112 protein-coding genes, 1 tRNA gene and 1 pseudogene (2 of these 114 only partly in view) are annotated in these 109610 nt (G+C 64.6%); 52 read left to right on the top strand and 62 right to left on the bottom strand.

Features of this window, described 5'->3' with window-relative positions; all coding sequences use genetic code 11:
- On the bottom strand, positions 1–356 hold the 5' portion of the coding sequence (locus tag ACZ1JW_RS06890) for a fumarate hydratase (RefSeq protein ID WP_465142439.1). 1168 nt of this gene lie to the left of the window's left edge; the window shows 356 of its 1524 coding nt (coding positions 1–356); its start codon is at positions 354–356; its stop codon lies beyond the left edge, outside the window.
- A 161-nt stretch (positions 357–517) separates the two neighbouring features.
- On the opposite strand from ACZ1JW_RS06890, the gene ACZ1JW_RS06885 reads away from it, so the two are divergent.
- The 5 genes from ACZ1JW_RS06885 to ACZ1JW_RS06865 are packed head-to-tail and all read left to right on the top strand — an operon-like array spanning position 518 to position 5559.
- A complete protein-coding gene (locus ACZ1JW_RS06885; protein ID WP_465142438.1) occupies positions 518–1111 on the top strand; it encodes a protein-L-isoaspartate O-methyltransferase family protein in 594 nt (197 codons plus the stop codon).
- 5 nt (positions 1112–1116) lie between these two features.
- Entirely contained in the window at positions 1117–2571 is a 1455-nt protein-coding gene (locus ACZ1JW_RS06880; RefSeq protein ID WP_465142437.1) for a TolC family outer membrane protein, read from the top strand.
- 41 nt (positions 2572–2612) lie between these two features.
- Complete coding sequence (locus ACZ1JW_RS06875) at positions 2613–3029, top strand: DUF2497 domain-containing protein (RefSeq protein WP_465142436.1); 417 nt, start codon at positions 2613–2615, stop codon at positions 3027–3029.
- 44 nt (positions 3030–3073) lie between these two features.
- Positions 3074–5176: a S9 family peptidase gene (locus ACZ1JW_RS06870; RefSeq protein ID WP_465142435.1), complete on the top strand. Its 2103-nt coding sequence runs from the start codon at positions 3074–3076 to the stop codon at positions 5174–5176.
- Entirely contained in the window at positions 5173–5559 is a 387-nt protein-coding gene (locus ACZ1JW_RS06865) for a (2Fe-2S) ferredoxin domain-containing protein (RefSeq protein WP_465124259.1), read from the top strand. The genes ACZ1JW_RS06870 and ACZ1JW_RS06865 overlap by 4 nt, the downstream gene beginning before the upstream one ends.
- On the opposite strand, the gene ACZ1JW_RS06860 is transcribed toward ACZ1JW_RS06865, so the two are convergent.
- Together ACZ1JW_RS06860 and ACZ1JW_RS06855 are read right to left on the bottom strand one after the other, a co-directional pair.
- Positions 5528–6409, bottom strand: a complete 882-nt coding sequence (locus tag ACZ1JW_RS06860; RefSeq protein ID WP_465142434.1) for an NAD(P)H-hydrate dehydratase — start codon at positions 6407–6409, stop codon at positions 5528–5530. The two genes, ACZ1JW_RS06865 and ACZ1JW_RS06860, sit on opposite strands and share 32 nt — an antisense overlap.
- Positions 6402–7205, bottom strand: coding sequence for a histidine phosphatase family protein (locus ACZ1JW_RS06855; protein ID WP_465142433.1), 804 nt, complete (start codon positions 7203–7205; stop codon positions 6402–6404). Before ACZ1JW_RS06855 ends, ACZ1JW_RS06860 begins: the two co-directional genes overlap by 8 nt.
- Before the next feature lie 106 nt (positions 7206–7311).
- On the opposite strand from ACZ1JW_RS06855, the gene ACZ1JW_RS06850 reads away from it, so the two are divergent.
- Positions 7312–7830, top strand: coding sequence for a hemerythrin domain-containing protein (locus tag ACZ1JW_RS06850; protein ID WP_465124262.1), 519 nt, complete (start codon positions 7312–7314; stop codon positions 7828–7830).
- Between the two features lie 276 nt (positions 7831–8106).
- Here the strand turns inward: ACZ1JW_RS06850 and ACZ1JW_RS06845 are convergent, their stop codons facing one another.
- The gene (locus ACZ1JW_RS06845) at positions 8107–8769 is read right to left on the bottom strand and encodes a GntR family transcriptional regulator (RefSeq protein ID WP_465124263.1); all 663 of its coding nucleotides are present in this window, start codon (positions 8767–8769) and stop codon (positions 8107–8109) included.
- A 55-nt stretch (positions 8770–8824) separates the two neighbouring features.
- On the bottom strand, positions 8825–11344 hold the full coding sequence (locus tag ACZ1JW_RS06840; RefSeq protein ID WP_465142432.1) for a TonB-dependent receptor: 2520 nt from the start codon (positions 11342–11344) through the stop codon (positions 8825–8827).
- 308 nt (positions 11345–11652) lie between these two features.
- Between ACZ1JW_RS06840 and ACZ1JW_RS06835 the strand changes: the two genes are divergently transcribed.
- From ACZ1JW_RS06835 to ACZ1JW_RS06820, 4 genes are read left to right on the top strand one after another with little or no spacing between them, the layout of a single operon-like run.
- The gene (locus tag ACZ1JW_RS06835) at positions 11653–12570 is read left to right on the top strand and encodes a hydroxymethylglutaryl-CoA lyase (RefSeq protein WP_465142431.1); all 918 of its coding nucleotides are present in this window, start codon (positions 11653–11655) and stop codon (positions 12568–12570) included.
- A gap of 4 nt (positions 12571–12574) precedes the next feature.
- Positions 12575–14623, top strand: coding sequence for a hydantoinase/oxoprolinase family protein (locus ACZ1JW_RS06830; protein ID WP_465142430.1), 2049 nt, complete (start codon positions 12575–12577; stop codon positions 14621–14623).
- 14 nt (positions 14624–14637) lie between these two features.
- Positions 14638–16524, top strand: a complete 1887-nt coding sequence (locus tag ACZ1JW_RS06825) for a hydantoinase B/oxoprolinase family protein (RefSeq protein WP_465142429.1) — start codon at positions 14638–14640, stop codon at positions 16522–16524.
- Between the two features lie 2 nt (positions 16525–16526).
- Positions 16527–17723, top strand: a complete 1197-nt coding sequence (locus ACZ1JW_RS06820) for a CaiB/BaiF CoA transferase family protein (protein ID WP_465142428.1) — start codon at positions 16527–16529, stop codon at positions 17721–17723.
- 145 nt (positions 17724–17868) lie between these two features.
- Here ACZ1JW_RS06820 and purD read toward each other — a convergent pair whose 3' ends face one another.
- Complete coding sequence (purD, locus tag ACZ1JW_RS06815) at positions 17869–19155, bottom strand: phosphoribosylamine--glycine ligase (RefSeq protein ID WP_465142427.1); 1287 nt, start codon at positions 19153–19155, stop codon at positions 17869–17871.
- Between purD and xseA the strand changes: the two genes are divergently transcribed.
- From xseA to ACZ1JW_RS06790, 5 genes are all read left to right on the top strand, one after another.
- Positions 19154–20629 (top strand): exodeoxyribonuclease VII large subunit, encoded by a 1476-nt coding sequence (xseA, locus tag ACZ1JW_RS06810; protein ID WP_465142426.1) that lies wholly within the window; start codon positions 19154–19156, stop codon positions 20627–20629. The two genes, purD and xseA, sit on opposite strands and share 2 nt — an antisense overlap.
- Positions 20630–20655: 26 nt before the next feature.
- The gene (locus ACZ1JW_RS06805) at positions 20656–20856 is read left to right on the top strand and encodes a DUF2093 domain-containing protein (protein ID WP_465124272.1); all 201 of its coding nucleotides are present in this window, start codon (positions 20656–20658) and stop codon (positions 20854–20856) included.
- Between the two features lie 10 nt (positions 20857–20866).
- On the top strand, positions 20867–21712 hold the full coding sequence (locus ACZ1JW_RS06800) for a M23 family metallopeptidase (RefSeq protein WP_465142425.1): 846 nt from the start codon (positions 20867–20869) through the stop codon (positions 21710–21712).
- Positions 21713–22174: 462 nt separating this feature from the next.
- Complete coding sequence (locus tag ACZ1JW_RS06795; protein ID WP_465142424.1) at positions 22175–25369, top strand: TonB-dependent receptor; 3195 nt, start codon at positions 22175–22177, stop codon at positions 25367–25369.
- A gap of 112 nt (positions 25370–25481) precedes the next feature.
- Positions 25482–26960: a sulfotransferase family protein gene (locus ACZ1JW_RS06790; protein WP_465142423.1), complete on the top strand. Its 1479-nt coding sequence runs from the start codon at positions 25482–25484 to the stop codon at positions 26958–26960.
- Here ACZ1JW_RS06790 and ACZ1JW_RS06785 read toward each other — a convergent pair whose 3' ends face one another.
- The 7 genes from ACZ1JW_RS06785 to ACZ1JW_RS06755 all read right to left on the bottom strand — a co-directional run bounded on the left by ACZ1JW_RS06785 (position 26961) and on the right by ACZ1JW_RS06755 (position 32971).
- A complete protein-coding gene (locus tag ACZ1JW_RS06785) occupies positions 26961–28772 on the bottom strand; it encodes a hypothetical protein (RefSeq protein WP_465142422.1) in 1812 nt (603 codons plus the stop codon).
- Positions 28739–29152, bottom strand: coding sequence for a GtrA family protein (locus ACZ1JW_RS06780; protein WP_465124277.1), 414 nt, complete (start codon positions 29150–29152; stop codon positions 28739–28741). The genes ACZ1JW_RS06785 and ACZ1JW_RS06780 overlap by 34 nt, the downstream gene beginning before the upstream one ends.
- A gap of 20 nt (positions 29153–29172) precedes the next feature.
- Entirely contained in the window at positions 29173–30771 is a 1599-nt protein-coding gene (locus ACZ1JW_RS06775; RefSeq protein WP_465142421.1) for an NAD(P)/FAD-dependent oxidoreductase, read from the bottom strand.
- 179 nt (positions 30772–30950) lie between these two features.
- Positions 30951–31658 (bottom strand): PilZ domain-containing protein, encoded by a 708-nt coding sequence (locus tag ACZ1JW_RS06770; RefSeq protein ID WP_465124279.1) that lies wholly within the window; start codon positions 31656–31658, stop codon positions 30951–30953.
- Between the two features lie 257 nt (positions 31659–31915).
- A tRNA-Leu gene (locus ACZ1JW_RS06765) sits at positions 31916–32000 on the bottom strand.
- Positions 32001–32182: 182 nt separating this feature from the next.
- Positions 32183–32464 (bottom strand): integration host factor subunit beta, encoded by a 282-nt coding sequence (locus tag ACZ1JW_RS06760; RefSeq protein WP_465124280.1) that lies wholly within the window; start codon positions 32462–32464, stop codon positions 32183–32185.
- Between the two features lie 153 nt (positions 32465–32617).
- On the bottom strand, positions 32618–32971 hold the full coding sequence (locus tag ACZ1JW_RS06755) for a GntR family transcriptional regulator (protein WP_465142420.1): 354 nt from the start codon (positions 32969–32971) through the stop codon (positions 32618–32620).
- A gap of 336 nt (positions 32972–33307) precedes the next feature.
- On the opposite strand from ACZ1JW_RS06755, the gene ACZ1JW_RS06750 reads away from it, so the two are divergent.
- Both ACZ1JW_RS06750 and ACZ1JW_RS06745 read left to right on the top strand, forming a co-directional pair.
- Positions 33308–35293: a peptide MFS transporter gene (locus ACZ1JW_RS06750; protein WP_465142419.1), complete on the top strand. Its 1986-nt coding sequence runs from the start codon at positions 33308–33310 to the stop codon at positions 35291–35293.
- Positions 35294–35434: 141 nt separating this feature from the next.
- Positions 35435–36115 carry an NnrU family protein gene (locus ACZ1JW_RS06745; RefSeq protein WP_465142418.1) on the top strand — a complete coding sequence of 227 codons (681 nt, stop codon included), beginning with the start codon at positions 35435–35437 and terminating at the stop codon, positions 36113–36115.
- Positions 36116–36142: 27 nt separating this feature from the next.
- Here the strand turns inward: ACZ1JW_RS06745 and dxs are convergent, their stop codons facing one another.
- The 8 genes from dxs to ACZ1JW_RS06705 form a co-directional block, all read right to left on the bottom strand.
- Entirely contained in the window at positions 36143–38065 is a 1923-nt protein-coding gene (dxs, locus tag ACZ1JW_RS06740) for a 1-deoxy-D-xylulose-5-phosphate synthase (RefSeq protein ID WP_465124284.1), read from the bottom strand.
- Between the two features lie 42 nt (positions 38066–38107).
- Complete coding sequence (locus tag ACZ1JW_RS06735; RefSeq protein WP_465142417.1) at positions 38108–39385, bottom strand: MFS transporter; 1278 nt, start codon at positions 39383–39385, stop codon at positions 38108–38110.
- A gap of 24 nt (positions 39386–39409) precedes the next feature.
- Positions 39410–39877, bottom strand: coding sequence for a Fur family transcriptional regulator (locus ACZ1JW_RS06730; RefSeq protein ID WP_465124286.1), 468 nt, complete (start codon positions 39875–39877; stop codon positions 39410–39412).
- A gap of 36 nt (positions 39878–39913) precedes the next feature.
- Positions 39914–40591: a peptide-methionine (S)-S-oxide reductase MsrA gene (gene msrA, locus ACZ1JW_RS06725; RefSeq protein WP_465142416.1), complete on the bottom strand. Its 678-nt coding sequence runs from the start codon at positions 40589–40591 to the stop codon at positions 39914–39916.
- A gap of 1 nt (position 40592) precedes the next feature.
- The gene (locus ACZ1JW_RS06720; protein ID WP_465124288.1) at positions 40593–40721 is read right to left on the bottom strand and encodes a hypothetical protein; all 129 of its coding nucleotides are present in this window, start codon (positions 40719–40721) and stop codon (positions 40593–40595) included.
- Between the two features lie 133 nt (positions 40722–40854).
- Positions 40855–41631 (bottom strand): exodeoxyribonuclease III, encoded by a 777-nt coding sequence (xth, locus tag ACZ1JW_RS06715; protein ID WP_465142415.1) that lies wholly within the window; start codon positions 41629–41631, stop codon positions 40855–40857.
- Positions 41628–41960 carry a HesB/IscA family protein gene (locus tag ACZ1JW_RS06710; RefSeq protein WP_465124290.1) on the bottom strand — a complete coding sequence of 111 codons (333 nt, stop codon included), beginning with the start codon at positions 41958–41960 and terminating at the stop codon, positions 41628–41630. Before ACZ1JW_RS06710 ends, xth begins: the two co-directional genes overlap by 4 nt.
- A 45-nt stretch (positions 41961–42005) precedes the next feature.
- Complete coding sequence (locus ACZ1JW_RS06705; protein ID WP_465142414.1) at positions 42006–42299, bottom strand: hypothetical protein; 294 nt, start codon at positions 42297–42299, stop codon at positions 42006–42008.
- Between the two features lie 142 nt (positions 42300–42441).
- On the opposite strand from ACZ1JW_RS06705, the gene ACZ1JW_RS06700 reads away from it, so the two are divergent.
- The 3 genes from ACZ1JW_RS06700 (at position 42442) to ACZ1JW_RS06690 (ending at position 44854) form a co-directional block, all read left to right on the top strand.
- Entirely contained in the window at positions 42442–42870 is a 429-nt protein-coding gene (locus ACZ1JW_RS06700; RefSeq protein ID WP_465142413.1) for a CBS domain-containing protein, read from the top strand.
- A gap of 164 nt (positions 42871–43034) precedes the next feature.
- Positions 43035–44363 carry an aminopeptidase P family protein gene (locus ACZ1JW_RS06695; protein WP_465142412.1) on the top strand — a complete coding sequence of 443 codons (1329 nt, stop codon included), beginning with the start codon at positions 43035–43037 and terminating at the stop codon, positions 44361–44363.
- 26 nt (positions 44364–44389) lie between these two features.
- Positions 44390–44854 (top strand): hypothetical protein, encoded by a 465-nt coding sequence (locus ACZ1JW_RS06690; RefSeq protein ID WP_465142411.1) that lies wholly within the window; start codon positions 44390–44392, stop codon positions 44852–44854.
- 145 nt (positions 44855–44999) lie between these two features.
- Here ACZ1JW_RS06690 and ACZ1JW_RS06685 read toward each other — a convergent pair whose 3' ends face one another.
- Positions 45000–45995 carry an adenosine kinase gene (locus ACZ1JW_RS06685; RefSeq protein WP_465142410.1) on the bottom strand — a complete coding sequence of 332 codons (996 nt, stop codon included), beginning with the start codon at positions 45993–45995 and terminating at the stop codon, positions 45000–45002.
- Between the two features lie 76 nt (positions 45996–46071).
- Here ACZ1JW_RS06685 and ACZ1JW_RS06680 point away from each other — a divergent pair, with 76 nt between their 5' ends.
- The gene (locus tag ACZ1JW_RS06680; RefSeq protein ID WP_465142409.1) at positions 46072–46584 is read left to right on the top strand and encodes a hypothetical protein; all 513 of its coding nucleotides are present in this window, start codon (positions 46072–46074) and stop codon (positions 46582–46584) included.
- Here ACZ1JW_RS06680 and ACZ1JW_RS06675 read toward each other — a convergent pair.
- The gene (locus tag ACZ1JW_RS06675) at positions 46568–47020 is read right to left on the bottom strand and encodes an RrF2 family transcriptional regulator (RefSeq protein WP_465142408.1); all 453 of its coding nucleotides are present in this window, start codon (positions 47018–47020) and stop codon (positions 46568–46570) included. The two genes, ACZ1JW_RS06680 and ACZ1JW_RS06675, sit on opposite strands and share 17 nt — an antisense overlap.
- A 79-nt stretch (positions 47021–47099) precedes the next feature.
- Between ACZ1JW_RS06675 and ACZ1JW_RS06670 the strand changes: the two genes are divergently transcribed.
- Positions 47100–47543 carry a globin domain-containing protein gene (locus ACZ1JW_RS06670; RefSeq protein WP_465142407.1) on the top strand — a complete coding sequence of 148 codons (444 nt, stop codon included), beginning with the start codon at positions 47100–47102 and terminating at the stop codon, positions 47541–47543.
- A gap of 139 nt (positions 47544–47682) precedes the next feature.
- Here ACZ1JW_RS06670 and ACZ1JW_RS06665 read toward each other — a convergent pair whose 3' ends face one another.
- The 5 genes from ACZ1JW_RS06665 to ACZ1JW_RS06645 all read right to left on the bottom strand — a co-directional run bounded on the left by ACZ1JW_RS06665 (position 47683) and on the right by ACZ1JW_RS06645 (position 51398).
- Positions 47683–48852, bottom strand: a complete 1170-nt coding sequence (locus ACZ1JW_RS06665; protein ID WP_465124298.1) for a saccharopine dehydrogenase family protein — start codon at positions 48850–48852, stop codon at positions 47683–47685.
- A 316-nt stretch (positions 48853–49168) separates the two neighbouring features.
- Positions 49169–49723 carry a dCTP deaminase gene (gene dcd, locus ACZ1JW_RS06660; protein WP_465124299.1) on the bottom strand — a complete coding sequence of 185 codons (555 nt, stop codon included), beginning with the start codon at positions 49721–49723 and terminating at the stop codon, positions 49169–49171.
- A gap of 19 nt (positions 49724–49742) precedes the next feature.
- Complete coding sequence (locus tag ACZ1JW_RS06655) at positions 49743–50177, bottom strand: cytidine deaminase (protein ID WP_465124300.1); 435 nt, start codon at positions 50175–50177, stop codon at positions 49743–49745.
- The gene (locus ACZ1JW_RS06650; RefSeq protein ID WP_465124301.1) at positions 50174–50884 is read right to left on the bottom strand and encodes a glycoside hydrolase family 25 protein; all 711 of its coding nucleotides are present in this window, start codon (positions 50882–50884) and stop codon (positions 50174–50176) included. The genes ACZ1JW_RS06655 and ACZ1JW_RS06650 overlap by 4 nt, the downstream gene beginning before the upstream one ends.
- Before the next feature lie 31 nt (positions 50885–50915).
- Positions 50916–51398, bottom strand: coding sequence for a UPF0262 family protein (locus ACZ1JW_RS06645; RefSeq protein WP_465124302.1), 483 nt, complete (start codon positions 51396–51398; stop codon positions 50916–50918).
- Between the two features lie 117 nt (positions 51399–51515).
- On the opposite strand from ACZ1JW_RS06645, the gene ACZ1JW_RS06640 reads away from it, so the two are divergent.
- Both ACZ1JW_RS06640 and rpoZ read left to right on the top strand, forming a co-directional pair.
- Complete coding sequence (locus ACZ1JW_RS06640) at positions 51516–53030, top strand: replicative DNA helicase (RefSeq protein ID WP_465142406.1); 1515 nt, start codon at positions 51516–51518, stop codon at positions 53028–53030.
- Positions 53031–53120: 90 nt separating this feature from the next.
- The gene (rpoZ, locus tag ACZ1JW_RS06635) at positions 53121–53465 is read left to right on the top strand and encodes a DNA-directed RNA polymerase subunit omega (RefSeq protein ID WP_039333165.1); all 345 of its coding nucleotides are present in this window, start codon (positions 53121–53123) and stop codon (positions 53463–53465) included.
- Positions 53466–53715: 250 nt separating this feature from the next.
- Here the strand turns inward: rpoZ and ACZ1JW_RS06630 are convergent, their stop codons facing one another.
- Both ACZ1JW_RS06630 and ACZ1JW_RS06625 read right to left on the bottom strand, forming a co-directional pair.
- Entirely contained in the window at positions 53716–54099 is a 384-nt protein-coding gene (locus ACZ1JW_RS06630; RefSeq protein ID WP_465142405.1) for a nuclear transport factor 2 family protein, read from the bottom strand.
- Positions 54100–54175: 76 nt separating this feature from the next.
- Positions 54176–54874, bottom strand: coding sequence for a dienelactone hydrolase family protein (locus ACZ1JW_RS06625; protein WP_465142404.1), 699 nt, complete (start codon positions 54872–54874; stop codon positions 54176–54178).
- A 116-nt stretch (positions 54875–54990) separates the two neighbouring features.
- Here ACZ1JW_RS06625 and ACZ1JW_RS06620 point away from each other — a divergent pair, with 116 nt between their 5' ends.
- From ACZ1JW_RS06620 to ACZ1JW_RS06590, 7 genes are all read left to right on the top strand, one after another.
- The gene (locus ACZ1JW_RS06620; RefSeq protein WP_465126432.1) at positions 54991–55254 is read left to right on the top strand and encodes a DUF6489 family protein; all 264 of its coding nucleotides are present in this window, start codon (positions 54991–54993) and stop codon (positions 55252–55254) included.
- A gap of 31 nt (positions 55255–55285) precedes the next feature.
- A complete protein-coding gene (mnmE, locus tag ACZ1JW_RS06615) occupies positions 55286–56584 on the top strand; it encodes a tRNA uridine-5-carboxymethylaminomethyl(34) synthesis GTPase MnmE (RefSeq protein WP_465142403.1) in 1299 nt (432 codons plus the stop codon).
- A 185-nt stretch (positions 56585–56769) separates the two neighbouring features.
- Positions 56770–58617: a tRNA uridine-5-carboxymethylaminomethyl(34) synthesis enzyme MnmG gene (gene mnmG, locus ACZ1JW_RS06610; protein ID WP_465142402.1), complete on the top strand. Its 1848-nt coding sequence runs from the start codon at positions 56770–56772 to the stop codon at positions 58615–58617.
- Entirely contained in the window at positions 58614–59291 is a 678-nt protein-coding gene (rsmG, locus tag ACZ1JW_RS06605; RefSeq protein ID WP_465142401.1) for a 16S rRNA (guanine(527)-N(7))-methyltransferase RsmG, read from the top strand. Before mnmG ends, rsmG begins: the two co-directional genes overlap by 4 nt.
- A complete protein-coding gene (locus ACZ1JW_RS06600; protein WP_465124308.1) occupies positions 59288–60064 on the top strand; it encodes a ParA family protein in 777 nt (258 codons plus the stop codon). Before rsmG ends, ACZ1JW_RS06600 begins: the two co-directional genes overlap by 4 nt.
- A complete protein-coding gene (locus tag ACZ1JW_RS06595; protein WP_465142400.1) occupies positions 60061–61002 on the top strand; it encodes a ParB/RepB/Spo0J family partition protein in 942 nt (313 codons plus the stop codon). Before ACZ1JW_RS06600 ends, ACZ1JW_RS06595 begins: the two co-directional genes overlap by 4 nt.
- Positions 61003–61152: 150 nt before the next feature.
- Complete coding sequence (locus ACZ1JW_RS06590) at positions 61153–62307, top strand: acyl-CoA dehydrogenase family protein (RefSeq protein WP_465124310.1); 1155 nt, start codon at positions 61153–61155, stop codon at positions 62305–62307.
- Between the two features lie 110 nt (positions 62308–62417).
- Here the strand turns inward: ACZ1JW_RS06590 and ACZ1JW_RS06585 are convergent, their stop codons facing one another.
- Both ACZ1JW_RS06585 and ACZ1JW_RS06580 read right to left on the bottom strand, forming a co-directional pair.
- Positions 62418–63164: a glycine zipper 2TM domain-containing protein gene (locus ACZ1JW_RS06585; protein WP_465142399.1), complete on the bottom strand. Its 747-nt coding sequence runs from the start codon at positions 63162–63164 to the stop codon at positions 62418–62420.
- A gap of 110 nt (positions 63165–63274) precedes the next feature.
- Positions 63275–63757: a GAF domain-containing protein gene (locus ACZ1JW_RS06580; protein WP_465142398.1), complete on the bottom strand. Its 483-nt coding sequence runs from the start codon at positions 63755–63757 to the stop codon at positions 63275–63277.
- A gap of 98 nt (positions 63758–63855) precedes the next feature.
- Here ACZ1JW_RS06580 and ACZ1JW_RS06575 point away from each other — a divergent pair, with 98 nt between their 5' ends.
- Positions 63856–65316 (top strand): PQQ-dependent sugar dehydrogenase, encoded by a 1461-nt coding sequence (locus ACZ1JW_RS06575; RefSeq protein ID WP_465142397.1) that lies wholly within the window; start codon positions 63856–63858, stop codon positions 65314–65316.
- A gap of 90 nt (positions 65317–65406) precedes the next feature.
- On the opposite strand, the gene ACZ1JW_RS06570 is transcribed toward ACZ1JW_RS06575, so the two are convergent.
- Positions 65407–66225, bottom strand: a complete 819-nt coding sequence (locus ACZ1JW_RS06570; protein ID WP_465142396.1) for a DUF815 domain-containing protein — start codon at positions 66223–66225, stop codon at positions 65407–65409.
- Positions 66226–66236: 11 nt separating this feature from the next.
- Positions 66237–67955 (bottom strand): acyl-CoA dehydrogenase, encoded by a 1719-nt coding sequence (locus tag ACZ1JW_RS06565; protein ID WP_465142395.1) that lies wholly within the window; start codon positions 67953–67955, stop codon positions 66237–66239.
- Between the two features lie 81 nt (positions 67956–68036).
- Between ACZ1JW_RS06565 and ACZ1JW_RS06560 the strand changes: the two genes are divergently transcribed.
- The gene (locus ACZ1JW_RS06560) at positions 68037–68984 is read left to right on the top strand and encodes an L-threonylcarbamoyladenylate synthase (RefSeq protein WP_465142394.1); all 948 of its coding nucleotides are present in this window, start codon (positions 68037–68039) and stop codon (positions 68982–68984) included.
- A 5-nt stretch (positions 68985–68989) separates the two neighbouring features.
- On the opposite strand, the gene ACZ1JW_RS06555 is transcribed toward ACZ1JW_RS06560, so the two are convergent.
- The 6 genes from ACZ1JW_RS06555 to rho all read right to left on the bottom strand — a co-directional run bounded on the left by ACZ1JW_RS06555 (position 68990) and on the right by rho (position 75543).
- Positions 68990–69769, bottom strand: coding sequence for a head GIN domain-containing protein (locus tag ACZ1JW_RS06555; protein ID WP_465126433.1), 780 nt, complete (start codon positions 69767–69769; stop codon positions 68990–68992).
- 318 nt (positions 69770–70087) lie between these two features.
- On the bottom strand, positions 70088–70612 hold the full coding sequence (locus ACZ1JW_RS06550) for a CarD family transcriptional regulator (protein ID WP_144904546.1): 525 nt from the start codon (positions 70610–70612) through the stop codon (positions 70088–70090).
- A gap of 357 nt (positions 70613–70969) precedes the next feature.
- Positions 70970–71308 carry a ferredoxin FdxA gene (gene fdxA, locus ACZ1JW_RS06545; protein ID WP_133721237.1) on the bottom strand — a complete coding sequence of 113 codons (339 nt, stop codon included), beginning with the start codon at positions 71306–71308 and terminating at the stop codon, positions 70970–70972.
- A gap of 14 nt (positions 71309–71322) precedes the next feature.
- Positions 71323–71613, bottom strand: a complete 291-nt coding sequence (locus ACZ1JW_RS06540; protein WP_465142393.1) for an RNA-binding S4 domain-containing protein — start codon at positions 71611–71613, stop codon at positions 71323–71325.
- Between the two features lie 18 nt (positions 71614–71631).
- The gene (locus ACZ1JW_RS06535; protein WP_465142392.1) at positions 71632–74178 is read right to left on the bottom strand and encodes a helicase-related protein; all 2547 of its coding nucleotides are present in this window, start codon (positions 74176–74178) and stop codon (positions 71632–71634) included.
- A 108-nt stretch (positions 74179–74286) separates the two neighbouring features.
- Entirely contained in the window at positions 74287–75543 is a 1257-nt protein-coding gene (gene rho / locus ACZ1JW_RS06530; protein ID WP_144904554.1) for a transcription termination factor Rho, read from the bottom strand.
- Positions 75544–75761: 218 nt separating this feature from the next.
- Here rho and ACZ1JW_RS06525 point away from each other — a divergent pair, with 218 nt between their 5' ends.
- Positions 75762–75920 carry a hypothetical protein gene (locus ACZ1JW_RS06525; protein WP_465142391.1) on the top strand — a complete coding sequence of 53 codons (159 nt, stop codon included), beginning with the start codon at positions 75762–75764 and terminating at the stop codon, positions 75918–75920.
- 151 nt (positions 75921–76071) lie between these two features.
- Here the strand turns inward: ACZ1JW_RS06525 and ACZ1JW_RS06520 are convergent, their stop codons facing one another.
- Entirely contained in the window at positions 76072–76515 is a 444-nt protein-coding gene (locus ACZ1JW_RS06520) for a CopD family protein (RefSeq protein ID WP_465142390.1), read from the bottom strand.
- Between the two features lie 160 nt (positions 76516–76675).
- Entirely contained in the window at positions 76676–77716 is a 1041-nt protein-coding gene (gene hemE / locus ACZ1JW_RS06515) for a uroporphyrinogen decarboxylase (RefSeq protein ID WP_465142389.1), read from the bottom strand.
- Positions 77717–78063: 347 nt separating this feature from the next.
- On the opposite strand from hemE, the gene ACZ1JW_RS06510 reads away from it, so the two are divergent.
- From ACZ1JW_RS06510 to ACZ1JW_RS06470, 9 genes are all read left to right on the top strand, one after another.
- Positions 78064–78903: a pyruvate, water dikinase regulatory protein gene (locus ACZ1JW_RS06510; RefSeq protein ID WP_465124321.1), complete on the top strand. Its 840-nt coding sequence runs from the start codon at positions 78064–78066 to the stop codon at positions 78901–78903.
- On the top strand, positions 78900–79487 hold the full coding sequence (locus tag ACZ1JW_RS06505; RefSeq protein ID WP_465124322.1) for a nucleoside triphosphate pyrophosphatase: 588 nt from the start codon (positions 78900–78902) through the stop codon (positions 79485–79487). Before ACZ1JW_RS06510 ends, ACZ1JW_RS06505 begins: the two co-directional genes overlap by 4 nt.
- Positions 79484–80341 carry a shikimate dehydrogenase gene (aroE, locus tag ACZ1JW_RS06500; protein WP_465142388.1) on the top strand — a complete coding sequence of 286 codons (858 nt, stop codon included), beginning with the start codon at positions 79484–79486 and terminating at the stop codon, positions 80339–80341. Before ACZ1JW_RS06505 ends, aroE begins: the two co-directional genes overlap by 4 nt.
- A complete protein-coding gene (gene coaE, locus ACZ1JW_RS06495; RefSeq protein WP_465142387.1) occupies positions 80338–80943 on the top strand; it encodes a dephospho-CoA kinase in 606 nt (201 codons plus the stop codon). Before aroE ends, coaE begins: the two co-directional genes overlap by 4 nt.
- A gap of 48 nt (positions 80944–80991) precedes the next feature.
- Positions 80992–81696 (top strand): DNA polymerase III subunit epsilon, encoded by a 705-nt coding sequence (gene dnaQ, locus ACZ1JW_RS06490; RefSeq protein ID WP_465142386.1) that lies wholly within the window; start codon positions 80992–80994, stop codon positions 81694–81696.
- A 57-nt stretch (positions 81697–81753) separates the two neighbouring features.
- On the top strand, positions 81754–82338 hold the full coding sequence (gene hpf, locus ACZ1JW_RS06485; RefSeq protein ID WP_465142385.1) for a ribosome hibernation-promoting factor, HPF/YfiA family: 585 nt from the start codon (positions 81754–81756) through the stop codon (positions 82336–82338).
- A 230-nt stretch (positions 82339–82568) separates the two neighbouring features.
- Positions 82569–83030 (top strand): PTS sugar transporter subunit IIA, encoded by a 462-nt coding sequence (locus ACZ1JW_RS06480; protein WP_465124327.1) that lies wholly within the window; start codon positions 82569–82571, stop codon positions 83028–83030.
- Positions 83020–83514 carry a PaaI family thioesterase gene (locus tag ACZ1JW_RS06475; protein ID WP_465124328.1) on the top strand — a complete coding sequence of 165 codons (495 nt, stop codon included), beginning with the start codon at positions 83020–83022 and terminating at the stop codon, positions 83512–83514. Before ACZ1JW_RS06480 ends, ACZ1JW_RS06475 begins: the two co-directional genes overlap by 11 nt.
- The gene (locus tag ACZ1JW_RS06470; protein WP_465142384.1) at positions 83514–83855 is read left to right on the top strand and encodes a DUF1491 family protein; all 342 of its coding nucleotides are present in this window, start codon (positions 83514–83516) and stop codon (positions 83853–83855) included. Before ACZ1JW_RS06475 ends, ACZ1JW_RS06470 begins: the two co-directional genes overlap by 1 nt.
- 39 nt (positions 83856–83894) lie before the next feature.
- On the opposite strand, the gene ACZ1JW_RS06465 is transcribed toward ACZ1JW_RS06470, so the two are convergent.
- Entirely contained in the window at positions 83895–84200 is a 306-nt protein-coding gene (locus ACZ1JW_RS06465) for a hypothetical protein (protein WP_465142383.1), read from the bottom strand.
- 10 nt (positions 84201–84210) lie between these two features.
- On the opposite strand from ACZ1JW_RS06465, the gene ACZ1JW_RS06460 reads away from it, so the two are divergent.
- Positions 84211–84684 carry a cell wall hydrolase gene (locus ACZ1JW_RS06460; RefSeq protein ID WP_465142382.1) on the top strand — a complete coding sequence of 158 codons (474 nt, stop codon included), beginning with the start codon at positions 84211–84213 and terminating at the stop codon, positions 84682–84684.
- Positions 84685–84876: 192 nt separating this feature from the next.
- On the opposite strand, the gene purH is transcribed toward ACZ1JW_RS06460, so the two are convergent.
- The 3 genes from purH to rpe are packed head-to-tail and all read right to left on the bottom strand — an operon-like array spanning position 84877 to position 89052.
- Positions 84877–86466: a bifunctional phosphoribosylaminoimidazolecarboxamide formyltransferase/IMP cyclohydrolase gene (gene purH, locus ACZ1JW_RS06455; RefSeq protein WP_465142381.1), complete on the bottom strand. Its 1590-nt coding sequence runs from the start codon at positions 86464–86466 to the stop codon at positions 84877–84879.
- Between the two features lie 14 nt (positions 86467–86480).
- Positions 86481–88379, bottom strand: coding sequence for a heparinase II/III family protein (locus ACZ1JW_RS06450; protein WP_465142380.1), 1899 nt, complete (start codon positions 88377–88379; stop codon positions 86481–86483).
- Between the two features lies 1 nt (position 88380).
- Positions 88381–89052 carry a ribulose-phosphate 3-epimerase gene (rpe, locus tag ACZ1JW_RS06445; RefSeq protein ID WP_465142379.1) on the bottom strand — a complete coding sequence of 224 codons (672 nt, stop codon included), beginning with the start codon at positions 89050–89052 and terminating at the stop codon, positions 88381–88383.
- 341 nt (positions 89053–89393) lie between these two features.
- Between rpe and ACZ1JW_RS06440 the strand changes: the two genes are divergently transcribed.
- Positions 89394–89888, top strand: coding sequence for a DUF2141 domain-containing protein (locus ACZ1JW_RS06440; RefSeq protein WP_465124334.1), 495 nt, complete (start codon positions 89394–89396; stop codon positions 89886–89888).
- Positions 89889–90089: 201 nt separating this feature from the next.
- Here the strand turns inward: ACZ1JW_RS06440 and ACZ1JW_RS06435 are convergent, their stop codons facing one another.
- From ACZ1JW_RS06435 to ACZ1JW_RS06415, 5 genes are all read right to left on the bottom strand, one after another.
- A complete protein-coding gene (locus tag ACZ1JW_RS06435; RefSeq protein WP_465142378.1) occupies positions 90090–90848 on the bottom strand; it encodes a phosphocholine cytidylyltransferase family protein in 759 nt (252 codons plus the stop codon).
- Between the two features lie 341 nt (positions 90849–91189).
- Positions 91190–92290: an inositol-3-phosphate synthase gene (locus ACZ1JW_RS06430; protein ID WP_465124336.1), complete on the bottom strand. Its 1101-nt coding sequence runs from the start codon at positions 92288–92290 to the stop codon at positions 91190–91192.
- Positions 92291–92566: 276 nt separating this feature from the next.
- Positions 92567–93250 carry an HAD family hydrolase gene (locus ACZ1JW_RS06425; RefSeq protein WP_465124337.1) on the bottom strand — a complete coding sequence of 228 codons (684 nt, stop codon included), beginning with the start codon at positions 93248–93250 and terminating at the stop codon, positions 92567–92569.
- Positions 93247–93966: a phosphocholine cytidylyltransferase family protein gene (locus tag ACZ1JW_RS06420; protein WP_465142377.1), complete on the bottom strand. Its 720-nt coding sequence runs from the start codon at positions 93964–93966 to the stop codon at positions 93247–93249. Before ACZ1JW_RS06420 ends, ACZ1JW_RS06425 begins: the two co-directional genes overlap by 4 nt.
- A 182-nt stretch (positions 93967–94148) precedes the next feature.
- Positions 94149–95246 carry a CDP-alcohol phosphatidyltransferase family protein gene (locus tag ACZ1JW_RS06415; protein ID WP_465142376.1) on the bottom strand — a complete coding sequence of 366 codons (1098 nt, stop codon included), beginning with the start codon at positions 95244–95246 and terminating at the stop codon, positions 94149–94151.
- A gap of 141 nt (positions 95247–95387) precedes the next feature.
- Here ACZ1JW_RS06415 and ACZ1JW_RS06410 point away from each other — a divergent pair, with 141 nt between their 5' ends.
- Positions 95388–96320: a CDP-alcohol phosphatidyltransferase family protein gene (locus ACZ1JW_RS06410; protein ID WP_465124340.1), complete on the top strand. Its 933-nt coding sequence runs from the start codon at positions 95388–95390 to the stop codon at positions 96318–96320.
- On the opposite strand, the gene ACZ1JW_RS06405 is transcribed toward ACZ1JW_RS06410, so the two are convergent.
- Together ACZ1JW_RS06405 and ACZ1JW_RS06400 are read right to left on the bottom strand one after the other, a co-directional pair.
- Positions 96317–97819 carry a lipopolysaccharide biosynthesis protein gene (locus ACZ1JW_RS06405; RefSeq protein WP_465142375.1) on the bottom strand — a complete coding sequence of 501 codons (1503 nt, stop codon included), beginning with the start codon at positions 97817–97819 and terminating at the stop codon, positions 96317–96319. The two genes, ACZ1JW_RS06410 and ACZ1JW_RS06405, sit on opposite strands and share 4 nt — an antisense overlap.
- Positions 97820–97901: 82 nt before the next feature.
- A complete protein-coding gene (locus tag ACZ1JW_RS06400; RefSeq protein WP_465142374.1) occupies positions 97902–99224 on the bottom strand; it encodes an MFS transporter in 1323 nt (440 codons plus the stop codon).
- A gap of 144 nt (positions 99225–99368) precedes the next feature.
- Between ACZ1JW_RS06400 and ACZ1JW_RS06395 the strand changes: the two genes are divergently transcribed.
- Entirely contained in the window at positions 99369–99995 is a 627-nt protein-coding gene (locus ACZ1JW_RS06395) for a class I SAM-dependent methyltransferase (protein ID WP_465124343.1), read from the top strand.
- Between the two features lie 19 nt (positions 99996–100014).
- Here ACZ1JW_RS06395 and ACZ1JW_RS06390 read toward each other — a convergent pair whose 3' ends face one another.
- Positions 100015–100836 (bottom strand): glycerophosphoryl diester phosphodiesterase membrane domain-containing protein, encoded by an 822-nt coding sequence (locus ACZ1JW_RS06390; protein WP_465124344.1) that lies wholly within the window; start codon positions 100834–100836, stop codon positions 100015–100017.
- A gap of 98 nt (positions 100837–100934) precedes the next feature.
- Here ACZ1JW_RS06390 and lipB point away from each other — a divergent pair, with 98 nt between their 5' ends.
- Positions 100935–101606 carry a lipoyl(octanoyl) transferase LipB gene (gene lipB / locus ACZ1JW_RS06385; RefSeq protein ID WP_465142373.1) on the top strand — a complete coding sequence of 224 codons (672 nt, stop codon included), beginning with the start codon at positions 100935–100937 and terminating at the stop codon, positions 101604–101606.
- Positions 101603–101884, top strand: coding sequence for a hypothetical protein (locus tag ACZ1JW_RS06380; protein ID WP_465142372.1), 282 nt, complete (start codon positions 101603–101605; stop codon positions 101882–101884). Before lipB ends, ACZ1JW_RS06380 begins: the two co-directional genes overlap by 4 nt.
- Here ACZ1JW_RS06380 and ACZ1JW_RS06375 read toward each other — a convergent pair.
- Together ACZ1JW_RS06375 and ACZ1JW_RS06370 are read right to left on the bottom strand one after the other, a co-directional pair.
- Positions 101867–102748 (bottom strand): HpcH/HpaI aldolase/citrate lyase family protein, encoded by an 882-nt coding sequence (locus tag ACZ1JW_RS06375; RefSeq protein ID WP_465142371.1) that lies wholly within the window; start codon positions 102746–102748, stop codon positions 101867–101869. The two genes, ACZ1JW_RS06380 and ACZ1JW_RS06375, sit on opposite strands and share 18 nt — an antisense overlap.
- A gap of 25 nt (positions 102749–102773) precedes the next feature.
- The gene (locus tag ACZ1JW_RS06370) at positions 102774–103880 is read right to left on the bottom strand and encodes an alkene reductase (RefSeq protein ID WP_465142370.1); all 1107 of its coding nucleotides are present in this window, start codon (positions 103878–103880) and stop codon (positions 102774–102776) included.
- Between the two features lie 73 nt (positions 103881–103953).
- Between ACZ1JW_RS06370 and ACZ1JW_RS06365 the strand changes: the two genes are divergently transcribed.
- The 3 genes and pseudogenes from ACZ1JW_RS06365 to ACZ1JW_RS06355 all read left to right on the top strand — a co-directional run bounded on the left by ACZ1JW_RS06365 (position 103954) and on the right by ACZ1JW_RS06355 (position 105434).
- Positions 103954–104850, top strand: a complete 897-nt coding sequence (locus ACZ1JW_RS06365; protein ID WP_465142369.1) for a DMT family transporter — start codon at positions 103954–103956, stop codon at positions 104848–104850.
- Positions 104851–104908: 58 nt separating this feature from the next.
- A pseudogene (locus tag ACZ1JW_RS06360) lies at positions 104909–105094 on the top strand (BrnT family toxin); the annotation flags it as partial.
- Between the two features lie 55 nt (positions 105095–105149).
- Positions 105150–105434: a helix-turn-helix domain-containing protein gene (locus ACZ1JW_RS06355; RefSeq protein WP_465124350.1), complete on the top strand. Its 285-nt coding sequence runs from the start codon at positions 105150–105152 to the stop codon at positions 105432–105434.
- Positions 105435–105438: 4 nt separating this feature from the next.
- Here the strand turns inward: ACZ1JW_RS06355 and nadA are convergent, their stop codons facing one another.
- The 6 genes from nadA to ACZ1JW_RS06325 all read right to left on the bottom strand — a co-directional run.
- On the bottom strand, positions 105439–106437 hold the full coding sequence (gene nadA, locus ACZ1JW_RS06350; RefSeq protein WP_465124351.1) for a quinolinate synthase NadA: 999 nt from the start codon (positions 106435–106437) through the stop codon (positions 105439–105441).
- 57 nt (positions 106438–106494) lie between these two features.
- Positions 106495–107226: an adenylate cyclase gene (locus tag ACZ1JW_RS06345; protein ID WP_465142368.1), complete on the bottom strand. Its 732-nt coding sequence runs from the start codon at positions 107224–107226 to the stop codon at positions 106495–106497.
- A gap of 103 nt (positions 107227–107329) precedes the next feature.
- On the bottom strand, positions 107330–107986 hold the full coding sequence (locus tag ACZ1JW_RS06340) for a DUF4230 domain-containing protein (RefSeq protein WP_465142367.1): 657 nt from the start codon (positions 107984–107986) through the stop codon (positions 107330–107332).
- Positions 107968–108885: an MBL fold metallo-hydrolase gene (locus ACZ1JW_RS06335; RefSeq protein WP_465142366.1), complete on the bottom strand. Its 918-nt coding sequence runs from the start codon at positions 108883–108885 to the stop codon at positions 107968–107970. The genes ACZ1JW_RS06340 and ACZ1JW_RS06335 overlap by 19 nt, the downstream gene beginning before the upstream one ends.
- Before the next feature lie 53 nt (positions 108886–108938).
- Positions 108939–109424 carry a DUF1465 family protein gene (locus tag ACZ1JW_RS06330; protein ID WP_465142365.1) on the bottom strand — a complete coding sequence of 162 codons (486 nt, stop codon included), beginning with the start codon at positions 109422–109424 and terminating at the stop codon, positions 108939–108941.
- Positions 109425–109551: 127 nt separating this feature from the next.
- On the bottom strand, positions 109552–109610 hold the end of the coding sequence (locus ACZ1JW_RS06325) for a YdcH family protein (protein WP_144904618.1). 139 nt of this gene lie beyond the right edge of the window; the window shows 59 of its 198 coding nt (coding positions 140–198); its start codon lies off the right edge, out of view — the gene reads right to left on this strand; its stop codon occupies positions 109552–109554.

The following is a 109610-nucleotide window of genomic DNA, read 5'->3' as shown; positions in this document are numbered from 1 at the left end:
TCAGCCAGGACCGAAGCGCGCAGCTTGTTGTCCGGGTTAAGATAGGCCCGGCGCACGCCTTCATCGACCACGTCCTGCAGCGACAGGTCGGATTCGAGGCGGCAGTCCTGTCCCCACTTGATGAAAACATTGACGATGCCCGTGTCCTGGCAGATCGGACGGTGCCCTTCGGCGCACATGCGGCTGTTTGTCAGGATCTGGGCGATGGCATCCTTTGCCGCCGGGCCCTGCTCCGCCTTGTAGGCTTCGCCTAAGGCACGGATGTAGTCCATCGGGTGGAAATAGCTGATGTACTGGAGCGCATCGGCAACGCTTTCGATCAGGTCCGCTTCCTTGATCGTCACCATGTCGGCCATCCGGAAATCCCTCCAAAGCCTGAGAAACTGCGAACGCCCCTTACGCCTCGACAATCGACATGCAAATCCCTTGGAAACGGCAGATCGATAATCTACAGGCACTTGGCAACATTCAGGCTGCATCGGTGCGGTGATGCAGCGCAAGCGATATGAGGGTTCGAATGACCGTGGTTGAAGATCGCCCGGCTGCAGACGAGATGCTGGTCGCCCGGCGTGCGATGATCGATAGCCAGCTCCGCGTGAGCGGCGTGAACTCGCCTGCAGTTCTGGCTGCATTCAACGCAGTACCACGCGAAGACTTCGTGCCTGCCGAGCGCCGCGCCGTGGCCTACGCTGACCGCGCGCTGCCGCTGGGCAATGGCGCAGTGCTTTCCCCGGCGCTGACCTATGGCCAGATGCTCGAAGCTGCTGCCACCGTACGCGACGATCGCATTCTGGTCATTTCCACGAACGGCTATCTTGCTGCTCTCGCTGGCCAGCTTGCGGCCGACGTGACGCGTGCTGACAACCTCGCTGCGGCACAGGGTGGTCCCTACTCGCTGATCCTGATCGACGGCGCCGCAGAGGTCCTGCCCGATTCGCTGGCCGCTTTGCTGGCCGACGATGGGCGCGTGGTTACTGGTCTGGTCGACCGTGGCGTTACCCGGCTGGCCGTTGCAACCAAGGCGCTTGGCCACGTGGTCGCAACGCCAGTGTCCGACGCCGACTTCGCCGTTCTGCCGGAATTTGCCGCGCCCAAGAAGTGGAGCTTCTGAGCCTCATGCCCAATGCAAAGGCGCTGCGGCTGTTGCTCGTCTCGGGCGCAGCCACCATGCTCGCATCGCCTGCCCTGGCTGATGACCTGCGCGAGGCGCTGACCAGCGCCTACAACACCAACCCGACGCTCCAGGCAGCACGCGCCAACCAGCGCGCAACGGACGAAGGCGTGCCGCTTGCGAAAGCGCGGGGCCTGCCGAGCCTGCAAGGACAGGCCAGCTACACCAAGATCCTGCGAGCCAACCCCAATTCGTTTCTCATCACCGACTGGTCGTCCAGCGTCGATCTGAACCTGGGCGTGCCGCTCTATTCAGGCGGATCGGTGAAGAACGCGGTCCGCGCCGCCAAGACCCGTGTCGAAGCCGGACAGGAGGATCTTCGCGGCACCGAATCGGGCATTTTTTCGCAGGTCGTGGCTGCGTACATGGACGTCATCCGTGATTCCGCGATCGTCGGGCTCAACAGGAGCAACGTCGAAGTTCTCGAGGTGAACCTCAAGGCGACAAGCGACCGTTTCGAGATCGGTGACGTGACCCGTACCGACGTTGCCCAATCGAACTCCCGGCTCGCACTGGCCCGTGGCGATCTGCGCACGGCGCAGGCGAACCTGATCGCCAGTCGCGAACGGTACATCCAGGTTGTGGGCAAGGCGCCGACCGAGTTGCAGCCGCCACCGCCGCTCCCCGGCCTCCCGGCCAATCCGGACGATGCGGTCGACTTCGCGCTCGAGAACAATCCCGATCTGATCGCTGCGCGCGAGCGCAGCAAGGCGGCCGCCTTCGACGTGAAGGTTGCCGATGCTGCCAAGCTGCCCACGGTATCGCTTTCCACAAGTGGCAGCCGTCAGGCCTTCAAGGGAACTTTTCTCGGGTCGAACCAGACGCTGCAACAGGCGAACACGACAGCCCAGGCTGGCATCAGTGTCTCGGTCCCGCTGTTCCAGGGTGGCGGTCCGGCCGCGCAGACCCGACAGGCGCAGGCCCGCGAGAGCGCTACGCTGGAACAGGAAATCGGCGTTGAACGCGAGGTCATTGCCAGCGTCCGCTCAGCTTATGCCTCGTGGCAGGCAGCGAACGAGATCATCGCGATGAACCAGACGGCAGTCGATGCCGCCGCCCTCAGCCTTGAAGGCGTGCGCGCGGAGAACACCGTGGGCAATCGCACGATCCTCAACATCCTCGACGCCGAGCAGGAACTGCTCCGCGCCCAAGTCCAGCTCGTTGCGGCACGGCGCAACGCCTATGTCGCCGGGTTCAACCTGCTTTCGGCGATGGGCAAGGCCGATGCCAATGATCTCGGCCTCGACGGCGGCGCACTCTACGACCCGCAGGTCAACTACGACCGGGTCAAGGGCCGCATCTGGGACTGGGACCGCGATCCGACCCCAAAGGCCGTCTCGACGCGCACCGTTGACACGCCCGCACAGGATGCGACAATCGGGGCCTCATCGCGGCCGTAAGGGAATCGGCGTTGCAGGGGTATGTGGGGGTAGAGATTTCAATGCGTCAGGCCGGCGAACCGTCCGTCGAGGAAATCCTCGAATCGATCAAGAAAGTGATCGCGCGTGACAACAAGGCCGAGGCGCAGGCGCGTCTGCGGGCCGAGCCCCGCCCTTCGCTGCGCCCGGACGTGCTCGAACTGACCGAGACTGCGCAAGAGGATGACGATGACGCACCCGGCGGCCTGATCGCCGATGCCGCAGCCGCCTCGATGCGCGAATCGCTTGCCGCCCTTTCGATGCTGGCACAGCCCGGTGTCGCGCCGCAGATCGTCCGCTCGGGCGAGACTTCGCTCGAAGGTCTGGTCCGCGACCTGCTCAAGCCAATGCTGGCCGAATGGCTCGACAAGAACCTGCCCGCGATGGTCGAGAAGATGGTCGCTGCAGAAATCGCCCGCATCGCCGGGAAACGCGGCTGAAATTCCGATTTGCGTCGTGAGGTTACGGCGCTAATCCGGTTTCCATGAAAACCAACTCGATGTTGCTGGCGGCCGCTTCTCTGGCCGTTGCATTCGCCGCACCTGCCCTTGCCCAGCAGGCCGCTCCCTTCTCGCCGCAGGATCTGGTGACGCTTGGCCGCCTCGGCGGCACGGCGGTTTCGCCCGATGGCAAGACCGTCGCCTACATCGTCACCAGCACTGACCCTGCCAGCTACCAGCGTACCCCGTCGCTGTGGGTCCGCAGCGCCGACGGCAAGGGCGAGCCACGCCGCATCGACACCGGCGGCAGTGCCAGCGATCCGGCCTTTGCGCCCGACGGCACGCTATACTACCTCTCCGATCGCAAGGTGGGCGAGGCCGAGACCACGCAGGTCTGGAAAGTCGACGTAGGCTCGGGCGTGACCACGCAGGTGACCGCGTTCCAGGCCGAAGTTTCCGGATTCGAGCTTTCACCCAATGGCAAGCGCATTGCCGTGTGGGGCGACATCGCGCGCGATTGCGCGACCTTCGGCTGCGACAGCGATGGCAACACCGCGCTCCCCGGCCCTGGCACTGGCCGCCACTACAAGGACGGTGCGGGCTTCGTGCGGCACTGGGACGCATGGGAAACGCCCGGCAACTACAGCCGCGTCTTCGCCTTCGATCTGGGCGCAGACGGCAAGGTGATGGGCGAAGGCAAGGCGGCTGACGGACCTGTCGGCACCCTTACCGGCGACAGCCCGGGCAAGCCGTTCGGCGGTGGCGAGGACGTGGCGTGGAGCGCGGATTCGCAGTCGCTGTTCTTCGTCGCGCGGCAGGCCGATCGCCACGAGCCGACCTCGACCAATCTCGACATCTGGCAATCGAAGCTGGATGGCGCAGCCCCGAAGAACCTGACCGAGGCCAACAAGGCTACCGACAACACGCCCGCGCCTTCGCCCGATGGCAAGTGGCTGGCCTATGCCGCGATGGCACGGCCTGGTTACGAGGCCGACCGGCTGGTGGTGAACCTCATCAATCTGCAGACCGGGGAACGCCGCGAGTTGACCGGCGCATGGGACCGTTCTGTCGCCTCGCTGACCTGGACGCCAGACAGCAAGGCGCTGATCGCGACGGCCGAAGACGTGCTCGATACGCCCGCCTTCCGCATCGATCCGATGAACGGCACGGTCACCCGGCTGGTGCTCAATCCCGGCCGGGAAGGGCATGTTAGCAATGTCGTGCCGCTCAAGGACGGCCGCTTTGCCTATACGCGCGATTCAATCGACAACCCGGCGGAGATGTTCATCGGCAAGCCCGGCAAAGCGGGCACGCGCCTGACCGACGTTGCCGCCACCGCGCTCTCGCAGCGCGCGCCGGTCGTGACGCAGCGCTTCAGCTTCAAGGGCGCGGATGGCGATACCGTTTGGGGCCAGATCACCAAGCCGTCATGGGTGAAGGGCAAGATGCCTTCGGTCCTGTTCGTCCATGGCGGACCGCAGGGCTCCTACAACGACAGCTGGTCCAACCGCTGGAACCCGCGCGTCTGGGCGAGCCAGGGCTATGCGATCGTCTCGGTCGATTTCCATGGCTCCACCGGATACGGGCAGAAGTTCACCGACGGGATCAACCGGGAATGGGGCGGCAAGCCGCTGGAAGACCTGCAGAAGGGCTTTGCCGCCGCCATCACGCTCGACTCGCAGATCGATGGCGACAATGCCTGCGCGGCAGGCGCCTCCTACGGCGGCTACATGATGAACTGGATCGCCGGGAACTGGTCCGACCGGTTCAAGTGTCTCGTCCAGCATGACGGCGTGTTCGATGCGCGTGCCATGGCTTACGAGACCGAAGAGCTGTGGTTCGACGAATGGGAGCACGGCGGGCACCCTTATTACGAGGCGCCCGAAGAGTTCGAGAAGTGGAACCCGGTAAACCACGTCGCCAAGTGGAAGACGCCGATGCTGGTCATCACCGGCGAGAAGGACTTCCGCATTCCCTACACGCAAGGCCTCGCCGCGTTCACCGCCCTGCAGCGCCGGGGCATTCCGTCCGAGCTGCTGGTGTTCCCCGATGAAAACCACTGGGTACTCAAGGCCAAGAATTCGTTGCAGTGGCACCAGACCTCGTTCAACTGGCTCGATCGCTGGTTGAAGAAGAGCGAGAAGTGACAGCAAGCCAAGAAGAGATACGCCAGGCCGAGATTGCGCTCGAAAAGCTCGGCGGGTTCAATCCGCAACGCCACATCCTGCTCTGCGCAGGACCGGACAAGGACAAGTGCGCCCCGCGCGCAGTGGGCGACGAGGCATGGAACTACCTCAAGAAGCGCCTCGGCGAGCTGAAGCTTGGCGGGGCGCAAGGGGTGTTGCGCAACAAGGTCGGCTGCCTGCGGGTATGCCTCGTCGGGCCGGTCGCGGTCGTCTATCCTGACAACGTCTGGTACCACTCCTGCACCCCGCCGGTGCTCGAGCGGATCATCCAGGAACACGTGATCGGCGGCGTGCCAGTGGAAGATTTCATGCTTACCCCACCCGCGCCATCACCCGCGGGATGAACGCAAGCAGCTCGCTGGCGAGATATCCCAGCGGGCCGACCTCCTCGGCACAGCGCCGCCCCGCTTCGCCATGGAGCCAGACCGACCACAGGGCGGCCTGAAGCGGCTGCGCGCCCCGCGCCAGCAGGGCACCGGCAATGCCGGCCATCACGTCGCCCGATCCACCTGTGGCAAGCCCCACATTGCCACCACTGTAAGCGAACAGAACCCCCTCGGGCGCGGCCACGAGGCTGATTGCTCCCTTGAGGACGACAACCGCACCGAACCGGTCGGCACACCGCTTGACCGCACCTTCACGGTCTTGCGCAATTGTCGAGGCATCCTCACCCAGCAATGCGGCAATCTCGCCCAGATGGGGCGTCAGCACTGCGGGCGTCGGTCTCCGGCGCAGGCGCGGCGCGTGATCGCAGATCGCCATGAGTGCGGCCGCATCGAGCACCAGGGCAGTATTGTCCGATGATTCCAACAGACCACCGACGAGCGCCGATGCCTGATCCGCACAGCTCATCGCGGGGCCCAGCACGAGGCAATCGCTCTTTCCTGCCTCGTCGGCCAGTGCGGCGCGCGCAGCATCGATCTCGCCTTTTGCATCGATAGCGAGTGGCAGGACGGCAACTTCCGGCATCAAGGCGCCGATCGTCAACGCCGCAGGTTCGACAGTCGCGATCCGCACCTTGCCCGCGCCCGCCCGCAACGCCGCTTCGGCGGTGAGCCGCACGCCGCCCGGCACCATCGCGCAGCCCCCGACCACCAACACGCGTCCCCGTGCGTTCTTGTCGCTTTCCTCATGGGGCTGCGGCAAAGGGTTCTCACGCAACCACGCTCCGTCGAGAACTGTCGGATCAGCCACGGGCGGCCACCATACGATCCGGTGCCCGCGTTGCCTCGGTGCCTTCGCGAACCATGGGGGCCACCAAGTTGTAATGCTCGAGCACCAGTTCGCCGTCGCCTTCGCCCGAACGGTCCAGCCGATACTGGGTGATCGCACAGTTGGCGATATCACCGGCCTTGTCGATCGAGAGAATCTCGGCCTCGGACATGTGTTCAAGCACGTAGCGCGTGCACAGCACCACCACCTGATGCGCCACGATCATCACCCGCTTGCCCGCGTAGTGCAGCGACACGGTGTCGAGCAGCGCGCGAAGCCGGAAGATCACGTCCACCCAGCTCTCGCCACCTGGCGGACGGTGGTAGAACTTGCCCAGCACGCGGCGAAACTCCGCCTGTTCGGGCTGGTAGTTCCGGATGCCGGGTGCGGTCAGACCGTCGAGAATCCCGAACTCCTTCTCGCGCAATCGCTCATCGACGCAGATGCGCAGGTCAGGCGCACAGCCCCCTGCCTCGCGAAACAACTCGGCGGTCTGCACCGCGCGAACATAGGGGCTGGCAAGGATTACTTCCGGTCGCTGGCCTTCCTCCCCACTGGCAAACCAGTGCCCGAGCGCGCGGGCCTGTCGGCAGCCCAGTTGCGAAAGCGGTACGTCCACATCTCGATGATCAAGCGCGATACGCAGATCTCCAGCCGCATCCGCCGCATCGCGGGCAACATTGCCAGCGCTCTGTCCATGGCGGATCAGCCAGAGGACTTCGGGCCAGCGTTCGCGCGGCTGATGCGTTGATTTGTCAGAGGTTTCGTTGTCGCTCATGCCGCTTCAAGCGAACGGTATGCGGTTAGGTTCCGAAAGGCGGTCGCGGAACCCAAGCGCCGTTGGGGGTTTGTTCGGGCAAGACACTGACCCGAGGATACCTGACATGCCCCAGACCACATTCACCGATGCCATAGCCATGCTCAAGGCAGACCACCGCGCCGTCGAGGACCTGTTCGAAAAGTTCGAGAACGCGCGTGATGACCGCAAGCAGACCATTGCGCTGCAGATCTGCAACGAACTCAAGATCCACACGATCATTGAGGAAGAGATCTTCTACCCCGCCCTGCAGGGGAAGATCGAACAGGAGACCTGGACCGAGGCCTATGTCGAGCACGACGCCGCCAAGGTTCTGATCAACGACATCATGGCAAGCTCGCCCGAGGACGAGTTCTTCGATGCCAAGGTCAAGGTGCTGAGCGAAGAGATCAAGCACCACGTCCACGAGGAGGAAGCCCGCTCCGAAGGCATGTTCTCTCAGGCGCGCGATTCCGGCGTCGACATGGTGGCGCTGCGCGATGCGATGATGGCGCGCAAGCAGGAGCTTATGCAGCAGATCGGCAAGGGGTCTGCCGCGAGCGCGCTCCCCGAAGCCGAACTGCGCGTGGTCCAGACCTCGGCCTGAGGCCTTGCTCTAGGGTCAGGACCTATTAATCGCGCCTTCGAGGTTTGAGGCAAAATGGCCCAGCGCAAGGCGGATGGGCGCAGGGATAGTGGTTCTATTTCAAGGCCATCCAACGCAGTGATGGGCCATTTTGGTCAAATCCCTTCGGGACGCTGGAATGGCTTTCATCTCGAAAGGAAATCCGCTTGGAAAGGCAACCAGCCTTCCCGGCGCGAATTTCCGCCCGATATGTTCGCCATTCCAGCGCCTCGAAGGCGCGATTAATAGGTCCTGACCCTAGGCCTGCGCCGCCTCCGCGCCCTGCCGCATCGTGCGGTAAGCGTTCGCCGCGCGGCGGATGTGCGTATTTGCCACCGCACCCGCCCAGTCCTCGTCACGCATCTCGAATGCGCTGACGAGGTCGCGGTGATCACGCTGGCTCTGTTCCATGTCGGCGCGGGAGTATTGCTCGGCCGTGCGGTGGACCACGATCTGGCTCACCACGAAGCGCATGAGCTGCCCCAACCGTTCGGACTGTGCCGCCGCAAGGATCACGGCGTGAAAGCGGCGGTTGCCTTCGACGAAACCCGACACGTCCGGTCCTTCCGGCGCGGCAATCGCATTGTCGATGAAATCGCAGTGCGCGCGTAGTTCGGCAATCTGTTCGTCCGTGATCAGCCTTGCCGCACGCGTGGCGCAGTGGCTCTCCAGCATGGCGCGCAGGGTGAACAGCTCTTCCTCATCCTCGTCCGACCAGACGGGAACGAATACCCGGTTCGTGCCGGAACGCTGCAGCAGCATCTCGGCGACCAATTCGGCAATGGCCTCGCGCACCGGTGTGCGCGAGAGGCCGCAATACTGCGCGAACTCGTCTTCGGGCACGAACTGCCCGGCAGGAAAGTGCCCCGAAAGTATGCCGGCGCGAATCTTGCGATAGGCTTCTTGCGAGGCTTTGGACACGTATGCTCCTGAATCAAACGGGGAGCAGGACCTAGCCTGCTCCCCGCTGCCCTCATCAGAACGAGGCGCCCACTTCAACCCCGATCAGGCGGCGCGCGCCCGGCGAGATGAAGGAGCCGCCGAACTCGATCGCCGGGATCGCTTCGGCGATGTACTTGCGGTCGAGCAGGTTGTCGGCAAACACCGCGATCCGATAACGCGGCGTGGTGATGCCCGCACGCAGGTTCAGGACACCGAAGGCATCGCGCTTGGCCTCGTCATAACGCGCGTTGCCGAAGGCCGGCGGCAGGAACGGCAGCTGCGAGATCGGCAGGAGCCCCGAGAAGATCGTCGGGCGCTCCTGATCCTGCACCGAGTGGAACCACGTCGGACCGGTCACGCGGTAATCGGCACGGAACAGCAGCTTGGCGCTGTCCGACAGCGGTGCGGTGATTTCAGTGCCAAGGTTCAGCGTCCAGTCGGCCGTGTAGGGCGACTTGTTGCCGACGGTGTAGGGGCGCGAGGCGTTCTTCTTGATCTCGCTGTCGGTCACGTTGAACGAGCCGAACACCTTCCAGCCGTCCACGACCTTGCCGGTCAGATTGATTTCGGCACCCTTGATGTCGACGCGGTCGATGTTCGAAACCACGCGCAGCAAGCCGAAATCGCCGACGAAGAATTCGAAGAACTGCATGTCGGTGACGCGGGTGTAGTAGCCCGCGAGATCGTAGGTGATGCGACCGTCGAACAGCTCGCCCTTGATGCCGGCCTCGAACGCGCTCGACTTTTCCTTGCGGTACTGGTCGTTGATCGTCACGTCGGCATCGATCGTGCCCGGGGTCACGCCGTTGTTGAAGCGGGTGTTGACCACCGCGGACGAGCCCTGGTTGTTGAAGCCACCCGACTTGAAGCCGATGCCCCAGTTTGCATAGATGTTGAGGGCGTTCGTCGGGTGATAGCTCAGCGTCACCTTGGGCTGGAGCTGCTTGAACGTCGCGTTCTGCGGGGTGAAGGCCCCGAACGCGAGGCCCGGATTGATCGGCCCGCCTGTGAACGGATCGACTGCATTGGGGACCAGCGAATTGGCCGCGCGGTCTTCGATGTCATAACGCAGCGCGATGCCACCGGTGAAGACTTCGGAAGGCTTCCACTCAGCCGAACCGAATGCCGCATAGACGTTGGTGCGGAACTTGTCGGCGAGCAGCAGCGAGGTCGGGTTAGCGGTATTGGGCGCGTTGTAGAGCTGCTTGATCACGCCCTGCCCGGTATCGGCACCGAGGCTGACGCCGGTCTTGCGGTCGATGTGCAGGTAGTATGCCCCAAGCTGCCAGGTGAGCGGGCCGTCGGTGTTCGACAGCAGGCGGACTTCGGTGCTGAAGTCCTTCTGGTTGCGCAGCTGGTACTGGATGCCGTCGCAGGTCGTCGGGCTGTAGGGGCCGAAGGTCGATCCGTTCGCCGGTGCGAACAGGAACGGTACCGGGATCTGCCCGATGTTGCCGGGCTGGTTGACCGGGAAGCCGGTAAGCGCAGCCGTGCTCGAGAAGCAGCTGGCAACCGACGAGTTCACCGCTGGATTGGCGTTCGAGATATAGCGTGCGAAGTCGGCAGAAGTGCCGTCAGCTACGAGGTCCTGCTTGACGTCGGAGTAGAGCGCCCAGGCCACCAGCTTCATGCCATTGCCGAATTCCTGATCGAGCTTGGCCGAGAAGTCGACGCTCTTCTGATCGTTGCTGGCGCGGATGTTGTTGTAGAAATTGAACTGGTGCTTGTTCACGTCCTCGTAGAACGCAGGGTTGACCGTGCCGAACAGCGGCAGGTGGAACGAGGCGTTGAACGGCAGCGATGCGCCATGGAATTCGGCGTAGCGGGCCTTGAGGTCGATCTGGGTGGCAGTGCCGCGACCAATCATGACGCGACCGTCGATTGCCCAGTTCTCCTTGTCGTCCACGGTCTTGGAGTTGTTGAGGAACTTGTTCCGCCACCAGCCATCGGTGCTGAAGTAATAGCCCGATGCGACGAAGCCGACGTTGTCGCCCAAGGGGCCTGCAATGTGCGCGGTCGCCTCGTAGGTGGCTTCATTGGCATAGGAGGCCCGCATGCCCCCAGTCAGCGTATCGGTGGGCTTGAGCGTCTGCAGCACGATCGCACCAGCGGCAGCGTTGCGGCCATAGAGTGCGCCCTGTGGACCCTTCAGCACTTCGACCTGCGACAGAGTGCCTTGCGGTTGGTTGAGCTGCGCCGTGTTGGTCTTGAGAATACCATCGACAACGAGGGCGACTGAGCTTTCGGCGTCACGCGCGCCGTTGATGCCGCGAATGTTGATCTGGGTGTCGCCCGCTTCTGCAGTGCCGGTCACGATGGTGACGCCCGGCGTGAGCTGGGTAAAGTCCTCGGCCTTGACCGCGCCGGTGTTCTGCAGAGCCGATGCTGTGAGCACCGAGACCGAAGCCGGCACGTCCTGCAGACGCTCGTTCTGGCGGCGCGCGGTGACGATGATCGTTTCGCCGGTCTCGTCCGCCTTGGCCGAATCCTGCGGGGCTTCCTGCGCAAGCGCAGGCATGGCGGCGAGCACCAGGCCCAGGGCCGATGCATTCATTAGAAGACGGCTGGCACGCATTCTCAAACCTCCCTGTTCGGTTCGATGTCGTCTTGGCCCGAAGGCCATGGTGCGTTCGAAATCCGATCTGTGCAGCGAGCGCTGGGCCTTGAGCCCACCCTCTTGACGCTCGCTTGCGGCAAGTGCAGCTTATTGTATACAAACCGTCATGGTCAAGGCGCTTGAATACCTGCACCTACGGGCAGGTTTCGGCGCTGCCAGAGATAGCCCCACAGTTATATTGAATACGAAGCGAGACCTATTTTGATGATTCCCGGCCACCTTCCCTGTCATTGCGGTTTCCCGGCGTGAGCGCGCGGGCAATCTCTTTTGTCGAGGTCGGCCCGCGTGACGGGCTGCAGAACGAGAAGACGATCGTCTCCACGGCGGACAAGCTTGAACTGATTCGCCGCAGCATCGCGGCCGGTGCCCGCCGCATCGAAGTCACCAGTTTCGTCAATCCCAAGCGGGTGCCGCAGATGGCTGACGCCGAGGACGTCTGCGCCCGGCTGCCATCAGCCGACGGCGTCAGCTTCATTGGCCTGGTCCTGAACGGCAAGGGTGCGGAGCGGGCAATTGCCACCGGAACCTTGCACGAACTCGGCGCGGTCTGCGTGGCAACCGATGGCTTCGCGATTGCCAACCAGGGCCAGACCAGCGACGAATCGGTCGCCTCGGCCAAGGCAATCGTTGCCATGGCGCAGGACGCAGGCCTCAAGGGTCAGGCCACCATCGGCGCATCATTCGGCTGCCCGTTCGAGGGCGAGGTCAGCGAGGACCGCGTTGTCGCGATGGCAGCCTCGCTGGCAGAGGCGAACCCGATCGAGGTTGCCCTTGCCGACACCATTGGCGTGGCGGACCCCGCGCATGTCTCGCGCCTCGTGCGCCGCGTGGTCGAAGCCGTGGCACCGCTGCCGGTGCGCGTCCATTTCCACAACACCCGTGGCACCGGCATCGCCAATGTGTGGGCGGCGGTAGAAGCTGGAGCGACGGTGGTCGACGCAGCTCTGGGCGGCCTCGGCGGCTGCCCCTTTGCACCGGGTGCTGCAGGCAACGTGTCGAGCGAGGACGTCGTCTACATGCTCCACCGCGCAGGCGTGGAAACCGGCATGGACCTCTTGCAGCTGATCGAGGCCAACCACTGGCTGGCCGCTGTCATGGATCGCAAACTTCCCGGAATGGTGGCGCAAGCGCCCGCCTTCCCCAAGATACCGCAGGAGCAATAACAAGATGGGCTATCGCCTTGGTGTGGACGTCGGTGGCACGTTTACCGACCTCCTGCTTTTCGACACCAGCAGCAGCGCGTTCTGGCGGCACAAGACGCCGTCCACCCCGCATGACAGCTCGGAAGGCATTCTCAATGGCGTGACCGCGATCTGCGAGAAGGCCGGGATCACGCCCGGTGACGTGGATTACTTCCTCCATGGCACCACGGTCGCCACCAATGCCGTGCTTGAAGGCAAGGGTTCGCGCGTCGGCCTCGTCACGACCGAAGGCTATCGCCATGTCATGCAGATCGCGCGCTCGTTCGTGCCCGGCGGCCTTGCCGGATGGATCGTCTGGCCCAAGCCCCAGCCACTCGCCGCGCTTGAAGATACCGTGACGATCAAGGGCCGGATGAGCGCCGAGGGCACCGAAATCCGCCCCATCGACGATGCCGACATTCGCGCCCAGCTATCGGTGCTCAAGGCCAATGGCGTAGAAGCCATCACCGTCAGCCTGATCAACGCCTACACCAATGGCACCCACGAAGCGCGCGTCGGCCAGCTTGCCGCCGAAATCCTGCCCGGCGTGCCGGTCTCGCTCTCCCACGAAGTCCTGCCCGAAATGCAGGAGTACGAGCGCACCCTGACCACCGTGGCCAACGCCGCCGTGCGTCCGGTCGTCGGCAAGTACGTCTCCAACCTGCGCTCGCGCCTTGCCGAAGCCGGCATGAACGGCAAGCTCTCGCTGCTGCGCTCCGACGGCGGTCTGATGAGCGCGCAGAAGGCCGAGGAGCACCCCGTAAACATCCTGATGTCCGGACCTGCCGGTGGCGTCACCGGCGCGATCTGGGTGGGCCGCAATGCCGGGATCAGGAACATCCTCACTTTGGACGTCGGCGGCACCAGCACCGACGTTGCCCTGATCGAGAACCTCGAAGCCCGCCGCCAGCGCACTACGGAAGTGGGCCATCTCTCGGTCCGCGCCTCCGCGCTCGATGTGAAGACGGTTGGCGCGGGCGGCGGTTCGATCGCTTATGTTCCTGAGCTGACAAGAGCCCTTCGGGTCGGGCCGCAAAGCGCAGGAGCAGTGCCGGGGCCGGTCGCCTATGGAAAAGGCGGCACCCTGCCCACGGTAACCGACGCGAACGTCGTGCTCGGTTACCTTCCCGAGAACCTCTTGGGCGGCACATTCAATCTTGACCGCGAAGGCGCGAAGAAGGCGGTGCAGACCATCGCAGACGCGCTGGGCATCGACCTGATGGCCGCTGCCCGCGGGATCATCGACATCGTCAACGAGAACATGTTCGGCGCGCTGCGCATGATATCGGTGCAGCAGGGCTACGATCCGCGCGACTTCGCGCTGATGGGCTTTGGTGGGGCGGGTCCGCTCCACGTAAACGCCGTCGCCCGCCTCATGGGCAGCTGGCCCGCGATCTCGCCGGTCAGCCCCGGCGTGCTCTGTGCGCTCGGCGATGCCACCACGCGGATGCGCACCGAAACCGCACGCTCGTTCAGCCGTCTCGCCAGCCAGACCGAGGCGGCAGACCTCATCGCCATCCTCGACGAAATGGCAGCGCAGACCCGCGCCGAACTGCTCGCCGATGGCGTGCCGGAAGACGAGATCAGCACCGCCTTTGAAGTCGACGTGCGCTATGCCGGACAAGCCTTCGAAGTGCCACTGACGATCACTGCCGACGTGCTGACCACCGATGGCATCGCCGGAATTCTCGCCCGCTTCGATGCCGAGCACAAACGCCTGTTCACCTTCAACATGGACACCCCGCACGAGATCGTGAACCTGCGGGCGGTCGCCATGGGCCGCGCGCTCGACTTGCCCGCTGCCGAGCTGGAAAAGGGCGACGGCAACCCCATCGCCGCCAAGATGCGCGACCACACCCTGTGGATGGACGGCCGCGAACAGCCCGCCGTGATCTACGACCGCAGCAAGCTGCGCGCCGGAGACGTGATCCCCGGCCCCGCCATCGTCTGCGAGATGGACTCGACGACGCTGATCGAGAGCGGCTGCACCGGCACTGTCGACCATGTCGGCAACATCCTGATCAATCTGGCCTGACGGAGCGCGAACCCATGCCTGCAACCATCGTCCAGACCAACGCCACGCCCTTCAACCGCGTGCCGATCGATCCCGTCACGCTCGACATCATCGAGAACGCCCTGCGCAACGCGCGCATCGAGATGGACGCGACGCTTGTGCGCACCGCGATGTCGCCCGGCATCCGCGAACAGGGTGACGCCTTCCCGCTGATCGCCGATCACACCGGCAAGATGATCGTCGGCCAGTTCGGCTCGTTTATCGGCGGCTTCCTCGACAACTACGAGGGCACGCTCGAGGACGGCGACATGATCTTCCTGTCCGACCCCTATTCGGTCGGCGGAGCGGTCAGCCACTCGAACGACTGGCTCGTGCTGCTGCCCGTGTTCAAGGATGGCCGCCTGATCGCCTATACCTCGATGTTCGGCCACCAGTCCGACATCGGCGGCAAGGTCGTCGGTTCGATGCCGATCAACGCCCGCTCGATCTTCGAGGAAGGCGTGCGCATTCCGCCGGTGAAGATCTGGAAGAAGGGCGAATACAACGAGGACCTCATCCGCCTCGTCATGCACCAGACGCGCAAGCCCGACTGGTGCGCAGCCGACCTCAATGCCCTGATCGCCGCCTGCCGCGTGGCCGCCCGCCGCGTGATCGAAATGGCCGCCCGTTTCGGCGACGACGTCTATGTCTCGGCGACGCAGGAACTCCTCGCCCGCAACCACCGCGCGATGAAGGCGCTGGTCGGCATGGCAATTGCCGAGGAGCCGGTCAGCTTCGAGGACTACATCTGCGACGATGGCATGGGCTTCGGCCCGTACAAGATCAAATGCACGATGTGGCGCGAGGGGGAGAAGGTCATCCTCGATTTCGCAGGGACCGATCCGCAGTCGGTCGCCTCGATCAACTTCTTCCTCAACGAGAACATGTTCAAGATGTTCTTCGGCATCTACATGATCATGGTCTTCGACCCGCAGATCCTGTTCAATGACGGGTTCTACGACCTGATCGACGTGCGCATTCCCGAAGGCTCGCTGCTCAAGCCGAAGTTCCCCGCCGCGCTCTCGGGCCGCACCCACGCGCTGGGGCGGATCTTCGACATCCTCGGCGGACTGCTCGGCCAGAAGACCCCGGAATTCCTCAACGCTGCCGGGTTCTCCTCTTCACCGCACCTGTTCTACGCGGGCAACGACGAGCGTCCCGGCAAGAACGGCGAGTGGTTCCAGCTCTTCCAGATCGGCTTTGGCGGCATTCCGGGCCGTCCCATGGGCGATGGGCCCGATGGCCACTCGCTCTGGCCCGGCTTCACCAACGTGCCCAACGAATTCCTTGAACGCTACTTCCCGATGGTGATCGAGCGTTACGAGTGCGAGCCGGATTCGGGTGGCGCAGGGCTCCATCGCGGCGGCAATGGCATCCGCATGACCTACCGCTTCCTGTCGAAGGGCACGATCGCGATCCACGATGACCGCTGGTTCGTGCCGCCCTGGGGCGTCAACGGCGGCGAGCCGGGTGCTCGCGCTCGCAAGATCCTCGAAAAGCCCGATGGCATGCAGACCATCGTCGGCAACAAGGTGGAAGACCTTGAAGTCGAAGCCAGTGACATGCTCCACTTCATCACCTGGGGCGGCGGCGGCTGGGGCGATCCGCTTGAGCGCGATCCCGCGCTGGTCGGCAAGGAGATCGTGCAGGGTCTCGTCACCGCGCAAGGCGCGCTCGCTTACGGCGTGGTCGCCGATGACCGTGGAGCGGTCAATCTCGCCGATACCGAAGCCTTGCGCGCGCGCCTGCGCGACGAGCGGGGCGAGCTTCCGCTGTTCAACTACGGACCGGGCATCGAGACGCTTCGCGCAAACTGCGAAGCGGAAACCGGCCTGCCTGCCCCCGTCCAACCAGAATGGCCGCTACTGGAGGCGGCAGAATGACCATGGCTACCAATAACCCCGGCGCTCTCAGGGATATCCGCGTCGTCGAACTCGGCCAGCTCCTTGCAGGCCCGTTCTGCGGCCAGTTGCTGGGCGACATGGGCGCAGACGTGATCAAGGTCGAGCCGCCCGTGACCGGAGATCCCATGCGCGACTGGGGGCAGGGCTCGGAAAAGGTCCAGTGGGAAGTGATCGCGCGCAACAAGCGCTCGGTCAGCGCCAACTTGCGCGTTCCAGAAGGTCAGGCGCTGGTGAAGAAGCTGATCGCCCACGCCGATGTGGTGATCGAGAATTTCAAGCCCGGCACGATGGAGAAGTGGGGCCTCGGCCCTGACGTGCTCCTCGCCGCAAAGCCCGATCTGATCATCGCGCGCATGTCCGGCTATGGCCAGACCGGCCCCTATTCCGACCGCGCGGGCTTTGGCGGCATTGGCGAGGCCATGGGCGGGTGGCGCTACATTGTGGGCGAACCCGACCGCGCGCCCAGCCGCATGGGCATCTCGATCGGCGATACGCTCACTGCCACATACGGCTGCATGGGCGTTCTGGCAGCTCTGCACGAACGCGCGCAGACCGGGCGCGGGCAGGTGATTGACGCCGCGCTCTACGAATCCGTGCTGCAGGTCATGGAAGGCCTCGTCCCCGAATACGACCGTACCGGCTACATCCGCGAACGCTCAGGCTCGGTGCTCAAGGGCATCGCTCCGTCCAACGTCTACAAGTGCAAGGACGGCGAGTTCATGATCGGGGCCAACAAGGACTCGCTGTGGAAGCGCCTCGCCACGGCGATGGGCCGCCCCGAACTCGGCGACGATCCGCGCTATGCCACGCACCTTGCCCGCGGCGAGAATCAGGACGAGCTGGACGAGCTGATCAACCAGTGGACCCGCACCCTGACAGTGGACGAGGTCGACGCGCTGATGATCGAATATTCGATCCCCGCAGGCCGCGTCTATCGCGCGCCCGACATGCTGGCCGACCCGCACTTCCAGGCGCGCGAGGCGATCATCGAGGTCGAAACCGAGCGCTTCGGCCCGCTCAAGATGCAGTCGAGCTTCCCCAAGTTCTCGGCAACACCGGGCACCGTAAGGCGCGCCGCGCCGTCAAAGGTCGGCCAGCACAACGCCGAGATCTACGGCGAACTGCTGAGGCTGGGCGAAGCGGAACTTGCTCAAATGGCCGCGAACGGGGTGATTTAAGGCAGCGCTGGAAGCCTACCCCCAGCCCCTCCCGCTTGCGGGAAGGGAGAACAAAGGTCCGCGCTATCATTCCCCCTCCCGCAAGCGGGAGGGCTCAGGGGTGGGCATTCGCCGACAGGTGAGCCTCTTGCCTCAAGCTGAGTGCTCAGCCCCCCGCCTGTTCCCGCTCGATCTCGCGCCAGCCGATGTCGCGACGGCAAAAGCCTTCCGGAAAACTGATCGCATCGACTGCCGCATAGGCCGCGTCGCGCGCCGCCTTTACGCTCGGGCCCTTGGCCGTCACGTTGAGAACGCGCCCGCCGCTGGCCGAAAGCACGCCGTCCGCCGAAAGCGAGGTCCCTGCGTGGAACACCTTCGCACCTGTCGCCTCGGCCGCGGGAATGTGGTCGATCCGCCCGCCCCTCTTCGGCGTACCGGGATAGCCTTCCGCCGCCATGACCACAGTCATCGCCACGTCATTGGAAAAGCGCGGGGGCTGGATGCTCGAAAGCTTGTTGTCGGCACAGGCCAGCAGCAGTTCGACGAGGTCGCTCTCCAGCCGCATCATCAGCACCTGGCATTCGGGATCGCCGAAGCGCGCGTTGTATTCGATCAGCCTGGGGCCCTGTTCGGTCAGCATCAGCCCCGCATAGAGTACGCCCGAATAGGGCATGCCTTCGTCGGCCATGGCCTTCACCGTGGGCGCGATGATCTGCGAGAGCACTTGCGCTTCCAGTTCCGGCGTCAGCACCCGCGCCGGGCTGTAGGCGCCCATGCCTCCGGTGTTGGGGCCGGTATCGCCATCGCCGACGCGCTTGTGATCCTGCGCCGAACCGAACGGCACGATCGTCGCACCATCGGTCAACGCGAAGAAGCTCGCTTCCTCGCCAGTCATGAATTCTTCGATGACGACTTCGGCACCGGCAGCGCCGAACGCGCCATCGAACATGTCGTCGACCGCTGCTTCGGCTTCGGCCATGGTCATCGCCACCACGACGCCTTTGCCCGCGGCCAGACCATCGGCCTTGATGACCACCGGCGCGCCGAAATCCTTCAGCGCCGCATGCGCTTCTTCCAGCGATTTCGTGCGCACATAACCCGCCGTCGGAATGTCGGCCCGCGCGCAAAGATCCTTGGTGAAGCCCTTCGACCCTTCAAGCTGTGCCGCCGCCCGGCTGGGCCCGAACACCGAGAAGCCCGCAGCGCGGAGCGAATCCGTCAGGCCATCGACCAGCGGCGCTTCAGGGCCGACCACGACGAGTCCGATACGATTGCTCTCGCAGAACGTCACCACGGCGGCATGGTCGGTCAGGTCCAACGCCACCAGCTCCGCATGTTGCGCGATGCCCGGGTTGCCGGGTGCCGCATAGAGCTTGCCCGTCAGCGGCGATTGGGCCAGTTTCCAGCTGAGGGCATGTTCGCGCCCACCCGATCCCAGCAGCAGGATATTCATGGCATTCCCTTCCGCGCCCTATGACGACGACGATACAAATGGCTCGGGCGGGCTCCTAGCGAGGGAATCGGCTGGCGACAACGCTCCGGCCCTGTCGATCTCCGAGATTTCGGCGCTGCTCAAGCGCACGGTCGAGGATCGCTTCGGCTTCGTGCGCGTGCGCGGGGAGCTTTCGGGCGTTAAGCGCGCCGCTTCCGGCCACCTCTATGTCAGCCTCAAGGACGAGAACGCGCGATTGGATGGCGTGATGTGGCGCGGCAACGTGCAGCGCCTGAACTTCCGGCCCGAAGACGGCGTCGAAGTCATCGCCACCGGCAAGCTCACCACCTATCCCGGGCGCTCGAACTACCAGATCGTGATCGAACGAATGGAGATCGCGGGCGAAGGCGCGCTGCTGGCGCTGCTCGCCAAGCTCAAGGCCCGCCTCGAAGCCGAGGGCCTGTTCGATCCTGCCCGCAAGAAGCCGCTGCCCTTCCTGCCCCGTGTGATCGGCGTGGTCACCTCGCCCACCGGCGCTGTCATCCGCGACATCCTGCATCGTCTGTCCGACCGCTTCCCCACCCGCGTCGTCGTCTGGCCGGTGCTGGTGCAGGGTCAGGGCGCGGGCGCGCAAGTGGCGAACGCAGTGCGCGGCTTCTCCGCCCTGCCCGAAGGCGGTCCGATCCCCCGGCCCGACCTTGTCATTGTCGCGCGCGGTGGCGGCTCTATCGAAGACCTGTGGTGCTTCAACGAGGAAGAGGTCGTCCGCGCCGTGGCCGACTGCACCATCCCGATCATCAGCGCCGTCGGCCACGAGACCGACACCACACTGTGCGATTTCGCGGCAGACTTGCGCGCCCCTACTCCCACCGCTGCCGCCGAACTCGCGGTGCCGGTGCAGGCCGAACTTGCCGCCTTCGTCGCCGATCTAAACGCCCGCCAGCGCCGCGCGCTTGTCCGCCAGCTCGCACAATCGAAAGAACGCCTCGAGGCGCGCAGCCAGCGCCTGCCCCAGCCGCAGACCCTGCTGCAGGGCCAGGCCCAGCGCGTCGACGATCTGGCCGAGCGCCTGCGCCGCGCCCTGCTCCACCGCACCGAAATCGCAGGGTCGCTCCTCGCCCGCCATGCCGGAGCCTTGCGCCCTGCGCTGCTCTCCGCCCGCGTCGAGCGCGAAGCTGAGCGCCTTGCTGCCCGCCGCCTGCGCCCTGAAGTGCTGCTCCAGCGCATCGAGCATGCGCGCAGCAAGGTCGACGCACTCGATCGTCTGCGCAAGTCGCTCGATCCCGAGGCCCCGCTTGCGCGCGGCTATGTGCTGGTGACCGACCGCGACGGCCACCTGATCAAGGACAAGGCCACCGCTACCCAGCGCGCCGCACTCACACTCAAGTTCGCCGATGGCACGCTCGACGTGAGCACAGGCTCCACGCCGCCGCCACGCCCCGCGCCCAAACCACGCTCCCCTGCGACGCCGGGCAATCAGCAGGAATTGTTCTGAGGCGCACAAGCGACTACATTGCCCCCATGCTGATGTCCCAATCCGGCCGCCTCGCGCGCCTGCACTATCTTTCCGGCTCCTTCCGCCAGCTTTCGGGCGGCGACCATGTCGTCTGCGCGGTGAGCGGCGAGCAGATCCCGCTCGATGCCCTGCGCTACTGGTGTGCAGAGCGGCAGGAAGCCTACGCCACTGCCGAAATCTCGACGCGCCGCCACCTCGAAGGCTGAGGACCTGCCGATGATCCTCCAGCGGCGCGCGTTCCTCACCGGGTCCGCCGCCACGCTGGCGGGCATGGCCTTGGGCGGCAATGTACCTACGTCCGCGCTGACGATCGAACCCGGCGGCAGGGCGATGCAGGGCGGATGGCTGCGCGGCCGGGTCCAGCCCGGCTCGACGGCACTGATGCTGGACGGCAAGCCCTTAAGCTTTGCGCCTGATGGTGCCTTCCTGCTGGCATTCGACCGGGACGCCGGCGCGTTGGCGCGGATCACGGTCACGCCGCCTGGCGGAACCCAGTCCACCCGCGACATCGCCATCGCCCCCCGCGCCTGGCGGATCGAGCATATCAACGTCGCCCGCAAACCCGGCGGCGTGACCGACGAGGACTATCTGCGCCTGCGCCGCGCCGAACTTGCCCGCATCTCCGCCGCCCGCGCACTCGATACTGGCGCGCAAGGCTGGCGACAGGACTTCATCCGCCCTGCTCCGGGCCGCTTCTCGGGCTTCTTCGGCTCGCAGCGCATCTACAAGGGTGAACCTGCCGCCTATCACTCCGGCCTCGACATTGCCGGCGGCGCTGGCACGACTTACGTCGCTCCGGCCGACGGCGTGGTCCTCCTTGCAGCGCAGACGCCTTTCAGCCTTGAGGGTCGCCTGCTCATGCTCGACCACGGCATGGGCCTGAACAGCGCCTTCCTGCACGCCTCGGAATTGCTGGTGAGCGAAGGGCAGCACGTGCAGCGAGGCGAGCCGATTGGTCGAATCGGCAGCAGCGGCCGTGCCACGGGGCCGCACCTCCACTGGTCGGTCAAATGGCGCGAAAACCGCATCGACCCCTTGCTGCTGATCGACTCCGCTTCCTGACCGCTGGTCACCCTGCGGAACCAGGCGCTTTCTTGCACAGTTTGCAACATTGAGGGCGGCAAGCGTACGGGATCAACCCGATTCCGGTATCCTCTGCAACCCATTTAGCGTTCACAAGACACGGTTGTTTCAACCGAAACCGTCGCCGTTGAAATTAATGGCAAGTGAACCGAAGGTAACTGTAATTTCCGTGCATCACCTCTAAATGGCCGGAATCGCGGGGCAACATCCCTGCCCCAAAGGCGGTGTGGCACTTTCGCTACACATGCTTCGAATTCATTTCACAACTTACAATCGTGTTTTGATGGACCGACACATTTCAGCCACACAGGCTCATCTTGCCCGTCAACCAGGGGGCCAAACGCGATGTGCAACAGCACGTCGCCAAGGTTTGGTGAAACGGGAAAGTGCCTGCGACAGCCTCACCGGCGCGTGGGCTACAGGACAAAAGGGACTGGAAACGTGAACATCAAAACCTTCTCTGCGCTCCGTGCGAGCGCCGCGCCTCTTGCGCTGGTCGTCGCCGGTTTCGCCGGCTCGGCCGCCTTCGTCGCGCCTGCCATGGCGCAGGACTTCACCTACGCAACCGCAAGCGGCCAGATCGTCGGCGAGGACGATGCTCCGCTCGCAGGTGCAACGGTCGAGATCAAGTCGAACGATCAGGGCTTCACCCGTTCGGTGACCACCGATTCGGCTGGTGGCTACCGCATCCCGACCCTGCCGCAGGGCACCTACACCTTCACGATCACGGCCGAGGGCTACCAGACCTTCAGCGACCCCGCCGTCCGCATCACCCAGTCCGAAGGCGGCAACTCGTTCCGCCTGGTTCGCACCGGTGCCGGCACCACTTCGGCTGACGGTTCGATCGTCGTTACCGGTCAGCGCATCCGCGTTTCGGACTTCGACCGCACCACCACCGGCCAGGTCATCTCGGTCGCCGACATTGCCGAGCGCGTTCCCGTCGCTCGCGACCTGACCTCGGTCATCCTGCTCGCTCCCGGCACAAGCCAGGGCGACAGCGCATTCGGCAACCTGCCAGCCATCTCGGGTTCGTCGGTTTCCGAAAACACTTTCTTCGTCAACGGCCTGAACATCACCGACTTCCGCGAAGGCCTCGGCTCGGTTGCGGTTCCGTTCGAGTTCTACCAGACCGTCGAAGTCAAGAACGGTGGCGTCCCGGCAGAATTCGGTCGCTTCACCGGCGGCTTCATCAATGCGATCACCAAGTCGGGTTCGAACCAGTTCCACGGCGGCGTGCTGTTCAACTGGCAGCCCGACAGCCTGACCGAAGACCGTCCGAACACCCTCATCGACCGTAACGATCAGGACACCCGCGAAACCCAGCAGGCGATCTTCAGCCTCTCGGGCCCGATCATCAAGGACCGCCTGTTCTTCTACGGTTTCTACCAGACGAACTACATCAAGTCGGGCGATACGCTGCTGACCGTCAACCCGAATACCACGATTGACGATCCCAACAGCGCCGATCCGGCCGACCGCCTTCAGGTCCAGCCCTACAGCACCGGCCTGCGTCGCCTTCAGGACACGACCAAGACCCCGTTCTACGGCGGCAAGATCGACTTCCTGCCGTTTGACGGTCACCGCATCGAGTTCACCTACTTCAACTCGACCACCAAGACCCTGCGCAACTCCTACGGGATCACCGACGAAAACGGCGGTGGTTACGACACGCGTGACGACCTCGGCGCTCCGGTTCGCGGCGCTTACCAGAGCACGGCGCAGCTTGAAGACGGCGGCGAGAACTACGTTGCCCGTTACACCGGCCAGCTGACCGACTTCCTCACGATCTCGGGCGCATACGGCAAGAACAAGAACCGCCAGATCACTGGTTCGACGCAGCCGAACTATCCCGGTATCTCGGATACTTCGGGTAACTTCAGCCCCGCGCTTTCCGGCAACCCGGTCAACGTGGTCGAAACCAACCTCGACACCCGCGAGTTCTACCGTGCGGACGCCGAACTGTTCGTCAACCTGATGGGCGAGCACCACTTCAAGGGTGGTTACGACCGCGAAAACCTGACCACGGATTCGACCAGCAGCTACACCGGCAACGTGTTCTACACGTACGTGAACTCGGGTCCGAGCGGCGACGTGTACGTTTCGACCCCGAACACGCTCTACGTGACGGGCCGTACGTTCATCAACGGTGGCGTGTTCAAGTCGAAGAACGAGGCATTCTACCTGCAGGACAGCTGGTCGCTGTTCGACAACCGTCTCCAGCTCAACCTGGGCGTTCGCAACGACCGCTTCTCGAACAACAACGTGAACGGCGTCACCTACTACAAGTCGGGCAACCAGTGGGCTCCGCGCCTGTCGTTCGCTCTCGACCCGTTCGGTGACAAGCGCACGAAGGTCTACGGTTCGTATGGCCGTTACTTCCTGCCGATCGTTGCCAACACCAACATCCGCCTTGCTGGCGCGGAACTCGACTACACCCGTTACAACTATGTCAACGGCGTGAACCCCGACGGCACGCCGATCCTCGGTGCTCCGGTGCTCGGCTTTGCCGATGCCACCACCTGCCCGGACAACAGCATCCGCAACTGCGACATCATCTCTGACGGCGTGGCCACTCCCACGGAAGCCACCGTCTCGAAGAGCCTGCGTCCGCAGTCGGTTGACGAGTTCGTGTTCGGCGTCGAACAGCAGATCGGCAGCCGTATCCGCCTCGGTCTGTTTGGCCAGTACCGCAAGCTGAACGACTCGCTCGAAGACATCGCAATCGACGCTGCCGTCAACAAGTACTGCGACGACAACAACATCGATTGCACCACGGCCTCGGGCAGCCCGATCTGGTCCGGCTTCCACCAGTACGTTCTGGCGAACCCGGGTCGCGATGCCACGATCACCCTGTCGGACCCGGTCAACGGTGAATCCACTCTCCGCACGATCAACTTCTCCGCGGCTGACCTGGGCTATCCGCGTGCAAAGCGCACCTACAAGGCAATCACCTTCACCTTCGACCGCGAATTCGACGGCGTATGGAGCCTTTCGGGTTCGTACACCTGGTCGAAGTCGGAAGGTAACATCGAAGGCGGTATCCGTTCGGACAACGGCCAGACCGACTCCGGCCTGACCACCGCGTTCGACCAGCCGGGTCTCGTCAACGGCGCCTATGGCTACCTGCCGAACGATTCGCGTCACAAGTTCAAGGTGTTCGGCTCGTACAAGATTGCCGACTGGCTGACGCTCGGTGCGCAGTTCCAGGCGATCGCACCGCGCAAGTTCGGCTGTATCGGTCGCGTGCCGCGCAGCATCGATCCTTATGCGGGTGCCTACGGCGCTGCAGGTTTCTACTGCAACCTCGACGCTGACGGCAACGTGATCACCAACCCGGCGTTCAAGGGCTTCTCGAACGGCGCAACTAGCACGTCGCTGCAGCTGACCCCGCGTGGTTCGCAGCTGAAGTCGGACTGGAACATCTTCACCAACCTGTCGGCCGTGTTCACGCTGCCCACCGATGCGGTCGAAGCCACCTTCCGCGTGGACGTGTTCAACGTCTTCAACCAGAAGAACGTCCTCGACCTTCGCGAAGTCGGCACCCAGGGCAACGGTCGTCCGCGCGGCGACTACGGCACCCCGCTGTCGTACCAGCAGCCGCGCTACTTCCGCTTCCAGTTCGGCGTGAACTTCTGATCTGGAACGAAGTCTCGAGCAAAATGGGAAGGGGCGGCTTCGGTCGCCCCTTCTTTTTGTCTGCGGTACGCGACCTATTCTTTTGCCCGTGCCCATGCTGTAGCACCTGCGGATGTCCCTGATCGCCATGACCCAAGACGAAGCCGTCACCCAGTTGCGCCGCTTCGTTGCAGCGCTGGAATCCAACAGTCGGCGCGATGCCAATTCTGCAGCGTTCGCCCTGATTGCCGGCCGCGCGCCGCTGGGCGACAAGTGGCACTCCATCGCCCGGGTCATGCAGACCAACGGCGAGATCTCCGCCGCCAACGCGGCCATGCAGAACTACGCCAACCATCGCCGAGGCGATCCTCAGGCCGCCTTTCTTCGGGCAGCCATGCTCGCCCAGACCGGCCGTCTGGAACAGGCCTGGGCGGTAATGGAAAAAGTGCCCCCGGCGGTCCCGGACGTTCCCGGCAACCGCTACATTCGCGGCACCATTGCGGTGAATCTCGGACGGACGCAGGAAGCCGAAGATCTTCTCCTTGCCGCGCTCGACGCCAATCCTGCACTGGGTCAGGCAATGCTTGCGCTCGCTGCGGCACGAAAGCGCAAGAGCGGAGACCCTGTCGGCGACCGTATTCTCACAGCGGAATCGCGCATGTCGGGCGCACCTGCGTTAGAGCGTGCCCATTTCCACTACGCCGCCGGACGCGTCCATTTCGACCGCGGGGAGGCCCAGGCCGCATTCCGCCATTTCAGCGCAGGCGCCGCCCTCGTGCCGGGATGGCGCCCCTATGATGCCAAGGCAGATGCGCGCGAAGTCGATCTGTGCCGTGAAGGCTTCGACTTTGAGTTCGTCGCAGGCGTAAACCGCCAGGTCACGATCGACACCAGCCAGCCCATCTTCGTCACCGGCCTGCCGCGCTCGGGCACCACTCTGGTCGAACAGATCCTGGTCAGCCATTCGGCCGTTTCAGGTGGTGAGGAACTGGGCCGCATGGCGATCGTCAGCCGTGATCTGCCTTCGCTTTCCGGCGCTGGTCTCAAGAACTACCTCGGCAAGGGCGGCAAGGCCGATGATCTTGCCGCGCTCTATCTCCACCTCGGACAGGAGCGTTTCGGCAAGGCCGGTCGCTACGTCGACAAGGCGCTCAACACCAGCCGCTTCATGGGCCTGATCGCTGCACTGCTGCCACAGGCCCCGGTAATCTGGCTGCGGCGTGACCCGGTGGACTGTGCCTGGTCGGCATTCCGCACCTATTTCATCCAGGGTCTCGACTGGTCGTGGAAGCTCGAGGACATCGCCACCCACTTCGCGCTTGAAGACCAGTTGTTCCACCACTGGTCGCGGATGTTCCCGGAGCGCATCCTCGTCGTGGACTATCAGGAACTGGTCCGCACGCCCGAGACGCAGATTCCCCGGATTCTGGACCACTGCGGTCTGGCGCCCGAGCCGCAGGTGTTCCGTCCTCACGAAACCAAGCGCATCGTGTCCACCGCCAGCGTGATGCAGGTGCGCGAGCCGATCAATACAGGAGCCATCGGCGCAGCGGAGGCCTATCGCGACCACCTGACGCCCTTCACGGAGCGCTATCGCGCTCTCACCTCCTGATCAGGGTGCGCGTACCCGCCAGACCTTGACCCCGCTCTGCGCCGGAACCGGCACGGGCTCCAGCCACTCAGGCACCTTGCCCTCTATCAGGTGTGCCATGAACCCGTCCGGGGCGAGGTGCGCATAGACACGGGATTCGCTTCCCGCAGCGCAGACCGCCACCAGCGTCGCCCCGCGCCTGGCCATCACTGCCCGCGCACCCATGTCCGGGCCGAGGAAGGCAACGAGTTCATCGCGCATCGCGGCGCTCGCACGATGGTGAGCCGTGGCAATGACCGTGTGCCCGGTGGTCACCAGCAGCGTCGGCCCGATGTCCAGCCCGGCAAGCACGGTTGCGCGCGGCATGGACGCCATGGCCGGAACCAGCGCCTGAAAATCGCAAGCCTGTGTCGATGGCCGTGTCGTCGCCTCGGGCGGAGCAATGATGGCTTGGCCCATGCCGATCACACCGCCCGGCAGAAGTAGTGCGATCATGCCGCCCACGCGTGCAAGGCGCCGCCATAACAGACGATCGGCCTGCCAGCGCAAGAACAAGTCCTCTAGCTGCCACGCCGCAGGCACGGCCGCGAACAGGCAGGCGACGCCCGAGGCGCGCGCCACCATCACGCCCACCAGCATAGCGCCGGCCAGCAGCAGCCCCATGTCCAGCCACCAGTCACGCGTGGCCGCATCGCGGCTGCCCCGCCAAAGCCGCCAGCACGCCACAAGGCCGATGAGAGGCACTAGCACCATGGTCCCTCCAAGCACCAGTCCCTGCCGCCAGACCGGCAATCCCTCGCGCACCGAGCCCAGCCAGACCTTGCGGACCAGCGGATCAAGTTCGGCAAAGGCATCGCCCGAAAGGCATTGCGGCGCAGCAAGTCCCGCTATCGCTATCGCGCCGAGCCCGAGCAGAGCCAGCGTCGCCAGACTCAGCATCGGCGGACGATTGCGCAGGCGTGGCAGGATCAGGGCGCATCCGGCGCCGGTCCACACCAGCACGGCCACGTGCACCGGCGACAGCGCATCGCAATGCTGGGCAAGGTCGCTCAAGCCCCGGGTGCCAAGGAACAGCGCCACGCTGCCCAGCGCAAGGCTCGCCATATAGGCAACCAGCCAGTCGCCCTGCCCCCGCAACAGGCGCAGCGTGCAAACCGCCGCCACGATGACCGTCAGCGGCAGGGATTCGAGCGAGATCGACAGTGCCAATGCAAGCGCGAGGCCAGCCACCGCCCCGCCGCTCTTCGGCACGCGCGCGGCCAGGCCATTGAGCGCGACGAGCGCCAACACGAACTGCCAGGCGTGATGGTCGATGCGCAGCGGCATCATGCGAAACGATGCTGGTACGGCGGCAGCGACCAGCAGGGTCGCCACGATACCCACATTGCGCCCGAACTGCCGCGCCGCCAGTCGCGCCGCCAGCGCCATCGCGGCCAGCAGGCTCAGAAGAGGCACGATCACGATCGCGCAGATTTCGGCCTGTGCAGTGCCGATGAAGGGCCGCAGCAGCAGGATCACCGCTGCAATCGGCAGGTCCACCACGCGGGTCCAGTGCATTGCCACGCCCTCGGGCGGCGCGATGCGGTACTGGTGCAGGTCGAACCAGCCCTGCCCCGCCAGCAGATCGCGCACCTGCTGCAAACGCAAGGCGTCGTCGCCGTCGACGAAGGCAGCCGGCGTCAGCCTGCCGCCGCTCACCAGCAGCATCAGCGCGGCGACCGCAATCCATGCCACAAGCACGCCGGTCAACGGCAGGCTAGCGCGGCGTTCTCCCGGCGGTGGGCCGGAAATGCTGTGCATCACTGAAAGACGACCCGTTTCCTGAGCAGCCATGTCGCGGTGAAGCTCGCGCCGATGGCGACCAGCTTGGAAATACGCGAATCAAGCCCCATCGCAGTACCCGCCCCGACAATCAGCGTGGTCAGCGCCAGCCCCACGAGCGCCGAGCCGACGAACAGCGCCTTCTGGCGGTTGCGCGCTCCACGCTCGGCGGCAACCGAGTCGGTAAACACCGCGCGGCTCGACAGCAACCAATGCGCCACGATGCCAAGCGAATATCCGCTCGCCGAAGCGATGACGGGAGCGGTCCCCATCGCCAGCAGCGCAAGGAACGAGCCCATGTCCACCGCCAGCGCGCCGACGCTGGCGAGCAGGTAGCGCAAGAGCATCACACGGCGCAGACGATCGATCATCGGCAGGATCATCCCGGTCATTTGGCGGTCCAGACTTGCGTTCAGGCGGCCTTTGCAGGCGCAATCCGCTCGGGCACGTCGCGCACCGATGCAAGCGCTGCGGCTTGGTCCTCGCTCAGCGCGGCGCGGGCCGGGATCGACTGCTCGGCCCCCTCGTTGCCGGCCTCGTGGTACTCGGCGTCCTCGTTCACGCACCAGGTGTCATAGACGCGGGCACCGGCGGCGATGTTCTCCACCGTCAGCATCGCGGTCATCATTGCATGATCCTGGTTGTTGTACCGGTGCATGCCGTTGCGGCCGACCATGTGCAGGGTCGGATGGCGCGCTTCGAGTTCGCTGCGCATCGTGGCCACGTTGGCGGCATATTCGTCGTCATAGACCGGGTAGGCCTTCTCCTGACGCACCACCACGCCGCCGATCACCTTCTCGGGACTGACGAGTCCGAGGATCGCCATTTCCTTCTTGGCGAGTTCGACCAGATCGTCGTCCGAGGAATCCCACAGATCGTCGCCCTCAAAGCAGAAGTATTCGAGACCGACGCAGGCCACGCTCTCGTCGGGCACCATTTCGGGCGACCAAGAGCGGAAGTTCTGGATGCGGCCGACTTTCACCTTGCTGTCGTGAATGTAGATCCAGTTGTCCGGGAACAGTTCTTCCGAGCGGATCTTGAGCGCGACGGTCAGGAAGTCGCGGTACTTGAGACGGCTCGCCTCGAGCGTCGTTGCCGGAAGCGGGTGCAGGCGTGCTGCCAGCTCGCGCATCGGTGCCGAACTGATTGCATGGCCTGCCTCGATCACCACGTCGCCGTCCGGGCCGGTCGCAGACAGGCGCCAGCCGCCCTCACCGTCGGCAGCCAGCTGCTTGAAGGCATGGCCCATCAGCACTTCGCCCTTGCCGCTGGCGACGATCTTGTCGCGCGCAGCATCCCACATCATGCCGGGCCCGAGGCGCGGATAGCGGAAGGTTTCGAGCAGGGTCTTGGTCTGCATCCCGTCGTTCGGGCGCTTGTTGAGCCCGAGGCTGCGCTTGAGGCCGTCGGTCACCGCACCCCACAACGAAAGCCCCTTGATGCGCTGCGCCGCCCAGTCGGCGCTCATCTCGTCGCAGGGCATGCCCCAGACCTTCTCGGTATAGGTCTTGAAGAAGATCGAATAGAGCTTCTGCCCGAACTGGTTGACAGTCCAGTCCTCGAAGCTCTTGACCTTCTTGTTCGGGAACGTCTTGGCCTTGGCAAAGCTCGCCATGCACAGCGTCGAACGCACAAGGCCAAGGTTCCACAAGGCTTCGAACGCGCGCAGCGGATAGGAGTAGAACTTGCCCTCGTAATAAATGCGGCTCATCCGCGGACGCTGGATGAAGTCGTCGGGCAGGATCTCGTTCCACAGGTCGACCACCTGCTGCGACTTGGAGAAGAAACGGTGCCCGCCGATATCGAAGCGGTAGCCTTCATGCTCCACGGTGCGGCTGATCCCGCCGACGTAGGTCTGGTCCTTCTCGATGATCGCCACCGTGAAGCCGCGCTTGGTCAGGAGGTAGCCGGCGGTCAGGCCAGCAGGCCCTGCGCCAATGATCGCAACGTCAACCTTGCGGCTTGAGCCTGCATCCGTCGCACCCTTTGCGCGAATCGTCCCGTTAACCATCAAAACCCCCGTCTGAAGCGCTGTTCGCATGACCAGAGGTGAAGGAAATTGGATAAAGGATGGTTAACGAGCGTCTGCGGTTTCGCGAAATCGCCCGGGTCCCTCGCGATCTGGCCAGGACCCCTGACGAATCAGGCCTTCTGCGAATCAGGTCGTCCGCGAATCAGGCCGTCTGCAAATCACGGACGCCCGAAGCGTTCGCCCTTGAAGCTTTCATTCCCTGGACCCGAGACTCCGGATTCCGAACGGGGTCCGCGCGGGGCGTCGGGCTGGTCCGTAGGCTGCAGCGACGCAGTCAGGTGTGCCAGTTCGTCAAGCTTGAAGGTCTGCTCGAACAGCACACCATAGCGCGGATGGCTGCGCCACCGCACCTTGGCGTAGATCGGCTGCATGACGCCGGTCTCGAGCCGGACCAGCTCGTTCATCAGCAGCCACTTATCGCTCTCGATGCAGGCGCCCTGCTGCGAAATGTCCTGAAACGATACCCGCACGGCCTCGCCGCCAGAGTGAAGAATCGCATCGAGATGAATGCGCAAACGGACCTGTCGCTTGGGAAATGTGCCATGGCTTTCGTCAAGCAGGCGTTCGATGTCGACATCGCCGGTAAAGCGAAAGCCCGCGTATTCGCCTTCGCTCCAGATCTGCTCCACCGGATATCGATCGCCATTGCTCATCTCGATCGCCAGCTCCCGGTGCGGCGGAAGGGCATTGAACAGGCGGATCTTGAGGCCGGACGCAGAGGCATCGCGGATCACGCAAAGGAACTCGCTCTCGCCGTCGGCGATCAGCTTGGCGGCACGGATCAGCAGCGTAAAGCGCGGCGCAGCGCGCTGTTCCGCGTCACGGCCTTGCGCCGTTGGCACCTGATCGTCGTCTGCCTGGGCCAAGCCCGTTTCCCCTTGCGTGCTCGCTGAAATCGACTCTTCGTCGACCAAGCGCCGGGACGCACGCAAATCCCGAGCGGGTGCAGTATAAATGCGTAAGTCCTACCGCCGGGTTACCAAGCAAACCGCCGCAATAATTTAATATTTTACAGTGCTGTAAGTTAATCGTCACGTTCTGTGACTTCACGTGACTTGGCTTTGGGCCGGGATCTGCTTGGCCCGAAGAATCGCCCAAGACTTCGCAACGAAGACGACAGCATTGGTGCGGACGGCGGGACTCGAACCCGCACGATCAAGGATCAAGGGATTTTAAGTCCCCGGCGTCTACCATTCCGCCACGTCCGCATCGCCTGCGCGACTTTGCCCGCGCTGAAGCTGCCGCGCGCCTGCCACAGCAGCAACGGCGCTGCAACGACTGTTGCAGCGCGACCTCTCCGTCCTCTTTCGGCAAGACGCAAGCAGAACAAGGCCCGCAGCCGAACAGCCGCAGGCCTCAATCATCCACTCGGCAGATCAATCAGCGCAAATCAGTCCGCATTCAGGCGCTGGCGCATTTCCTTGCCAGCCTTGAAATAGGGCACGCGCTTGCCCGGCACCTCGACGGTTTCGCCGGTGCGCGGGTTGCGGCCCTTGCGGGCATCGCGTTCTCGCGTTGAGAAGGCACCGAAGCCGCGCAGTTCGACACGGCCGCCTTCGGCCAGCCGCTTGGCAATTTCATCGAAGAACACGTCGACGACGCGTTCGATTTCTTCGCTGCGCATTCCCGGGCTCTCTTTGGTGAGTGCCTGCAGCAGCTCCGATCTGATCATGTAATCCCTCCGCCAGGCGACCTTGCGGACGCCCCCCATTATTGACGATCCCAGCGCCCCAACCCCCGTAAGGACGCGAGAAGTGATCCTGCCACGCCGGAACCGGCATGACAATCGTTTCATATTACGCAATGAGGCCAAAAATGGACCGTTTCAGGCCATTTCCGTAGCGTCTGCCTCAAGGTCCGACAGTTTCAGACCCAATCGCCGCATCCGGGCGGCAACCATCGGCCACTCTTCCTGCAGGAACTGTTCCCGCTCGCGGCGGCGAAGCGCCTCGACGGCACCGGGGGCGACGAACATCCCGACGCCCCGCTGCACCACCACCAGCCCTTCGTCCTGGAACTGCTGGTAGGCCTTCGCCACGGTCAAGGGATTGGCTCCCTGCTCCACGGCAAAGGCGCGCACCGAGGGCAGCATTTCGCCTTCCGGATGTCGCCCGTCGAGGATGGCGGCGCAGATTTCGTCGCGCAGGCGCAGATATACGGGACGGTTGGCCTGGGTCATGGTGATGCACTGCCATAATACAGCGAAGCGCACAACAGCGCGCAGCCCGAATACGCGTGGATCCCGGCCTTCGCCGGGATGAGGCTGCAATTGGGAGTCTTACTTCAACCGTCGCCCCGGCGAAGGCCGTGGCCCACAACCTCACCGCATGACACAATGACCTCGCTCCCTGCCCGCTTCCATCGCGCCATCAAGGTCAACCGGTTGCGATTGAAAATAGTTTCTTGCCATGCGGGATCGTGCCACTAAGGCGAAAGTCCTGCCGCGCGGGAGAGGCGCGGCTGCTTTGCACGAACCCGACCCGTAAACCGGATAACGACGAGAACGCTCGCCCGCATGGCCCAGATCGACACGAATCCCGCACGAACCCCCGCGACCGGCGAGTGGTTCGGCCATCCTGCGCAACTCAAGCGCCTGTTCACCACCGAGATGTGGGAACGCTTCGGCTATTACGGGATGCGGGCGATCCTGACGCTCTATCTCGCCAAGCATTTCCTGTTCAACGATACCACCAGCACCGGCATATACGGCGGCTTCACTGCGCTGGTCTATCTCACCCCGCTGATCGGCGGCCTGATCGCCGACCGCTATCTCGGCTCGAAGCGCTCGGTGAAGTTCGGCGCGATCCTGATGGCGATCGGCTATTTCATGCTCTGCTTCGGCGGCGATGCGGCCAAGCCCTATGCCGTGATCGAAGGCCAGCGCTATGACGTGACGGTCAGCGAGGCGAACGGCAGCGAGTTGCGCTCGATCGAGATGGGCGGCCAGAAGCTTGAAATCGTCGGCAACGACGACAAGTCGGTCTCGCTCAAGGCGGTTGACGGCAGCGAAGCCAAGCGCATTGCCCCCGGCGCGTTCCAGTCCGACGGCGAACGCTCCTCGTTCCACATCGCCATCCTGCTGATCGGCCTCTCGCTCGTCACGGTGGGCAACGGCTTCTTCAAGCCCAACATCTCGACCATTGTCGGCACGCTCTATGCCGAGGGCGACCGGCGACGCGATGCCGGGTTCACCATCTTCTACATGGGCATCAACCTCGGCTCGCTGATCTCGCAGTTCTTCTGCCCGATCCTGGCCGAAAGCGTGGGCTGGTGGGCCGGCTTCGGCCTTGCCGCCATCGGCATGACCTTCTCATGGATACTGTTCCAGTTCGATGGCGGCAGGCTCGACGGATATGGCGAGCGCCCGGCCGGTGCCGATCCGCGCAAGGACTGGCTGATCTATGGCGCGGCGCTGGTCTGCGTGCCGCTGTTCTTCTTCCTGTTCACCAATCTCATGGCCTATGTCCCGCCCGAAGCTGGCGAAGGCCTCGTCGGCTACTTCCTCGGCCTGCCGATCATGGGCAAGCTGATGTTCGGCACGTTCCTGATCGCGATCCCCGGCATCCTGATCTGGGCGTTGGCGGCGGGCAACCGGGTCGAATTCCAGATGATGGTCGCCGCCATGGTGCTGATCGTGTTCAACACCGTGTTCTGGACCCTGTTCGAACAGGCCGGCTCCTCGCTCACCCTCTTTGCAGAGCGCAACACCCAGCTCGAGATCGCGTGGACGCGCCCGCTCTTCGCGATGTTCCGTTCAACGCCTGCCAGCTATTATGTGTTCTTCGCCCTGTTGCTGGGCGGGCTGGGCTTGGCGCTCGCATGGTTCTTCGGCAATGGCGAAGCTCCCGAAACGAAGCGCAAGATGACGCTCGGCTTCGGCGTGGTCATGCTCGCAGGCTTCTTCGGCATGGTCTATGCCCGCAGCCAGGGCTTCGGCAGCGAAGAAGTCTATGTCATGCCCGCAGGCCAGACGCAGATCTTCAACGCGCTGTTCATCGTCACGCTGGCCCCGCTGTTCAGCGTGATGTGGAATGGCATGGCTCGGCGCGGCGTGGAGCCGTCGATCCCGGTCAAGTTCGCGCTCGCCCTGATGGGCGTGGGCGGCGGTTTTCTCCTGCTGGTCTGGGGCTCGCAGTTCGCCGACGCGCAGTTCAAGGTCGGCCTCGTCTGGCTTGCCGGGCTCTACCTGGTTCATTCGATGGCAGAGCTGTGCATTTCGCCGGTCGGCCTGTCGATGATCACCAAGCTGTCCATGGCCCGCATCGTCGGCATGATGATGGGCGTGTGGTTCCTGTCGATTGCCGTCGCCCAGTACGTCGCGGGTATGGTCGCGCAGGTCGCCAGCGTCGAAACGGTCGGCGGTCAGGTTACCAACCTCAAGGTCAGCCTTGATACCTACGTCGGCGTGTTCACGACGATTGGCTGGATATCGGTGGGCATTGGTGCTGTGCTTCTGGTCATAGCGATTCCGCTCAGGAAGCTTATGCATGGGGTGACCTGAAGGCGTTCGGGAACAAATTTCCACCTTCGGATTATTGGCCTAACCCTGAAGGCATCTGTTGTCAGATTTGTTACAAAAGCTAGAAGGGATGTTAATCAATATAAATGCCCGCGCCATTCGAGGCGCAGCAGGGGGGCGGAGATGGATGCAGATTTGATACACCTCGTCATCGCGACAGCCGCGTTCGTGTTTACGCATTTCGCGATGTCCGGTCCGCTCAGGCAACCGCTCGTTTCAAGACTCGGGGCCCAGGGCTTCCTCCTGCTGTATTCGCTGGTGTCGATCGGGACCTTGGCCTGGGCCGTCGTCGTTTTCGACCGGACCGATGCCGATTGGCAGGCATGGAACGGCATGGCGCCAGTGCCGTGGGCGCTGGCCAGCCTGCTGACCCTTACCGGGCTTGCGCTGCTCATCCCGTCCTTCGCGCGCAACCCTGCCCTGCCCGGCAAGACGGCCGCGGGGCTTGGCACGGTGATTCCCGTCGGCGTGTTCCGCGTGACGCGGCATCCGATGATGTGGGGCATCGCTATCTGGGCGCTCGGCCACATGATCGCTGCACCTTCGGCTCGCGTGCTGGTGCTGATGACCGGCATCATCCTCCTGGCGCTGGTCGGCTCGCACTTTCAGGACAAGCGCAAGGTCGCCGGCAACAAGCGCGAGTTCGGACCCTGGCAGCGCCGCACCACGTTCTGGCCCAAGTTCGGCGAACTGCTGCGGCTTCACACGATCCTGCTTATCGCCTTCCTCGTGTGGTTCATCGCCACCTGGATCCACTACCACCTGTTCGGCATCCCTGCCGGCCTGTGGCTGTGGCTGACCTGATCTAGCGCAACGCCCGCAGGCGCGCGGTCAGGCCCGCGCCTCGCTCACACCCGCAGAGTTGTGCCGCAGTGCTTTCAGCACCGTATCGACGATATGCGGCGCATTGAGCCCAGCCGTGTCGTATTGCTTGTCCGGCGAGTCATGGTCCTGAAATACGTCAGGCAGGCGCATGGTGCGAATCTTGAGGCCCGCATCGGTCAGACCCTCGTCGCTCGCCATGGTCAGCACGTGTGCGCCAAGTCCGCCGATCGATCCTTCCTCGATCGTCACCACGACCTCGTGGGTCGCCATCAGCTGGCGGATCAGGTCGGTGTCGAGCGGCTTGGCAAAGCGCAGGTCTGCCACCGTGGTAGAAAGCCCCTTGGCCTCCAGCTGGTCCGCCGCCTTCAGTGCCTCTGCCAGACGCGTGCCGAGCGATAGCAGCGCCACCTTGCTGCCCGAACGCACGATGCGCCCCTTGCCGATCTCCAGCAATTCCGGCTCCTCCGGCAGCGCAACGCCGGTGCCATTGCCGCGCGGATAGCGGAACGCAATCGGGCCGCTGTCATGCTTTGCGGCGGTGTAGGTCATGTGGACCAGCTCCGCCTCGTCGGCCGCCGCCATCACCACCATATTCGGCAGTGTGGCAAGATAAGTAACGTCGAACGAGCCCGCGTGCGTCGCCCCGTCAGCCCCCACCAGCCCGGCGCGGTCAATCGCAAAGCGGACCGGCAGGTTCTGGATCGCCACGTCGTGCACGACCTGATCGAACGCGCGCTGCAGGAAGGTCGAATAGATCGCGCAGAACGGGCGCATGCCCTCTGCCGCAAGGCCTGCCGCAAAGGTCACCGCATGCTGCTCGGCAATGCCGACGTCGAACGTGCGTGTCGGGTGCGCCTTGGCAAACTTGTCGACGCCGGTGCCGCTGGGCATCGCCGCCGTGATCGCGCAGATAGTGGGATCGCTGTCCGCCAGCTTCGCCAGCGTCTCGCCAAACACGTTCTGGTAGGCCGGCGCACCCGGCGTGGCCTTGACCTGCTCGCCGGTCACCACGTCGAACTTCTGCACGCCGTGGTACTTGTCCGCCGCCTGCTCGGCCGGGCCATAGCCCTTGCCCTTCTGCGTCACCACGTGAACGAGGCACGGCCCTTCGGCCGCATCGCGCACGTTCTCCAGCACCGGGATCAGCTGGTCGATGTTGTGCCCGTCGAGCGGCCCGACGTAATAGAAGCCCAGCTCCTCGAACAGCGTGCCGCCCATCGCCATGCCGCGCGCGAACTCGTCGGTCTTGCGCGCCGCCGTGTGCAGCGGACGCGGCAGCTTGCGCGAAAGCTTGCGCGCGATCTCGCGCAGACCCAGAAACTGGCGCGACGACACCAGCCGCGCGAGATAGGCCGAAAGCCCGCCAACCGGCGGCGCAATCGACATGTCGTTATCGTTGAGGATCACCACGAGCCGGTTGCCCGCAAGCCCTGCATTGTTCATCGCCTCGTAGGCCATCCCTGCGCTCATCGCGCCGTCGCCGATCACCGCGATGCCCTTGCCGGGCCGGTCAGAGAGCTTGTTGGCGATGGCAAAGCCCAGTGCGGCCGAAATCGACGTGCTCGAATGCGCCGTGCCGAACGGATCGTATTCACTCTCGCTGCGCTTGGTGAAGCCCGAAAGACCCCCGCCCTGCCGCAGCGTGCGGATGCGATCACGCCGCCCGGTGATGATCTTGTGCGGATAGGCCTGGTGGCCCACGTCCCACACCAGCTTGTCCTGCGGCGTATTGAACACATAGTGGATCGCCACGGTCAGCTCGACCACGCCAAGCCCCGATCCGAGATGCCCGCCCGTCGATCCGACGGCGGATATCATCTCGGCACGAAGCTCGTCCGAAAGCTGGCGAAGCTGCGAAGGCGCGAGCTTGCGAAGATCCTCAGGGGTATCGACCGTGTCTAGCAGCGGCGTTGCCGGTTCTGAACTCATCCAACCGCCCTTACACCGATGCTTCTGTGCTGTCGAACATGATCATGCAGGTTGACCCTTCCCCATGGTCGGTGCCGCACGCCCCTGCGTCAGCAAGGCCGAAACCACCAGCAGTACCGCCGCCAGCACAAAGGCATATCCCGGCGCTGCAAGATCGCCTGTGGCTGAAATGTGCCGCGTCAGCAGCACCGGCGTCACCCCGAACGTGACCGCCACGATCACGCCATAACCAATGCCGACCAGCCCGGCGCGGTGGCGCTTGGGCGTAATCTCGACGAATGAGGCATAAGCCACAGCCGCCGAAATCGTCGCCATCAGCAACAGCAGTGCCGCAGCTGGGGCCAGCTGCGCCAGCGAAGCCTCGGCAATGCCCCAGCGGAACAGCGGCAGCGAAACCAGTGCGGCCAGCGCCGAAGTGCCCAGCATGACCTGACGCCGCCCGATCCGGTCGCCCAGCCATCCGCCGAACAGCAGCCCCACGATCTGCGTCCCCGCTGCCGCCATCTGCAGCAGATAGCCGTTGGTCACCGGAATCTTGAGGAACGTCGTCGCATAGACGAACAGGTAATCCCCGGCAGCGCCTGCCAGCAGGAACCCCGTCACCCCGATCAGCGCCACCACATAGGCCCGCACATCAAGCTCGGTCACCACGTTTGGCCCGGTTTCGGGCAGATGCAGCGTCTCGTCCAGCCGCCGCCGCAGTGCAAAGGCCAGCGGTACGATGGCCGCGCCAATGCCGAAGGCGATGCGCCAGCCGAAGGCATCGAGCTGCTCCGGCGTCAGCAGGCTCGCCAGCACCAGCCCCACCATACCGCTCGCCAGCACGCCGATGCGCATGGCGACAAGTTGCAGCGCGATCAACAGCCCGCGCTTTTCGGGCGGCGCGCTTTCGGCAAGGAAAGCCGTGGTCGGCCCGACATCACCCCCGGCGGCAAGGCCCTGCAACAGGCGGAAGGCAACGACAAGGATCGGCGCCCACACGCCGATCGTCGCATAGCTTGGCGTCAGGGCGAGCCCGATGGCGCTCAGGCCCATCAGCGCGAAAGTTGCCAGCATGGTCGGTCGGCGACCCAGCTTGTCGCCCAGAAGGCCAAACAGGATCGCACCCAGCGGCCTTGCGCCGAACCCCGCGCCCGCCGTCATCAGCGTCAGCAGCAACGCGCTGCCCGGAACGCCCGCCGGAAACATCACCCGCGAGACATTGGCGGCAAAGAAGCTGAAGCTCAGGAAATCGTAGAATTCCAGCGCATTTCCGGAAATGACCGCCGCAAATTGCCGTCTGCTCGGCAGATGTCGCGCCTCTTCGCTCAGATCGTTCATGCGGCCCTCCCCCCGTCAGGCACCTTATTCCCCGCTGGCGCACTCCGCGCAATGACCGCGAATCTCGACCACCGGGCGCACTTCGGCAAAGCCCGCGTCCTGCGCGGCCTTGCGCAGCGCTCCGGTCAGGCTGTCGTCGTCGATGTGCACGGCAGTGCCGCACAAGTCGCAGATCAGGAAGATGCAGTCGTGGCGGCAGCCGGGATGGCTGTTGGCCACATAGGCGTTGGCGCTCTCCACCCGCCGCGCAAGATTGGTGCGCACGAACAGGTCGAGGATGCGATAGACCGAATTGGCCGCGACGCGCTTGCCCCGCCGCGTGCCCACGCTTTCGGCAATGTCATAGGCCGATGCCGGCTTCTCGCGCTCGGCCAGCGCCTCGAACACGTCGGCGCGCATCTCGGTCCACTGCTCGCCGGACGCGGTGAGCGCATCGCGCGCGGCCTCGATCAGCCTGTCGCCTGCAAAGTCGTGATGATTGTGCCCGGACATCGTTCCTAGATAGGCACGCCTGCGCAAAGGCGCAAATCAGTTCCGCGTGAACGTCGGCTTGTAGAGATCGGGAAACAGCTTCTTCAGCGCCGCCACCTTGGGCGCGTCCCAGCGCCGGATATAGCCGTGGTCGGGATTCCGGTCGGCAAAGTCCTGATGATAGGCCTCGGCCGGATAGAACGCCTTGTAGGATTCCACCGCCGTCACGATCGGCTGCTTCCACAGGCCCGACTTCCTCAGCTGACCCAGATAGGCCGCCGCCACCCGCGCCTGCTCCTTGTCCATCGGCACCAGCGCATTGCGGTACTGCGTGCCGTGATCGGGACCTTGATAGTTCAGCTGAGTCGGATCCGCGCCAACCGCGAAGAACACCCGCAGCAACTGGTCGTAACGGATCTTGGCGGGATCGTAGGTCACCCGCACCGCTTCTGCGTGTCCGGTATTGCCCGAGCCCACGACATCATAAATCGCGGTCTTCTGCGCTCCGCCGTGATAGCCAGAAACGACGCTGCTCACGCCCTTCAGATGGCTGAACACTGCTTCAATGCCCCAGAAGCAGCCGCCTGCGAAGACGGCCACTTTCTTGCCCGGCGCTTCATTGGCCTGCACCGCCGCTGCGGGGGTGGACACCGCACCTTCGGCCTGCGCGGGTTGCTGGCACGATGCGGTCAGAACTCCCACCGCCATGAGTGCGGTCAGGAGCGGGCGGCGCATCTTAGTGCGACGCCTGTTCGGTATCGGGGGTCGCCAGCGCGGTCGTACCCGAGCTGATGCCCATGACGGCAGCGCCCATCAGGAACCCGAAGGCCAGCGCGCGGAAGAAATCAGGCTTGAACAGGCCCATCGGTTTTGGCTTTCACGATCTTGTCTGGCGTCGGCCTTGCACCGAGTCGCCTGAATGTGTGGTGACGCCCTGCACAGTCATACGCGCAAGCCATCAGCGTTTCTGCGAACCGTTCACCGCGTGCGACGAACGGTTAGGTCTGCAACTGCACCCAGATCGGTGCATGGTCACTGGCCTTTTCGCGGCCGCGATATTCCTTGTCGACGCCTGCTGCCAACAGCCGGTCGGCCAGCTCGGGCGAAAGCAGTGCGTGGTCGATGCGGAAGCCGTGGTCACGCTGCCAGGCACCGGCCTGATAGTCCCAGAACGTCCACACCCCGCCCTGCGGATTGAACGTGTCGATCGCGTCGGTCCAGCCGTCGTTGAGCAGACGGCGATAGGCGTCGCGCGATTCGGGCTGCATCAGCGCATCGTCGGCCATCGCCTTGACCGAGAAGGTATCCTTGTCCTCAGGGATCACGTTGTAATCGCCGATCACCACGGCGGGTACGTCCTCGGCGGTGATTTGCGCCATGCGCTGGCGCAGGCGTTCCATCCAGCGCAGCTTATAATCGAACTTCGGCCCCGGCTGCGGATTGCCGTTGGGCAGATAGATACACACCACGCGAATGCCGAAAACATCGGCCTCGAGATAGCGCGAATGCTCGTCCTCGGGCTCGCCCGCCAGCCCGCGCTGCACTTCGACCGGTGCCTGCCCATCGGCCAGAATTGCCACGCCGTTGAAGCCCTTCTGCCCGTGCCAGATCGCGTGATAGCCGATCTTCTCGAACTCGGCCGCCGGGAACCCCTCGTCCTGTGTTTTGATCTCCTGCAGGCATGCAACCGAGGGCCGAGTTTCCTCAAGCCATTCGAGCAGACGCGGCAGACGGGCCTTGATCCCGTTGATATTGAACGATGCGACTTTGATCATATGGCGAACGAAGCGCCGCAACCGCACCCTGATGCCGCCTGCGGATTGCTCACCCGAAAGGCCGCGCCGCCCAGCGATTCGACGTATTCCACCACGCTGCCTTCGAGCAGGCCGAGGCTGACCTCGTCGACCACCAGCCGGACTCCGTCGGTCTCGGCAATCAGGTCACCGTCCTCGGGGGCGTCGGCAAGGCCGAACTTGTACTGGAAGCCCGAACAGCCGCCGCCTTCCACCGAAAGCCGCAGGATCGCGGGCTTTGACTGCTTGGCGGCAATCGTGGCAACGCGCGCGGCGGCGCTGGGGGCTAGGGTGACCTGTGTTTCGCTCATTCCGACAAGATAGGGACTAAGCGCGCCAACCTCAACGTCCGATCATCAGCGATTCCGCTCGTCCTCCAGCCGGTCCTCGATTGATTCGTCGTGGCCCGTCCCGCTGGAGAGGAACACCAGCCCCATCAATGCCGCCATCAGCATGATCGTCAGCCAGACGCCCAGCGCCGAGGCGATGAACAGGTGGATCGAGATCATGCCGATCTGGAGGTAAAGAACGGAGAGAACAACCCCGACGACAGCGGTGCTGAACAGCGCCATCCAGCGCATGATCAGCCAGTATCGCGCCCAGGCAAATCGAGCGTTTTCAGGATCATCGAGAGGAGAGTGTCCGGCCATCGTCTGCGGTCCTTTGCCGATCGTAAGTGGTGGTGGCAACGGCTTTGACAATGGCCGCCAAGATGGCATGATCCCTATGGGAGATCAGGCGGTCGGCAAAGACGCCCGAAGGCGCATCGGCCGCATCACGAAGGAGGATGCCATGACGATTGCGCACGTGATTCAAGGCCGGGGCGAAGTGTGGAGCGTCGATGCCGACGCGCAAGTCTCGGACGCGATCGACATGCTCGCCCACCACCGCATCGGCGCCCTGCCCGTCAGCGATGGGGAGAGCGGCGTTGCCGGCATCTTCTCCGAACGCGACATGATCCGCTGCCTGCACAAGCATGGCGAGGCGGCGCTGCACATGAAGGTGCGCGACATGATGACCGCGCCGGTCGTGACCGTATCCCCGCAGACTTCGGTGATGGAGGCCCTCGCCCTGATGACCCAGCGCCGCTTCCGCCATCTCCCTGTAGTAGAAGGAAATCGCATGGTCGCCTTCGTCTCGATCGGGGACCTGGTGAAGCACCGGCTCGACAAGATCGAGGCCGAGGCGGACGCGATGCGGGTCTACATCCAGCAGGCCTAAGGACGTTTCCAACTCTCGGGGGCAGAACGGCAACTCTCCCCCAACTCCCCCCCAACTCTCTCGGGCAAAGGCACAACTCGCGCGCACGCCGTCCATGCACGCGCAGGTGATTCCCATTTCACGTGAAACCATCTAGGCTTCCCCTTCGAAAAGGGGATTCCGCCATGACCATGACCCGCCGCTCCCTCCTCGCCGGAGCTGCCGCCGCGACCGCATCGCTCTCGATCTCGATCCGCGCGCAAGTCCTCCCACCCCCCGGCTTCGCCACCCCGTCGGGCACCACCCCCTTCGCGCCCGAGGTCTATCGCGAGCGGCGGGCGAAGCTGATGGCGTCGCTGAAGGATGGCGTGGCGGTGATCCATGGCGCCGAGCGCGACCGGTCGAGCGGCCCGGTGAGCCCACCGTTCTATCAGTCGGGCGATTTTGCGTGGTTGACCGGAATCGTCGACGAACCCGGCGCGGTGCTGGTGCTGGCCCCTGCAGAGCGGACCTACCGCGAGTTCCTGCTGCTCCCCTCGCGCGATATCGAGACCGAGCGCTGGGACGTCGAGCGCCTGCCGCTGGGCTCGGTGATCGAACAACGCACGGGAATTCAGCGGGTCAGGCGCATTTCAGGGCTCGATGGCCTCGTCACCCAACTCGCCGCGCGCAGCCGGACGCTGCACTTCATGGGCCCGATCGCCAGCGCCTCGGCCCCGGTTCCGCCCGCGATGGAGCTTTACGGCCGGGTGATGGCCCGCGTCCCCGGTTGCACCCTGAAGGACCAGAGCGCCCTCCTCCCCGCCCTGCGCACCGTCAAGGAACCGCGCGAGCTGGAGCTGATGCGCCGGGCGCTCAGCTCGACGCAAGCTGGCCACCTCGCCGCGATGAAGGCGGTGCGCCCCGGCATGACCGAGCGCCAGCTGACCGCGGTGCTGGAGGACGGGTTCCGGCAGGGCGGGGGCGAGGGCCTGTCCTACGATTCGATCGTCGCCACCGGCCGCAACGCCGCCTCGCTGCACTATGCCCATGGCAATGCCGTGATCGGCGCACAGGACCTCGTGCTGATCGATGCTGCGGCCAGCGTCGGCACTTATGCCTGCGACATTACCCGCACCTTCCCCGCCTCGGGCAAGTTCACAGCGCAGCAGCGGGCGGACTACGAGCTGGTCATGGCGGCCCAGGATGCTGCGGCCAAGCTGTTGAAACCGGGCGTCATTCACGAGGACATGACCGAGGCGGTCTATGCCCTGTTCCGCAAGGCAGGCCGGATTGACGAGTTCACCCACGGCCTCGGACACTTCGTCGGCCTCGATGTCCATGACGCGGGCGACTATGCCAAGCCGATCCCGGCAGGCGCGGTGATCACCATCGAACCGGGGCTCTACAACCAGCAGATGAACCAGGGCATCCGCATCGAGGACCTCTACCTCGTCACCCCCACGGGCTGCGAACGCCTGAGCACCGGCATCCCGCGCACGGTGGCGGAAATCGAGGCGTTCATGGGGCGGTGAGAAGGCGGACGAGTGGTGGATAGATCATGAAGGAGAGCCTGAAGCGTGCGGCGATAGGGCTTGGCGGCGTTGCCACTTTCGTTGCTTTCGGTATTTTTCTCGAAGAGCAAGCAGGCGTCTCATTCTGGACGACATATCGCATCGCCTGTGCGGCAGTGCCGCTATGGTTCTTTGCAAAAATTGCTCAAGATTATGCGGGCGAACGGTGGCCCAGAAGGGCGTTGCTCGTAGCGGCGACTTTCAACATCGCGCTCCTCGTTTCGCCCTCCTCCCAAACGCCAGCGACGAAAGGCGACTTACTGTTCTTCGGTCTACCAGACGCGATCATTTTCATGATAGCGAGGGTTATCACTTACAAGGCTACAGACCTTCATGGGCGGGCTGTCAGGCAACAACTCATTGCCGGAGTTGTCCTTGCTCTGGCGGTTTGTGCGATCCTGTTCGCAACTCTGTTGATACCCGATGCTCAACCGCACTGCGTTAGGTGTTGAGCATCGCGTACTGCTCAACCTTTCAACCAACGTCACCCCGGCGCAGGCCGGGGGCCATTACCTCGCCGTCGAGCCGGACACCGGCGTCATGGGCCCCGGCCTTCGCCGGGGTGACGGGTGGTGCGGGTTGGTGGTTGGAATGAGATCAGCCCAGGCGCTTGGCCACCAAGTCCTGCAGGTCGGCCTCGGGGCGGGCGCCGTAGTGGGAGATGATTTCTGCGGCGCAGATGGCGCCCAGCGTCAGGCTCTCCGCAAGCGGTCGCCCGCGGACGTAGCCGTAGAGGAAGCCTGCGGCGAAGAGGTCGCCTGCGCCGGTGGTGTCGACCACCTTGTCGATGGGCTCGGCGGGAACCTGGGCGTGTTCGCCGTGGCTGACCGCGTGGGCGCCGTTTTCGCTGCGGGTGACGACGACCGTGGGCACCTTGGCGGCGAGCTGTTCGAGGCCTGCGTGGAAGTCCTCGATGCCGGTGAGGGCGGCGAGTTCGTGTTCGTTGGCGAAGAGGATGTCGATCTCGCCCGCTTCGATCAGTGCGCGGAAATCATCGCCATGGCGCGAGATCACGAAAGCGTCGGACAGGGTGAAGGCCACCTTGCGGCCGGCATTGCGCGCAGCGGCAATGGCGCGGCGCATGGCCTTGCGCGGCTCTTCCGGGTCCCACAGATAGCCTTCGAGATAGAGTACGCTGGCCGCAGCGATGGTAGCGTCGTCAAGCGCTTCGGCAGGCAGGAACTGCGAGGCGCCGAGGAAGGTGTTCATCGTGCGCTGGCCATCGGGGGTGACGAAGATCAGGCAGCGCGCCGTTGGCGGTTCGTCTGTGCGCGACGGGGTCTCGAAAGCGATGCCGCCTGCGCGGATGTCGTGCGCGAAGACTTCGCCGAGCTGGTCGTCCGCCACCTGGCCGATGAAGCCGCACTTCGCGCCGAGCGCGGCAAGGCCTGCCAGCGTGTTGGCCGCCGAACCGCCCGAGATTTCACGCGCGGGGCCCATGGCGTCGTAGAGTTCCTTGGCACGGTCGGTGTCGACCAGCGTCATGCCGCCCTTGGCGAGGCCGAGCCGCTCGATGTCCGCATCATCGCAGGGGGCCATCACGTCGACGATGGCGTTGCCGATGGCGATGACGTCGTAAAGCGGTTCGGACATGCGGGACAGGCTCCGTATCTTGGGCAATTGCGCGATGGCCTAGCCGCTATGCCGCGTTGCAGCAAGAGCAGGAAGGGTGCGTCAGAACGCTTGGCCTGTGCGCCGTATCGCGCCGCCTGCGGTTGACCCGGCGGTGCTGGCGGGGCATCCCCGCGCGGTGACATTCCGCGCTGCCGCCATTCCGCTTCTCGCTCTCCTCCTTGCCTCGTGCGGCGGGGGAGGGCTGCCAGCGGGCGGCAAGACCCCGGTCGTGCGCTCTGCGCCGACAGCGCCGGTCCGCACCACGGTTCCGCGCCCTGCGCCCGTGGGCAAGCCTGTCGCGCAAGTGCAGATGATCCCCGGCCTTGAAGGCGTGATCGGGTCTGACGCGCTGCAGCTTGGCCGCACCTTCGGCACGCCGCGTCTCGACGTGATCGAGGACGACGCGCGCAAGATGCAATGGTCGGGGACAGCCTGCATCCTCGACGTCTATCTCTACCCACCTGCCAGTGGCGGCAAGCCGACTGCAACGTACGTCGATGCAAGGCGTGGCGATGGGCGTGACGTTGATCGCGCGGCCTGCGTGGCGGCGCTCAGGAAGGCTCCGTAACCGCGCAGGTCAGGGCAGGGGGCAGGGTGGCCCACGGTGCGAAGGCAGCGACGCCTTCGCGCGAGACATCGGCCAGCGTGTAACGGTCCAGCACGGCGAGGAAGGCTTCGAGCGCTTCGGCCAGCACGCTGCTCAGCGCGCAATCTTCACGCAGGGCGCAGGTGGCGCAATCAGCAAGGCGCAGGCCGCGTTCGAGCTTGCGCACCACTTCGCCCACGGTGATCTGGTGCGCGGGGCGGGCGAGCGCGATGCCGCCGCTGCGCCCGCGCTGCGACATGGCAAAGCCTGCCTGTACCAGCGCTTGCGCGACCTTTGCGACGTGGTGATAGCTCAGGCCCTGCTGCGCGGAGAACGCGGGCAGGCTGACCGCCCCGTCCTTGCGCGCGAGCACGATCAGCAGGCGCAGGCCGAAATCGGTGTGCTGGGTCAACTGCATTCAAAAACCATCGTTTTTCCGCTTGCGAGAATCAAGCAGATAAAATACCGGTATTTGTAATACCTGATTGGAGATACCCATGCGCACCGCTTCCGAACACGCAATGACCATCGTCAAGGCCACCGCTCCGGTGATCGAAAAGCACGGCGTGGACATCACCACCGCCATGTACAAGCGCTTGTTCCAGAACGATGATGTGAAGGCGATGTTCGATGCCGCCGCGCAGGAAAGCGGCGAGCAGCCGCGCCGTCTGGCCGCCGCGATCCTTGCCTATGCCAGGAACATCGACAAGCTCGAGAACTTGGGACCAGCGGTGACGCGGATGGTGCAGCGCCATGTCGAGTGCGGCGTGAAGGCCGAGCATTACCCTTATGTCGCCGAGGCCCTGTTGCCCGCGATTCGCGACGTGGTGGGGGCCGATGTGGCCACCGACGAAGTGCTGGCGGCCTGGGGCGAGGCCTACTGGATGCTCGCCGATATTCTCATCGGTGAAGAAGCCGAGGCTTACGCGGCGGCGGCCTGAGCGAGGGCCCACCCCGCTGCGACTAACTTCACTGCGTTCAGTAAGTCTCGCGGCCCTCCCGCTTGCGGGAGGGCAAAGAAGTGCGCTGTCACTCCCCTCCCGCAGGCGGGAGGGGTTGGGGGTGGGCAGAACGCAGGCGCTACTCCGCCGCGAAGCTGATCTCGGCGTGAGCGCGCAGGCGGTCTACCAAGGCTTCGCCGAGGATCGCGCCGGGGGTTCCGACCACGCCGCCAGCCTTGCTCGACAGCAGGGCAATGGCGGTCTCGGCGATCATCCGGCTGGTCGAGCCGTAGCCGGGATCGTAGCGCCCTTTCACGCCGTAGCGGATTTCCTGACCATCGGGCATCGTGCCAAGGAACAGGACATCGTAGTAACCGGTCTCGCGCTGCTCCTTCGAGGGGCCTTCGCCAGGCTTGGGATCATCGGGACGGCCGATGCTGGGCGTCTTTGCCATGTGCTCGGCAGCGGCCTTGCCCTGATCGCCAGGGCCGGTGAGAATCATCTCGTCATAGACAAAGTCGGTGCCCCAGGCGTGACCGAGCAGGGCATTGGTGCGGTGGACGTTCTTGACGTTGATCGCGGCCATGACGAACGGCGTTTCCCAGCTGCCGATGGCCTCGTCGTACTGGACCTTGTCACCGCGCGGCTGTTCGGGGCCTGCGAAGCCGGGAGTGAGGCAGAAGGCGCTCTGCATCAGCGGAATGAGCGAAGGGTCCTTGCCCAGCGCCTGCAGCGTCGCACCGAGGCTCGCGGCGGTGCCGCCCGAAACGCCGCCCTTGAAACCGCGCACGCGGCCCTTCACGCGCGGGGCAGGGCGGCCGAACTTCGCCACGGCTTCCTTCTGCAGCATCAGCACGCCCAGATCGAACGGGATCGAATCGAAGCCAGAGGAGAAGCAGATTCGCGCGCCGGTTTGCTTGGCACCCTCACCATACTTGTCGATCATCTGGCGCATCCAGACCGGCTCGCCGCAAAGATCGGCATAGTCCGTGCCCGCTGCGATGCAGGCAGCGAGCAAGGGTTCACCATAGAGCTGGTAGGGGCCGACAGTGGTGATGACGACCTTGGCCTGGCTGACCATCGCTTCGAGACTGGCGGGATCGGCGGCATCGGCGACGATCAGCGGGGTGTTCTTGGGCGCCTCGATCAGGGCACGCACCTCTGCGAGCTTGGCCGCCGAACGCCCGGCCATGGCCCAGCGCGGGCCTTCCTGTCCGTAATGCCGCGCAAGATACTCCGCGACCAATCGCCCGGTAAACCCCGTCGCCCCATAGACGACAATGTCATAGGGCCTCTCCGACTTCTCCATCAGCCTCTCCGCCTGTTCTCGTTGTCCGGCAAGCTTGGCGAGTTCGGTGGCGATTGCAACCGGATTTAAGCGGGGGGTTAAGGCGTGGTGCAAACATCCTTCGACAGGCTCAGGATGAGCGGGTTTGAGAACCGATCAGGCATGCGGCACCGACCCACTCCTCCGCCCTACACTCCATCGTCCCGGCGCAGGCCGGGACCCATGGCGCTGGCCGGCTAGCACGTTGCCGGAAAGGCGGCGCAGGGTCGTCAGGTGCGATGGCGGCGAGAGGTTGTGGGCCCCGGCCTGCGCCGGGGTAACGGTGGGGGAGTAGTTGTCAGAGGCGCGGCAGCGTCACCCCGCGCTGGCCCATGTATTTGCCGGCGCGGTCGGCGTAGCTGACTTCGCAGGGTTCGTTGCCCTGCAGGAACAGGAACTGGCACGCGCCCTCGTTGGCGTAGATCTTGGCGGGCAGCGGCGTGGTGTTCGAAAATTCGAGCGTGACGTGGCCTTCCCAGCCGGGTTCGAGCGGCGTGACGTTCACGATGATGCCGCAGCGGGCATATGTGCTCTTGCCGAGGCAGATCACCAGCACATCGCGCGGCACGCGGAAGTATTCGACCGTGCGGGCCAGCGCGAAGGAATTGGGCGGGATCACGCAGACGTCGGTCTCGCGGTCGACCAGGCTGGCGCCGTCGAAGTTCTTGGGGTCCACCACCGCGGAATCGACGTTGGTGAAAATCTTGAACTCGCGCGCGACGCGGGCGTCGTAGCCGTAGGACGAGAGGCCGTAGCTGATGCAGCCATCGCGGCGCTGGTTCTCGACGAAAGGCTCGATCATGCCCTCGTTCAGCGCCTTTTCGCGGATCCACTTGTCGGAAAGAATGGCCAATTGATGTCCCCAGATATCGTCAGGCGAGATTGGCGGGGCCGAAGGCGTTGGGCAAGAGTACCGAGAGGCGCATTTCCACGACTTCCTGCGCGCCGACGCAGATCACCAGCGGATCGGTGCCACCCAATGCCGCCAGTTCGTTCAGCACCTGTCGGCAGCGGCCGCAAGGGCTGATCGCAGCTTCCACCGCGCCACCCATGCCTCCGAGTACCGCCACGGCGAGCAATCCGCCGCGCCGTCCGGCATGGGAGGCGATGGATGCGGCCACGGTTTCGGCGCAGAGCGAAAGGCCGTAGCTGGCGTTCTCGAAGTTCGCGCCGGTGACGATTGCGCCATCATCGAACAGCAGCGCCGCGCCGACGTGGAAGCCCGAGTAGGGCGCGTAAGCCGTGTCCATCGCGCGACGCGCGGCGGCGATCAGGTCTTCGCGAAGCTCGGCCACGAGGTCGGTCATTGTTGCACCACCACCCAGTGCAGCGGCGTATTGGCTGCGTCCAGCCGCAGACGGTCGCTCGCGGTCCACATCACCCATGGCCTGCCGGCATAGGCGGGCTCGAGGTAATCCTGTTCGACCCAGATGTTGCGGTCGATCCGGGCGGCGAGATGGTACTGCTTTTCGAGTGCGCGGGACACCATGAGGATCACCGGCTTTTCGGCGTGCTTTTCCACCTGGTTGAGGAACGTGGTCAGCTCGCTCTGCATCTGTGCTTCGCCGGGGACCTGCGGGCAGGTGCGCGAATCGATGTCGAAGCGGATCGCGGGCGGCAGCAGGTCTTTGTCGCGCGGGACGACGGTGACAAAGTTCGCCGCCTGAGCATCTGCGGGCGCGCATAGGTCATAGACGTGGACTGCGCCGACCTGCATGCCCCGCTCGCGCGCGGCGATCAGGCCATCGGCAAAGGCGGTGTCGCGTGTCGAGATACCTTCGCTGGCAGTCAGATAGGCGAAATCGGCCCCGGCAGCGCGCAGCAGGCGCCAGTCGACAGCGCCGCTGTCATCGCTCAGCCAGACGCCCTGCACGGGATAGTCGCGCCGGTCGGGCATCCAGGTGCGCGCCTTCCACCAGCCGATGCCGAGGCCGACGAGGACCACCAGCAGCAGGGCGGCCAGCAGGCGCCTGCGCCCCGTATGCGGGCGGGCAGTGTTCCGTTTCTTCGGCATGATGAGATTCGCTTGGGACCCGAGTTCTGATTCAGCCCCTGATATGCAGCACGCAGATCAGGGTAAAGAGGCGTCTGGCGGTGGGAAAATCCGTCTCGATCTTGCCTTCGAGGCGTTCGAGCAGGGTGTCGGCGGCATCGTTGTGGATGCCGCGTCGGGCCATGTCGATCGTCTCGATCTCGGCTGCGGTCGCCTTGCGGATGGCCTGATAGTAGCTGTCGCAGATGGCGAAATACTCGCGGATCGGACGGCGGAACCGGCCAAGGCCGAGAATCACGGTTTCAAGCGGAGCGCCGCCATCGTCCGAGACCGCCAGCACGAGCCGCCCGTCATCAACCGAAAGTTTGAGCCGGTAAGGCCCTTCGTGCCCAGCCTCAAACGCGCGCAGCGGCTTGAACGTGTTTTCCTCGATCAGGTCGAAAATGGCGATGCGCCGCTCCTGCTCGATATCGGCGTTGCGCCAGATGATCGTCGCTTCGTCCAGCTCGATATGCGAGATGCGCGGGTCTGCCATTGGGCTTTCTGTGTTGCAGACGCGTGGGGCGCGGGCAAGGGTTTTGGCCACTCGGTCCCCGCTATCCACAGGGGCGATGCATTGCCGGATCGGGCCGCTTCGGGCACTATGCAAAGCATGTCCGCCAGCGAAGCCATTCTCACCCGCGAACCGTCAGAGATTCGTGCGCTCCCCTCAAACGTGGAAGCCGAAGCGGCGTTTCTGGGCGCGGTGCTGATCGACAACCGCATCCTTGAAGAACTGCAGACCCCGCTCAAGCCCGAGCACTTCTTCGCCGCAGTCCATGGCCGCGTGTTCGAACGCATCCAGGCGCTGATCGATCGCAAGGCGGTGGTCACGCCGGTCACGCTCAAGCCCTATTTCGAGACCGACGAAGGCCTCAAGGAACTGGGCGGCACCGCCTATCTGGCGCGGCTGACCTCGGACGGGCAGGGCCTGCTCAATCCGCGCGAGCTGGCCGAGCAGATCTATGACCTGGCACTTTTGCGCGAGCTGATCTCGGTCGGGCGCAACCTTGTCGAAGGTGCGCTCGATACCAGCGATTCGGTCGCCCCGCTCGAACAGGTGGAGAAGGCCGAAGCCGCGCTCTATTCCGTGGCCGAAGGTGCGCAGACCGGCAGCGAAGCGCAGAGCTTTGCGCAGGCCACGCGCGCCTCGCTCGAGATGATCGAGAAGGCGCTGCTTTCAGGCGGCCACATTTCGGGCAAGACCACGGGCCTGACCTCGGTAAACGAGAAGATCGGCGGCCTGCACGATTCCGACCTTATCATCCTTGCCGGACGCCCGGGCATGGGCAAGACCTCGCTCGTCACCAACATCGCATTCAACGCGGCCGACCGGCTGCGGCGCGATCTGGCCGACGGCATTGCGCTTAAGGATTCGGTGGGGGCAGGGGTCGCCTTCTTCAGCCTGGAAATGAGCGCGGACCAGCTCGCCACGCGTATCCTGGCCGAGCAATCGGGCATCAGCTCCGAATCGCTGCGCATGGGCCGCATCAGCCGCGAGGATTTCCAGCAGCTGTCCTTCGCCAGCCAGCGCCTGGCCGAACTGCCGCTCTATATCGACGATACCCCGGCGCTGACCATCGGCAGCCTTCGCGCCCGCGCGCGCCGGTTGAAGCGCCGCCACGACATCGGCCTGATCATCGTCGACTACCTTCAGCTGCTGCAGGGGTCCGGCCGCAGCGACAACCGCGTCAACGAAATCTCGGAAATTTCGCGTGGGCTCAAGACCCTGGCCAAGGAACTCTCGGTCCCGGTGATCGCACTTTCGCAGCTCAGCCGTGCGGTGGAACAGCGCGACGACAAGCGCCCGATGCTCTCGGACCTGCGCGAATCGGGCTCGATCGAGCAGGACGCCGACATGGTCTGGTTCGTGTTCCGCGAGGACTATTACGTCGCCGCCAAGGAACCCAAGGTTCCGCAAGGGAATGACGATTCGAAGATCCAGGAAGCCCACGCCGCGTGGCAGGCCGAAATGGAGCGGGTCTATGGCCTTGCCGAACTGATCGTCGCAAAACAGCGCCACGGCTCGACCGGCAAGGTCCGCCTGCGCTTCGAAGCCCGCATCACCCGGTTCAGCGACCTTGCGCCTGACGACATGCGCGCAGCCTATGGCGGCGGGGACGACTGAGTCGGACGCCACGCGCGAATCCTTGACTTTTCCACACCCCCGGCCTAGCTGCCGTCCTTTCCGTAATTCTCAAGTGATTGGAGTGCCCTGATGGCGCGCGTTACCGTCGAAGATTGCGTCGACAAGGTTCCCAACCGTTTCGATCTGGTCCTGCTGGCCGCCGAACGCGCCCGCGCGATTTCGGGCGGTGCCGAACTCACCGTCGATCGTGACCGCGACAAGAACCCGGTCGTCGCCCTGCGCGAGATCGCCGAAGAGACCGTGCGTCCTGCCGTGCTCAAGGAAAACGTGATCCAGTCGCTCCAGCGCGTGCTGCCTGACGATGATGATGAAGTCGATGAAATCGGCTCGCTGTCGCAGTCGGCCGAAGCGCTGCGCATCACCGCTGCGGCACCGGTGCGCAACACCTCGCTGGGTGCTGATTACGACGGCTGATTTTGTCGGCTGATCAATGGCTTAGAATAGGCCCGCAGTTCGCGCTGCGGGCTTTTTTCGTTTCTCGCAGAGACGCAGAGAAACAGGGAGATCGCAGAGAGGTTGCGCCTGGCCGTCAGGCCGCTCGACTTACGGTCATTTCATCCAAGCCGCGACACATGAAATTCAACGCGGTTTCACCACAGGAGCGCCTTCTCTGCGCTCTTCTTTCCCTCTGCGTCTCTGCGAGAAACCCTAAACACGCAACCGCTCAGGTGTTCTCCAGCCGCTCGGCCATCAGCTGCCAAACCTTGTTGATCGCCTTCAAGGGCCGGACCATGACCTTGAAATCGACGATGCGGCCTTCGAGGTCGAAGCGGATCAGGTCGATGCCGTTGACGCGCACGTCTTCCATCTCGCACTCGAATTCGAGGCAGGCCTCGGGGCCGTCGACCAGCTCGCGCACATAGCGGAAGGTGCCGTTGCCGAAGACCTGGCCTGCAGCGGTGAGATACATCAGCACCTTTTCGCGCCCCGCTTGCGGGGTGTGAACGACGGGAGAATGGAACACGGCGTCATCGGCGACGAGTTCCTCGAGCAGCGTGATATCTCCGCTGATCATGTACCGGTGCCATGCTGCGAGGCCGAGTTTCATGCGCTTCTCCCGTTGTTCTTCTTGTGGTTAGGGCAGGGGCGTTGCGCGGGCATTGATCCCGCGCAACGCCGAAGACTTAGCCGAGGTGCTGCGCGAAGAAATCGCGCGTGCGGCGGTCAGCAAGCTGCGCGCCTTCCTCGTCGCGGCGGTCGCCCATCTCGGCCGCAAAGCCGTGATCCAGGCCCTCGTAATCGTAGAGCGTCACCTTGGGGTGCGGATCGAGCCCGTCGTGGATCGCCTTCTGCGCTTCGGGGCCAACGAAGTGGTCGGCGGTCGGAATGTGCAGCATCAGCGGATTGGCGATGGCGTGCGATTCGTTCAGCATCTGGTCGATCATCACGCCGTAATAGCCGACCGAAGCATCGATATCGGTGCGCGCCGCCGCCATGTAGGCCATGCGTCCGCCCAGGCAGAAGCCGACGAGGCCGACCTTGTCGATGCCTTCGTAGCCGCGCAGGAAACGGATTGCCGCCTCGATGTCCTTGATACCCTTGTCAGGATCGTACTGGCCGAAATAGCCAAAGGCTTCCTGCATCTGCTCCGGCACATCGGGATCGAGTTCGACGCCGGGAGCAAAGCGCCAGAAGATGTCGGGCGCGAGCGCCATGTAGCCCTGATCGGCCCAGGCCTCACACTTGTGACGGATACCGGGATTCACTCCGAAGATCTCCGGGATGACGATGATCGCCGCGCGGATCGGACCGTCCGGCGTTGCGAGATAGCCCGGTATATCCCCTTCGCCGTCGAGTGCTGCAAATGTGATCTTCTCGCCCATGTCGTTCATCCTGCGATTCAATGGAGTTGGTCTGGATCCATGTTGGCCCTGCCCATGGACTTTGCCAAGCGTGCATGACAGTCTTGCAAGCCAAGCGGATGCCGGGAGAGGCGCACATGAAAGTCACCGTCGAAGTCGATTGCACGCCAGAAGAGGCCCGCCGGTTCCTCGGGCTGCCCGATGTCTCGAAGGCGAACGACGTCTATGTCGAAAGCGTCGCCAAGGCGATGCAGGGCGCGGGCAGTCTCGATCAGTTGCAGAGCTTCGCCAAGCAGGTCGCGCCGATGGGCGAGATCGGGCTTAAGCTGTTCCAGAACTTCATGGAGCAGGGCGGTCTCGGTGCGATGACCGGGTCGGGTTCCAAGAAGCCGAAGGACTGACGCTCTTCCAATGATCGTGTAGGGGAGGGGCGTGACCGATACGATCTTCGCCCTCTCCTCCGGCCCACCACCCGCGGGCATTTCCGTCATCCGCATCAGCGGCCCGCAGGCAGGGGCGGCGCTTGAGGCGCTTTCGGGCAAGTTGCCCACGCCGCGCCGCGCGACGCTGGCGACGCTGGCTGATCCGCGCGACGACACACACCTCGACCGGACGATGGTGCTATGGCTGCCCGGTCCCGGCACGGCGACGGGCGAGGACAGCGCGGAACTGCATCTGCATGGCGGGCGTGCTGTTGTTGCAGCGGTGGAAGCGGCGATTGGGCGCTTGCCCGGTTTGCGGCGTGCGCAGGCCGGGGAGTTTACCCGCCGCGCATTTGCCAATGGGCGGATCGATCTGGCCGAGGCCGAGGGGCTGGCCGACCTGCTTTCTGCCGAGACCGAACTGCAACGCCGCGCTGCGCTGGCGATGGCCGAGGGTGCGCTTTCACGTGAAACGGACCGCTGGCGTAATGCCTTGCTGGGCATTTCGGCGAAGCTGGAGGCGGCTCTGGATTTTTCCGACGAGGATGATGTCTGGGCGGGACAAGACTCGCTTCCGCCGGGATTTGCTGCGGACTGCGCGGCGCTGGCGCAAGACCTCGAAGCATGGCTCACCCGCCCGCGCGCTGAGCCGCTGAAGGAGGGCTTTCGTGTGGTCCTGGCGGGTCCGCCCAATGCGGGGAAGTCGACCCTGTTCAACGCGCTCGTGCAGCAGGAAGCCGCGATCACCGCTGCGGAGCCCGGGACGACCCGCGATGTCCTGACCTTCGCCGCCTCGCTCGATGGCGTACCGTTCACCTTCGTTGATACCGCTGGTCTGCGCGACGAAGGCGCGGGCGAAATCGAGCGGATCGGCATTGCCCGCGCGCGGGCGGCGGCGGAGAAGGCGGACCTGATCCTGTGGCTGGGGCCTGAAGGGGAGGGGCCGGAGGGACGGGCGTTGTGGGAAGTGGCTGCGCGCTCGGATGATGCCAGTGCACCGCGCAAGTCGGATGCAGCCTTGCAGCTATCGGCACGCACGGGCGAGGGGATGGCGCAACTGCGTGAGGCGTTGATCGCGCATGCCCGGAAGTCCTTGCCTGCTCCTGGGGAGGCCGCCCTCAACCAGCGGCAGCATGAGCGACTTGGGCAAGTGGCGGCGGCGCTCGATCAGGCGCAGCGTGAGAGTGATCCCTTGCTGGCGGCGGAGAACCTGCGCCTCGCGCGCATTGCGCTTGATGCGCTGGTTGGGCGGGCGAGCACGGAGGACATGCTGGATGCACTGTTCGGGCGGTTCTGCATCGGGAAGTAGGTGTTTCACGTGGAACATCTACTTCGTCATTCCCGCAAAGGCGGGAATCCAAGTAGGTCGGCGCGTGAACATGGATTCCCGCCTTCGCGGGAATGACGAAGTGGTGGTGGGGGACGGCGTGTTTCACGTGAAACACTCTATCTGAAACTTTGACGCGAATCTTCAACTCGCGTATCGCGCTGCTCATGCACCAGTTCGATATCATCGTGGTCGGCGGCGGACATGCCGGCGTCGAGGCGGCGGCCGTTGCGGCGCGGATGGGCGCGCGCACGGCGCTGGTTTCGTTCGATCCGACAACAGTCGGGGCGATGAGCTGCAACCCGGCCATTGGCGGACTCGGCAAGGGCCATCTGGTGCGCGAGGTCGATGCCTTTGATGGACTGATCGCGCGCGCGGCAGATGCGGGCGCGATCCACTACCGGATGCTCAACCGCTCCAAGGGCAGCGCCGTGCAGGGGCCGCGCGTTCAGGCCGACCGCAAGCGCTTCAAGGCGGCGATCCAGCGGATGATTGCCGCGCAGCCGAATCTGACCGTCGTTGGGGGAGAGGCGGCTGCGCTTCATTTGGAGCAGGGACGCGTCGCCGGGATCGACCTCGCCGATGGCTCGCGGCTCTCGGGAAGGGCGGTCGTGCTATGCACCGGCACATTCCTTGGCGGGCGGCTGTTCCGGGGTGAGGAACGCATGGACGGCGGACGCATCGGCGAGGACTCTGCGCATCGTCTGGCGCAGCAGTTGCGCACGGCGGACCTGCCGATGGCGCGGCTCAAGACCGGGACGCCACCGCGTATCGATGGGCGCACCATCGACTGGGCACGTTTGCCCGAGCAGCCGAGCGATGCCGATCCCTGGACGATGTCTCCGCTGACCAAGGCGCGGCCACTGCCGCAAGTGTTCTGCGCCATCGCCCGCACCAACGAGCGGACGCACGACATCATCCGCGCAGGGCTTGACCGTTCGCCATTGTTCACCGGTGCGATTGGCGCGCAGGGTCCGCGCTATTGCCCCTCGATCGAGGACAAGATCCACCGCTTCGGCGACCGCGACGGACACCAGGTTTTCCTCGAGCCAGAAGGTCTCGACGACAGCACCGTCTATCCCAACGGTGTCTCGACCTCGCTGCCGACCGATGTGCAGGTGGCGATGATCCGTTCGATGGAAGGGCTGGAGCAGGCCGAGATCACCGTGCCGGGTTATGCCGTGGAGTACGACCATATCGATCCGCGCGCGCTCAATCGCGGGCTGGAGGTGAAGGCGATACCCGGCCTCTATTGCGCCGGTCAGATCAACGGAACGACGGGGTACGAGGAGGCCGCAGCCCAGGGGCTGGTCGCGGGGATGCATGCCGCGGCTGCCGGACTGGGCCGCGAAGCCCCCGAGCTGGACCGCGCCAACTCCTACATGGCGGTGATGATCGATGACCTGACGCTGCATGGCGTGAGCGAGCCTTATCGTATGCTCACCGCCCGCGCCGAATACCGCCTGCGGCTACGCGCCAACAATGCCTCGACGCGGTTGACGCCGGTCGGGCTGGCGGTGGGCTGCATCGGTGCAGAGCGGAGGCAGTGGTTCGAGGATCGGCTTGCTCAGCGTGAGCGACTGGAAGACTTGCTCGCGCAGGAGGCTACGCCGACTGAACTGAACCGGGCGGAGATGCCGGTCCGCGCCGATGGTTCGCGGCGCTCGCTCAAGGAATGGCTGCGCTTTCCCGAGGTCACGCTGGACACGCTTCAGCCTTGGATTGGGGACGAGCGCTTCGATCCGCTGCTGGCCGAAGAGGTCGAGGAGGACGCCGCTTACGCGCCCTATCTCGCACGGCAGGATGCCGAGCTTCGCGATCTGCGCGCATCGGACAGCGTGCCGCTTGGCGCAGGCTTTCCCTTTGGCGAAGTGCCGGGCCTGTCGCGCGAGATGGTCGAGAGGCTGGAGAAGGCGCAGCCCGATACGCTTGCCGCTGCGGGACGGATCGCGGGGATCACACCTGCGGCGCTGGCCAGCCTGCTGGTCCATGCGCGGCGGAGGCTGGCGGCATGAGCGTGTTGGTGACCGAGGCCGAAGCACAGGACTGGCTCCGCAACGTTCTGCAGGTCGATGACGCCGGGATTGAGCGCCTGTCGCGGCTCGTCTCACTGCTGTTCGAAGAGAACGAGCGGCAGAACCTTGTCGCGCGCGGGACGCTGCCGCACGTCTGGGTACGCCACATCGTCGACTCGGCGCAGCTGCTCCATGTTTCACGTGAAACACTCCCTGAAGGGGAATGGCTCGATCTCGGGACTGGAGCCGGTTTCCCTGGGCTGGTGGTCGCCGCACTTCAACCGGAACGCCCGGTCAAGCTCGTGGACTCGCGCCGACTGCGGACGGAGTGGCTTCAGCGCTGTGCTGATGCCCTCGGTTTGGAGCGCGTGCGTGTCGTCCTTTCGCGAGTCGAAGATCTCCCTGACGGTCCGCATGCCGTGATCTCGGCGCGCGCGTTTGCGCCATTGGACAAATTGGTTACGCTTTCCGCCCGCTTTTCCACACCCGACACGGTCTGGCTGTTGCCGAAAGGGGCAGGGGCACCGCATGAATTGCAGGTGCTCCCCGACTCATGGAATCACCTGTTCCACGTGGAACAATCCCTGACCGATGAGAATGCCGGGATCATCGTCGGGCGCCTGCTCGGCGGGAGCGCACCGCGAACGACGCAATCCAAAGGCAAGCGCAAATGATCACCGTCGCCGTTGCTAACCAGAAGGGTGGAGTGGGCAAGACCACCACCGCGATCAACATCGCGACGGCGCTGGCCGCGACGGGGTGGAAATCGCTGCTGATCGATCTCGATCCCCAGGGCAACTGCTCGACGGGCATCGGCATTTCATCGGGCGAGCGCGAGCGGTCTTCCTATGACTTGCTGATCGATCAGGCATCGGTTGCCGATTGCATGATGCCGACGCGCATTCCGGGGCTCGACATCGTGCCGGCGACGGTGGACCTTTCGGGCGCCGAAGTGGAACTGGTCAGCGTCGAAGACCGCACGCACCGTCTGCGCAAGGTGCTGACGGCTGAGACCGGGCACGACATCTGCCTGATCGACTGCCCGCCCTCGCTCGGGCTGCTGACGCTGAATGCGTTGACGGCAGCGGATTCGATCCTCGTTCCCCTGCAGTGCGAGTTCTTCGCGCTCGAAGGCCTGAGCCAGTTGTTGCAGACGGTCGAGCGGGTGCAGGAGCGGTTCAATCCCGATCTCGGCATCCTCGGCATCGTCCTGACCATGTACGACCGGCGCAACCGCCTGACCGACCAGGTGGCGGACGACGTGCGTTCGTGCCTGCGGGATCTGGTGTTCGAAAGCGTGATCCCGCGCAACGTGCGCCTGTCCGAAGCGCCGAGCCATGGGCTTCCCGCGCTGATCTATGACCATGCCTGCCCTGGATCGCAGGCCTACATGAAGCTGGCCCGCGAACTGATCGGCCGGCTGCCCGAACGGAGGATTGCGGCATGAGTGGCGACGAAGCAGTCAAGACACCGGCGCGCAGGACTGGGCTGGGTCGCGGACTCGGCGCGCTCATGGGCGAAGTCCGGCGGGAGGAGCCGATTGCGCGCATTTCGGTTTCTGGCGAGGAAGGCGCAGCGTCGCGCGATGGCGGTCTGGCGCTGCTGACTGTCGCCTCGATCGAACCGCATCCCGAACAGCCGCGCCGTCACTTCGATGAGGATGCGCTGGAGGAGCTGGCGCAGTCGATCGCGGCGCGCGGGGTGATACAGCCGGTCGTCGTGCGACCACTTGGCAGTGGGCGCTATCAGCTCGTCGCGGGCGAGCGGCGTTGGCGCGCGGCGCAGAAGGCGCGGGTTCACGAAATCCCGGCCATCGTGCGAAAGCTCGATGATCGCGATGTGGCGGCGCTCGCGCTGATCGAGAACCTGCAGCGCGAAGACCTGAACCCCGTGGAAGAAGCCCGCGCCTATCAGCGCCTCGCCGACAGTGAAGGGCTGACGCAGAACGACATCGCCAAGTTCGTCGACAAGTCGCGCAGCCATGTGGCGAACATGATGCGCCTGCTCGGGCTTCCGGATGACGTGCTCGACATGGTCGTGCGCAGCGAGCTGTCGATGGGCCATGCGCGGGCGCTGATCAATGCGCCCGATCCGGTCTCGCTCGCACGCGAAGTAATCGCCAAGGACCTGTCCGTGCGCGATACCGAGAAGCTCGCGCGCAAGGCAACGCGGCCCGAAGGCCAGCGGCGTCAGGCGCGTGCCGGCAAGGATTCCGTGGGCGCTGCAGATCTCGCCGCGATCGAGCAGCACCTCGAGGATTTCCTCGGGCTCAAGGTCACGATCCAGCCAGACTCCGATCCTACGACCGGTGCGGTGACGATTCGCTACAAGAATCTTGACCAGCTGGACCTGATCTGCGGCCGGTTGACCGGCGGAGACTTCTAAGCCTCTGGTCATAAAGGGATTTCATTGACGTCACGGCGTCATGTCTCCTGCACCAACGTACATTAATTGGTCGATTAAATATTCGTTGACCGGAACCGGGCTGTGCGCATAGGTTGGCGCGATAACAGTTCAAGACCGGAGAGATTGGCCATGTCGCTCGACCTGATCCCGCGCACTGCCTACAACGAAGACCACGAAGCCTTCCGCCAGACCGTCCGCCGCTTCCTGCAGGATGAGGTTGCCCCCCATTCGAACGAGTGGGCCGAAGCCGGGATCGTGCCCAAGAGCATCTGGCCCAAGGCGGGCGAACTCGGCATGCTGTGCCCGACCGTTCCGGAAGAATACGGCGGCCTTGGCCTCGACTTCGGCTACAACGCCATCGTCGACGAAGAGAGCGCCTATTACGGCCGCGTCGCCACGGGCTTCTCGCTGCAGTCCGACATCGTGGTCAACTACATCGTCTCCTACGGCTCGGAAGAGCAGAAGAAGAAGTGGCTGCCCAAGATGGTCTCGGGCGAGGTGATCACCGCCATTGCCATGACCGAACCGGGCACCGGCTCCGACCTTCAGGGCATGAAGACCACCGCCAAGAAGGACGGCAACCACTACGTGATCAACGGGTCGAAGACCTACATCACCAATGGCCAGAACGCCGACCTGATCCTGGTGTGCTGCAAGACCGACACCGAGGTGCAGCCGGCGTGGAAGGGCGTCTCGATCGTGCTGGTCGAAGCTGATCGCGAGGGCTTCAAGCGCGGCCGGAATCTCGACAAGATCGGCCAGGACGAGGCTGATACCTCGGAGCTGTTCTTCGAGGACGTGCGCGTTCCGATCACCAATTGCCTGGGCGAAGAGGGTAAGGGCTTCATCTACCTGATGAGCGAATTGCCGCAGGAGCGCCTGTCGATCGCCGTCAGCGCGCAGGCTTCGGCGCAGAAGGCGTTTGATGACACCGTGGAATTCACCCGCGAGCGCAAGGCCTTTGGCAAGCCGATCCTCGACTTCCAGAACACCCGCTTCACGCTGGCCGATCTCAAGACCAAGCTGCAGGTGGGCTGGGCGCACCTTGATTGGGCGCTGGCTCGTCATCTCAAGCGCGAACTGACTGCCGAGGAAGGCGCGGCGGCCAAGTTGTGGCACACTGAACTGCAGTGGGAAGTGATGGACAAGTGCCTCCAGCTCCACGGCGGTGCGGGCTACATGAACGAGTACGCGATTGCCCGCGCCTGGCGCGGAGCGCGCGTGACGCGCATCTTCGGCGGCACCAACGAGATCATGAAGGAGCTGATCGGGCGCAAGCTCTGAGGCTCAGGCTCGCAGAATTCCTGCTTTCGCGGGAATGACGAAGGTCGATTGTGAAAGGGCCCGCTCTCCGGATTGGAGGGCGGGCCCTTTCATTTGCGTGTTGGCGAGGTTCAGCCCGTATAGACGCGCTTTTCCTTGACCCGCTTTTCCTTGATGATCTTCGGGCGCGGCCGGATCACGCGGCTGCGGCGTGTTTCGACCCAGGTTTCGGTGACGACAGTGGTTTCCACGCACGGCTTCTGCGGCGGGAGCATGACCGGGACCATGACATAGCCGTAGGGCGCGTAGCCGGGGTAGTATCCGGGATAGGCTGCGCCCGGATACCCTTGCGGCGGGAGCGAGGCGAAGTAGTCGTCGCATTCGCGGCGCAGGCCCTTGTCTTCGGCCTTGTCGATCACATTGCCCGCGACGGCCCCGGCGACGGCTCCGACCGCCGTGCCGAGAACGCGGTCACCCTTGCCGGCGATGCGATTGCCCGCCACGCCGCCGAGCAAGCCACCCAGCACAGCGCCGCCCACGCCCTTGTCGCCATAGACCTTTGCGCAGCGCTCGTTCATTTCGGCCCAGCGCGGATCGGGCTGAGGGCGGTAGTTGTTCGGGCGATAGGCCTCTTGCGGTGGTGGTGGCGCATCGGGCATCGGCTGCGCCATGATGACCGTAGGGTAGGGCGCGCCGATCATCGGCGGGTAGTAGATCGGCCCCGAAGCGCCACCGTAATAGCCGCCCCCATAGGAACCTCCCTGGTATCCGCCCTGCCAGCTGCCGCCGACCTGACCGGAGTGGTGATAGTCCCCGGCCAGCGCGGGAGGGGACATGGCACCGAGCGCCAGCGCTGCGAGTGTTAGACGACGAAGCATGCGGTTTGCCCCAGATAAGGTTCGTTAACCGCAAACTTACCATCATGGCCCGCACAAAACCAAGGTTTCGGGCGCGGCTGAGTCCCGCCTGTCCCGAATCGGGGCAGGAATCAGATACGCGAGGCAATCGCCACAGCAAGAGCCTCGATTCCGCGCGCGTCTTCCGCGTCGAACCTTGCGGGCGAGGGGCTGTCGAGATCGATCACGGCGATCACCGCGCCATCGCGAATCACCGGCACGACGAGCTCGGAACGGCTTGCCGCATCGCAGGCAATGTGGCCGGGGAAGGCGTGGACGTCGGGGACCAGCTGCGTCTTCGCGGTTGCGGCAGCGGTGCCGCAGACGCCCGAGCCCAGCGCAATGCGGATGCAGGCGGGCTTGCCGATGAACGGTCCGAGGACGAGTTCGCCGCCGACCATGCGGTAAAAGCCCGCCCAGTTGAGATCGGGCAGGTACTCCCAGATCAGCGCAGCGAGATTCGCCATGTTGGCAACGCCATCGGGTTCGCCCTCGGTCAGGGCCTTGGCGGCAGCGAGGAGGTCGGCGTGGAGTTCGGCCTTCGGCTGGCCTTGCATGGGAGCGAATGTGAACATGGACAGCGCCTTAGCCCATCATCGCCCAAAAGTCGCGCCGCGCAACTTCATGCGGTCCGCCATTGCCCTGAGAGGCAGGGGGGCCTAGATTCGGGCCCATGAAAGTCATCAAGAAGATCCTGATCGCGCTGCTCGTGATCGTCGCCATCATCGCCGCCTGGGTCGCCTGGTCGATCCACGGCTCGTCTGCTGAGTACACACTCAACGAAACGTCAGGCCCCAAGCCCAAGCTGGCGATGCCCGACAGCCAGACGATCCCGACGATCAAGACCGCCGATCCGATCGGTTGGAAGGACGGCGAGGCGCCCGTCGCCGCACAGGGCCTTGCAGTCACGCGCTTTGCCGACAAGCTCGATCATCCGCGCACTGTGGTGACCCTGCCGAACGGCGACGTGCTGGTAGCCGAGACCAACTCGCCCCCGCGCGATATGAGCGGCATCACGGGGATGGTCATGGGCTATCTGATGAAGGCGGTCGGCGCTGGCGATCCCTCGCCGAACAAGATCGTGCTGCTGCGCGATGGCGATGGTGACGGCAAGGCCGAGCAGCGCTTCGTGATGGAGAACCCGGCGCTCGATTCGCCCTTCGGCATGGCCTTCCGTGAAGGCCGGTTGCTGGTGGCCAATCACAACGCTGTGCTCTCGTTCCCCTATCAACTGGGCCAGACGACGCTGACTGGAAAGCCGGAAAAGCTGATGGACCTGCCGGGCGGGGGCAATCACTGGGTGCGCAACCTGCTGCTTTCGCCGGATGGTTCGAAGCTTTACGTCACGGTCGGGTCATCCTCGAACATCGCCGAGGATGGCATCGACGCCGAATACCGCCGCGCCTCGATCCACCAGTACGATTTCGCCAAGAAGAAATCGTTCGAGTTTGCAGGCGGCCTGCGCAATCCCAATGGGCTCGACTTCAACCCTTACAGCGAAGAGCTGTGGACGGTGGTCAACGAGCGCGACATGCTCGGCTCGGACCTCGTTCCCGATTACCTGACCAACGTGCCGTTCGGCGCGAACTATGGCTGGCCGTGGGTCTACTGGAAGAAGAACATCGACCAGCGGGTAACCGCGCCAATGCCCGAGTATCTGCTCGATTACGTGCGCAAGCCGGAATACGGCCTCGGTGCCCACACCGCACCGCTGGGCCTTGCCTTTGCCAAGGGTGGCAATCTGATGGGCGACAAGTTCCAGCAGGGCGCCTTCATCGCGCGGCACGGTTCGTGGAACCGCCGTCCGCTCTCGGGCTATGACGTGGTCTTCGTCAAGTTCGACACGATGGGCAATGTCCTGCCCAATCCGCCGGTGCCGGTGCTGACCGGGTTCCTTGCCGACGAGAACACTGCGCACGGGCGTCCGACCTGGGTCACATTTGCCAAGGATGGCGCGCTGCTGGTGAGCGACGATACCGGTGGCGTGATCTGGCGCGTGACGGCTCCCGGCGCGAAGCCGGCAGCCGCGATCACCCCACTACCGACACGCACGGCTCCGCCGCAGCCCAAGGGCACGGGCAAGTTCATCATGAAGCCCAATGCGGATTCGGATCTGATGAAGCCGGAGCAGTGATCTGAGAGTTCGTCATTCCCGAGAAGGCGGGAATCCAGTTAGCGCCGCGCCGCATAGATTTCCGCCTTCGCGGGAATGACGACTGTAGGCTTAGAGACTGCGTCCGGCACGCCCTGCCAGCTCGTTGACATACTGCCACGCCACACGGCCTGAGCGACCACCGCGGCGCTTGGACCATTCCAGCGCGTCGCCTTCGTCGTAGGTCAGGCCGAAATGCGCGGCGTATCCGGCGATGATCGCGAGGTAATCGTCCTGCGTGCAATTGTGGAAGCCGAGGCTGAGGCCGAAGCGGTCGGCCAGGGCGAGGCGGTCGTCCACCACGTCGCGCGGGTTGATCGGGTCATCCTGCTCGGACAGGTGCCGCTCGACGATGGCGCGGCGGTTGGACGTGACCGCGAGCCGCACGTTGGCCGGACGCGCCTCGACGCCACCCTCCAGCCATGAGCGCAGCTTGCGCGCCCCATCGCTGTCCGAGGCATCGAAGCCGAGGTCGTCGAGGAACACGAGGAAGCGGCGCTCGACCTTGCGCAGCACACTGAACAAGTCGGCAAGGCCCGCGTCGGGGCTGGCCTGCACCAACGCGATGGAGCCGGGATTGGCCTGCTGCGCCGCCAGCGTTGCCGCGCGGAGCAGGGCGGACTTGCCCATCCCGCGCGCGCCCCACAGAAGCATGTCATGCGCCGCAGCGCCACGCGAAAGGCGGACGACATTCTCGACCACGGCGGTCTTCTGCTTGTCGATCCCCTGCATCAGGTCAAGCGCAGGCGCCTCCAGCGGATCGATCCCGCGCGCTGACTTGCCATCCCAGACATAGGCGGGGAAGGCGCGCCAGTCGGCGCTTTCGGCACGCGTCGGGGCAAGACGCTCGAGCGCGTCGGCAATGCGGGCAAGCAGGATATCGTCGGCCATGGAGCCGGGGGTTATCCGGCCAGCGCCTCGCTGTCGAGATCGTAGAGCAGGGCCGCACCGGCCATGGCCGAAGAGCCGAGCCCGCGCGCTTCGGGCACGATCACACGGTTGAATAACTTGGTCACCGCGATCTTGCTGTGCAGATCCGAGGCGCGCGACTGGCGGGCAAGCTGCCATCCGGCGACGGCGACCGCGCACATCGTGGTGAACGGCACCGAGCCTGCCAGCTTGTCGTCCAGCGATGCAGTCGTGCTCATCCATTGGCCGATGGCGGCGGCATCCTTGGCCAAGGCCGCGACTTCAGGAACGTCTTCCATCTCGGACGCGATCTCGGCCATCAGTGCCTGCAGCACGCCGCCGTTATCGTATCCGAGCTTGCGGGTAACGAGGTCGGCCGCCTGGATGCCGTTGGTGCCTTCGTAGATCGGCGCGATGCGCGAATCGCGCAAGTGCTGGGCAGCACCGGTTTCCTCGATGAAGCCCATGCCGCCGTGGACCTGGATGCCAAGGCTGGCGACTTCGCAGCCGATGTCGGTGCCCCAGGCCTTGAGCATGGGCACGAGCAGTTCGGCACGCTTCTGCGCGGCCTCGTTGCCAAGGCTCCCACGATCGACCTGTCCCGCCGTGTAATAGAGCAGGGCGCGGCTGCCTTCGGTCAGGGCGCGCATGCGCATCAGCATGCGGCGGACATCGGGATGCTCGATGATCGCGACCGGGCTCTTGTCGGGCGAGCCGGCGCGGGCGGACTGCACGCGGTCGCGGGCGTAGCCCAGCGCCTGCTGCAGCGCGCGTTCCGCAATCTGGACCCCCTGGCTGCCGACGTTGATGCGTGCCGAGTTCATCATCGTGAACATCGCGCGCAGGCCCCCGTTTTCGTGGCCGACCATTTCGCCAATGCACTCGTCATTGTCGCCATAGGACATCACGCAAGTGGGCGAGGCGTGGATGCCGAGCTTGTGCTCGATAGAGACGCAGCGCACGTCATTGCGCGCGCGGAACGATCCGTCCTGTTCCACGTGAAACTTCGGCACGATGAAGAGCGAGATGCCGCGCGAACCTTCTGGCGCACCCGGCGTGCGGGCGAGAACGAGGTGAATCACGTTGTCGGCCGCGTCATGCTCGCCGAAGGTGATGTAGATCTTTGTGCCCTTGATCAGGTACTTGCCCGCGTGCGGACCTTCAGTGACCGGGGTGGCCGTGGTGCGCAACGCGCCGACGTCGGACCCGGCTTGTGGCTCGGTCAGGTTCATCGTGCCCGACCATTCGCCCGAAATCAGCTTGGGCAGGTAGACGGCCTTCTGCTCCTGATTGCCGTGATGCTCCAGCGCCTCGATCGCGCCGACGGTCAGCATCGGGAGAAGCGTGAAGCCCATGTTGGCCGCGCCGAGCGTTTCGAGCGTGGCCGTCGCCAGCGTGAAGGGCAGGCCCTGGCCGCCGAATTCGGTCGACCCGGCAATGGAGTTCCAGCCCTGCTCGACGAAGGCTTTGTAGGCATCGACGTAGCCAGGGGGGAGGGTGACGTCACCGTCCTTCCACTTCGCACCGATCTGGTCGCCCGCGCGGTGGAGCGGTGCCCATTCGCCGGCGGCAAATGCGCCGATGCCTTCGACGATCGCCTCGACCAGATCGGGCGTGGCGGCAGCAAAGCGTTCGCTCTGGGCCAGCTCGTCGATCCCGGCGCTCACGCGGATGGCGAGAAGCTGGTCGGCAGTGGGCGGGGTGAAAGTCATTGTCCTCTCCTGTCTCGCGCAAATCCAGGCACAGGGCATGTGCGCTTGGCGCGGGGCTTGCGTCTCCCTATAGCGACCCTGATGGAGCCGACAAAGCCTTCCAAGGTGCACCTGTCCGATGATCGGGGTCTGGATGAAGCCGCGCGGGTGATCGTGCAGGGCGGAACTGTCGCCGTGCCGACCGAGACGGTCTATGGCCTAGCAGCCCGCGCGGACGACGATGCTGCGGTTGCAGGCATCTATCGCGCCAAGGGTCGGCCCGATTTCAACCCGCTGATCGTACACGTGCCTGACGTTACGGCAGCCGAGGCCTTGGCCGTGTTCGATGACCGGGCGAGGGCTCTGGCACAGGCGTTCTGGCCCGGCGCACTGACCATGGTCCTGCCCTTGCGCGCGGGTGCCGGTCTTGCCCCGGCAGTGAGCGCGGGCCTGCCCACCGTGGCGCTGCGCTGCCCCGCCCATCCGGTGATGCAGGCACTGTTGAAAACCTGTGGATTGCCGCTCGCCGCACCATCGGCGAATCGCTCTGGCGGGGTGAGTCCGACCAGCGCGGCCCATGTCGCGGCATCGCTGGGCGACAGGGTCGACCTGATCCTCGACGGGGGCGAGACGCAGCAGGGGATCGAGTCCACCATCGTCGGCCTGCGCGCCGATGGTTCGTGGAGCGTGCTGCGTCCCGGACCGATCACCGAAGCACAGATTGCCGCCGTTCTGGGTGGCAGCAGTGCCGCCATGACGTCAGCAAAAATCGAAGCTCCGGGGCAGTTGGCGAGCCATTATGCGCCGGGAAAGCCCGTTCGGCTCGATGCAGCACGTGCCGAAGCGGGGGAATTCCTGATCGGCTTCGGCGATGTCATGGGTGACGTCACGCTTTCGGCCTCGGGCGATCTCGCCGAGGCGGCAGCGCGGCTCTATGCCTGCCTGCACCATGGCGCTGCCGCAGCAGAGCCCCGGATTGCCGTGGCGCCAATTCCGGACCATGGCATCGGCGTGGCGATCAATGACCGCCTCCGCCGCGCCGCAGCCTGATCGGCTTACTGTTCTTCAGCAGGTTCGCTGGCATCGCTTTGCGGCGTCACGCCGTTTTCGCAAACCAGCTTGCCCGAGCCCATTGCGCTGACCTTGCAGGTCGCGCGGCCGAACACGCGCACTTCACCCGAGCCCATGATGTTGGCATTGACGTGGCCATTGGAGGCAAAGCGGGCATTGCCCGATCCGGCGACGTCGACCTTGACCTCGTCGACGTTGAGCCCGTCCATCTCGGCATCGCCGCTGCCGGCAATGGTCATCTTGAGTTCCCTGGCCTTGCCTGCGGCCTTCAGCTTGCCCGAACCGACCACGTCGATCCCGAGCTTCTGCGCGTCGATCGCGCGCGCATCGACCACGCCCGAACCGGCAACCGTGATCTTGGCTTCGTTGCCGCCCATCTGATCGGTGGTGAGGTTGCCGGAACCGGCAAGCATGACCTCGCTCAGCATCGGCAAGGTGACGTTGACTGTGGCAGCCTGGGTCGATTGCCCAAGCTTCCAGTCATCACGGGTAATGCCAAGCTGGCCCTCGGAGAGCGCAAAGCGCAGCTTGTCGGCCCCTTCGCCGTCGACGGTGATCGCCAGCTTGTCGCCGCGCGTCACGCGGACGTTGTCAGGGCCAAGCAGGGCAATGGTGGTGGGGGCAGGGCCGTTCAAGTCGAGCTCGGACAGAGGCACGCCCTTCTTGCCATTGAACGAGATATTCGCCCCGTCACACCCGGCGAGCGCGGTGGCGAGACCCATGACTGCAACGCCTGCCAAGGCACGAACGAAATTCTTGAGCATCACGAAGTCACTCCTAACTGTATTGCCGATATAACACGGTGATACGATCAGGGCCAAGTCGTTCGTGGAGTGGTAGCGGGGGTTGGTCGTCTGGGGAAACCGCTTTTGCGCCGCAGGCAGGAAGATGGGGTTTCTCGCAGAGACGCAGAGGGAAAAGAGAACGCAAAGAGGATTTCAGCTCTTTGTCTTTGCGGTCTTCTTCTCCTCTGCGTCTCTGCGAGAAACCCTCCTCAATCTTTCAAAGCCTCCGGCGGACATACGAAAAAGGCCCCCGGTTTCCCGGAGGCCTCGTTGCAGCGCCAGTGCGGCGGAAACGGATCAGGCCGTTTCGTAGTACTTCGGCGCGTGTTCGTTGAGTATCTCGAGGATCTTCTTGAGTGCGGCAGGCTCGTCGGTCTTTTCCATCGCGGCCAGTTCGCGCGCGAGGCGCGAGGAGGCGGCTTCGAAGATCTGACGTTCCGAATAGGACTGCTCGGGCTGATCGTCGGCACGGAACAGGTCGCGCGTCACCTCGGCGATCGACACGAGGTCACCCGAATTGATCTTCGCTTCGTATTCCTGGGCGCGGCGCGACCACATCGTGCGCTTGACCTTGGGCTTGCCCTTGAGCGTATCGAGCGCTTCGCGCAGCGTCTTGTCCGAGGACAGCTTGCGCATGCCGATGGCTTCGACCTTGTTCACCGGAACGCGCAGCGTCATGCGCTCCTTTTCGAAGCGCAGCACATAGAGCTGCAGCTTCATGCCAGCAATTTCTTCGTCCTGAAGTTCGACCACCCGGCCGACACCATGCTTCGGATAAACGACGTAGTCCCCAACATCGAAGGCGAGAGCCTTACCTGCCATTGGTAATCCTTTCGACGCGGGCAGGACCGGCAATGGACAGTGCGAAGCCTTTTGGGGGAAAAGGGCATGGGCCCGCCGGATCGACGGTCATGCAAGGCTTGCGATCCGATTGCTTTTTTCGTCCTGCCGTTTTCGTGGTGAAAAGACGCCGGACAGGACAAAGCCCACCGGCGCTTGGCGGCCCATATAACATCTCGGCAACAAAATTACCACCCCTGAACGCACTGCAGCGCAGCAGAAATCGTTTGCTGCCTCCGATGTGGAAGCAACAGGGGGTAGCAGGACCCTCTCAGCTGTGGGTCGGACAGGCAGAGCGTAAGGAGCGTTCGCCGCGCAAACGCTCCCAAAGCGCTGGAATCAGTCGCCTTCGCCGGGCTCTGCCGAGAAGTACTTGTCGAACTTGCCTTCTTCGCCCTTGTGCTCGTCGGCGTCGGCCGGAGCATCCTTCTTGGCGGTGATGTTCGGCCATTCCGCCGAGAACTTGGCATTGAGTTCGAGCCACTGCTCGAGGCCAGATTCGGTGTCGGGCAGAATCGCCTCGGCCGGGCATTCCGGTTCGCACACGCCGCAGTCGATGCACTCGCTGGGGTTGATCACCAGCATGTTCTCGCCTTCGTAGAAGCAATCCACGGGGCAGACTTCGACGCAGTCCATGAACTTGCAGCGGATACAGGCGTCGGTGACGACATAGGTCATGGCGAATTGATCCCTCAGGTATCTGTTTGAGGCCGTGCTAGAGGCGTTGCACCCGGCCCGTCAAGCACCCGATAACAGGCCTGTGCCTCAGGGGCAGGTCCACGCCGGTGTGGAAGCGCCAGAACCTCGACCACCATGACCCTTGTGCGCATCGGCAGCACCAGCACGTCGCCCAGCCTGACATCGGCGCTGCAACGTTCGATCCGACGGCCGTTGAGGCGGATGTGGCCGTCCTCGACCCAGCCTTGCGCCAGGCTCCGGCTGCCTGTGAAACGGGTGAACCAGAGGAACTTGTCGATCCGCAAGCAGCGTTTCTCCCCGTTCTATCGTGCGACCAGTTCGGCCAGCGCGGCGAAAGCGCCACTGACAGGACGGGGCGGCATCGGTGCATCGACTTGCGACACATTGCGAGTGGGGCGCCAATCCCACAGCGGCGGCTGCGGCGGACCGAATGCCTTTTCGGGCAAGGCACGGCCCATGTGGACGCGAAAGCCCCCGGCGCGCAGCAGCGCGGCATAAGCGGCGGTCGAAAGATTCATCGATCGCGCGATGGCGGGATCAAGGAACACGCGCCGCGCCTTGGTGCCCATCCGTGTGGCGTGGGCGTGGTGGAGCAGCTTCTCTGCGAGATCGACCCGCAGGGCTTCGTTGCCGAGGCGGCGGTATCCGGCAGGCGCGATCTTCGTGTGGACCACCGGCTGCATCGTTTCGGGAGGCAGGGGAGCAGGCTTTCCCCAGATGCGGGCAAGGCGATGCCACGCCTGCATCGCGCCGGGGCGCAGGGCATTGGGCAGGAACAGATCGAGCGAACCGATCCGCACGCCGAGCTTCTTCAGGCGATGCCGCTGCGCAGGGTCAAGCCGGTCCAGCCCCGAATCCTCGCGCACAAGAACCCCGCCTGCTTCGACGAGGTGAAGCAACAGGGCCCTGAGTTCCGGACCAGACGCCGGATCGCGACTGGCCTCGTCCAGCGCCAGCAGCGCGTTCAGGTGCCGCTTGTGCTGTGCGCCAAGCCACGCTTCGAGCGCGGCGACGACCGCCGCCTTGTCATCGGGTGCGAGGCGGTCGAGCGCGGGATCGGGCTTGAGGCGTGGGCTGAGCATCGTGCGACCGCGCTCAAGCCGCGCGACCACGGTGTCCTGCCAAATGAGCGCGGTGTCCTCGAACTCCAGGGCGCCGGGTTCAGCCGCAGCGGCGACCAGTGCCCTCGCGCGTGCCGAAAGCAGGCCGGGCAGATGCCGCTCGGCCGCTGCCAGCAGCAGCTTGCGATCCTCGGCGCGGGCGAGGGGATCGACGACGAAACGGAAGCCTTCGATGTGGCCGATGGGCTCGTCATCCACCAGCAGCGCGCCTTCCTCGGACAGACGGACCGGCAGCAGTCCCGCGTCAGCCCCGGCCTTGCGCATCAGCACGGTGGTGCGGCGGTTGACGAAGCGTTCGGTCAGGCGCGCGTGGAGCGCATCCGAAAGCCGCGCCTCGACCGCGCGGGAGCGGGCCGACATCTCCTCCTTCGCCAGCACCCAGTCAGGCCGCTGCGCGATATAGGCCCAGGAACGGATCGCGGAGATGCGGGCCTGCAGCGTGTCGATGTCGCCCGAAGGGTTGTCGAGCTGCGCAATCGCCTGCGCCACGTAATCCGCGCCGAGATAGCCATGGCGCAGATCCTGCCAAAGCCGGCTGACGAAGCGGCTGTGCGTCTCCTCCCCCTGCGAGCGGAAATCGGGCAGGCGGCATACGTCCCAGAAGCGCTGCACGGCGCGTTGGCCGCGAACGCTGGAGGCTGTCTCGGGTTCTTCAGCAAGCCGCTTGAGCACGGCAAGGTCGATGGCCTGGGGCGGCACCACAAGTTCCGGGCGCGGCGGCAGGCTCTCAAGGTCCTCAATCAGCGTCGCGATGCTGTCAAACCGCGGTTCCGCCTCGCGCCAGAACAGGCGGGTCAGCGGCGGGAAGCGATGCTCTTCGATCGCGTAGATTTCTTCGTCGGTGAACTCCGGATTGGTCCCGCCCATTCCGGCGAGCGTGCCGAAGGTGCCATCGCGCTGGTGGCGTCCGGCGCGCCCGGCAATCTGCGCCATTTCCGCCGTCGTCAGGCGGCGCTGGCGATGCCCGTCGAACTTGGAGAGGCCAGCGAACGCGACGTGATGCACATCGAGATTGAGCCCCATGCCAACGGCATCGGTGGCGACGAGATAATCGACCTCTCCGGCCTGATACATCGCCACCTGGGCATTGCGCGTCTGCGGGCTGAGCGCGCCCATCACCACCGCCGCACCGCCCCGGAACCGCCGCAGCATTTCGGCCATGACATAGACCTGCTCGGCACTGAACGCGACAATCGCGCTACGCGGCGGGATGCGCGAGAGCTTCTTGGCGCCGACATGGGTCAGCGTGGAAAAGCGCGGGCGGGTGACCACTTCGGCCTCGGGCACCAGCGCCTTGATCATCGGCTCCAACGTGGAGGAGCCAAGCAGCATCGTCTCCTCGCGCCCGCGCGTGTGCAACAGGCGGTCGGTGAAGACATGGCCGCGTTCGGGATCGGCGGACAGTTGCGCCTCGTCCAGCGCGACGAAAGCGAGATCGGGGCGCGAAGGCATGGCCTCGACCGTGCACAGGTGCCAGCGCGCACCCTTGGGTTCGATCTTCTCCTCGCCGGTAATCAGGGCGACGTTTTCCGCCCCCTTGATCGCACAGACCCGGTCATAGACCTCGCGGGCGAGCAGCCGCAGCGGAAAGCCGATGGCGCCCGAGGAATGGGCGCAGAGCCGCTCTATGGCCAGATGGGTCTTGCCGGTGTTGGTCGGCCCGAGCACCGCCTTGACCACGCCCGTATGGCCGGTTTTCCGAGGCTGGGCGGGAAGACGCTGGGCCATGGAGGGGAATGTGGCGGGCATGATCGTCGGAAACAAGCGAGGAGGGGAATTTTATCCCCTGCCCGAAGGAGCAAACAAAAAGGCCCGGATCGCTCCGGGCCTTTCCTGTTACTGGTTCATCGTCGCGAAGAAGTCTTCGTTGGTCTTGGAATCCTTGATCTTGTCGAGCAGGAATTCCATCGCGTCGATCGTGCCCATCTGCATGAGGATGCGGCGCAGCACCCACATCTTCGAGAGCTGGTCCTTCGGCACGAGCAGCTCTTCCTTGCGGGTGCCGCTCTTGCCAACGTCGAGCGCGGGGAAGATGCGCTTGTCGGCAACCTTGCGGTCCAGCACGATTTCCGAGTTGCCGGTGCCCTTGAACTCTTCGAAAATCACTTCGTCCATGCGGCTGCCGGTATCAATCAGCGCGGTGGCGATGATGGAAAGCGAGCCGCCTTCCTCGATGTTGCGCGCCGCGCCGAAGAAGCGCTTGGGGCGCTGCAGGGCGTTGGCGTCGACACCACCGGTCAGCACCTTGCCCGAGCTTGGCACAACGGTGTTGTAGGCACGGCCCAGACGCGTGATCGAGTCCAGCAGGATCACCACGTCGCGCTTGTGCTCGACAAGGCGCTTGGCCTTCTCGATGACCATTTCGGCAACCTGGACGTGGCGCGTGGCGGGCTCGTCGAAGGTCGAGGAGATGACCTCGCCCTTCACCGAGCGCTGCATGTCGGTGACTTCTTCCGGGCGTTCATCGACCAGCAGGACGATCAGGAAGACTTCCGGATGGTTGTCGGTGATCGCCTTGGCCATGTTCTGCAGCAGCACGGTCTTGCCGGTGCGCGGCGGGGCGACGATCAGCGCGCGCTGACCCTTGCCCTGTGGGCTGACCAGATCGATCACACGGGCCGACTTGTCCTTGACCGTGGGGTCAAGCGTGTCGAGGCGCAGGCGCTCGTTCGGGTAGAGCGGAGTGAGATTGTCGAAGTTGACGCGGTGGCGCACGGCCTCCGGTTCGTCGAAGTTCACCTTGATCAGGCGGGTGATCGCGAAATAGCGCTCGCCATCCTTGGGCGCGCGGACTTCGCCTTCCACCGTATCGCCGGTGCGCAGGCCCCATTTGCGGACCTGGTTGGGCGAGACGTAGATGTCGTCAGGGCCGGCCAGATAGTTCGCTTCGGGGCTGCGCAGGAAGCCAAAGCCGTCGGGCAGGACTTCGATCGTGCCGATGCCGAGGATTTCCTCGCCGTCTTCAGCCATTTCCTTGAGGATCGCGAACATCAGGTCCTGGCGGCGCATGGTGCTGGCGCCTTCGACCTCGAGCTCTTCGGCCATCTGGACCAGCTCGGCGGGGGTCTTCTTCTTGAGTTCCTTCAGGTGCATTTCTTGAATTTCCAAAGGGTTAGGTAGATGGCCGGAAACCTCTGAAGGGCTTGGAGAAAGCAAGAGGGCGGCTGCATCAGCGGCAGCGCATCTATCTTCCGGTTCATCGGCAGATATGCCTCAGGCGGGCGATAGTCAATTGTCGATGGGGGCGTTCGGGTGGTATCCTGCGTCCATCGAGCCGGAAACCGGCCAGACGGAACGAGAGGACCATCGCAATGATCAGACTGCCCCGCCACTCGGGCACATTCCCCCGCCCGCAAGCCCATGATGCCCGGGCCAACGCCTGGGGCTCGCAATGGAAGCACTTGCCGCGTTCGCCGATGACGCTGGTGCGCACTGCAATGGGCGAAGGCTTGCGGACCTTGCGCGGCTGAAAAAGGATTTCTCTCGCAAAGACGCAAAGGCGCGAAGATGTTGCGCGTGAGCGAAGCCTGTTGAATCTTCGCAATAGACTTTGATCGGCACAAACGGCCTGCGGCAATCGCTACCTCTTTGCGCCTTTGCGTCTTTGCGTGAGACCAAAAATCAGAACGGCTTCACGATCACCATGATGACGATCACCGCGGCGGCCATGCCCGGGATCTCGTTGAGCATGCGCAGCTTCTTGCCCGAAAGCTTGCGGACGCCCTGCGCCAGTGCCTGCGCATAGCTTGCCAGCCAGAACTGGTAGGCGGTCAGCACCAGCACGAACGCCAGCTTGAGGTGGAACCAGCCTTGGGCAAACGCGCCGATGTCCATGGCGAGCGCAAGGCCCAGCACCCAGACCACCACCAGCGCCGGCCACATGATGATCTTCATCAGCTTGCGCTCGCGGTCGATCCAGATCGCGTTCTCGGGCGAACCTTCCGGCGCTTCCTGGTGATAGACGAAGAAGCGCGGCAGCATGAACAGGCCGGCCATCCAGAAGATCACGAAGATGACATGGCCCGCCTTGAGCCAGAGATAGAGCATCGCCAATACCTGCTGCATGATGTGCGTTTCCGCCTGCCAATGCGCCCCTGCTGTGGGCTATTTCGGCGCGGAAACCGTGGTTTGCAAGATGTCCTGAAAACTTGCGGGTGCCCCTCCACCATCCTGCGGATGGTCCCCCTCCTTCCCGGCCTTCGCCAGGACAGGCCGGGGAGGAATCTTACCGCGACCAGCCCCGCACGACCTTCAGCAGTGCTTCGACGTTGGCGATCGGGGTATGCTGGCCGATGCCGTGGCCGAGGTTGAACACGTGCGGGCGGTCGGCGAAGGCTTCGAGCACGCGGATCGTCTGGGTTTCCAGCTCCGGCCCGCCCGAAAGCAGCAGCAGCGGATCGAGATTGCCCTGCACCGGCATCCCTGCAGGCAGTTCGCGCGCGGCCCACAGCGGGTCGATGGTCTCGTCCACGCCCACCGCATTGACGCCGGTTTCGCGGGCATAGGCGGCAAGCTTTTCGCCCGCGCCCTTGGGGAAGCCGATGACCGGAACGTGCGGATAGCGACGCTGCATTTCGGCCGCGATCTTGGCATTGGGGGCGATGACCCAGCGTTCGAACTGTGCGGGCGAGAGGCTGCCTGCCCATGAATCGAAAAGCTGCAGGCCTTGTGCGCCTGCTTCGACCTGACCCGACAGGTATTCGATGGTCACCGCGCTGATCGCATCGATGATCGCCTGGAACGCGCCCGGATCGCGATAGGCCAGCGCGCGGGTGTCGTGATGATCGCGGCTGCCTTCGCCTGCCACCATGTAGGTCGCAACCGTCCACGGAGAGCCTGCAAAGCCCAGCAGTGTCGTCTCAGGGCTGATCTGCGCCTTCACCTTGGCCACCGTCTCGTAGATCGGCGTCAGGCGCTCAGGCACCGCCACAAGGCTGTCCAGCGCCACGTCGAGCAGGCGGGGCGAAAGGTCTGGGCCTTCGCCGACGAGAAACTTGAGATCCTGCCCCATCGCATAGGGCACGATCAGGATATCGGAAAACAGGATCGCGCCATCGAAGCCGAAGCGGCGGATCGGCTGCACGGTCACTTCGGCGGCGGCATCGGTATCATAGACCAGCGCGAGAAATCCGCCCTTCTCGGCGCGCAACTCGCGATATTCGGGAAGGTAGCGGCCAGCCTGGCGCATGAGCCAGATCGGGCGTTGTGCGAGGTTCTCGCCGCGCAGAGTCCGAAGGAGAGGGCCAGCTTCCGGGGTTTCGGACATCGTGCGTCGATCCATTCTACTTAAACTAGATTCTTAGAATCAGGTTGATGGTGTTAGTTGGCCCTGTGGAAACCGGGGATTGCACTCGTCTGCCCGATTTGTGAGTCACCTTCCACACTTTTCGGTGTTCGCGACTCTGGACAGACCATGAGTCAACGCGAAGTTCTCACCGCTCTCCACAGGCTGGGGAAAACCCTGTCCACTTGTCCACAACTGGACTGCAAGCGGACTCGGATCGGGTGTGAAATTGGCCTCCAAACTTGTCCCCGGTCCTCTCCCGTGGTTTATCAGGCCACTGTCCACAGGGTCATGCCCATGAGGGTCCACCCGCACCAGAAAGCCCGCAAATGCAGCGCCTGCACCTGCACCTGCTGTCGGATTCCACCGGCGAGACGCTGGAAATGATCGCCAAGGCGGCATTGGCGCAGTTCGATGGGGCCGATGTCGTGCGCCATTTCTGGCCGATGGTGCGCTCGATGCAGCACCTCGATCGTATCATGGGTGAAATCGCCGCAAATCCCGGCCTCGTGCTTTATACCCTGGTCAATGCCGAGACCCGCGAACGGCTCGAACAGCGCTGCATCGCCCTTGGCCTGCCCAGCGTCGCCGCGCTCGATACCGTGACCGACGCGCTGCAGCAGCAGCTGGGCGTTCAGGCAAAGGGGCGTCCCGGTCGCCAGCACATGATGGACGAAGCCTATTTCGCCCGCGTCGACGCGATCCAGTTCACCATCGCGCACGATGACGGGGTTAACTGGGAGAACTGGGAAGAGGCCGACATCGTGCTGGCGGGCGTCTCGCGCAGCTCGAAGACGCCGACCTCGATCTATCTTGCCAACCGTGGCTACAAGGTGGCGAACATCCCCATCGTGGTGGAAAGCCCGCCCCCGCCGATGCTGTTCTCGTTGCGCCGCCCGCTGGTCGTGGGCCTGACCACCAGCCCCGAACGCCTGATCGCGGTGCGCCGCAACCGCCTGCTCTCGCTGAACCAGGCGCCCGAGACCGCCTATGTCGACAACGATCAGGTGACGCGCGAAGTCCAGTACGCGCGGCGCATGTTTGCCGACAACGGCTGGCCGGTGATCGACGTCTCGCGCCGCTCGATCGAGGAAACGGCCGCCGCCGTGATCAATCTCTACAACGAACGCACCGCTGGCGCCGGCGGCGATGGAGCAAAACCGATATGACACTCGTTCTCGCGAGCCAGAGCTACTCGCGAAAGATGATGCTGGAAGCCGCAGGCGTGCCGTTCGAGGCGCGCTCGTCCGATGTCGATGAAGGTGCGATCAAGCGCGAGCTGATCGGCGTGTCCGGCTGCCAGATCGCGACCGTGCTGGCCGAGGCCAAGGCACTGGCGGTTTCGCTGGGTCTGCCAGGCCGTCTCGTCCTGGGTGGGGATTCGCTGGTCGAAGTCTGTGGCCGCCAGTTCGACAAGCCGACAAGCCGCGAGAATGCTGCCGAACATCTCGAATTCTTCTCCGGCAAGGAGATGCACCTCCATTCCGCCGCCGTTCTGATGCGCGATGGCAAGGTGGTGTGGAAAACCTGCGAGACCGCAAAACTGCAGGTTCGCGAGCTTTCTCCCCAGTTTATCCAGAGCTATCTCGACAGGGAGTGGCCTGCCGTTTCGGGCTGCGTCGGCGTGTTCCGGATCGAGGCGCTGGGCGTCCAACTGTTCGAACAGATCGACGGCAGCCACTTCACCGTGCTGGGAATGCCGCTATTGGCGCTGCTCGACGCCTTGCGAGGCCAGGGAGAGCTGCCGTCTTGAGTGTACCTTATGCCGAAGTGATCGGCGATCCGATCGCACAGTCCAAATCGCCGGTGATCCACGGCTTCTGGCTCGAAAAGCTGGGCCTGGAAGGCCGCTACGACCGCGCGCATGTGAAGGGCGAGGGGCTGGTCGACTACCTCGCATCGCGCCGCGCCGATTCCGACTGGCGCGGTTGCAACGTGACGATGCCGCACAAGCAGGCGGTCATCCCCTTGCTCGACCGGCTCGATCCGCTTGCCGAACGCATCGGTGCGGTAAACACCATCGTGCCCGAGGACGGCGCGCTGGTGGGCTACAACACCGACGCACCCGGCTTCCTCGAACCCCTGCGCGATGATCTGGCGAAAACGCACTATTTCCGCATGGCCCGCGTGCTCGGCACCGGGGGCGCTGCCCGCGCGATCATCGCAGCGCTGGCGGATGAGCACATGATCGTGGTTCTCGCCGGTCGCAACGTGGACAAGGCGCGCGCGCTGCTCGATGAACTCGACCCGCATGGCGAGCACCACGTCGCCCCGCTCGATCACTTCGCCGACGCCACCGATTTCGCCTTCGACGACCGCGAAGGTTGCTATGACCTCATCGTCAACGCGTCGTCACTCGGCATGACCGGGCAACCCCCGCTCGCCTTCGACATGACCCACGCCCCGCCGGGCTCGGTGTTCTACGATATCGTCACGAGCCCGCTGGAAACCGATTTCCTGAAAGCCGCCAAGGCTGCAGGCTTTCGTACCGTCGATGGCCTGTCGATGCTGATCGGTCAGGCCGACCACGCCTTCCGCCGCTTCTTCGGCGCCACTCCGCCGCGCGGGCAGGCGGACGCAGAGCTGCGCGCAAGGATACTGGCATGAGCCGCCCCTATGTCATCGGCCTCACCGGTTCGATCGGCATGGGCAAGTCCGCCGTCGCGCTGATGCTGCGCGAGCTGGGCGTGCCGGTGTTCGATGCCGACGCCGCGGTCCACCACCTGCAAGGCCCCGGCGGCGAACTGCTCCCTGCCATCGAAGCCGCCTTCCCCGGCACCACCGGCCCCGAAGGCGTGAAGCGGCAGGAACTCGGGGCCAAGGTGTTTGGCGATCCTGAAGCCCTCAAGCGCCTCGAAAAGATCGTCCACCCCGCCGTCGCCCGGATGCGCGAGGCCTTCATGATCGAGCACATGGGCGAACCGCTCGTCGTGTTCGACATTCCGCTGCTTTACGAGAAGGGCCACGGCAAGGATCTCGACGCGGTCATGGTTGTCTCCGCGCCCGCCAGCGTGCAGCGGACACGCGTCCTCGCCCGCCCCGGCATGACGGCGGAAAAGTTCGCCCACATCCTCTCGCTGCAGGTGCCCGATGCCGAAAAGCGCGCGCGGGCAGATCACGTGATCGACACCGGCGTCACTCTGGCCGAGACGGAACGACAGGTGGCTGCGCTGGTTGCGGCGATACGGGAAAAAAACCCGCGTCGGTAACCGTTGCGCCCCTTGCCAGCCCCCATTTGCGGGTCCACATATTCTTCAATGCGTGAGATCGTTTTCGATACCGAGACGACCGGGCTTGATCCCAGAAGTGGCGATCGGCTGGTCGAGATCGGTTGCGTCGAAATGGTCAACCGGGTGCCCACGGGCGCGGTTTACCATTGCTACTTCAACCCCGAGCGCGACATGCCGGCAGAGGCCGAGGCCGTCCACGGCCTGTCCATCGCGTTCCTGACCGACAAGCCCAAGTTCGCCGAAAGGGCGGGCGAGCTGCTGGATTTCATCGCCGATTCGCCGATGGTCGCGCACAATGCGGGCTTCGACTTCGGCTTCATCAACAACGAGCTGGAAATGTGCGGGCTTGAGCCCGTCAGCCGGGACCGCATGGTCGATACGGTGGCCATCGCCCGCCGCAAGCACCCCGGCGCCAAGCTCAGCCTCGATGCCCTGTGCACGCGCTACGGCATAGACCGCAGCCACCGCACCAAGCACGGGGCGCTACTGGACGCGGAACTGCTCGCCCAGCTCTATGTTGAGCTTATGGGCGGCAGGCAGATCGGCCTCGAGCTTGCGGCAGATGCCGCAAGCGCGAGCGTCGATATCATCGTGACGCAGGAGACCGTGCTGGCCTCCTCGCGCCTGATCCGCACACCCCGTTCCCCGCGCCCGCATGCCGCGAGCGCGGAGGAGCTGGCCCGCCATGCCGAATTCATGGCGGGTTTCAGTGAGCCGATCTGGTCGCGCTGACGCCGCAGGGCGAAAGTGCAACGGGTCTGCTTGCCCGAATGACAGGAGAAGTGGCTTATGGATATTCGCGTTTCGGGACACCAGGTCGATACCGGCGCTGCCTTGCAGACCCATGCGGAAGAGCGCCTCGGCGCCATCGTCGACAAGCACTTTTCCCGAGCGCTTTCCTCGCACGTGACCATGGGCAAGGCCCCGCACGGCGGCTTCCGATGTGATATCGTCACGCATGTGACTCAAGGCCTGATCCTGAAAGGGAGCGCCATCGCGCAGGACGCGCACATCGCGCTCGACCAGTCGGCCGAGAAAATCGAAAAGCAGCTGCGCCGCTATCGCCGCCGCATCAAGGATCGCCACGAAGGCGCCGATCACGCCCGCAAGGCGGACGAGGCCAACTTCGTCGTGCAGGAAGCGGCCTACACCGTCTTTGCGCATGACGATGCTGGCGAGGAAGAACCCGCCGACGCACCACTGGTCATTGCCGAAACCCGCGTCGACGTGCCTACCGCAAGCGTCTCGGATGCGGTGATGATGCTCGATCTGCGCAACACCAACGCCCTGCTGTTCAAGAACGCCGGCACCGGCGTCCACAACATGGTCTATCGCCGCGGCGATGGCTCGATCGGCTGGGTTGAGCCCAAGTAAAGGACCCTCACACTCTACCTTCGTCATTGCGAGCCCGCGAAGCGGGAGAAGCAATCCGGAGCGGCCTTGCAAAGGCGCCTGATCGCTTTTCCCTGCTCGCAATGACGAAAGTTTATCGCAGGTCTTCGCCAAAGCGTTTCCAAATGCTTTGCGCTTGCGTTCCTAACCAATCGGGAGCATTGCGCGCCCCAATTCACCGTGCCTTTGCACTCATGTGATACGTCATCCGTATGTCGGTTATCTTCACCCTTGATCCTCAGGCCGTCCGCGTGGTGCGCGCGGATTCCAAGCAGCAGATCCTTACCGATCTCGCGCGCTGCTTCGCGTCGGTCTACGGGCTGGACGAAGGCGTGGTTATTGACGGGATCGAGGATCGCGAAAAGCTCGGCAGCACCGGCTTCGGACGTGGCGTTGCCATTCCCCACGCCCGGATCGATGGGCTCGAGCGTCCGGTTGCGGCTTTCTTCCGCCTTCAAAATCCGGTCGAATTTGCCGCTGCCGATGGCATGCCGGTCGATTGCGTATTCGGCCTGCTCTCGCCCTCGCAGGCAGGGGCAACGCACCTCCAGGCGCTGGCCGCCATCTCGCGGCTGATGCGGGACGAGCGGATGCACGAACGCCTCGTCTCCGCGCCCGATGCCGAGGCGCTCTACGGGTTGCTCGTCAACGTCATCGATCGCGATGCCGCCTGAACCAGCGGGGGACAGCGCCAGCCTGCATTGGCGCGCGCTCGAAGGTCTCTATGCTTCGGCCCCGGTCAATACGCTGTTCGAATCGCGGCTCGAGATTGTCGGTGAAGGCCTTTCGCGCATCCATTTTGACGTGACTCCGGCCTGTTTCCACGCTGCCGGCGCGGCGCATGGCACGATCTACTTCAAGATGCTCGACGATGCCGCCTTCTACGCGGCCAATACCCTCGTCACCGACCGTTTCCTGCTGACGACTTCGTTCAACCTGTTTTTCAGTCGCCCGATCAAGGGCGGACGCGTTATCGCCGAAGGTCGCTGGGTCTCGGGCCGCCGCCGCGTGCTCGTCGCCGAAGCGCGACTGATCGATGAGGACGGCGAGGAAGTGGGGCGCGGCACCGGCACGTTCCAGCGCTCGCGCATCCCGCTTTCGAGCCTTGACGGCTACAACGCCGGCCTGCGCGAAGCGCTCGCCAGTCCGTCAAAGTGATGGACACGCGCCTTCCCGCCCACATCGAAGTCAATGGTCTGGTCCGCGCCGCGCAAGCTGTCGGCGGCTTTGCCATGGTCCTGCAGAAGGGTGAACGGGATGCCGGAACCATCCTGATAGTTTTCCTTGATAATCAGGACCTTGGTACGCTCTACGAACGGATGCCGGACATCGACGGCACCCGGAAATGGCGAATTTCCAAGTCTCAAGTAATTGACAATAAACAGGAATTTGAAGACTATCTGGAACGCCGCAAGTCCCAGGACCGCGACTTGTGGATAGTTGAACTGACTGTCGCGGATCGCGAACGGTTCGTCCGGGACAACCTGTCCCCAGCCTGAACATGGGTTGACTTTGCCGCAGCGCACAATAAAGGCGCGCTACCGATTTTTGCGCAGGCGGTGACGGGCGGCATTGAAGCCAATCGCACTGGCACGCAGACGGGGGGTAACCAACATGGCCCTTCGACATCCGGCCGCGATGCGGATTTTCTGCGGATCACGGCCTTTGTCGCGCCATGGATGGAAGCTCACCGCCCATTGACGATACAGTATGAGCAACAAGTTCAAGTACGCAGCATCGCTGAGCATCGCTGCGACATTCATCACAACGCTTCTCAGCACGGGCGGATCCCATGCCGCCGCACAGGGCATCAATGCCCCGGTTGCCTCCGCCGCAACTTTCATCTCCCAGCCCGTGGTTCAGCCCGTTGCCACTGCAACGCCGGAAACCACCGCCGAAGCCGATACCGCCAATGCGGATTCGCTGGTCGAGCTGGTCGAGGAAACCCAGATTCCCGCTACGCTTTCGAACGAGCTCGAGTGCCTTGCAGGCGCCGTCTATTTCGAGGCCAAGAGCGAAACCCTTGCAGGCCAGCTGGCCGTGGGCCGCGTGATCGTCGCGCGCGCCAATTCGGGCCGCTTCCCTTCGTCGTACTGCGGTGTCGTGTACCAGCCCTCGCAGTTCTCGTTCATTCGCGGGCACGCGATGCCCGCGATCAACCGCGACAGCCGCGCCTGGCAGACCGCCGTCCGCATTGCCCGCATTGCCGATGAAGGCCTGTGGAAGAGCCCGGTCGAAGGCGCGATGTTCTTCCACGCCGCGCACGTCTCGCCCCGCTGGGCCAAGACGCGCATGGCCCGCGTGGACAGCCACATCTTCTATCGCTGAATTTCGGCTAGCCTGGACGGCAGGAAAAAAGGGCCGGTCCCCCGCGGGGCCGGCCCTTTTTCTATGTTTCTGACTGCAACGTTGGCGCGATGCCCACCCCGCTGCGACTAATCTCGCCTGCGGCTCGACAAGTCTCGCTCCCCTCCCGCAAGCGGGAGGGGTTGGGGGTGGGCAAGCAGCACTTGCTGTGCCTCAGTGCCGGAAGTGGCGCATGCCGGTGAAGACCATGGCAAGTCCCGCTTCGTCAGCCGCCTTGATCACGTCCTCGTCACGGATCGAGCCGCCCGGCTGGATCACGCAAGTCGCGCCCGCCTCCACTGCGGCCATCAGGCCGTCGGCGAACGGGAAGAACGCGTCCGAAGCCACGGCAGAGCCCACCGTGCGCACTTCGGTAAAGTTGTGCGTCTCGGCCGCTTCCTTGGCCTTGGCGGCGGCAATGCGCGAGCTGTCGCGGCGGTTCATCTGGCCAGCGCCGATGCCTGCCGTCACTCCGTCCTTGGCATAGACGATGGCGTTCGACTTGACGTGCTTGGCCACGGTCCAGGCGAACAGCGCGTCTTCCAGCTCCTGCTCGGTCGGTGCGCGCCTGGTCACGACCTTGAGGTCGGCCTTTTCGATCTTGCCTGCGTCGCGATCCTGCACCAGCAAGCCGCCCGCGATCGGCACGGTGACCAGACCCTTGCGGTTGGCGTCGGGCAGGCTGTCGATCAGCAGCAGGCGCAGGTTCTTCTTGCGCGCGAAGGCCTCCTTCGCCGCATCATCGGCACCCGGCGCAACAACGACTTCGGTGAAGATCTCGCAGATCGCGTTCGCGGTCGGGCCATCAAGCGGCACGTTGGTCGCCACGATCCCGCCGAATGCCGAGACCGAATCGCATTCCAGCGCATCCTTCCACGCATCGAGCAACGTGTCCGCCGTGGCGACGCCGCAAGGATTGGCGTGCTTGACGATGACGACGGTCGGCTTGGCGCCGGCGAACTCTGCCACCAGTTCCAGCGCCGCATTGGCGTCGTTGTAGTTGTTGTACGACAGCTCCTTGCCCTGAACCTGGGTCGCCTGCGGCAGCCCGGTCACGGCGGGGTTGCGCGGCACATAGAGCGCCGCGTCCTGATGCGGGTTCTCGCCATAGCGCAGCGTGGTCACGCGGGTGTGCGCGGCGGCGAGGACGGGCGGGAAGTGCTCGCCCTGATCCACGGTCGCGAACCACTGCGAGATCGCCGAGTCATAGGCCGCCGTCGCGGCATAGGCCTTGGCCGCCATCTTGCGGCGGAACGCCAGCGTCGTCGCGCCGCCGGTCTTCTCCAGTTCGCCGAGGAACGTGGCGTAGTCCGCAGCGTCGGTCAGGATCGTCACGTAATCGTGGTTCTTGGCGGCAGAGCGCACCATCGAAGGCCCGCCGATGTCGATGTTCTCGATCACCTCGTCGCGCTCGGCACCCTTGGCCACAGTCGCTTCGAACGGATAGAGGTTGACCACGACCAGATCGATCGCGCCGATCTGGTGTTCGGCCATCGCGGCGGCATGTTCGGGATTGTCGCGCACCGCCAGCAGCCCGCCATGGATCGTGGGGTGCAGCGTCTTGACGCGGCCGTCCATCATTTCGGGGAAGCCGGTGTGCTCCGACACGTCCTTCACCGTAAGCCCTGCATCGCGCAGCGCCTTGGCCGTGCCGCCGGTCGAAAGCAGCTCGACGCCGCGCGCTGCCAGCGCCTTGCCAAGATCCACAAGACCGGACTTGTCGGACACCGAAAGCAGCGCCCGCTTGATCGTAACCTCGCTCACGTGGGAATTCCTATCTATCGCATCTTCTTCAGCAGCCAGGAGAAGCTCTCTCCGCTGCGGGGAACCTTGGCCGTCACGACCAATTGCCGCGTGCCGATAGGCCTTCCGAGCCCGTCTGCCCAGAGGCTTTCCTCGATTCCGACCGCATCGCGGCCAGATCGGAACTGCCACAGGCTGCCATCGGGCAAAGAGAGCGTGACGCCCTTGCCATCGGCACTTGCGGCCAGCTCGATATGCGGGCCGAGGTGGAAGCGCAGCGCCACCCCGATCATGCCGCGCTTGCCCTTGCGCCCGGCAGGCACCAGCAGATCCTCGCCGCGAAGCTCGGTGCCATCGTCGCGCAGGATCAGGATGCGGCGGTGGACCAGGCCATAGCGCCCGACATAGCCGTTATGGCTCGCCTCGATCCGTGTTGCCCCCGGCCCGGTGCCCTCTGCCGAGAGCGTGCGCCGGTCGACCTCGACTTCGGACACGCCCGAGCCGAGGCGCCCGTTGATCAGCACGGCGGTCGAGTTGAAGTCGTCGATGGTCAGCGTCGAATGCGCCGCCGTTGCGCGCAGGCCCTGTTCGAGCCGCAGCGGGATCAGCCCGCCCGCAAAGGCCGCGCCTCCGCAGTTGACGATCAGCCGCTCCGCCCCGTGGCTGAATTCGAAGGCCAGCGTGGAGGCGCAGCCATCACGGGTGTGGCGGGCGACCGGCGGGGGCCCTGCATCGAACTGCAGCACCGCCTTGCCCGCGCTCGCGCGCTGGTATCCCCACTGCCGCGCATCGCGCAAAGGCCGCGTGCGGACGCCGCTTGCGCGTACGACCTGCTCGATCCGCTCCGCCGAAACCGCGCCCGCGCCTTGCCAGTTGCCCAGCGCACCATCGCCGTGGAGCAGCGCCAGCAGCGGCGGCACCAGCAGCGTCAGCATCGTCTGAATCTGCGGCAGCGGTTCGGATCGCACCGCTTCGTAGCAGGCGCGCAAGGAAACCAGCAGCTCGATCGCCTCGATCTGGCAGAGCGGGCTGCGCGACAGCACCCCGCCATCATCCCCCACCAGCTCACCCAGCGCGCGCACCAGCCCGGCTTCGCCATAGAGGCAGCGCGGCTTGCCATCGGCCATGAGCAGGCCCACCGCCACCAGCGCACACCAGCCCGCCACTTCCGAAAGCCGGTCATCCGCCTTGGTGACCCTCCGGTCGAGCCAGCGCGCGGTATCCTCGATGGTGTGCAGCACTTTCGAACGGAACGCGCGGTCCTGCCCCGAAAGCACCAGCGGTGCATGGACCATCCAGTTGAGCAAGCGGTGCCCGACATTGCCCACGTCCCACGCAGGCGTCGGGTCAGGCTTGGGATTGGCGGCAAGCCAGGTGGCAAGGATGCGCTCGGCCACTTGCGCGCACTGTGCCCGCGTGCCGCCCGATTCCAGATCGCGCAACCAGCGGAAGCCGTGAACCATGCGCTCGAACGCGGGCGGCAGGCGCGGCCCCGAGAACGCGGTGTCGGCAATCGGAGACTTGAAGCCGTGGACCAGGAAATGTCCGGCCCGCAGCGCCTTGCCGGCAGCAGGATCGCCCGGCAGGGGCGGCGTGACGGTGGCGGTCAGCCGGGTCTTGCCCCGCTTGCGGAACGGATGGACCGCGCTTGCCGGAAGCCCGAGCCCGTAGGCAAAGCGCACCAGCCTGTCGCCCGCGCCCAGCGAAGGCGGCGCGAAATCGGTCAGCGCCAGTGCGCGTCCCGGCTCGATGATCGAAGGATCGGGGCGGTCGTCGTCCAGCGCAACGTAGCGGACTGTCGGCTCGTCACTGACAGGCGGGGTTTCGGCCAGCGGTTCCTCCTTCGTCGCATCGAGCGGGATGGCGGATGAGCCAGCAGCAGGCGGACGGTCCGCCGGGCGGCTTCCAAGGTCGGGGAAGCCGCGGGTCGCCATCTCAGCCTTCGCCCTCGCCCAGCGCCTTCAGCGCTGCGATGTTCGCGGCATATTGCGAAGGCCCGCCCTTGAACGAGGCCGTTCCGGCAACCAGCACATCAGCGCCTGCATCGACGCATGAGCGGATGGTGCGCGTGTCCACACCGCCATCGACCTCAAGGTGAATGTCCCGGCCCGACTTGTCGATCATCTTGCGCACTGCTTCGATCTTGCGAAGCTGGCTTGAAATGAAGCTCTGCCCGCCAAAGCCGGGGTTCACGCTCATGATCAGGACCAGGTCGACATCGTCGATCAGGTAATCCAGCATCTTCGCAGGCGTTCCCGGATTGAGCGAGACGCCCGCCTTCTTGCCCAGGCCCTTGATCGCCTGCACGGTGCGATGGATGTGCGGTCCTGCTTCGGGGTGGACGGTGATGATGTCCGCCCCGGCATTGGCAAAGGCCTGCAGGTAGGCATCGACAGGCGAGATCATCAGGTGCACGTCGAACGGCTTGGCCGTGTGCGGGCGCAGCGCCTTCACCACCATCGGGCCGATCGTGATGTTGGGCACGAAGTGGCCGTCCATCACGTCGACATGGATCCAGTCGGCCCCGGCCGCGTCGATGGCGCGCACTTCTTCACCGAGCCTGGCGAAGTCTGCGGAAAGGATCGACGGCGAAATCAGCGGAGTCATCTGGTTCTTCCTGCGACGGGTGGCAGGCAGATTGCGTGCGCAAAAACGCCAAGGCACGGCCACCCCACGCTTTGCGCTTACCGTTCGCGAATCGGCCGAACAAGCGTTTTGCAGGTCCTTATCCACACGGAATGTCCCGGATTGGATGGGGTTGGAATCCTGAATGCTTGGCGCGGAGCAAATTCAGCCGTTATTCACGCCGCGAATCGTACTTAACGGATGAGAAATCTGCCGGTAATGGTCCGGTGGGGCAGGTAAGCAGCGCTGCACCGTGGTGCAGCAAGGAGCTATCCGGAAACGCGGATTACCTGAAAGACACATCGATATCGGGGCTTTTGAACATGACCAAGCCGAGACGGTTGCGCGCCGCGGCCGCCATTACTGCCACTGCCTTTGCCGCAATCATCGGCGGAAGCACGGCTGCGAGCGCCAATGGCCCCAATTGCGCCGGGCCGGTGAGCGATACCTGGATCAACGTGACGGTCGATGGCGTGCGCAACGGCAACGGGCTTATGGCGGTCACGCTCTATGCCGACGAGCCGCGCAAGTTCCTCGTCAAGAAGGGCTCGATGTACGTCGGCCGCGTCGATGCCACTGCGCCCGAAACGCGCATGTGCCTCTACGTGCCCAAGCCCGGCGTCTATGCGCTTGCCGTCTATCATGACGAGGACGCCAGCCGGAACATCAAGCGCAGCGGCGTTCTCGGTCTGCCTGAGGAAGGCTTCGGCTTTTCCAACAACCCGCCGACGATCGCGAGCATTCCCTCGTTCCGCTCGGTGCGCCTGAACATCTCGAAGTCAGGCCTGTCGACCCGGATTCACCTCAAGTATCCCTGATCGCAGTGTGAAGGCATTGGGCCCCTCCCGCAGGCGGGAGGGGCGAGCCCTTCAGTTCCTCACGCAAAGCCGCAAAGGCGCGAAGATGTTGCGCCGTAAGCGCGACCGTGCGCTCGCGATAAGTCCGGCGGTCATTTGATCACGTGGAGTCGAGACCAGCGCGAGTTCTTCGCGCCTTTGCGTGAAAAGCAAAAAATCAGCTCATTCGCCAGCAGGCACGCCGATATCGGCAAAGGTCCGCGCAAGGTGCCAGGGCGCAAGCTCTTCGGCGAGCGCATGGGCACGCGGATCGTCCACGTCCATCCACCACGCATCCTCGATATCCATCGTCCCGGCACGGCCTGCATCGGCAAGGCGCTGCATGCCGTCGGACAGGCTTCCGGGCTTGCCCTCGGCAATCGCATCGCGGATCGCCAGCGCAAGCTCAGGCGTCGCGAGGAACGCACCGCAATCGACCGCGTCGTAGGGCGCGATGGTCTTGCCGATGGCGGTGATGCGGCCTTGATCGTCCATCCGCACCCAGGTCGCGTCATCGGGATCGACCAGCGGATTGTCGATGCGACGGTCGACCGCCAGCGTCACCCCGCGATCCGGGCGATCCTCCAGCATCAGCCGCTCGAGAATGTCGGCATCGAACATGTGGTCGGCCATCATCAAGAGATAGTTGCCATCGCAGCGCGTTGCGCCAGCCATGACCGAATGGCCATTGGGCGTCGACCAGTTGGACAGCCGCACCGGCACGATCTCGATCCCTGCACGCAGCGAAAGATCGGCCAGAAACGCTTCGAGCATGTCAGCATGATGGCCGGTCACCACCACGACCCGGGTCACGCCCGCCAGCATCGCCTGACGCACGCCGATCTCGATCAGCGGCACGCCCGCAACAGGGGTGAGCGGCTTCGACGGCGAGAGCTCGGCAAGGCGGCTGCCGTATCCGGCAGCGATGATCAGGGCATCCATGGTCGCTCCGGGTAAAGGTTTCGAAGCCAAATGAAAAGAGTGCCCGTCGGAAGGGGGTAGAAGGAGGTTTCTCGCAGAGACGCAGAGGAAACAGAGAGCGCGAAGAAGGCGGGCATGTCCGAAGGACAGCTTATCCCGGCACCTTCAGGGTTTGACCAAGCCATGATGAGAGCGCGGCTTCGCCGCAAAAACGGTCTCTCTGCGCTCTCTGTTTCCTCTGCGTCTCTGCGAGAAATACCGGTTCAAGCGTCAACCTGTCGCGATCGCCAGCTCCGAAAACGAAAAAGGGCCGACCAGACTTGCGTCCGGCCGGCCCCATATCTCGTGCGTGAAGCGGTCGCTTATTCGGCGGCCAGCTTCTCCACCGAAGCGTACTCGTCAACCATCTGGGCGGCGACGTCGTCGTTGAACTGCTGCGGCGGGTGCTTGCAGAAGTAGGCCGACGGGCCGATCAGCGCGCCGCCTTCGCCACGATCCAGCGCAACCTTGCAGCAACGGATCGCATCCATCACGCAAGCGGCTGAGTTCGGGCTGTCTTCAACCGACAGGCGCAGTTCCAGGTTCATCGGAACGTTGCCCCACTGCTGGCCTTCCATGCGGATGAAGCACAGCTTGTTGTCCTTCTGCCACGGAACATAGTCCGAAGGACCGACGTGGATGTTCTCGTCCTCGAGACGCGTGGCGAGCATGGCCTGCACTGCCTCGGTCTTCGATTCCTTCTTGCTGCCCAGACGCTGGCGGTCGAGCATGTTCATGAAGTCGGTGTTGCCACCGGTGTTGAGCTGGTAGGTGCGCTCGACGTTCACGCCGCGGGCGGCGAACAGGCTGGAGAGCACGCGGTGGACGATGGTTGCACCGACCTGCGCCTTGATGTCGTCGCCGACGATCGGGATGCGCTTCTCGCGGAACTTTGCTTCCCATTCCGGGGTCGAAGCGATGAACACGGGCATGCAGTTCACGACGGCAACGCCGGCTTCAAGTGCGCATTCCATGTAGAACTCGGTGGCTTCCTGCGACCCGACGGGGAGGAAGTTGAGCAGCACTTCTGCGCCCGAATCCTTCAGAGCCTTGACGATGTCGGCCTGGGTGGCTTCGGGCTGGTCAGCCACGATGAAGCCCTTTTCACCGACCGAGGTCATGTGCGCGGCAACGCCGTCAGACACGCGGCCCATGATCACCTTGGCGCCGGTCTGCGGCACGTTGGGCTGGAACACGGTGGTGTTGTTCGGAGCAGCAAAGATGGCTTCGGCGATGTCCTTGCCGACCTTGCGGGCGTCAACATCGACGCCGAGCACGAAATCGACGTCACCGGCGCCATAGCCGCCAATGCGGTCGTGGATGAGGCCCTGCGACGAATTGTTGTTGCGATAGTAGGCTACACCCTGCACCAGCGAACTAGCGCAGTTGCCCACGCCGATCACGGCGACCTTGATTGGCTTCATGAATAACGATCCCTTCAGACAGGCGCCCTGAGGCGGCTGTAATCAAACTGACTCAAAATACCGAAATGCCGTCGAATGCAAGCCGATTCCTCAGTCCGTCACGACGAAGCGGGGAAGGGCAGGCCGATAAAACCCACCTTGATCCTCGCTCCCTACTCGCAATCCCGCTACCTGCACTGCACCAAAGTACGGGCGCGCAGGCTACAGCAAGTTCCGATGGGACGCGGCCCTTAACCGAAAAATGCGACCTGCGATAGTGCGTTTCCGCAAGAGGGCTCAGATCACGGCAACCGATGCCCCGACCGTGGCAATATGGTCACCAAGTTCTTCCAGCGAGGCCAAGGTCCGGGTGCCCGGAACCGCCCTCTCGAAATCCTCTTGCGAGAACGCGTCGGTCAGGAGTGCACGAAACCGGACTCCTGCGGCGGCCGCGATGTGGGCGTCGTTCGGTGAATCTCCGGTGAACAGGAATGATGCGCGGGGCAGGCCGAAGCGCTGTTCCAGCGCCTGGAAGTGCGCTTCGCCCTTGGCAAAGCCCGGGTCGCTCGCACTTGCGGCGCGATATCCGAGTGCGCAATCCACCGGCCAGTCACGCGCCAGACGCTCGACATAGCATTCGAGATTGTTGGAAGAGATCGCGACAAGAAAGCCTGCATTGCGCCAGCCTTGCAGCACCGCGGCGGTTTCGGGCGCTATCGCGATCCCGGTCAGGTAGCCGTCCTTCCACTGCTCGAAGCGCTCGGCCACCGGATCGGTATCCTGCCCGGGATAGAGCTGGCGCAACTGCCGCTCGAACGGCAGGCCCGATGTGGCGAAATAGGACCGGCGGGCTTCGTCAAACGGCGTGCCGAACGCCACTTCCATCAGTTGCGCGGCGCGGTCGGCATAGTCGTCCATCGTCGGGACGAGCGTCCCGTCGAGATCGAACACGAGAACGCGGACATCGCTTTCAAGGCTCACGCGGTGAGGCTTTCGCGGGCGACGGCAAGGTCTTCGGGCGTATCGACTTCGAACCACCTGAGCCCAGACAGCCAGCAGACGCGCGGCGCGCTCTGCGGGTCCTGCGCCAGTTCGTGAAGCACCATCTCGACCGAGGCGCTGGCAAGGTCGTGGCTGGCGAGCACATGGTCGAACCCGGCCCAGTAAGTTTTTTGGCTATCCGGTCCGATCCGCGTCGTGCCGATATAGGCACCATCGTATTTCGGCAGCGTCTTCGAGATCGCGACGAGCGCGCCATCCTTCTCGATCACCTTCATCTCGTCGTGCAGCACCGGCCGCTCGCGCTCGCAGGCAATCGCAATGCCGACATCAGCGCCGGGTGCGAAATGGCGGGTGTACATGTCGGCGGGGAACAGGTGGTCGGCGTTGGTCAGGACGAACGGGGCATCCCCGATCAGCGGACGCGCCGCGCCAAGCGAGGTCAGGTTCCCGGCCTCGAGCATGGTGTTGCGGACGGTGCGCACCGGCGCGGTCGGCCACTCGGCGGCGATGTGGTCCTCGATCAGCTGCGCGCGGTATCCGGTGACGACGATGACTTCCTCGACCACGGCGAGGAGCGCTTCAATCGCGAAATCGAGGCAAGTGCGGCCTGCAACGGTCATCAACGGCTTGGGCAAGGTTTCGGTCGCATCGCCGAGCCGACTTCCGCGGCCCGCAGCCAGGATAACACCCTTCATCGATTCCCTCGGTTCCCTGTTGCGGTCGGATAGGTTCAATTTGGGGGAAGGTGGCGCGTCGCGCAAGGGGTGGGGCCAATTGCCCCTTTCGTGCATGCCCGAAGCGGGCAAGAGTTGCCGCTTTGCCTCAGAGAGTTCGCTGGGAGTCAGGGGAGAGTTGGGGGGGAGTTGGAAATGGCGTCCTACAGCTGCCGCATGTGCGGCGGGAGCAGCAATCCCTCGCTGTCACTGGCGATCAGCGGCGCACACCAGGCCACCGCGCCAAGCCAGATGCACAGGCCGCCCAACAGCATTTCCGGGAGCACCCACGAAAGCCCCATGAGGCAGAATACGCAGGCCACAAGCACATAGACATCGCGCTTGAACAGCCGCTCCAGCGTCAGCGTCACGGCTTGCAACACTGGCCGCCCTTCAAGCTTGCGCTCGAGCGCGGCGCGCAGAACGTCGAAGCTGCCGCGCTTGGGCCCCATGCGCACGAGGATGCTCATGGCCGCGATGCCGCAGAGCAGCAGGACCACGCAGGCCAGCGCAATCCATGCATATTCAGTACCATACGTCCGGATCACTCCGGTCATCAGCCCGATCACGAAGCCGAGATTGGCGACCATGTCGCACGCCGTATCCAACAGCGCGCCGCGCCGGCTCATCGCCCACGAAACGCGTGCAATATCGCCGTCGACGCAATCAGTGACCGATACGGCCTGGAACAGGAAGCCGCCGAGCGCCAGCCATTCGGCTCCGCCCTGGCCAAGGATCACCGCCATGACCATGGCCAGCGCCAGCGTGAACCAGGTGATCGGATCGGGCCCGAGGCCAAGCTTCATGGCCACGGCCGACATGCGGAACGATATCGGTCTGTTGATCCAGCGACCCACCGGGCCCTCGGTGGGCTTCAACGTCGCACGCAACAGCGCCATGACCGTGGCGTGATCGGAGGCCCCGCGGATAAGGCGTGGATCGTCTGCCTCAAGAACCAGTGAAGGATCGTCGCGCAATGCTTCTAGCGCGGCCTTGGTCGGCTGAGCTTCGGCTGGAAGATGCGCCGTTCCGGCCGGAACGGGCGTGCCGGGTGCAACCACGGAGACGTCCGGCAAAGGTCGCGCGCGCATCGAAAAGCTGCGGCGCCAGTCCTCATCGACCGGCGCATCGGCGAAGATCGTGATCGTCTGTGCACCGACAAGATCTGCCAGAATCACCCCGCGTGCGATTCCGCTGATCCCGCCGATGCGTCGGCGCAGATAGGAACTCGCTGGAATTGCGACAGAAAACGAGGTATTCAAGCGCGTCTGCCTTACCGAGAGCACTTCAGGCCCTTTCCTCGGCCTATAGACACGGCTACCTGTTGCGCCAAGACGGCATCGGCGGGGCTGCACCACTGTTCGCAGCGGTGTCCCGGGACACGGGATCAAGGGGTCGCATTGGTGAACGCGGGAAATCGGACCGGGGCAATCGAGCGGCCCAAGCGTCCGCGTGAATTGCAGGACGGGCTGAACTATCATCTCTATCATCCGCTGGCATGGCGGCTGGCGAGGCTGCTGGCGCACACGCCGCTGACCCCGAACATGGTCTCGGTCTTCGGTGGGCTGCTCGTGGTTGCGGCGGGCGTGGTCTATTACAACATGGATTCGACTGGCGGCACATGGGCGCTGGGCTGGCCGATGGGCGCGATGCTGGGCATGGCGCTGCACATGAGCTGGCACGTGGTCGATGGCGCAGACGGCGATCTGGCGCGCATCACCGGAAAGTCCAGCCCGATCGGCGAGATGGTCGACGGGGTGTGCGACTATGTCAGCCACATCGTGCTCTACGTCCTGCTCGCCTTCGTGCTTACCCGGCAGGTCGGGTCGGGCGAGGCCTGGGCGTGGACGCTGGGTGCGGGTGCGAGCCACATCGTCCAGTCCAACCACGTCGAAGTGCAGCGGCGCTTCTACCAGTACTGGACTTATGCCGTGCCCTGGCTGAACAACGCGAAGGACAACAGCGACGGCGTGTTCGGCACGCGCGGGCCGATTGCCCGGCTGTTCGAGGTGATCACCAAGGGCTACCTGTTCCTCGCCGCCGGGATGACGCCGCATGCCCATCAGGTTGATGGTGCGGTGCGCACGGCGCTGGCGAGCGGAGACAAGGCGCGGCTCGAAGCGATCCGTGCCGAAGTGGCGCGCGAGCAGAAGCCGCTGCTGAACTTCCTCAAGCTGCTCGGCCCAAATCCGCGCGCGATCGTGCTGGGTCTTGCGATGATCGCGGGTAGCCCGGTCTATTACTTCTTCTATCAGGTGGTGGTGCTGAACCTGCTGCTGCTGATCTCAGTCCAGCTACACAATCGCGCGGCGCGAGCGACAGCTTCGAGAATCTAGCTGACGCGGTAGCGGTTGAGCGAGAGCACGCCGGGCTGCGCCTTGCGCCAGAGCGCAACGAAGGCGCCATAGAAGGCAAGAGCGATCAGCGGCGCGAGTGCCTTGATCACCATCGGATGCGCGCCTGCCAGCGCCGTGCCTTCGACAAGTCCGCCAAGCCAGATGCCGAGCAGGACGGAGACGCCTGCCGCCAGCATCGGGATGCCGGCGTGGAACGGGTGCGGGCGCACGCCAAGCCCCGACAGCCAATGCCTGCGCATGAACGAGGCGACGAGCGCGGCCAGCAGCATCGCCAGCCCTGCACCGAAGATGCCGTATTCCGGGGTGAGCAACGGGATGGCGACGCCGGCGATAACGATCAGGATCAGGTTGACCTGGAGGGCCAGTGCAGGGCGGCGGTAATAGAGGATCAGTTCGGACACGCCGAACGCGCCGTTGACCGTCTCGGCCAGCACCATCGCCAGCAGCGCGGCGTAGCTCCCGGCATAGTGCGCGCCGAACAGGTCGAGCAGCGCCTCGCCGGTTGCCGCCATAAGCAGGACGACGGCGAGCTGGAACGTGAGGATCACGCGGGTTGCCGCCGCCGTCGCCTTGCCGGTGGCGACATCGCCGTCCGCCATCATCGTGCGCGCGGTGAGCGGGGTGAGGATGCCGTCGAAAGCCTGCCGCACCTGCAGGATCGGCGTGCGCAACTGCCGCAGCACGCCATAGACGCCGACCGCCGCATCGCCGAGCAGGAAGCCGACGAGATAGAGATCGATGCGCTGGGCGAGCGTGGTCAGGAAATCACTGCCGCTGGCGGGCAGGAGGGCGCGAGCACGACGCAGCAGCGCTGGAGGGTCGGGCCTCCAGCGGCGCAGTTGCAGCGAGCCGAGGCAATGGCGCGCGCTCCACACCGAGAACAGCGCGAGCGCTATCGAGCCTGCCCAGTAGCCCAGCACCATGCCGGTCTGTTCAAGGCCGAGATACCATGCGCCCAGCGCCACCGCGGTCAGCACGTATGGTTCGACCAGACCGCGCGCGATCACCTCATAGCGCATCTTGTGGGTCCAGCGCGTGGCGGCGAGCGCGATATCGCCGAAGATCTGGCCGAGCACGGCAGGCGCGATCAAGGCGAGGGCAAGGCGCAGCTCGTTCGAGATCAATCCACCGGGCAGGGCCTGCGCGCCAAAGACAAGAATCGCCGAGACGATCACGCCCGCCACCAGCGCAAGCAGCAGTGCATCAAGCAGGACATGGGTGGCAGGGCGCGGGTTCTCGCCCGTCGTCGCTTCTTCCAGCCAGGGGAAGATCATGCGCTTGAGGCCAAGGCTGGCAACCGGCACGGCCAGTTCGACCATGGCGCTGGCCATGGTGAACACGCCATAGCTGGCCGCGCCATAGAGCCTTGCACCGACATAGAGGAACGAGGCGCGCGCGGCGAAACGGATGACGAAGCTCAGCGCGTTGGAGCCTGCGCCGCGCGCAATTACCGTCTGGGAGCCTCGGGACGCGGTCATTTCGCTGCGGCGCTTGGCGGGTTATGCCCGGATTGGCAAGAGCGTGCAGGTCATGGCGAAACGGGCGGCGTCAGGCCGGGGATCAGATCTTGTCCTTCTCCACGGTGAAGATGCACAGCACGACGACCGTCAGTGCCAGCGCTTCCATCACGCCCCATGCCAGCCATTGCGAGTGGTTGTAGAGCCAGACGCCGATGGCAGGCGCGGCGATATAAGCCGCGCCATTGGCCGAGGCGACGATGCCGGCGGACTGGCCCTGCTCGGCAGGCGAGACGGCAAGGCTCGCGCCCGAAGTGAAACCGGGGCGGAACAAGCCGAAGCCTATCGAGGCAATGGCAAAGCCGACCGCGATGGTATGGAGATCGCTGCCCGTGGCGACCGGGATGATGCCGACGGTTGCAAGGCCCATGCCCCAGAGCGTGGAGGTTCGAGGGCCGAGGCCGAGCATCGGAATGAGCCCCCATTGCGCGAGCAAGGTGGCTACCGCGCCCGACATCAGTACGAGACCGATGGGTCCGGCACCTGCATCGGGATTGCCGCGCAGCCCAAGCCGGTCAAGCAGCAGGAACCCGATCACGCCGAGCAGCATGGCCTGGGCATGGCCACCGACGACACCGGCTGCCAGCCACGGACGCAAGCGGCGGTCGGTCCAGCGCAGACGGTCGGCACCGGCGTGCTGTGGTTCGGCTTCGGGCAGTTCGTCGGGCGAACCGTCGGGTTGCTCCTCTACCATGCGCGGATTGGACGAGGCACTGAAGGGGGCTGCCATGACCTCTCCCCGTCCGGCAAAGCGCGGATCGTCATCGGGCAGGCGCGTGCGCAGCAGGACCAGCACGACCAGGCCGAACACCGCGAACATGGCAAAGGGGCCGACAAGGCCAAGGCCGGGGAGAATCAGCAGCGGGGCGAGCGCCGGGCCGAGCACGGTGCCCAGGCCGAAGCTCGAGGCGACCAGCGACAGCGCCTTGGTGCGGTCCGCCCGGCCGGTGCGGCTGGCGACATAGGCCTGCACGGCTGGCGGTGCCGCCGATCCGAACCCGCCATAGAGCGAGCGGGCAATGGCGAAGAGCCCCATCGTCATGCCCGCGCTCAACCAGCCATCGAGCCCGAAGTGCAGGACCGCGCCGCACAGCGCGAACGAGGAAATGAACCCCAGCACGCCCAGCGCCATCATGGCCTTGCGCCCTCGCCGGTCCGAACGGCGCGCCCAGAACGGCGCCATCATCACCCACAGCAGCGCCGACCATGAATAGGCAAGGCTCACCCAGACGTCAGCAATGCCGAGCCGCGTGCCGATCGACGGCATGACCGACTGCATTGCGGTATTGCCCGCAGCCGTTACCAGCATGACCGCAAAGAGCAGTGCCATGCGCTCTTTCGGCAGGCGAATCGGCCCTTCGGTCATGCCGGGTTGCTTTCGCGGCGGTTCGCCATTGTCCACGACTGGTTCATCCAATCCTGACTAGTGTCGGCTAACGGTGCTTGCAATGGCAGGCCAAATTTGCGACCCGCTTGGGCCAGCTTGACCGGCAGAGGACCATTTCCTGCAATGACTTCGACCCAGGTGGCGCGTGAGCCTCTTCTTCAGCGGGCAAAACGCAAGGTAGCGCGCTTGGCTGGCCCGGCCGGTATCTTTTTCAAGGGCTTCCTCAAGCACCCGGCCATGGTCGGGGCAATCGTGCCCTCGTCGAACCGCACGATTGAGCGCGTGCTCTCGGTGGTGGACTGGGAAGAATGCCGCCTCTTCGTCGAATATGGTCCCGGCGTGGGCACTTTCTGCCGCCCGGTGCTGGAAAAGCTGCGCCGCGATGGCCGGCTGATCGTGATCGACACCAACCCCGATTTCATCGCCTACCTGCAGAAGACCATCGGCGACAGCCGCTTCATCGCGGTCCACGGTTCTGCCAGCGACGTGGAAGAGATCGTCAAGGCACACGGCTTCGACCATGCCGACTACGTGCTGTCGGGCCTGCCGTTCTCGAACCTGCCCGAAGGCGTCGGCCCCGCGATCATGGGCGCGACGCATCGCGTGCTGCGCCCCGGCGGCGCGTTCCTCGTCTATCAGTACACCGCCCGCGCGCGCGATCTGATGGGCCAGTTCTTCCGCCGCATCGACAAGGGCTTCGAGCCGGTCAACGTGCCCCCTTGCGTGATCAGCTGGGGCTGGAAGGAGTAGGTCTCCAGTCGAAGACCGCTCAATCGAAAACTGACGTGATTTCCGCGGTCGGCTCTCCGGCCATCTGGCGATAGACCGCCGCCAGCATCGCAATGAAATAGACCAGCGCCGCAGCGGTGATCGCGCTCGAGACCGCGGCGGTCAGCACGCGCTGCAATTCGCCGCCTGTGGTCAGCACCAGCACGACGCCGACAAGCATCATGGCGAGGCCATAGACCACCACGAAGACCAGTCCTGCAAGGATGAAGAAGGCAAGCAGGCGGCCGGAATTGCCCCGGGTCAGTTCCCATGAGCGGCGCAGGGCGGCAATGGGATTGCGCTCGGCCTCGATTGCCAGCACCGGGGCGACCAGCGCCATGCGCAGGCTGCACCACAGCATCGCGACGAACACGGCGAGAATCACGATGGCGGCAATCGCCTGCACTCCGGTCAGCGCAGCGGCGCTCACCAGCACAAGGAATGCCATGCCGAGCGCCCCGCCGACGATGATCTGGGCGAGGACGTAGGGCCCGAGCGCCTTGAAGCCGCGCGCGATCGCCTGGGCCACAGTGGGGCGGGCAGGGTCCGTCATCACGATCAGCATGGTCACCGTGCCTGCCATCTGCAGCAGGGTGACGATGATCAGCAGCGGCAGCGACGAAGTCCACGCCTCGGCCATGATTTCCATCATCTCGCCCGGAGGCGTGCCGGGGGCCATCTGCGGCTCGGGCACGAAGATCGAGAAGGCGAGGGCGGGGAGCAGGAAGAACACCCCGGCAATGGCCATGAGCACGTCGCGGTTGGTGGCGACGAGGCGGGTGGCGGTCTTCCAGGCAAGGCTGCTGTCGAGGCGGGGGGTCATGAGCGGGTCAATAGCAGCGTCGTGGCTTGGCGTCGAACGTCAGTTTTTGCCGGTTGCGCCTCTTGCCAGTGGCAAAGCGCTGCGCCATCTCGCAGGCCATGGCCTCACGCGATATGATCGAAATCCGCCGCGAAAGCGCGCAAGTGCCTTATCGCGAGGCGCTTGACGCCATGGCCGCGCGCAATGCTGCAATTGCCGAGAGCAGCGCGCAGGAACTGATCTGGCTGCTCGAGCATCCGCCGGTCTATACCGCCGGCACCAGCGCTTCGCCCGACGAACTGCTCGACCCGCGCTTCGAGGTGGTCGAGGCCGGGCGCGGGGGGCGCTATACCTATCACGGGCCGGGGCAGCGCATCGGTTACGTCCTGCTGGACTTGCGCACGCGCGCTCGGGACGTGCGCGGTTTCGTCCACGCGCTGGAGGGCTGGGTGATCGACACGCTGGCAGACTTCGGCGTCGAATCGTGGCGCGCGGAAGGCCGCGTGGGCATCTGGACAAAGGGTGCGGACGGGCGCGAGGCCAAGATCGGCGCGATCGGCGTGCGCATCCGTCGCTGGGTGACGATGCATGGTTTCTCGGTCAATCTCTCGCCCGATCTCGCGCACTTCGGCGGCATCGTGCCCTGCGGGATCGAGGAGTTCGGCGTGACGAGCCTTGCCGCGCTCGGCCGCGATGTTACACCCGCGCAGTGGGACGAGGCGCTGCTGGCGCACTTCGACCGCTTTCTCGAACGCTTGGACACCGCCTGTCCGCCTCCGGAGGCCGCATGATCATTCGCTCCCTCGCGCTCGGCCTGTGCCTCATGACCTGCGCCTGCGGCAAGAAGGCCGATGAGGCCACCACGAGTGCCGCGGGGGGCGAAGTCCTGCCCGGCTCGATCTCGGACGCGATGATCGACCTCGACACGTCGACGGCCTCGCCGCCGATGGCCGCCGTTCATGCAGACAAGAAGAAGGCCGCGCCCGATGCGAGCGAGGCGGCACCCGACGAAGCTGCCGCAGAACCCGCAGCCGAGGCCGCGCCTGCTGATTCAGCCGATACCCAGTAGCTGCTTTGCCATTCTGAGGTGCGGCTGGTCGACCATGCGGCCGTTGTACTGCAGCGTCCCGGCATAGGGATTGGCGGCAAAGAGCGCGACGATGGCCTGCGCTTCGGCCAGCTCTTCCTCGGTCGGCGCAAAGGCGGCATTGATCACCGGCACTTGTGAGGGGTGGATCGCAAGCATGCCGGTGAAGCCATCAGCCTTGGCGGCTTCGGCAGCGCGGCGCGTGCCCTCCTCATCGCGGAAATCATCATGCAGGGTATCGATAGCCCAGACGCTCTTGGCGTGGGCGGTCAGCAGGCACTGTGCGCGGATGAAACGGAAGGCATCGGTCCATGCGCCGCCCGCATCGCGCTTGCGGCTGGCGCCGAGTACGGCGGACAGGTCTTCTGCACCCCAGGTCAGCCCTGCAAGGCGAGGCATCGGTGCATCGACGTATAAGGGGATGGTGAGGGCCGATTTGGCCGTCTCGCTTACCAGCGGGAGGATTTTCGTCGCACCATTGGGCACTCGGTTGCGCTGTTCGAGCTCGTAGATCTCGGCGGCGAGCATGCGGACCTGTTCGGGCCCCTCGCACTTGGGCAGCATGACGCCATCGGGCGCGCCTGCCATGACCACAGCCAGATCGTCGCGCCACATGCCGGTGTCGATCGCGTTGATCCTGACCCAGCGCGCGACGGGGCGGTTCTCGGTCACGTGCTGACGGTGGATCGCGAGCCAGTCGCGGGCGAGGACGCGGGCTTGCGGCTTGGCCGCAGGAGCCACCGCGTCCTCGAGATCGACGATCACCGCATGCGCACCCGTCGTCATGGCCTTGCCCAGCTTCTTCTCGTTGTCACCGGGAACGAAGAGCCATGATCTTGGCGGCATGCGGCATTACTCCATAAGAGCGCTTCTAGCCGGCCAGAGCGGTCTCCTCCGCCAGCGTCGGATAGTCGGTATAGCCGACCTCGCCCGGGAAATACCATGTCTGAGGCACCCCCTTGTTCGGATTGAGGTGGGCACCGGTGCGGATGCGCTCGACGAGATCGGGGTTGGAGATGAACGGGCGGCCGAAGCTTATCGCGTCAGCACGGCCAGAGGCGATGTCCGCAGCCGCCTTCTCCGGAGTGTAATCGCTGTTGAGCACCAGCGGGCCGGTATAGATCGAGCGGATAAGTGCGTCCTGCTGGGGAACCTCGGTCGCACCGTAGGTACCATCAGGACCCGGCTGGCGCAGTTCGAGGAAGCCGATGCCCAGAGCCTGCAGGGCGCGCGCGGCTTCGCCAAAGGTGGCCTCGGGATTGCTGTCGTCCGTTCCTTGCGAATCGCCGTTTGGCGACAGCCGGACACCGACCCGCTCCTTGCCCCACACATCGATCAGGCGCGCGGTCACTTCGCGCAGGAGGCGCACGCGGTTGGCCGGGCTGCCGCCATAGTCATCATCGCGCAGGTTGGTACCATCGCGCAGAAACTGGTCGATCAGGTAGCCATTGGCGGCGTGGAGCTGCACGCCGTCGAACCCGGCCTTCTTCGCATTCTGCGCAGCACGGGTGTAATCATCGAGCAGGCGCGGGATTTCGTCGAGCCGCAGGGGGCGCGCGGTTTCATAGTCCTTGCGCCCTTCAGGGGTGTGGGCATGGCCCGGTGCGCGCGTAGCCGAAGCGGAAACCGGCGGTTCGCCATTGTTGAAGACGGAGTGGACGACGCGCCCCATGTGCCAGAGTTGCAGCACGATGCGGCCACCCGCATCGTGAACCGCTTCGGTCACCGGCTTCCACGCTTCGGTCTGTTCGTCGGTCCAGATGCCCGGCGCGCTCGGCCAGCCAAGGCCTTCGCGGCTTATGCCGGTGGCTTCGGAAATGATCAGCCCTGCGCTGGCCCGCTGGCGATAGTATTCGACCATGATCGGCGTAGGCACGCTGTCACCGCTGGCGCGGCCGCGGGTGAGCGGAGCCATGATGATTCGGTTGGGCGCTTCGATCGCGCCAAGGTTCAGGGGCTGAAACAGGGGCTCGTGCATGCTAGGGGCCTCTTTCGTGAAAAGGTCGGCGAACGTTCTAGGTTTCGCTTTGCAACTGGATTAAGCAGCGCCGATGACGAATTCAAGTGACGCAACCTTGTCATTTCGCCCCAGTCCCAAGCATTTCCTTGCCCTGCTGACAGGAAACGTTGCGCTGGCATTGGGACCCTGGTTCGTGCGCATTGCCGACAGCGGACCGGTCTCGGCCGGATTCTGGCGACTGGCGTTGGCGCTTCCGCTGCTGGGCCTGTTTGCGGTGCGTAGCCGCGAAACCTTGTGGGGATACCGCGCGAAGGACTGGTGGTTCATCGCAGGCGCGGGCGTGGTCTTTGCGCTCGACCTTGCCAGCTGGCATGTCGGGATCGAGCGGACCAAGCTCGGCAACGCGACCCTGTTTGGCAATTCGGGCAGCGTGATCCTGATGGTCCTGGGCCTTTTCACCATGCACCGCCGCCCGCATTTGCGTGAATTTGCAGCGGTGGCGATGGCACTGGGCGGAGCGGGGCTGCTGCTTGGCCGCTCGATGGAGATCGACGCGCGCACGCTTGCCGGGGACCTGTTCTGCATCCTCGCCGGACTGTTCTACGTCGTTTACATCCTGCTGGTGCAGAACGTGCGCGAACGATTGAAGCCGTGGAGCCTGTTGTTCTGGTCGAGCCTTGCGGGGTGCCCGGTCATGCTCGGCACGGCGCTGGCGATGGGCGAGCCCGTGCTGGCGCACAACTGGTGGCCGCTGATCGGACTGATGCTGGCAAGCCAGATCGTCGGGCAGGGGCTGCTGGTCTATTCGCTTGGCCACTTTCCCCCGCTGGTGATCGGGCTCGTGCTGCTGACCCAGCCTGCGGTCTCGGTGATCGTCGGTTGGATTTCGTTCGGCGAGGTTCTGGCCCTTCCCGATGCCATCGGCATGGCGCTCGTCGGCGCGGCGCTGGTGCTGGCGCGGCTGGGTGAGGGGAAACCCGCAGGATAGTGCCAATATCGACTCGTCTCCGCTCGTCTGCTATGTGTGAATCACATAGTCAGAGGCAATGGAGTTCGAGTTCGATCCGACCAAGGACGAAGCCAACCGTTTCAAGCACGGGCTGAAGCTGGCGTTCGGGGTGCGCGTGTTTCTGAGCGACGACCATGTGGTCGTGGCCTCGCACCGCGCGATCGATGGTGAGGACCGGTTCAAGGCCATCGGGCTTGTTGACGGAAAGCTTTATACCGTCGTCCACGTTTGGCGGGGCGACAAGGTGCGGCTGATTTCGACCAGACGGAGCAACGCGAGTGAACAAAGAGACTACGATCGCTATTCCGGCCGATCCGAACGATCCGGAGGATTTCGATGTTACCGTCGCCGCGCTGGAACGCGGGCTGATGGGCCGTCGCGTGCGCAAGCTGCGGAACCGCCTTGGGATGACGCAGAAGGAATTCGCCGCCGTTTTCGGCATCCCCGCCAACAGCATCCGCCAATACGAGATCGGGCGCTACATGCCCCCGCCCGCCGTGCGCGCTTACCTCAAGGTGATCGAGGCAGAGCCGGAAATGGTGCGGCGAGTGATGGCTGGTTGATCGGTCAGCTACCGAACGGCTTCGCCCCGAGATCGCCCATGCCTACCGTGCCGCTGGCCATGTCGAGCATGCGGTCGAGGCTCTTCTTGGCGGCGAGGCGAAGGTCTTCGTCCATCTCGATGCGGGGCTGCAGGTCGCGCAGGGCGAGGTAGAGCTTTTCCATGGTGTTGAGTGCCATGTAGGGGCAGATGTTGCAGTTGCAGTTGCCGTCCGCGCCGGGGGCGCCGATGAAGGTCTTTTCCGGGATCGCCAGCTGCATCTGGTGGATGATGTGCGGCTCGGTCGCCACGATCAGGGTGTCGCCGGTGAAGGTCTTGGCGAACTGCAGGATGCCGCTGGTCGAGCCCACATAGTCGCAATGGTCGATGATGTGCGGCGGGCATTCGGGGTGGCCTGCCACCGGCGCGCCGGGGTGCTGCGCCATGAGCTTGAGCAGCTCGGTTTCCGAAAACGCCTCGTGCACGATGCAGACGCCCGGCCAGAGCAGCATGTCGCGGCCGAACTTGCGGTTGAGATAGCCGCCGAGGTGACGGTCGGGCCCGAAGATGATCTTCTGTTCGGGCGGGATCTGCGCGAGGATCGTCTCGGCGCTCGATGACGTCACGATGACGTCGGACAGCGCCTTCACCTCGGTCGAGCAGTTGATGTAGGTCAGCGCGATGTGATCGGGGTGGGCTTCGCGGAACGCCTTGAACTTGTCGGGCGGGCACGAGTCCTCGAGGCTGCAGCCTGCGTCCATGTCGGGGAGGACCACGATCTTCTCAGGGCTGAGGATCTTGGCGGTATCGGCCATGAACTTGACGCCGCAGAAGGCGATGACGTCAGCATCGGTAGCGGCTGCCTTGCGCGAGAGTTCGAGGCTGTCGCCCACGAAATCGGCGAGGTCCTGAATTTCCGGGCGCTGGTAATAGTGCGCAAGGATCACCGCATTGCGCTCCTTGCGCAAACGGTCGATCTCGGCGCGCAGGTCAAGGCCGGAAAGGTTCAGGGGCTGGGCAGTCATCGCGTCACGTCCTCCCGCCCGCTTGAGGCCTGCGGGCGAGAGGGGGACTTAGGGTCCTCAGCCCGCTGCCGCAATACCTTCAGCGAGCGAAACGAACGGGGGGAAGACCGACAGGCCCATCACGACGCCGAACAGGACGATCACGGCAAGTGCGCTGATGCGGGTGGCAGGATGCACCGAGCCGGTTTCGCTCCGGTCGTGCAGGGCGATGATGCCGACCGCGCAAAGCTGGAAGAACGCTTCGGTGACCGGCGTCCATACCGGCCCGAGGATGGGTGCTGGCACAAGGCGGCCGATGGCAGGTTCGAGAACCAGGATCATCGCGCCCATCATCAGGCGGCGGTGCCATTGCGTTTCCTTGCGCATGGCGATGGCAGAGATGACCATGGCTGCAAACAAGGTCGTGCCAATGTGCGTCAGCGCCAGAAAGTAGGCGTTGCTGAAGAAGGGCGGCACGCGGTGCAGTTCGATCGCCATGCGGCCGGTGAACATGCCGAGCCCGGCAATGAACAGGACGAGGGCCAGTGAAACCCAGCCGAGCTTGCGGTGCAGGGCGATGTTGCCAGTCAGTGCCAGCTGGTTCTGAAGCACGAACATGCCGAGCCACGAGAGCATCGCCACGCCGTGGAGATGCACCCAGATCGGCGCGGTACTGGGCGAAACGAAGCCGCGCAGGGCCCACTGGCCGAACGCGAAGACGACAAACACAGCCATCCCGATGGCCATGCGGGTAAAGAAGCGCTGGTCGCGCGAGTAAGGATAAGCGTAAGTGATTGCGGCGGTAGCCATTTCGAGTCTCCACCAGTCCCGGTGCGCCCGCTAGGAGATTCGCACATGATCGGCGGTGACGCCAGTCACACTTGCAACTATTCCGGAATGGGTGGAAACCGCTCTAGCGCGCGTCGAACGTGACGTCGACCTTGGCCTTGCCGTAGCCCGCGACCTGCAAGGGGATCGACAGGTTCTGCGCGATGGCTTCCTTCGCGGCCTGACGGGCGAGGTTCATCAGCACAGGGTTCGCCGCCTGCTGCACCGCCTGCGCTTCGGCAAGGCGGGTGTTGTCGCGGGTCAGCTTGTCCTGCGCGTCGCGGCTGATCCAGATGCCGTCGCGCAGGTACTGGGCGCGCGCTTCGTCGAGATTGGGGCGGCTGACCGTCAGCGGGGGCAAGCGGACCGAGAGAGTCTGGCCTTGCGCATCCCACGACAGCCGGTCCTTGCCGACGGCGGCGAGGTTGATCGTGTAGTCGACGCGCGCAGGAATGACCGCAATCTGCTTGGCATTGACGAGGCCGAACAGGCGGGAATCGTTGCTCGATACGACCGGAGCCAGCTCGGCGCTGAACACCGTCAGCTTGTCCTGCTTCTCGAACGCGACGAGGCTGGTGGCTAGGGGATCGCCGAGGTCTTCGGGTTGCCACCACTTCCACGCAAAGAACGCGGCAGCGGCCAGGGTCACGATGAACAGGCCCCACGGCAGGAGCGATGCGCGGGCCAGCGATGGCGCGGGTCGGGTCTGGGGTGGTTGGCCGGTCAGGCGGTGATCATCCATGTCTCGTCCTCAACCCGCACCCGGCCCTGCTGTTCCAGATCGATGAGGTGGGCAAGGACTGAACGGCCTGCGGCACCGTGAAGGCGCGGGTCTAAGCCTTTGTACATTGCGGCGACGAATTCGGGGATGGCGTGCGGACCGCCGTCGCCGAGCAGGCGCAGGATCTGGCGCTCGCGCTGGCGGCGGTGGCCGAGCATGCCGCGCACCAGCTGGCGTGGATTGTCGATCTGCGGGCCGTGTGCGGGGTAGAGCACGCGGTCGTCGCGGTCATGGAGCTTCTGCAGGCTGACCATGTAGGCCGCCATGTCGCCATCGGGAGGGGAGACGACCGAGGTCGACCAGCCCATGACGTGATCGCCGGTAAACAGCGCGCCGCTTTCGACCACGCTGTAGCACAGATGGTTGGAGGTGTGGCCGGGCGTGGCAACGGCTTCGAGCGTCCAGCCATCGCCCGAGATGCGCTCGCCATCGGTGAGCACGCGGTCGGGGCTGTAGTCGGCATCGAAGGCAGCGTCGGCACGCGGGCCGTCATCGTCGAGCGTGAGCGGGGCGCAGCCGATGATGGGGGCGCCGGTGGCTGCCTTGAGCGGACGCGTGGCCGGACTGTGGTCGCGATGGGTGTGAGTGCAGACGATGGCCGCGATCCGGGCATCGCCCACCGCGCGCAGGATCGCATCGACATGCCCCTCGCTTTCCATGCCGATCCGGTCGTCCATGCCGAACGGTCCGGGATCGATCACCGCAACGTCAGCGCCTGCGCCGACGATGTAGGTCTGCGTGCCGGTGAAGGTATAGGGCGATGGGTTGGGAGCAAGCACGCGGCGGACCAGCGGTTCGAGCTGCTCGGCAAGGCCGACAGGCCATTCGCTACGATCGGGTATGGGGGGCATCTGCGCCATGCCGAGTGCTATGGGGATTGTGCGCGGTCCGTGCAACCACGGACGCACGGACATCAGGCAGCGCTTGTCGTTTCCTCGACGGCGCGGGCAAGCCGTTCGCGCAATCGCTGGACAGCCCCGGCGCTTGCCACACTTTCCGAGCGCCAGGCCTGCTCCAGACGCTGGATGCGTTCGTAAAGGCGCTCGCTCTCATGAACCAGGGTCTGCACGTCATCGGGCAGCGAGGCGACTACATCGGGATCGCTGGCCGGGAAGTTGGCGATCAAGCGGCCATGGCGGCGCAGCTGGAGTTCGGACAGTTCGCCGGCGAAGTGGGCGCGGTGATTGAGCAGCCAGGCGAGGCAATGCATCACGCGCGTCGTCGTGCGCAGCGCCTCGCAGCTGACCTGCACGCGCTGCAGGTCCTCGTCGGCAAGGCCCGAGCCAGCCGTTTCTTGGCGCAGCCGTTCGAAGCGCACGCGCACCGCATCGGCAAGGCCGATGGCCTGCGCATGAAGCGCTTCGACAATGCGCGGGTTGAGGCTCTGCATCAGGGGCATGACAAGCGCATAGTCCTGCGATCGGGCTTTCGCCAACACCGCTTGGCCGGTGCAATTGTCCCAAAACCTGAACGTTTCTTAACGGGACAGGTCACCAATTCGGACCTTTCGATTCAAGTCTTTGATTTCAGGCGATGATGTCCGGGATCAGGTAATCCTCGATCATCGCGATCTGGTCTTTCAGCA

It is taken from the genome of Novosphingobium sp. BL-A-28-Hi1-0D (genome assembly GCF_055521755.1).
This window is presented reverse-complemented; position numbering and strand designations above follow the sequence as displayed.

What these genes read in the sequence shown, in the direction of transcription:
- ACZ1JW_RS06885 (WP_465142438.1), top strand. Translation starts at nt 518, where the DNA reads ATGACCGTGGTTGAAGATCGCCCGGCTGCAGACGAGATGCTGGTCGCC.
- ACZ1JW_RS06880 (WP_465142437.1), top strand. Translation starts at nt 1,117, where the DNA reads ATGCCCAATGCAAAGGCGCTGCGGCTGTTGCTCGTCTCGGGCGCAGCC.
- ACZ1JW_RS06875 (WP_465142436.1), top strand. Translation starts at nt 2,613, where the DNA reads ATGCGTCAGGCCGGCGAACCGTCCGTCGAGGAAATCCTCGAATCGATC.
- ACZ1JW_RS06870 (WP_465142435.1), top strand. Translation starts at nt 3,074, where the DNA reads ATGAAAACCAACTCGATGTTGCTGGCGGCCGCTTCTCTGGCCGTTGCA.
- ACZ1JW_RS06855 (WP_465142433.1), bottom strand. Translation starts at nt 7,205, where the DNA reads ATGAGCGACAACGAAACCTCTGACAAATCAACGCATCAGCCGCGCGAA.
- ACZ1JW_RS06850 (WP_465124262.1), top strand. Translation starts at nt 7,312, where the DNA reads ATGCCCCAGACCACATTCACCGATGCCATAGCCATGCTCAAGGCAGAC.
- ACZ1JW_RS06840 (WP_465142432.1), bottom strand. Translation starts at nt 11,344, where the DNA reads ATGAATGCATCGGCCCTGGGCCTGGTGCTCGCCGCCATGCCTGCGCTT.
- ACZ1JW_RS06830 (WP_465142430.1), top strand. Translation starts at nt 12,575, where the DNA reads ATGGGCTATCGCCTTGGTGTGGACGTCGGTGGCACGTTTACCGACCTC.
- ACZ1JW_RS06825 (WP_465142429.1), top strand. Translation starts at nt 14,638, where the DNA reads ATGCCTGCAACCATCGTCCAGACCAACGCCACGCCCTTCAACCGCGTG.
- ACZ1JW_RS06820 (WP_465142428.1), top strand. Translation starts at nt 16,527, where the DNA reads ATGGCTACCAATAACCCCGGCGCTCTCAGGGATATCCGCGTCGTCGAA.
- xseA (WP_465142426.1), top strand. Translation starts at nt 19,154, where the DNA reads ATGGCATTCCCTTCCGCGCCCTATGACGACGACGATACAAATGGCTCG.
- purD (WP_465142427.1), bottom strand. Translation starts at nt 19,155, where the DNA reads ATGAATATCCTGCTGCTGGGATCGGGTGGGCGCGAACATGCCCTCAGC.
- ACZ1JW_RS06805 (WP_465124272.1), top strand. Translation starts at nt 20,656, where the DNA reads ATGCTGATGTCCCAATCCGGCCGCCTCGCGCGCCTGCACTATCTTTCC.
- ACZ1JW_RS06800 (WP_465142425.1), top strand. Translation starts at nt 20,867, where the DNA reads ATGATCCTCCAGCGGCGCGCGTTCCTCACCGGGTCCGCCGCCACGCTG.
- ACZ1JW_RS06790 (WP_465142423.1), top strand. Translation starts at nt 25,482, where the DNA reads ATGTCCCTGATCGCCATGACCCAAGACGAAGCCGTCACCCAGTTGCGC.
- ACZ1JW_RS06785 (WP_465142422.1), bottom strand. Translation starts at nt 28,772, where the DNA reads ATGGCTGCTCAGGAAACGGGTCGTCTTTCAGTGATGCACAGCATTTCC.
- ACZ1JW_RS06780 (WP_465124277.1), bottom strand. Translation starts at nt 29,152, where the DNA reads ATGACCGGGATGATCCTGCCGATGATCGATCGTCTGCGCCGTGTGATG.
- ACZ1JW_RS06775 (WP_465142421.1), bottom strand. Translation starts at nt 30,771, where the DNA reads ATGGTTAACGGGACGATTCGCGCAAAGGGTGCGACGGATGCAGGCTCA.
- ACZ1JW_RS06760 (WP_465124280.1), bottom strand. Translation starts at nt 32,464, where the DNA reads ATGATCAGATCGGAGCTGCTGCAGGCACTCACCAAAGAGAGCCCGGGA.
- ACZ1JW_RS06755 (WP_465142420.1), bottom strand. Translation starts at nt 32,971, where the DNA reads ATGACCCAGGCCAACCGTCCCGTATATCTGCGCCTGCGCGACGAAATC.
- ACZ1JW_RS06750 (WP_465142419.1), top strand. Translation starts at nt 33,308, where the DNA reads ATGGCCCAGATCGACACGAATCCCGCACGAACCCCCGCGACCGGCGAG.
- ACZ1JW_RS06745 (WP_465142418.1), top strand. Translation starts at nt 35,435, where the DNA reads ATGGATGCAGATTTGATACACCTCGTCATCGCGACAGCCGCGTTCGTG.
- dxs (WP_465124284.1), bottom strand. Translation starts at nt 38,065, where the DNA reads ATGAGTTCAGAACCGGCAACGCCGCTGCTAGACACGGTCGATACCCCT.
- ACZ1JW_RS06735 (WP_465142417.1), bottom strand. Translation starts at nt 39,385, where the DNA reads ATGAACGATCTGAGCGAAGAGGCGCGACATCTGCCGAGCAGACGGCAA.
- ACZ1JW_RS06730 (WP_465124286.1), bottom strand. Translation starts at nt 39,877, where the DNA reads ATGTCCGGGCACAATCATCACGACTTTGCAGGCGACAGGCTGATCGAG.
- msrA (WP_465142416.1), bottom strand. Translation starts at nt 40,591, where the DNA reads ATGCGCCGCCCGCTCCTGACCGCACTCATGGCGGTGGGAGTTCTGACC.
- ACZ1JW_RS06720 (WP_465124288.1), bottom strand. Translation starts at nt 40,721, where the DNA reads ATGGGCCTGTTCAAGCCTGATTTCTTCCGCGCGCTGGCCTTCGGGTTC.
- xth (WP_465142415.1), bottom strand. Translation starts at nt 41,631, where the DNA reads ATGATCAAAGTCGCATCGTTCAATATCAACGGGATCAAGGCCCGTCTG.
- ACZ1JW_RS06710 (WP_465124290.1), bottom strand. Translation starts at nt 41,960, where the DNA reads ATGAGCGAAACACAGGTCACCCTAGCCCCCAGCGCCGCCGCGCGCGTT.
- ACZ1JW_RS06705 (WP_465142414.1), bottom strand. Translation starts at nt 42,299, where the DNA reads ATGGCCGGACACTCTCCTCTCGATGATCCTGAAAACGCTCGATTTGCC.
- ACZ1JW_RS06700 (WP_465142413.1), top strand. Translation starts at nt 42,442, where the DNA reads ATGACGATTGCGCACGTGATTCAAGGCCGGGGCGAAGTGTGGAGCGTC.
- ACZ1JW_RS06695 (WP_465142412.1), top strand. Translation starts at nt 43,035, where the DNA reads ATGACCATGACCCGCCGCTCCCTCCTCGCCGGAGCTGCCGCCGCGACC.
- ACZ1JW_RS06690 (WP_465142411.1), top strand. Translation starts at nt 44,390, where the DNA reads ATGAAGGAGAGCCTGAAGCGTGCGGCGATAGGGCTTGGCGGCGTTGCC.
- ACZ1JW_RS06685 (WP_465142410.1), bottom strand. Translation starts at nt 45,995, where the DNA reads ATGTCCGAACCGCTTTACGACGTCATCGCCATCGGCAACGCCATCGTC.
- ACZ1JW_RS06675 (WP_465142408.1), bottom strand. Translation starts at nt 47,020, where the DNA reads ATGCAGTTGACCCAGCACACCGATTTCGGCCTGCGCCTGCTGATCGTG.
- ACZ1JW_RS06670 (WP_465142407.1), top strand. Translation starts at nt 47,100, where the DNA reads ATGCGCACCGCTTCCGAACACGCAATGACCATCGTCAAGGCCACCGCT.
- ACZ1JW_RS06665 (WP_465124298.1), bottom strand. Translation starts at nt 48,852, where the DNA reads ATGGAGAAGTCGGAGAGGCCCTATGACATTGTCGTCTATGGGGCGACG.
- ACZ1JW_RS06655 (WP_465124300.1), bottom strand. Translation starts at nt 50,177, where the DNA reads ATGACCGACCTCGTGGCCGAGCTTCGCGAAGACCTGATCGCCGCCGCG.
- ACZ1JW_RS06650 (WP_465124301.1), bottom strand. Translation starts at nt 50,884, where the DNA reads ATGCCGAAGAAACGGAACACTGCCCGCCCGCATACGGGGCGCAGGCGC.
- ACZ1JW_RS06645 (WP_465124302.1), bottom strand. Translation starts at nt 51,398, where the DNA reads ATGGCAGACCCGCGCATCTCGCATATCGAGCTGGACGAAGCGACGATC.
- ACZ1JW_RS06640 (WP_465142406.1), top strand. Translation starts at nt 51,516, where the DNA reads ATGTCCGCCAGCGAAGCCATTCTCACCCGCGAACCGTCAGAGATTCGT.
- rpoZ (WP_039333165.1), top strand. Translation starts at nt 53,121, where the DNA reads ATGGCGCGCGTTACCGTCGAAGATTGCGTCGACAAGGTTCCCAACCGT.
- ACZ1JW_RS06630 (WP_465142405.1), bottom strand. Translation starts at nt 54,099, where the DNA reads ATGAAACTCGGCCTCGCAGCATGGCACCGGTACATGATCAGCGGAGAT.
- ACZ1JW_RS06625 (WP_465142404.1), bottom strand. Translation starts at nt 54,874, where the DNA reads ATGGGCGAGAAGATCACATTTGCAGCACTCGACGGCGAAGGGGATATA.
- ACZ1JW_RS06620 (WP_465126432.1), top strand. Translation starts at nt 54,991, where the DNA reads ATGAAAGTCACCGTCGAAGTCGATTGCACGCCAGAAGAGGCCCGCCGG.
- mnmG (WP_465142402.1), top strand. Translation starts at nt 56,770, where the DNA reads ATGCACCAGTTCGATATCATCGTGGTCGGCGGCGGACATGCCGGCGTC.
- rsmG (WP_465142401.1), top strand. Translation starts at nt 58,614, where the DNA reads ATGAGCGTGTTGGTGACCGAGGCCGAAGCACAGGACTGGCTCCGCAAC.
- ACZ1JW_RS06600 (WP_465124308.1), top strand. Translation starts at nt 59,288, where the DNA reads ATGATCACCGTCGCCGTTGCTAACCAGAAGGGTGGAGTGGGCAAGACC.
- ACZ1JW_RS06595 (WP_465142400.1), top strand. Translation starts at nt 60,061, where the DNA reads ATGAGTGGCGACGAAGCAGTCAAGACACCGGCGCGCAGGACTGGGCTG.
- ACZ1JW_RS06590 (WP_465124310.1), top strand. Translation starts at nt 61,153, where the DNA reads ATGTCGCTCGACCTGATCCCGCGCACTGCCTACAACGAAGACCACGAA.
- ACZ1JW_RS06585 (WP_465142399.1), bottom strand. Translation starts at nt 63,164, where the DNA reads ATGCTTCGTCGTCTAACACTCGCAGCGCTGGCGCTCGGTGCCATGTCC.
- ACZ1JW_RS06580 (WP_465142398.1), bottom strand. Translation starts at nt 63,757, where the DNA reads ATGTTCACATTCGCTCCCATGCAAGGCCAGCCGAAGGCCGAACTCCAC.
- ACZ1JW_RS06575 (WP_465142397.1), top strand. Translation starts at nt 63,856, where the DNA reads ATGAAAGTCATCAAGAAGATCCTGATCGCGCTGCTCGTGATCGTCGCC.
- ACZ1JW_RS06570 (WP_465142396.1), bottom strand. Translation starts at nt 66,225, where the DNA reads ATGGCCGACGATATCCTGCTTGCCCGCATTGCCGACGCGCTCGAGCGT.
- ACZ1JW_RS06565 (WP_465142395.1), bottom strand. Translation starts at nt 67,955, where the DNA reads ATGACTTTCACCCCGCCCACTGCCGACCAGCTTCTCGCCATCCGCGTG.
- ACZ1JW_RS06560 (WP_465142394.1), top strand. Translation starts at nt 68,037, where the DNA reads ATGGAGCCGACAAAGCCTTCCAAGGTGCACCTGTCCGATGATCGGGGT.
- ACZ1JW_RS06555 (WP_465126433.1), bottom strand. Translation starts at nt 69,769, where the DNA reads ATGCTCAAGAATTTCGTTCGTGCCTTGGCAGGCGTTGCAGTCATGGGT.
- ACZ1JW_RS06550 (WP_144904546.1), bottom strand. Translation starts at nt 70,612, where the DNA reads ATGGCAGGTAAGGCTCTCGCCTTCGATGTTGGGGACTACGTCGTTTAT.
- fdxA (WP_133721237.1), bottom strand. Translation starts at nt 71,308, where the DNA reads ATGACCTATGTCGTCACCGACGCCTGTATCCGCTGCAAGTTCATGGAC.
- ACZ1JW_RS06535 (WP_465142392.1), bottom strand. Translation starts at nt 74,178, where the DNA reads ATGGCCCAGCGTCTTCCCGCCCAGCCTCGGAAAACCGGCCATACGGGC.
- rho (WP_144904554.1), bottom strand. Translation starts at nt 75,543, where the DNA reads ATGCACCTGAAGGAACTCAAGAAGAAGACCCCCGCCGAGCTGGTCCAG.
- ACZ1JW_RS06525 (WP_465142391.1), top strand. Translation starts at nt 75,762, where the DNA reads ATGATCAGACTGCCCCGCCACTCGGGCACATTCCCCCGCCCGCAAGCC.
- ACZ1JW_RS06520 (WP_465142390.1), bottom strand. Translation starts at nt 76,515, where the DNA reads ATGCAGCAGGTATTGGCGATGCTCTATCTCTGGCTCAAGGCGGGCCAT.
- hemE (WP_465142389.1), bottom strand. Translation starts at nt 77,716, where the DNA reads ATGTCCGAAACCCCGGAAGCTGGCCCTCTCCTTCGGACTCTGCGCGGC.
- ACZ1JW_RS06510 (WP_465124321.1), top strand. Translation starts at nt 78,064, where the DNA reads ATGCAGCGCCTGCACCTGCACCTGCTGTCGGATTCCACCGGCGAGACG.
- ACZ1JW_RS06505 (WP_465124322.1), top strand. Translation starts at nt 78,900, where the DNA reads ATGACACTCGTTCTCGCGAGCCAGAGCTACTCGCGAAAGATGATGCTG.
- coaE (WP_465142387.1), top strand. Translation starts at nt 80,338, where the DNA reads ATGAGCCGCCCCTATGTCATCGGCCTCACCGGTTCGATCGGCATGGGC.
- dnaQ (WP_465142386.1), top strand. Translation starts at nt 80,992, where the DNA reads ATGCGTGAGATCGTTTTCGATACCGAGACGACCGGGCTTGATCCCAGA.
- hpf (WP_465142385.1), top strand. Translation starts at nt 81,754, where the DNA reads ATGGATATTCGCGTTTCGGGACACCAGGTCGATACCGGCGCTGCCTTG.
- ACZ1JW_RS06480 (WP_465124327.1), top strand. Translation starts at nt 82,569, where the DNA reads ATGTCGGTTATCTTCACCCTTGATCCTCAGGCCGTCCGCGTGGTGCGC.
- ACZ1JW_RS06475 (WP_465124328.1), top strand. Translation starts at nt 83,020, where the DNA reads ATGCCGCCTGAACCAGCGGGGGACAGCGCCAGCCTGCATTGGCGCGCG.
- ACZ1JW_RS06470 (WP_465142384.1), top strand. Translation starts at nt 83,514, where the DNA reads ATGGACACGCGCCTTCCCGCCCACATCGAAGTCAATGGTCTGGTCCGC.
- ACZ1JW_RS06465 (WP_465142383.1), bottom strand. Translation starts at nt 84,200, where the DNA reads ATGAAAGTTGCGGCGGAGGCAACCGGGGCATTGATGCCCTGTGCGGCG.
- ACZ1JW_RS06450 (WP_465142380.1), bottom strand. Translation starts at nt 88,379, where the DNA reads ATGGCGACCCGCGGCTTCCCCGACCTTGGAAGCCGCCCGGCGGACCGT.
- rpe (WP_465142379.1), bottom strand. Translation starts at nt 89,052, where the DNA reads ATGACTCCGCTGATTTCGCCGTCGATCCTTTCCGCAGACTTCGCCAGG.
- ACZ1JW_RS06440 (WP_465124334.1), top strand. Translation starts at nt 89,394, where the DNA reads ATGACCAAGCCGAGACGGTTGCGCGCCGCGGCCGCCATTACTGCCACT.
- ACZ1JW_RS06435 (WP_465142378.1), bottom strand. Translation starts at nt 90,848, where the DNA reads ATGGATGCCCTGATCATCGCTGCCGGATACGGCAGCCGCCTTGCCGAG.
- ACZ1JW_RS06430 (WP_465124336.1), bottom strand. Translation starts at nt 92,290, where the DNA reads ATGAAGCCAATCAAGGTCGCCGTGATCGGCGTGGGCAACTGCGCTAGT.
- ACZ1JW_RS06420 (WP_465142377.1), bottom strand. Translation starts at nt 93,966, where the DNA reads ATGAAGGGTGTTATCCTGGCTGCGGGCCGCGGAAGTCGGCTCGGCGAT.
- ACZ1JW_RS06405 (WP_465142375.1), bottom strand. Translation starts at nt 97,819, where the DNA reads ATGACCGCGTCCCGAGGCTCCCAGACGGTAATTGCGCGCGGCGCAGGC.
- ACZ1JW_RS06400 (WP_465142374.1), bottom strand. Translation starts at nt 99,224, where the DNA reads ATGACCGAAGGGCCGATTCGCCTGCCGAAAGAGCGCATGGCACTGCTC.
- ACZ1JW_RS06395 (WP_465124343.1), top strand. Translation starts at nt 99,369, where the DNA reads ATGACTTCGACCCAGGTGGCGCGTGAGCCTCTTCTTCAGCGGGCAAAA.
- ACZ1JW_RS06390 (WP_465124344.1), bottom strand. Translation starts at nt 100,836, where the DNA reads ATGACCCCCCGCCTCGACAGCAGCCTTGCCTGGAAGACCGCCACCCGC.
- lipB (WP_465142373.1), top strand. Translation starts at nt 100,935, where the DNA reads ATGGCCTCACGCGATATGATCGAAATCCGCCGCGAAAGCGCGCAAGTG.
- ACZ1JW_RS06380 (WP_465142372.1), top strand. Translation starts at nt 101,603, where the DNA reads ATGATCATTCGCTCCCTCGCGCTCGGCCTGTGCCTCATGACCTGCGCC.
- ACZ1JW_RS06375 (WP_465142371.1), bottom strand. Translation starts at nt 102,748, where the DNA reads ATGCCGCCAAGATCATGGCTCTTCGTTCCCGGTGACAACGAGAAGAAG.
- ACZ1JW_RS06370 (WP_465142370.1), bottom strand. Translation starts at nt 103,880, where the DNA reads ATGCACGAGCCCCTGTTTCAGCCCCTGAACCTTGGCGCGATCGAAGCG.
- ACZ1JW_RS06365 (WP_465142369.1), top strand. Translation starts at nt 103,954, where the DNA reads ATGACGAATTCAAGTGACGCAACCTTGTCATTTCGCCCCAGTCCCAAG.
- nadA (WP_465124351.1), bottom strand. Translation starts at nt 106,437, where the DNA reads ATGACTGCCCAGCCCCTGAACCTTTCCGGCCTTGACCTGCGCGCCGAG.
- ACZ1JW_RS06345 (WP_465142368.1), bottom strand. Translation starts at nt 107,226, where the DNA reads ATGGCTACCGCCGCAATCACTTACGCTTATCCTTACTCGCGCGACCAG.
- ACZ1JW_RS06340 (WP_465142367.1), bottom strand. Translation starts at nt 107,986, where the DNA reads ATGGATGATCACCGCCTGACCGGCCAACCACCCCAGACCCGACCCGCG.
- ACZ1JW_RS06335 (WP_465142366.1), bottom strand. Translation starts at nt 108,885, where the DNA reads ATGGCGCAGATGCCCCCCATACCCGATCGTAGCGAATGGCCTGTCGGC.
- ACZ1JW_RS06330 (WP_465142365.1), bottom strand. Translation starts at nt 109,424, where the DNA reads ATGCCCCTGATGCAGAGCCTCAACCCGCGCATTGTCGAAGCGCTTCAT.